This is a genomic window from Rhizobacter sp. P5_A1 (assembly GCF_056400745.1).
In genome coordinates, this window is record NZ_JBFUKR010000004.1 from 111,647 (window position 1) to 226,989 (window position 115,343).

Genomic DNA, 115,343 nt, shown 5'->3' on the forward strand with positions numbered 1-115,343 from the left:
TGCCGCGCTCGACATCCTGTTCTTCGACGCCGCGCCCGCGCGGCCGATCGACCTGCTCGGCCACAGCATGGGCGGCAACGCCGTGATGCTGTACGGCGGGCTGCGCCCGCAGCGCATCCGCCGCCTCGTCAACCTCGAGGGCTTCGGCATGCCGGTGACGAAGCCCGCGCAATCGCCAAAGCGCATCGTGCAATGGCTGGACGAGCTGAAGACGCCGGCCGAGCTGCGCGACTACGCCAGCCTGGGCGAGGTCGCCGCGCGGCTGCGCAAGACGAATCCGCTGCTGGCGCCGCAGCGCGCCGCGTGGCTCGCGCAGCACTGGTCGCGGCAACGGCCCGATGGACGCTACGAGATCCTCGGCGACCCGGTGCACAAGCGCAGCAGCCCGACGCTGTACCAGCGCGACGAAGTCCTCGAGACCTGGAAGCTGATCACGGCCCCGGTGCTGTGGATCGAAGGCGACCAGACCGACATCGCGCGCTGGTGGGGCACACGCTACACGAAGGCCGAGTTCCATCAGCGGCTCGACGTCGTGGCGCAGGTCGAACGCCAGGTGCTGGCGCCGGCCGGGCACATGCTGCACCACGACCAGCCCGAGGCGCTGGCGCAGCGGCTCGAAGCCTTCCTGGGGTCGTAGAGCCTGTCAACGCGCCGAGCGCCGGGGTGCGTCGTAAAATCGCGCCCTTCGGGCCAGCAGGCCCGGCCCAACGAAAGCAATTCATGGACGTCGAACACATCAATGCCATCGGCAACTCCCTGGCCGACCTGACGAAGCGCACGGTCGATCTCCGGGGGTATCTTTGACTACGATCGCAAAGCGCTGAGACTGAACGAGGTCAACGCCGCGCTCGAGAACCCGAAGGTCTGGGACGAACCCAAGCGCGCCCAGGAGCTGGGGCGCGAGAAGCGCACGCTCGAGACCGTCGTCGAGACGATCGATCACCTGACCAGCAACCTCGCCGACAACACCGAGCTGTACGACATGTCGAAGGCCGACGGCGACACCGCCGGCCTGATCGCGATCGAGGCCGATGCGAACAAGCTCGAAGCGACGGTCGCGCAGCTCGAGTTCCGCCGCATGTTCAACAACCCGGCGGATCCGCTGAACTGCTTCGTCGACATCCAGGCCGGCGCCGGCGGCACCGAGGCCTGCGACTGGGCCAGCATGCTGCTGCGCCAGTACCTGAAATACGCCGAGCGCAAGGGCTTCAAGACGACGATGGAGGACGAGTCGGCCGGCGACATCGCCGGCATCAAGAGCGCGACGATCAAGGTCGAGGGCGACTACGCATTCGGCCTGCTGCGCACCGAGACCGGCGTGCACCGCCTCGTGCGCAAGAGCCCGTTCGACTCGGCCGGCGGGCGCCACACCAGCTTCGCGAGCATCTTCGTCTATCCCGAGGTCGACGACTCGATCGAGATCGACATCAATCCGTCGGACGTGCGCACCGACACCTTCCGCGCCAGCGGCGCCGGCGGCCAGCACATCAACAAGACCGACTCGGCGGTGCGCCTGACGCACATCCCGACCGGCATCGTCGTGCAATGCCAGGACGGCCGCAGCCAGCACAGCAACCGCGACGTCGCGTGGAAGCGACTGCGTTCGCGCCTGTACGACCACGAAATGCGCAAGCGCATGGAAGAGCAGCAGAAGCTCGAGGACACCAAGACCGATGTCGGCTGGGGCCACCAGATCCGCTCGTACGTGCTCGACCAGAGCCGCATCAAGGACCTGCGCACCAACCTCGAGATCAGCAACACCCAGAAGGTGCTCGACGGCGATCTCGATCCGTTCATCGAAGCCAGCCTGAAACAGGGAGTCTGAGCTTGAGGGCCTTCCTGTTCGACCTCGACGGCACCTTGATCGACAGCATGCCGCACCACCAGAACGCGTGGACCGCGTGGTATGCGCGGCGCGGTCTGGCGCTGAACGCGGGCGAGTTCTTCGCGTCGACCGCCGGACGCTCGAACGCCGAGATCCTGCTCGACCTGTTCCCCTCGCACTCGGCCGACGAGCATGTCGCGATGGCCGACGAGAAGGACGCGATCTACCGCGAGTTCGCGGCGCGTTCGCTGGTGTTGATCGACGGCGCGCAGGCCTTCGTCGAACAGGCGCGCGCCGGCGGACTGCGGCTCGCGGTGTGCACCGCGTCGACCTTGCCGAACATGGCGCTCGCGTTCGATCGCCACGGCATCGACGGCTGGGTCGAGACCGTCGTCAGCCCCGCCGACAGGGACTCGGGGCCGGGCCCCGGGGCCCGCCTGCGCGGCAAGCCGCATCCGGACATCTTTCTCGAAGCCGCGCGACGTCTCGGCATCGCCCCGGAAGACTGCGTCGTGTTCGAGGACGCGCCGCTCGGCGTCGAAGGCGCGCGGCGCGCCGGCATGAAGGCGGTGGCGCTGACGACCACGCTGCCCGCCGAGGCCTTTGCCGAGTTCGACAACATCATCGCGATCGCCCCCGATTTCACGACACTTGCTCTGGCTGAATTGACAACGGCCTACAAGAGCGCTCACAAGAAGGCACCCCATGACGCGTGAAGGCACCGCCACCGTGATCCGCCGCAGCGACTACACCGCGCCGGCCTACTGGATCCGCAGCGTCGATCTGAGCTTCGACCTCGACCCAGCCAAGACGATGGTCGTCAACCGGATGCAGGTCGAGCGCAACACCGAGGTGGCGGCGCAGCCGCTGCGCCTGCACGGCGAAGACATCGTGCTGACCCGGGTCTCGGTGAATGGCGCGTCGGTGTCGTTCCGCCACGAAGACGGCATGCTGGTGATCGACTCGCTGCAGGAGATGCCGGCCGGCCCGTTCACGCTCGAGGTCCGCAACACCTGCGCACCCGAGAAGAACACCCAGCTGTCGGGGCTGTACACCTCGGGCGGCGGCTTCTTCACGCAGTGCGAAGCCGAGGGCTTCCGGCGCATCACCTACTTTCTCGACCGCCCCGACGTGATGGCGGTCTACAGCGTCACGCTGCGCGCGAACAAGGCCTTGTTCCCGGTGCTGCTGAGCAACGGCAACCTCGTCGAGCAAGGCGAGCTCGAAGGCGGTCGCCATTTCGCGAAATGGCACGACCCGTTCCCGAAGCCGAGCTACCTGTTCGCGCTCGTCGCGGCCGACCTGGTCGCGCGCCAGCAGCAGATCCGCACGCGCTCGGGCAAGGATCACCTGCTGCAGGTCTATGTGCGCCGCGGCGACCTCGACAAGACCGAGCACGCGATGAACTCGCTGATCGCCGCGATCGTGTGGGACGAGGCGCGCTTCAAGCTGCCGCTCGACCTCGAGCGCTTCATGATCGTCGCGGTCGCGGACTACAACAGCGGCGCGATGGAGAACAAGGGCCTGAACCTGTTCAACACCAAGTACGTGCTGGCCTCGCCCGCGACCGCGACCGACGACAACTACGCCGACATCGAATCGGTCGTCGGCCACGAGTACTTCCACAACTGGACCGGCAACCGCGTCACCTGCCGCGACTGGTTCCAGCTCAGCCTGAAGGAAGGCCTGACGGTCTTCCGCGATCAGGAATTCAGCATGGACATGGCCGGGCCGCCAAGCGCGCGCGCGGTCAAGCGCATCCAGGACGTGCGCGCGCTGCGCGAGGTCCAGTTCCCCGAAGACGCCGGCCCGATGGCGCACCCGGTGCGGCCCGACAGCTACATCCAGATCAACAACTTCTACACGCCGACGGTCTACGAGAAGGGTGCCGAGGTCGTGCGCATGATGCACACGCTGGTCGGGCGCGAGGGCTTCGCGAACGGCATCGCGCTGTACTTCGAGCGCTTCGACGGCCAGGCCGTGACCTGCGACGATTTCGTGCAGGCGATCGCCGACGCGAACCCGGCGAGCGAGCTTGCGCGCAAGCTGCCGCAGTTCAAGCGCTGGTACGAGCAGGCCGGCACACCGCGCCTCACCGCGCGCGGGCGCTATGACGCGCCGTCGCGCACCTACACGCTCGGCATCGAGCAGACCGGCGCCGAAACGGGCAGCACCACGAGAGAGCCGTTCGTGATCCCGCTGACGATCGGCCTGGTCGGGCGCGACGGCACGCCGCTGCCGGTGCAGCTCGAAGACGAGGCGACCGGCGGCGCGACCGAGCGCGTGCTGGTGCTCGACGACGCGCGCCACTTCTTCACTTTCGTCAACGTCGACGCCGAGCCGGTGCCTTCGCTGCTGCGCGGATTCTCGGCGCCGGTCGTGCTGGTCGACGGCCTGCCGGACGCCGATCTGCTCGTGCTGCTGCAGCACGACACCGACCCGTTCAACCGCTGGGAGGCCGGCCAGCGCCTCGCGCTGAGCCGGCTGCTCGCGGCGGCCCGCAGCGAGACGCCTTTCGAGCTCGACACCCCGTTCATCGAAGCGATGCGCGCGGTGCTGCGCCACCCCACCCTCGATGCCGCGTTCAAGGATCTGGTGCTGACGCTGCCGTCCGAGAGCTACATGGCCGAGCAGCTTTCGCCGGTCGATCCGCCGCGCATTCACGCCGCGCGGATGGGGCTGATGAAGCAGCTCGCGCGCGCGCTGCGCGCCGACTGGGAGTGGGCCTTCGAGGCACACCATGTCGGCGGCAGCTACTCGCCCGATTCGCTCTCGGCCGGCAGGCGCGCGCTCGCGAACCGGGCCCTGGCGATGCTGTGCCTCGATGCGGTCGCGCAAGGCGAATCCGTCTGGCCGGGCCGCGCCTATCAGCGCTTCAAGGACGCGACGAACATGACCGATCGCCTCGGCGCGCTGAGCGCGCTGGTGCGCTCGCACGCGCAGCACGCCGAGCCGGCCCTGTACCGCTTCCACGAGATGTTCCGGCACGAACCGCTCGTGATCGACACCTGGTTTGCGCTGCAGGCCGGCGCCCCGGAGCTCGATGGCCGCGTCTTCACGCGCTTCAAGCAGCTGCTGAAGCACCCGGATTTCTCGATCCGCAACCCGAACCGCGCGCGCAGCCTGATCGCGACCTTCTGCGCCGGCAACCCGGCCGCGTTCCACCGCGGCGACGCCGCCGGCTACGTGTTCTGGGCCGACCACGTGATCGAGCTCGACGCGATCAATCCGCAGCTCGCGGCGCGCTTCGCGCGTGTGCTCGATCGATGGAGCCAGCTCGCCGAGCCCTACCGGAGCGCGGCGCGCGTGGCGATCCAGCGCGTCGCGTCGAAGCCCGAGCTGTCGGGCAACGTGCGCGAGATTGTCACGAACGCGCTGGCAAACTGAACCCTGGAGGATCGACCCTGATGGCCAAGACGAAGACGAACGCGTTCTACGCACAGTCGGGCGGCGTGACCGCGGTGATCAACGCGTCCGCCTGCGGCGTGATCGAGACGGCGCGGGCGCACAAAGACCGCATCGGCAAGGTCTACGCCGGCCGCAACGGCATCATCGGCGCGCTGACCGAGGACCTGATCGACACGACCAAGGAATCGGCCGCCGCGATCGCCGCGCTGCGCTCGACGCCGTCGGGCGCGTTCGGCTCGTGCCGCTACAAGCTCAAGTCGCTCGAGACGCACCGGCGCGAGTACGAGCGCCTGATCGAGGTCTTCCGGGCGCACGACATCGGCTACTTCTTCTACAACGGCGGCGGCGATTCGGCCGACACCTGCTTCAAGGTCAGCCAGCTCAGCGAGGCGCTGGGCTACCCGCTGCAGGCGATCCATGTGCCGAAGACGATCGACAACGACCTTCCGATCACCGATTGCTGCCCGGGTTTCGGCTCGGTCGCGAAGTACGTCGCGGTCTCGACGCTCGAAGCCTCGTTCGACGTGCGCTCGATGGCGAAGACCTCGACCAAGGTCTTCGTCGTCGAGGTGATGGGCCGGCACGCCGGCTGGATCGCCGCGGCCGGCGGGCTGATCGAGGCGCAAGGCATCCCGGTCGTGATCCTGTTCCCCGAGATCGTGTTCGACGAGAAGGCGTTCCTCGCGCGCGTCGACAAGCTCGTGAAGGCACATGGCTTCTGCACCGTCGTCGTCTCCGAGGGCTGCCACCATGCGGACGGCACGTTCCTCGCCGAACAGGGCGCGCGCGACGCGTTCGGCCATGCGCAGCTCGGCGGCGCAGCGCCGGTCGTCGCGAACCTGATCAAGAACGCGCTCGGCCACAAGTTCCATTGGGCCGTCGCCGATTACCTGCAGCGCGCGGCCCGGCACATCGCATCGGCGACCGACGTCAAGCAGGCCTACGACCTCGGCAAGCGCGCGGTCGAGCTCGCGCTGAAGGGCCACAACGCGGTGATGCCGACGATCGAGCGCGTCTCCGACACGCCCTACAAGTACCGGATCGGCGTCGCACCGCTGGCGAAGGTCGCGAACGTCGAGAAGTTCATGCCGCGCGACTTCATCACGAAGGACGGCTACGGCATCACCGACAAGTGCCGGCGCTACCTGACGCCGCTGATCCAGGGCGAGGACTACCCGAAGTACAAGGCCGGACTGCCGGTGTACGTGACGCTGAAGAACACGCCGGTTGCGAAGAAGCTGGCCGCATTCGAGCTGAGGTAGGCGCCGTCACGGCTGTGGATCCTCCTGGACGCCGTGCTCGACGTCGAGCTTGTTCATGCGGCGCGCGTAGAACCAGACGATCACGCAATACACGATGAGCGCGCCCTGCGCGGCGACCCAGAAGCTGAACGGCCAGCCGAACAGCGAGAAGTTCAGATCGCGGGCGAAGAAGCTCAGCACGAAGGTCACGAAGAACCAGATCGCCAGAAGCACCCCGGTCATCCCGAGGTTCTTTCTCCAGTGAGAGCGCTGCTGTTCCGTCCGTCGCATCGAACTGTCCTCATGTGAATCGGCCGGCGCCGAGTCTGCATCCAAACCGCCCGCGAGGAACTTGCCGGAGCGTGCGTCGCAGATCGCTATAATCCCTGGTTTCGCCGGTGTAGCTCAGTTGGTAGAGCAGCGCATTCGTAATGCGAAGGTCGGGAGTTCGACTCTTCTCACCGGCACCAGTACCGTAGAGGGCCCGCCAGTGAGCGGGCCCTCTCTTTTTGGGCCGCGTGCCGGCCGAGCGGCTCGCAAATCTGCCATTTGGCGGAGCGGCTCAAGCCAGCTACTGGCAGCGCGCGCCGAGGCAGGCTGGGGCCGCGAACTTCCGCTCGGCCTTGACTCGCTGTGCGGCAGTTGCGCAGCAGCGCTTGCTGTCGATGGCCGCCGAGGCCGCTACTCACGGTCTCGGTCACCTTGCGGTCATTCGTCGAGGCGGCACAGCGTCTACCTGAACCGTTCTTCAGGCTTTCTTCATCTTCGAGCCGGAGATTGGCGGTTCAATCGCTACTCATGAAGCCCTACATGCGCACCCCGGTTGACCTCAGATGATGACTCGAACCCCGTCGTGGTGGCGGCACCTCGCCCGGCCTTCAGTCATGCGCCGCCTGATCGTGGCGCAAATGGTGCTGTTGCTGCAGCTATGGGGCGCGATGCTGCTGTGGATGCAGCCGGTCGCCAGCGAGCCAGGGCATTCGCGCCACATGCTCGATGGTGGCCTGGTCATCGTGCCGATCGTCATCAGCGCGATGCTGCTTTTGATACCGGCATGGCTGGCGGCGCGGGTCGTGCTGCAGCCGTGGCGCAAGCTCAGCGAAGAGATCGCCGCGCGCGGTCCGAGCGACCTGGCGCCGCTCTCGTTCGGACCCAGGCAGCAGGAGCTGCGTCCGCTGGTGCATTCGGTCAACGCGCTGCTGGAGCGAGTGCGCGAAGGCGCGCAGCGCGAGAGACGATTCATTGCCGACGCAGCTCACGAACTGCGTACGCCGCTGTCAGCCATGCGGGTCAACGTCGAAGCGCTGCAGCGCCGCGTGATGGATCCGGGCGCCAGCGAGTTGCTCGACGGCATGGTGCAAAGCGGCGACCGCGCGGCACGGCTTGTGGGCCAGCTGCTGCAGCTCATGCGCACTGATGCGGTCGAAGACACCCGCGCATGGCGGCCTGTGCGTCTGGACAATCTGGTCGCCGAGTGCCTGGCAACACTATCGTCCCTGCCCCGGCCACGCAATATCGAGTTGCGGCTCGACGCGACGCATCCAGTGATGGTGACCGGCGATATGGAGAGCCTGGCGTCGATGATCGACAACGTGGTCGAGAACGCGATCAAGTACTCGCCATCGAACGGCACGGTGTTGGTCTGCGTCAAGTCCAAGGAAGAGCAAGCCGTCCTCACCGTGATTGATGAGGGGCCGGGAATTGCGCCTGCCTTGCACTCGCGTGTCTTCGACCGCTTCTACCGTAGCCCGGGGCAGACGCAAAGCGGCAGCGGCCTGGGTCTGGCGATCGTGAAGGCGGCCGCCGAGCAGCACCGGGGGACGGTGTCTCTCGCAACGGGGGCGTCCGGTCGGGGGCTGCGCGTGACAGTCGCATTGCCGCTGATGTTCGACGACACGCTCGCCGGCCCTGCGTCGCATTCCACTTCGCCGTCGTCGACATGACGCAACAAGAGACCACCAGCCACGCCGACAGGAAAGGCAAGTTGCGCCAGGCCGCTCGACGCCAAGCCATGGCGGCGATCTTCCTGACCGCGTTTTCCATGTTTTCGCCGGCTCCCGATCTGCGCCCCAGACCGCAGCTGCCGGTCAAGTATCAGATGGTCAAGCCGACCGACCCGCCGCGGCGCGGCTTCGGCGGCTTGGCGTGGGGCGGCGAACCGCCGACTCAAGACACACCCATGCCGGCAGCCGGCAACCCGGACGCGCCGGTGCGGGCCGGCCTGCCGCCGTATCACCCGTTTCGTTCCGAGGAAGCCAAGGCGCGCTACCTGTCGCTCTACGACACGAGAGCACGCGATTGGCCGGTGCCTTGCGAGACGATCCGCGTGCCCGGCGTGTTCGGCGAGACGTTCGTGCGTGTGAGTGGCTCCGCCGGCGCGCCGCCCATGGTGCTGCTGCACGGCATCAGCAGCAACTCGCTGGCGTGGATACCCAACGTCGCGGCACTCGCGCGCGGCCACCGTGTGTATGCGGTGGACCATGTTCAGGATGGCGGCCGCAGCGTCGGCACTCGCCCGATCGCGGGCCTGAGCGACCACCTGGCGTGGCTCGACGGCTTGTTCGACCGGCTTGGGCTCACCACGAACGTGAATCTGGTCGGCCTGTCGTATGGCGGCTGGCTGGCAGCGCAATACGCGCTGGCGCGCCCACAACGGCTGCACAGGCTCGTCATGATCGCGCCCGCCGGTGTCGTGCTCCCGTTGTCATCCGAGTGGGTCGCGCGGGCGGTGGCATGTGCGATTCCGCTGCGCTATTTCACGCGCAGCTTTTTGCATTGGTTGCTGCATGACCTTGCGCAACGCCCGGCCTCGGAGCGGCCCAACTTCGACGAAATCGTCAGCGAGGCCTGGACCACGTTGCGTTGCCTCGCGCCGCGCACGATGGTGCCACCGACGGTCATGACGGATGAACAGCTGCAAGAGTTGGCAGTGCCTGTGCTCTATCTGGTCGGCGAGAACGAAAAAATCTGTGCGCCCTTGCGGGCACTGGAACGGCTCAAGACCGTTGCCCCGCGCATCACGCACGAACTGATCGCCGGCGCGGGCCATGATCTGACGCTGGTCAAGGCCGCAGAGGTCAACCGCGCGGTTCTCGACTTCCTGGCGGGCGCATCGCCCAGCCCATCCGACCCACATCGAACCGCGTCATGAACGTGCTGCTTGTCGAAGACGACATGACCCTGGGCAACGGCGTGCGCATTGCGCTCGGCGACCAGGGCATGAGCGTGGTATGGGTGCGGCGCATGGAAGACGCGGCACGTGCCGTCGCAGCCGGTGACTGTGACCTCATGGTGCTCGACCTCGGTTTGCCCGATGGCGACGGTTTGTCGCTGCTGAGTTCGTTGCGACACGATGGGCACAGCCTGCCAGTGCTCATCCTGACCGCTCGCGACAGCCTGGATGACCGGCTGCGTGGCCTGGACGGCGGCGCCGACGACTACCTTGTCAAGCCTTTCGCGCTGGCCGAGCTGGTGTCGCGACTGCGTGCCCTGGCCCGGCGCAGCGCCAATTCCGACAGCGCGACCACCGAGCTTCGCGGGCTGCGCGTTCACGAATCGCCGCAATGCGTCATCGTCGAAGGCCACACGGTGGGCCTGTCGCGCAGCGAGTACCGGCTGCTGACGGCCATGCTGAAACGTCCCGACCGCGTGCTCACGCGCCGCGCGCTGGAAGAGCAGGTTCTGCCCAGTGGGATCGCCAACGAGAGCAACGTGCTGGACGTCCACATCTCCAACCTGCGCCGCAAGATCGGACAGGGCTACATCCGCACCGTGCGCGGCGTCGGCTATGTGATCGACTCGCTCCCGAGTCGCGAGGCTGGCCGCAAGTGAAAGGTCTCCTGCGCGTTCAGGATGACGTCATGCCGACCGATTGAGTCCACGCGTTGCTTGCGTCGAGACTGTGATGCTTAGATGCTTCAAAGCTCAGTTCCCCAGCAAGGCGTCCTTGAAGCCCTTCAGTGCCGGTCACAACGACGCGACGTTCATGGCCAGCTACTGGGCACAAGTCAAGTCGATGTACCAGAAGATCGGCGCGACGGGCCAACCCACGCTGGTCAACCTCGAACCGGACTTCTGGGGTTACGTCCTGGCAACAGCACCCGGCGGCGACCCTGCGAAGTTGCCGGCACGCGCGAGCACGACGGCGGAATGCGCGAGCCAACCGGATAGCGCCGCCGGCGTTGCGGGATGCCTGCTGACGCTCGGGCGCACCTACGCGCCCAAGGCGAAGATCGGGTTTCCGCCGTCCTTCTTTGGAAGAGATGCGACCACTGTCGGCAACTTCATGGCGAAACTCGGTGCAGACAAGGCCGACTTCATCGTGGCGCAGACGAGCGATCGTGATGCCGGTTGCTTTGAAGTCGCATCGCCAGTGCCTGAGTGTGCGGGGCGCGGCAATGGACCGTTCTACTGGGACGAGAGCAACGTCGCGACACCCAACTTCAGTCAGAGCCTTGCCCAGTGGAGCACCGTGCGAAGCCTTGTCGGCAATCTGCCGATGTTGTTCTGGCAAACGCCGATGGGAGTGCCCTCGGCAACTCCCGGTGGCAGTCCAGGCCACTACCGGGACAACCGTGTCCACTACATGCTCACAAACCCGACGCGGTACACCGACATCGGTGTGTTTGCGATCGTGTTCAGTGGCGGCGGGAGCACGTCGGCGAACATCACGACAGATGGCGGACAGTTCGCGCGCCTGTTCCAGGCCTACTTGGCAAACCCTGCGCCATTTCCCCAGTGAGGCCTCAGGCCGCGTTGCCGGCCGGCGTGCCCGGGGTGGCAGCCAGCTCGCCCGACTTGCGCGCCTTGCGGCCGTAGAAGAGTTCGAACAGCGGAGTCGCCATCATGGTCGTCACCACCGCCATAAGCACCAGCATCGAGAACAAGGCCGGGCCGATGATGCCCTTCTGCAGGCCGATGTTGATGATGATGAGCTCCATCAGGCCGCGAGAGTTCATCAGCGCGCCGATGCCCAAGGCGGTGCGGTTGTCTTCGCCTGCCATGCGCGCAGCCAGGTAGCAGGCGCCGAACTTGGCCAGTACCGAGGCCACCAGCACGCCGGCCGCGATCAGCAGCAACTGGCCCGAATTGATCATGTCCAGGCGCGTGTTCAGGCCAGAGTAGGTGAAGAACATCGGCAGCAGCAGGATCACCGTGATCGGCTCGACCTTCTTCTTCAGCTCGGCGGCGAACAGCCCGCGCGGCATGACGGCGCCGAGGATGAAGCCGCCGAAGATGGCGTGGATGCCGACGGCCTCCATGATGAAGGCCGACGCGCAGAAGCAGATCAGCGTGATGCCAAGCACGGTGTTGCTCATGTGGCCGTCACGTTCGACCATGCGGCCCAGCGGCGCCAGCAGCTTGCGGCCGAACAGCATGACGAAGGCAGCCCAGAGGACGCCGCCGCCGATGGCCAGCACCGCCACGCCAGGGCCAGCGCCGAAAGCAGCGAGCACAAGGGCCAGCACGCACCAGGAAGCCGCATCGTCGAAGGCGCCAGCCGTCAGCGTCAGGGTGCCGAGCGGCGTATTGGCCAGGCCTTGCTCGTTGATGATCCGGGCCAGCATCGGGAAAGCCGTCAGCGCGATGCAAGCGCCCATGAAGAGCGTTGCGTTGGCCGTCGAGATGCCTTCGGCGAACAGCCCGGGGATGGTCAGCAGGATGGGCGTGATCAGGAAGGCGATGAAGAACGGAGCCGCGATGCCGGACACCGACACGCTGATGGCGCTCTTTGCCTTGGTGGCGAAGTGGTCCAGCCGCAGCGTGGTGCCGACGAGAAACATGTACAGACCTACGCCGAGCTGCGCGCCGGAGTAGAGGACGCTGCGCATCTCCTTCGGGAAGATAGTGGCCTGCAGCTGCGGGTAGAACAGCCCGAGCAGCGAAGGGCCGAGGATAACGCCGGCGATCATTTCGCCGACGACCTGCGGCTGACCGAGGAACTTGCGGCCGGCCCAGCCGACGACGCGGCAGGCCAGCATGATGATGCCCAGTTGCAGAAAGAAGTGAACGCTGAAGTCGCCCGGCGCGTAGGTTCGGGCGACCGCGGGGGCCGCCGCCCCATGCTTGGCGAACACGTCACCCAAGATGGCAAGAAGATCGAATTCCACTTGGGCTGCCCAGTGTTCGCGAAGTTACGGACGGGTCAGGCGATAGCGGGCCAGCGCGGCCGCACCGACGGCGACCGCATCGACACCGAAGCGCGATGTCTGCACCGTGGGCGGGGCGAGGTTGGCCGCGATGGCGTAGTCGTTGAGCGTCTTCAGCGCGGGGTCGAGGAATGTCTCGCCCAGGTCGACGACCGCCCCGCCGAGCACGATGCAGCCTGGGTCGTAGGCGGCCGCCAGATTCTGAAGCAAGACGCCGAGGTAGCTGCCGGCCTTCTTGACCGCGCGGATCGTGTCGGCGTCGCCCTCGGCCAGGCGGCGCTGGATATCGACCAGTGTCTGCTCGTGCTGCTCGGGACGCAGCATGGCGCGTGGGCCGATCAGCGCCTCGGCGCAGCCGCGCCGGCCGCACGAGCATTGCGGCCCGTTGAGCTGCAGCACCATGTGGCCCACTTCACCGGCAAAGCCGCGGTTGCCCGTGAGAAGCCGCTCGCCGACGATCACCCCGGCGCCCACGCCCTGGTTGATGCTGACGTAGAGCAGCGGGTCCCCGGCCTGCGAAGAGTTGAATTCCATCTCGCCCAGCGCGGCGACGTCGGCCTCGTTCTGCAGGAACAGCGGCACACCGGCCAGCGCCGTGCCGTTGAGCTTCTCGCCGAGCGCGGCGCCGAGCGAAACGTTCCGCCAGCCCAGGTTCGGCGCGAAGTGCAGGAAGCCGCTCACCTCGTCGACACCGCCGGGCACGCCGACCCCGATGCCGATGATCTGGTGCTGGGACTTGTCCAGCTGCTTGAGCAGTTTCAACAGCCCCGCGGCCAGGTTGGAGACGCAGGCCTTGGCAGTCTTGGTCGATCCGTGGTTCGCCACGCCCGTCGTCAGCACCTCTCCGGTGAGCGACGTGGCCACGACGCGGATCGAGTCGATGCCGACCTCGGCGCCCAACAACAGCAGGCGCGTGGGATCGATGAACAAGGGGGTCGGCCGTCGGCCGAGGTCGCCCGTGGCAACGACGTCGCGCTCGACCAGCCACCCTTCCTCCAGCAGCTCACGCACGAGCATGCTCACCGTGGACTTCTGCAATCCGACGGCCAAGGCGAGGTCCACGCGCGACAGGCCGGGGTTGGCGCACAGGTGGCGCACCAAGGCCATGCGGTTGATGTTTTTGAGCTGCTGTTGATTCCCTGCGGCCTGGATAGGCAAGACGTTTCTCCTTGTTCTTTGTCCTGGACTTTTATTCTATCGATGAACTAAATAAAGCCGTATAAACACCTACCTGCGCCGGCTCGGCGCAAGTCTCACGCGAGCATCGCCTTCAGGTAGTCGTGATGCGTGGGCAGCCGGCCCACCGTGGCGGCGATTGCCTCGCGACGCCGTTGCAGCGCCTGCAGCGCTTCATCGCGCGGCAGCTCCTTCAGCACCGGGTCGGCGCGTTCCGGCCAGTGGCCCATGCCGGCGTGAATGGCGAGCCAGCTGGTGGCGTCGAAGCCTTCTTCGTCGTACTGGTGCAGCACACCCAGCCGGCGCCACGCTTCGATCTTGAACGCCAGCGTCTCGGGCAGCTCCATCGTCGCCATGTCGCGCCACAGTGCGCTGTCGCGCCGTGCGGTGAGGCAGTAGTGCAGCACGATGAAGTCGCGGATGCGCGCGAACTGGCGCACCGCGCCGGTGTTGTACTGGGCGACGCTGTCGTCGACTATCGGCCGCCCCGAAGTGAGCATCGTCATCAGCCGGCTCAGCCCGCTCTGGATCAGGAAGATGCTCGTCGACTCCAGCGGCTCCAGGAAGCCCGACGCCAGGCCAAGCGCCACCACGTTGTGCACCCAGAAGCGCGCCCGGTGGCCGGTGGTGAAGCGCAGCAGCCTCGGCTCGGCCAACGGCGCGCCGTCCAGCTGCTGCATCAGCTGCTCGCGGGCGCGTTCCTCGTCGATGTAGCGCGTGCTGAATACGTGACCGTGGCCGGTGCGGCTGCGCAATGGGATGCGCCAGGCCCAGCCGCCTTCGAGTGCAGTGGCGCGCGTGTAAGGGGTGAGCTCGCTGCCGGTGCGCTCACAGGGGCAGGCCCAGGCGCGGTCCACCGGCAGCCAGCGGCTGAAGTCGATGAAGGGCTCGTCCAGAGTCTTGCCCAGCAGCAGCGAGGCGAAGCCGGAGCAGTCGACGAAGAGGTCGGCGGCCAGCTCGCGGCCGTCGGCCAGCTTGACGCTGGCCACGCCGCCGTCGGACCGCCGGTGTACCTCGACGATGCGCCCTTCGGTGCGCCGTGCGCCGCGCTTCAACGCGAGATCGCGCAGGAAGCCGGCATAGAGCGCGGCATCGAAGTGGTAGGCGTAGTCGAAAGGCGCCTCCTTGCTGGCGGCGACGAAGCGGCCCTGCATCGCCATCACCGTGGGGAGGCACTGCTCGCCGAAGCCGCCCGGCGCCGCATCGACGAGCCGGCGGTACTGGCCCCAAAGCGCGTGCGGGCCGCCGAGCTGACCGAAATCACCGAAGGTGTGGAAGTAATGCTCGCCCTTGACGCGCCAGTCGCAGAACTGGATGCCGAGCTTGTAGGTGCCGTTGGTCGCGCGCACGAACTCGGCTTCGTCGATGCCGACGATCTTGTTGTAGGCGCGAATCGACGGGAAGGTGGCCTCGCCGACGCCAACGATGCCGATCTCCACCGACTCGACGACCTCCACCGTGCTGCGGCCACGCAGCGCGGTCGCGATGGCGGCCGCGGCCATCCAGCCGGCGGTGCCGCCGCCGACGATGACGATGCGATTGAACGGGACGGCCATGCGCTGCTCCTCGCGGTCAACTGGTTGCCGCCGATGTCGATCGGGCGACGACGGCAGCAGTCATGCGCCGGCGCCGAACTCGACGATGCTTGCACGGCCTGCAGCGTCGAGCTTCAGGGGGATCAGCCGGTCGCGGTGGCGCAGCTTCACGTCTTGCTTCGGCCGGCCGCGCAGGCGCAGCCGCGTCGGGCGCCCGTGGGCCCAGGCGAGATCGAGCTCGATGCCATCGCGCACGCGCACGCCGCGCACTTCGCCGCGCGGCCAGGCCGCTGGCAGCGCCGGCAGCAGGTGGACCTCCCCACCCCACGACTGCACGATCATCTCCAGGATGCCGGCCGCGCCGCCGAAGTTGCCGTCGATCTGGAACGGCGGGTGCGCGTCGAACATGTTCGGGTAGGTACGCCGTGGCCCCAGCAGCCCCTGCAGGATGCGGTAGGCCCGCTCGCCGTCACCCAGCCGGGCCCACAGCGCCAGGCGCCAGGCGGTGGCCCAGCCGGTGCTCTCGTCGCCGCGCACATTGAGCGTGACGCGCGCGGCCTGCGCCAGCTTGGGGGTGTCGCGCACGTTGATCTGGCCGCTGGGGTAGACGGCGTACAAGTGCGAGACGTGGCGGTGCTGCTGCTCGGATGCGCCGGCGTCCCAGTCTTCCAGCCACTCCTGCAGCTGGCCTTGTGCGCCGATGCGGTCGGCCGGCAGGCGCGCACGCACCTTGCGCAGCGCCTCGGTGAACGCGGGGTCGCGCTCACCCAGTAGCGCCTGCGCTTCGAGCGTGGCGTCGAACAGGTCGCGCAGGATCTGGCTGTCCATCGCCGGCCCGGCGCACAGCGCGACCTTCGGGTGGTGCTCGTTCTCGGGCGAGAGCGAAGGCGAGGTGACCCGGCCCCGGCCCTTCGAGTCTTCGACCAGCGTGTCGAGGAAGAACAGCGACGCGCCGCTGAACAGCGGCGCCAGGCGGCGCAGCAGCGCGGGGCTGGGGTGGTACTGGTAGTGGTCCCAGAGCGTGGTGCACAGCCAGGCGCCACCGGTTGGCCACATGCCCCACAGCGCCCCGTCGATCGGTGCCGCGGCGCGCCACAGGTCGGTGTTGTGGTGCGCCACCCAGCCCCGCGCGCCATAGCTGTTGCGCGCGGTGCGCGCGCCGTTGACGGCCAGCTCCTCCACCATCTTCAGCAGCGGCTCGACGCACTCGCCCAGGTTGGCCGGCCCGGCGGGCCAGTAGTTCATCTGGGTGTTGATGTTGATCGTGTACTTGCCCTCCCAGGGCGGGTGCACGCCTTCGTTCCACAGGCCCTGCAGGTTCGCCGGTTGGCTGCCCGGCCGCGACGACGACAGCAGCAGGTAGCGTGCGTACTGCACGTACAGCGCGGCGAGCGCCGCATCGGGCTGCCGGGGCACGGCGGCGATGCGCTGGTGGGTCGGCCGGTCGTCGGCCTCGTGGCCGCCCAGGTCGATGTGCAGGCGGCGGAACAGCGCGCGGTGCGCCTGCAGGTGATCGGCGCGCAGCTTCGGCCAGGGTTTGCGCGCGGCGGCGTCGGTGCGCGCGCGTACCGCGGCCACCGGATCGCCGCTGGTGTCCTGGAAGTTCACGTAGCTGGTCTCGCCGGCGACGACCAGCATCAGCCGGCGGGCCCCGCGCACGCGCAGGTGCTCGCCTTCGGCCTCGATGCGGCCGTCGCCCACCGCGCGCACGCGCAGCGCATAGCGCAGCACGCCGGCGATGCCGAAGGCGTCGATGTTGCGCCCTTCGACCAGCAGCGCGTCGCGGCCGTCGGCGCGGATGGCGAGCGACGGCGGGCGCTTGTCGGCCCGCAGCGGCTCGCGGTGGTCCCACGCGGCGCCGATGAACACCGCGCCGTTGGCGTCGTAGCTCGGCGCGCCGTACTCGGGGCGGTCGGGGTGGCGGTACGACAGGTCGAGGTCGATCGTGCCGTGCCGGGCCTCCAGGCGGATCACCACGACCTGGTCGGGCACGCTGCTGAACACCTCGCGCCGGTGGCGCGCTTTGCCATCGCCGAAGGTGGTGGCGGCGACCGCGCTGTCGAGGTAGAGGCTGCGGCGGTAGTCCGCGGCGCCCGCGAGGCCGGGAAAGTCCAGCAGCAGGTCACCGGCGGCGCCGAAAGGCATCTGCTTGATCGGCTGGCCCATCAGGGCCTCGGAGACGAGATCGTTCGCTTCCTTCCAGCGTTCCTGGTCGATCAGCTCGCGCACCCTGGGCAACGCCTCCCGGAACCCGGGGTTGTCCGGCACGTAGGGGCCGCCGCCGTACAGCGTGTCGATGTTGAACTGCAGGCGCTCCTGCGCGGGGCGGCCGAACACCATGGCCCCCAGGCGGCCGTTGCCGACCGGCAGCGCCTCGATCCAGGGCCCGGCGGGCTGGTCGTACCACAGCGACAGGTCCTTGCGGCCTTCGCGCTCGGTGGCCAGCACCTTGGCGTGTGCCAGACCGGGGAAGGCGAAGGCCAGTCCTGCCGATGCGATGAAGCGACGCCTACCGTGCATGCGCGTTCTCCTTGGGAATCGCCATCACCCGCAACATGCCGCGATAGGGTTGCGCGGCTCTGGCATCAAGCGGCGCAAGCCCATTTGCCAAGGTGCAGGCCACGAGGCTGAAGAAGTCACGGCGTTTCATATCAACGGCCTTCCAGGCTCATCAGGCCTTGCCCTTCTCGCCGAGGGGCGCCGCGCCGCAGCGCACCAGCCGAGCACCGTGCGGCGCGACGGTGAGGTTGCGGGTGCCGGCGGGCAGGTCGGCGCGCGCCGAGCAGTCGCGGCGCGCGTCGGGCAGCCAGGCGGGCAGAGGCGCGTTCCACGGCGCTTCGCCGGTGTTCAACCACGCCGCCCAGGTGCCTTGCGGGCCGTTGCAGACGAAGCGGTGGCCCTGCGCCGTGCTATGCCATTCACGCGTGCCGGGCACGCGCAGTAGCGCGAGCACCTCGGGGTTGGTGACCAGGCGCAGCGTCCAGTCGTCGAGCCGGCGCAGGTCGTTGCCCAGGATCAGCGGGCTGCGCGCGCAGGTCCAGGCCGTGAGCATCAGCACCTGTTCGTCGCGCGTGAATCGGGTGTCGCGCTCGCCGGATCCGCCGCCGTCGAAGTTGCGCAGTCCGATCTTGCCCACCGGCAGCATGTCGGCATCGGGCCAGGCGCCGGGACGCGCATGAGGTGCCCACTTCACCAGGTTCACGAGGTTGTCGCGCAGCTGTGGCCAGGTGTCCCAGAAGTCATTGCACACGCGCCATTGGTTGGCGTGCGCCTGCAGGTGCGCGGCATGCTCCGGTTGCGACGGGCCGGGCGACAGGCTCAGCACCATGGGCCGACCGGTGGCATCGATCGCGCGCCGGATCAGCTCGACCTCACGCGCGTGGTAGGCGGGCGCAGCGATGTCGTCGACCTTGACGAAGTCCACGCCCCATTGCGCAAGCTGCGCGAACCAGGCGCGGTACCAGTCGAAGGCGCCAGCGTGGTCCGGGTTGACGCCGCACATGTCGGTGTTCCAGGCGCAGGTCGAGCCCGGGTTGGCCACTTCATGGCAGCGCCATTGGCTGTCGGCGATGGGCAGCTCCAGCCCCACCGCCTGGCGCGGGATGCCGCGCATCAGGTGCACACCGAAGCGCAAGCCCAGGCGGTGCACCTGCGCGGCCAGCGGCGCGAAGCCGCGGCCGCCGGCGGCGCTGGGGAAGCGGTTGGGCGCGGGCTGCGGGCGGCCATGGGCGTCGAGCACCAGCGGCGCGAAGGGCCGATACCACGACGACTTGGCACCTGCCTCGTACCACTGGATGTCGACGGTGGCGATGTCGTACCCGAAGGGCAGGAACTGCTCGGCGAGGATGCGCGCGTTGTCCAGGTACTCGGCCTCGGTGACGCTGGCGCCGAAGGCGTCCCAGCTGTTCCAGCCCATCGGCGGGGCGGGTGCCCAGACGTGGAAGGGCAGCCCCGGCTCGGCCGTGCCGGGGGCCGTGGCGGATACGCCGGCGGCGCCGGCCGCGGGCATGCCGGCCACGGCGGCCAGGCCGCCGCCCACCATGGCGCGCACGAAGCCGCGGCGGCCGGGTTCTTCAGGCGAGTTGCCAGTGGAGGGCGCAGAGCTCATGGGCCAATGCGGTGGAAGGGAATGAGTTGTTCACCGTTCGAGAAGCTCGACACCCCGCGGCTCCAGCCGCAGCGTGCCGCTCCAGCGCTTGCCGCTCAGCACGCCGGACATCGTGCCGTCGATGGCCACGTCCTTGACGTCGCCGGTGGTGTTGACATACAGCGTGCGCCCGTTCACGACACGCGCTGCCACGCCTTCGGGCGTCTTCGGGCCGGGCTCCAGCCCCAGGCTCGCATAGAGCTGCCGGTACAGCGGCCCCATCAGCTGCGGGTGTGCCGCCGCGGCGACGTAGATCGCCCTGCCCTTGCCGAACTTGTTGACGGTGATCGCAGGCGTCTGCCCGTCGACGTTGCTGAAGCGCGCCAGCACCTCGGCGGTGGAGGGCTCCAGCACCTCGAAGCGGCCGAGGTCGGCCCTGACCTCTTCGTCCGCGATGGTGGTCTGCAGCGTGCCCGCGTCGTAGAAAGCGTTGGTGCGCAAGCCGAACACATCGGTCAGGCCACCGGGCAGCGGCGTGTCGTGCCACTGGTTGTGGTCGTTCACCTTGGCCGACTGCGCGGTCATGATGACCGTGCCGCCTTCGGCAACGAACTTGCGCAGATTGGCAGTGGAGGCAGCGTCCAGCAGGTACATGCCAGGCACGACGACCAGCCAGTAGCGGCCCAGGTCCTCGTGGCCGATATGGATGACCGAGACGTCGATGTTGTCCTTGAACAGCGGCTCGTAGGCGTTGTGCGCCTGCTTCATGGTGCCGGGCTTCACGTAGGGCCGCACCGTGTTGGAGATGCCTTCCTTCGGCAGGTTGGTCGCGATGATGTTGTCGAACGCATAAGCGATCGCGACCTTGGGCTGCTGCAGGCGCGGGAAGCCCAGCTTCTCGAGCGTGGCGAACTCGGTCGCGATGGTGGCGAACTCGTCGAGCTTCCACGAGGCGCGGTCGTCATGGTCGATCAGCCCGAACAGCGCCTGCTCCTCGCCGCCGTGGTGGCTATGCCAGGTCCAGGGCATCACCGCCTGGGCGCCCATCAGCAGCCCGAAGTGGGCCCACATGCGCGACCATCCCTTGCTGCCGTAGCTGCCCGGGCCGCCAGCCGTGAACTCGTTGAACCAGATCGGCGAGTTCATGCCGGCGCGCATCATCGTCGACTCGAAGCCGGCGCTGACCGGGTCGCCCGGGTAGAAGCCCATCGCGCCGTAGCTCACGTAGCGGCGGTAGCTGGCCAGGTAGTCGAAGCCCTTGCGCCCGGCGCTGTCCCAGAGGTTGGAGATGGCGGGCTTGTCGGGCACGTTCTTCCTGCGCACGGCCTCCAGCGAGTCGAGCACTTCGATGGTCTGCTCCGACCAGAAGCGTCGCATGTCGAGATATCGCTCATAGGGCCCCGGGCCGTCGATGTAGGGCAGGCGCACCTCGTCCCAGGTGTTCATGTGACGCGACCAGCGCTGCGAGGCCCAGGCCTTGTTGAGCGCGTCCACGCTGCCGTACTTCTTCTTCAGCCAGCCGATGAAGCGCAGCCGGTCGGCTTCCGAGTACGACACCATGCCGTTGCCGCTCTCGTTGTTGTAGCCGATGGCGAACAGCGCCGGATGCCTGGCGTAGCGCCTGGTCATCGTGTCGGCCAGGCGCACCAGCAGACGCCGGTAGTTCGGGTCGCTGGTGTTGTCCATGTAGCGCTCGACCGGGTCGAGCCGGATGCCGTGCTCGTTGACGATGTCGACGCCCGGGTACTTCTTGTGCAGCCAGATCGGGGCCGGCTGGCCCGGGATGTCCATGAGGACCTTCAGGCCCGCGGCGTGCATCTGGTCCATGATCCAGTCGAAGGTCTTGAAGTCGAATTTGCCTTCGGCCGGCTCGAACGCGTCCCAGGCCAGGTCGCCCATGCGCACGACCTTCATGCCGGCCTGCTTCATGCGTTCGATGTCGCGCGGGATCTGCTCGCGCGTGCGGTCGAACGGCTGGTAGTTCGTGCCGACAAAGAGTTGGCCTGCGCCCGGCCAGTCGGTGCGGCCATCGGCGCTTTGCGCGTGGGCGGCCACAGGACTCAACGCGGCGAACGCCAATGTCGCGAGGCCGAGAAACCTGGTCGTTCCGTTCAAGGCGCAGGCTCCAGAATCACGGCAGCGCCGCCAGCGGCCGCCAGGCGCAGCGTCAGCACGTCGGCACGGGTCACGATGCGCACGCTGCGCCGCAGCTCGCGCGGCGTGTCGCCGTCCTGCCAGACCGTGGCACGCCAGCGCCCCGGCGGCAGGAAGCCGAGCGGCACGCGCTCGGAGCGCGCCTCGTCGGCGGTCATCGCCCCCAGGTACCAGCTGCGACCGTGGCGCCTCGCGAGCACGATGTCGCGCCCCGGCTCGCCGGCAAGAAAGCGCGTCTCGTCCCACGCCGTCGGCACGCGGCGGATGAAGTCGAAGCCGGGCTCGCCATGGTAGGCGTCGGGGTCGTCGGACACCATCTGCAGCGGGCTGTCGTAGACCACGTACATCGCCAGCGCCTGGCCGCGCGTGGTCTGCGTCTGCGGCAGCACGGCGCGCACCTCGAAGGTGTAAGGCGTGCCGTTGTGAAAACCGCCCGGCGTGTAGTCCATCGGCCCGGCCAGCATGCGCGTGTACGGCAGCATCAGGTTGTGCTGCGGCGTGACGCGCTTGTCCATCTTGTTCCACTCGGCGCCCAGCACGCCTTCCTGGGTGATGAAGTTGGGATAGCTGCGCTGCAGCCCGGCCGGCACGTAGGCGCCGTGCAGATCCAGCAGCAGGTGGCGTTTCGCGGTGGCCTCGGCAACGCGCTGGTAGAACGCCACCATCTCCTGGTCGTCGCGGTTCATGAAGTCGACCTTGATGCCCTTGATGCCCCAGCGCGCGTAGGTGTCGAGCACCTCGTCCATGCGCGGAGCGAGATGCTCCCAGTGCACCCACAGCAGCAGGCCCACGCCCTTGTCGGCGGCGTAGCGAACCAGCGCCGGCATGGCTATGCCTTCGGCGGCGCGCGTGATGTCGGTGTCGGGCCGTGCCTCGCAGCAGGGGCCGGCGCCCAGGGACCAGCCGGCGTCGATCAGCGAGTAGCGAAAACCGGAGGCCGCGGCGAAGTCGATGAATCGACGGTAGGTCGCGATGTCCGGCTTCACGCCTTCGAGCGGGCCCGACCACCAGTCCCAAGCGGCCTTGCCCGGCTCGACCCAGCGGAAGTCGCCGTACTCCCCCACATTCGGCGCCGGGTTGAGGTTGCCGACCAGATGCGACTCGATCAGGTCGCCGGCGCGATCGGCCAGCATCACGACGCGCCATGCGGTGCGCAGTCCGCTCGACGATACATAGGCCGGCCCCGGCTGGTTCGGCACGGACGACAGGCCCACGCGCAGCGCATCGCCGTCGCGGCGCAGCGAGACACCGGTGTAGCCCTCGAGGTGCGCCTGCGTGATCGCGAACGTCGCGCTCCCTGTCGGCGCGGTGCATACCAGCGGTACGTCGTAGAGCAGCTCGGTGGACAGCTGCGAGACATGCAGCCGCTCGAAGTTCGCCTCGTGCGCCCCGTCGCGCTTGCTCGCAAGACAGATCGGGTCGCCGGGCAGCACGAAGGCCGTGCGCTCGCCGTTCAGGTGCACCGGCGCCGCATCGTCGATGCGGTAGCGAAACGCGACGCCGTCGTCGTAGGCGCGCACCTCGATGACGAGATGGCGCGAGGGCGCGTCTTTCTCGCGGAACCTCAGCGTCGCGCCCTGGTAGTGGTCGCGCGCGCTCGAGGCCTTGGTGGCAACCAGCGGGATCCTGCGGTCGACGGTCACGTCCTCGCGGCGCTCGAGCGCCAGGGCACCGAACGCGGGCGCCCCGTCGAGCTCGAGCCCGAGCGGCGAAGGGGCGACGACGGTCTTGCCGCGCCACTCGACCGAGAAGCGGCTGGCGTCGTCATCGATGCGGATGACGGCGCGGCCCTGCGGCGATGCGATCGCGTGCTGCCCCGCGAAGCTCGGTGCGCCGCACAGCGCGGCGAGCGCCAGCAGCGCCGTCGTTCGAAGCTTCATCGTTCAGGCCAACCCGTTGCCGCGGATCTTCAGGGCGACGGCAGGCGCGCCCGCGAGGCCCTCGGGCAGTCGCACCTCCAGGCCCTTTCGGCTGCGCGTGAACGGCAGGCTGTCGCTAGCTCCCAGCACCTCGACGCGCTCGATCCCACCCGGGGCCAACGCCGAGTCCTGCGCCAGCGCGCCGATGTGCAGCACGCCGCTCTTCGGCCAGCCGAGCGCGATCGCATACAGCGCGCCGGCCTTGGCGGTGAAGCGGATGTCCTCGGCGGTGAACGATTGCGCCTTGTCCTCGCTGAAGCCACCGTTGCCTACGCGCGTGGGCCCTTCGCCGAAGCTGCGCCACGGCCGCGTGCCGTGGATCGCCTCGCCGTTGCGGCCCATCCAGTCGGCCATCGTGTCGAGGAACTTGCGCTCGTCGGCATCGATGGCACCGTTGCCGCGCACCGGAATCGACAGCAGCAGGTTGCCGTTCTTCGAGACGATGTCGGCCAGGCGGTGGATCACGCTCGCGGCCGACTTGTACGCGTGGTTGTCGAAGACGCCGCGGTTGTAGTGCCAGTCGCCGATGCAGGTGCAGGTCTGCCACGGCAGCGGCTCGATGCTGTCGCGCTGCCCGCGTTCGACGTCCTCTACCAGGCCCGCGCGGTGCTCGGGCGGAATGATCTTGCCGTTGACCACTGCCTCCAGCTCGCCGCCGTGCCACGCCATGCTGGCGTTGTAGTAGTGGGCCGTGATGTCCAGACCGGCCTGGCCAAGCGGCAGCCCGGTGTCGTCGAAGTACACGAGGTCGGGCTTGTAGCTGTCGATCAGGTCACGCGCTCGCAGGAACCACTGGCGCACGAACGCCGGGTTGCCCGCCGGCGGCTTCTCGTCCCAGGCGCCGGTGTTCGCGTCGTGCCACTCGTTGGCAGTGCGGATGGTGGTGATGCCGTCGGGCATCACCATGTTGCGGCCGGTGTAAAGGTCCTGCGGATCCAAGCCCTCCCACCAGGTTCCCTTGCCGTCGGCCTTGGTGAGCCGGTACGCGTCGTAGCGCTGGGCGGCCAGCGGGCCTTCGGGGTCGTAGCCGTAGGCGGTCTGGAACCAGTGCCAGGCGTGCGCCGAATGGTTGCTGACGCCAAAGCGCAGGCCCTTGGCGCGCGCCACCTTGGCCCAGGTGCCGACGAGGTCGCGCTTGGGGCCCACCCGCACCGAGTTCCACGCGTGGTACTTCGAGTCGTAGGCGTCGAAGTTGTCGTGATGGTTCGCAAGCGCGACGAAGTATTTGGCGCCGGCCTTCTCGTAGAGGTCCATCAGCGCCTCGGGCTCCCAGGCGTCGACCTTCCAGCGGTTCTGCATCTCCATGAAGCCGACCTTCGTCGGGTGACCGTAGGTCTTCAGGTGGTGCTCGTACTGCCAGTTGCCCTGGCGGTACATGTTGCGCGCGTACCAGTCGCCCATTTCGGGCACGCATTGCGCGCTCCAGTGGGCCCAGATGCCGAACTTGGCGTCGCGGAACCAGTCTGGCGCGCGGTAGCCGTCGGTCAGCGAGGCCCAGGTTGGGGTGAAGGGCGCGGGCGCTGCATGGGCGCGCGGCAGCGCCGCGGCCGCGGCGGCAGCGCTCAGGAAGGTTCGTCGGGACAGAGTGCTCATCGTGCGTTGACGATCGTGCTGATCAGGTTGGGCCAGCCCTGCTGTCCGGTCGAGCGGTTGAACAGCCCCATCGCGTGGTCGCTGAGGTAGCCGTTGTCCCAGTACACCGGTACCATCCCGCGCTGGCGGGCGGCACTGGTGACGTACTGGTCCCAATAGGTGCGATAGCGCTGGCTGCTGTCGACGTTCAACCGTGCCACCGCGCCGTATTCACCCACGTACACCGGCATGCCGAGGCCGTCGGTGAAGCGCTGCTTCATCTTGCCGAGCTGCGCGTCGACGTAGGCTTCGTTGGCCCAGGTCTGGGTGGCCGCCGGATCGGTGGCGATGTTGCCCCACTGCCAGATGTTGTCGTTGGCCGTGTTGATCGTGAAGTCGAACGGACCGTAGTAATGCACCTCCACCATCTGGCGGTTGGCGACGCTGTCGTTCGGCACCGCGAAGTAGTCGTAGGTGTAGTCGATGTTGGTGTTGTAGCCCTGCACGACCAGGTGGCGCACCGCGTTGTTGCCGCCGGTGGCGCGCACGGCGCTCACGAAGGTCTGGTTGAAGCCGTTGTGCACCGTGTAGTACTCGAAGGGCGGCCTGTTGTAGTCGCCGTCGACCATCACTTCGTTGAGCGCCGCGAAGAGCAGCGTGTCGTCGTAGTTCTTGAAGTTGTTGGCGATCTGCGTCCAGAACTTCGTGATGCGGGCATTCGCGACCGCCTGGGTTGCATAGTTCGGCTGCATCCAGCCGCCGTCCCAGTGGATGTTGATGATGGCGACCAGGCCGGCGGTGCGGCAGTAGTTCACCACCTCGGTCACGCGGGCCATCCAGTCGGCGCGGATGTTGTCGTTGGAGTCGGCGTACTGCTTCCACGACAGCGGGATGCGCACCGAGTTGAAGCCGGTGGCCTTGACCGCGTAGAGCAGCGCCTGCGTCACCGGCGGATTGCCCCAGTTGGTCTCGCCGCCGATCGCCTCCAGCGAGTTGCCCAGGTTCCAGCCCGGGGCCAGCGACGGCGCGAGCTGCAGGCTCGTCATGCTGCGCATCGTGCCCGGCGTGCCGGGCGTGCCGCCGCCGCCCTGCAGCGCAACAACGACGCGGGTCGCGTCGGCGGCATTCGAGTTGTACGAGGTATTGCCGACGTTGAACTTGACCCAGTACCAGTAGTGGGTGCCGGTCGCCGCGCTGCTGTCGACGTAGCTGGTGACGCCGCTGCTGATCTGCGCGATGCGGCCGCGGCCCGTCGGGCTGCTGTCGGTGTCGCGGTACACCTGCACCTTGCTGATCGATCCGGTGACCGTCCAGCTCAGCGTGGTGTTGTTGTTGCTGCCCGTCGCGGTGAGGCAGACGGTCGCGCCGCCGCCGCTGCCGCAACTCTGCGCATGTGCGGCCTGCCCCCCGCACAGCGCGAGCAGGCTGAGAGCCAACGATATCAAGGGCTTCATGAACGGACCTTTCGTTGTGGGTTCGCTCGGCCGGTTGTCTCCGTCGGGTCCGAGCGTCGTGGGAGATCGATGGCCGTCACCGGTGCATCCAGCGCGACGGTGGCGCAGCTTAGTTCGACCATCGAACTAAATAATACGGTGAAAACACTTAGCCCCGGCGGCCTCAACGGGCAGACAGCACGTGCCGTGCGCGAGCGACGTCAGTCCTTGTCGTTTCGAGCGACAAGGCCGACCAGGAGCAGGCTGATGATCACGCTGGAGGACAGGCATTCAACGCCTGGACCGAACAACGAGTGCTCGGTCATCAAAGCCATGTCGCCCGCCTTCAGTGCATGACCAAAGGCAAGGCCGATGAACGCGATGCCGATGAGCCCTGCTGCCAGAAGCAAGGAAGCAAGAGCGTCTCTGGTCCAGATGGTTCTCATGGATGCCTTCCGGTGTGTCGGTGCTCAACGGTAGATGCGCTGCGCAAAGTGATAGAGGTAGCCGCCCCAGGCCTCCGCGTCATGACCGTGGTCGTCGACGTGCCACAGGTGCGGCACGCCGTGCCCCTTCAGGTAGCGGTGCACCCCTTGCGAGACGCTGATCAATCGGTCCTGGTTGCCGCAGGCAATGAACAACAGCTTGAGCTGCGCCGTCGCAGCGGCCGCATCAGGCACGAGCCGCTCGGGCGGCCGCGTGTTGGGCGCTGCGGAAAAGGCGCCTATCCACGCGAAGGTCTCGAGGCGGCCGAGGCCAAAGTTCAAAGCCTGCCCAGCGCCCATCGACAGGCCGGCGAGACCGCGGTGCTCCCGGTCGGTGAAAGCGGCGTACTTCGCCTCCACGGCCGGGATGAGGTGCTCGAGCAGATCGCGCTCGAACGCCGCGAAGCCGGCCACCTTCTCCGCCGCGAAAGGGTTGTCGCCGGAACGGTCGTCGGCCAGCGCGCGACCGTTGGGCATGACCACGATCATCGGCACGGCCTGGCCACCGGCGATGAGCTTGTCGACGATGGCATGGGCCTTCACGTAGCCGGACCACTCGTGCTCGTTGCCGGCGATGCCGTGCAGCAGGTAGAGGACGGGGTATTTGCGCTGCGGCGAGTAGCCGGGCGGCAGGTACACCTGTGCCTTGCGGCGCGTGCCGGTGACGGCCGAGTCGTACTCGAAGGGCTCGAGCCGGCCGCGCAAGCCGTCGGCGGCCAGGACGCGGTAATCCACTGGCGGCTCGGGGAACAGGCGCACGTCGTCCTGCCCCAGGACGGTCGATGGGGCGAGAAGCTGCTGCAGTAGCGGCGCCATCTCGCGCTGCCAGATCGCGTAGCCCTTTTCGTTCGGATGCAGCAGGTCCGGCATCACGTCCTTCGACAAGCTGCCGTCGGGGCTGATCAGCGCGGCGTTGATGTCCAGGAAGAATACGCTGCGCCCGTCGGCCGCATTGGCGATGATCCGGTTCGCGCGCTCGTTGATGCCGCGCAGAAAGTCGTCGGGCTTCTCGCCGCGCGGAAAGATCGCGAGCAGCAGCACCTTCGTGGCCGGCAGGCGCTGGCGGATCTCGTCGATCACACGCCTGATGCCGGCGGCCGTGGTCTCTGGGTTCTCGGCGCGATGGCCGGTGTTGTTGGTGCCGATCATCAGCACCGCCACCTTCGGCGCGAGGCCGTCGAGCTCACCATGCTGCAAGCGCCACAGCAGATTCTCTGTGCGGTCGCCGCCGAAGCCGAGGTCCAGCGCGTGGTACGGCGCGTAGTGGCGTTGCCAGACCTCGCGTCCTTCCTTCTCCCAGCCCTCGGTGATGGAGTCACCGATGAAGACGAGCTCGGGACTCTGGCCGGCGGCAACGAGCTTGCGCGCCTCTCGCAGTTTTTCCTCGTGGCGCGGCAGCCACCAGTCGATGGCCCACGACTCGTTCAGCATTGCCGGCGTGACCGACTCGGTGCGGTAGTCGGTACAGCTCGCGTTGGGCTTGCCGTCACGCACGAAGCGCACGTTGGCCACGCTGGCGCGGCCGCTGCCCGTTCCTTCGAGCTGGAACGGCAGCGTCACCTTCGAGAAGTCGGCGCCCTCGCGCACGAAGCACGACATCGCCACCGAAATGTGCCGCCAGCCCTTGCCGACGGACGTGCGGGCCTGCTCGATCAGGTTCACGCTGCGCTCGCAGCCGTCACCACAGGCGAGCTTGACCTTGACGGCGCCCTGGGCCATGTCGGCGACGTCCAGGTCGAGCTCGAGCGTGCCGCCGAGGTACGGGCGCAGATCGAGCGGCTGCGGACTTTCGATGCGCAGCGTCGCAGCCCAAAGATCCTTCCAGTCGAAGCGCAATGCTTCGCGGCGGCCGCCGCTGCCAACGGCGCTGGCACCCACATGGCTGTTGCGCGCGTACTCCGCCGTCGGCCGCGGTGCGACCACGCTGTCGCCGGTCAGCTCGGTCTGGCCCTCCCAGTGGCCCACGGTGACGCGCCAGGCCGAGGCCGGCGCAGGAAGGATGACGAGATCGGCGCCGCCCTGCGCCACTGGCGCGCCGGCGCAGGCCGCGAGCGGCACGGCGAGCAGCAGTTGCGTGATGCGGCTCATGCGTGGGAAGAAGCGGTCATCTCACCGCGACGACGACGATCGATTTCGGCGGCACATCCAGCGTCAGGCCCGACGTCCCCGGCTTGGCCACGTAACGTGCAGGCGCGAGCGCCTCGGGCCGCGCGAAGCTGTTGTGCGCGTCCATTGCTGCCGCGGTGAGCACGCGGCCCTGCGCGTTGCCCGACAGGTTGGTGACGACGCGCGCCGGCCGCTCCGGGTCGAGGTTGACCAGCGCGATCTGGATCGTGCCGTCAGGAGCACGCGCCACGGTCGCGTCGACGGCCGGCAGCTCCGTGTCGCCTTGCCGCCAGCGCGGTGTCTGCAGCGTCGCCTTCAACGGCGTCGCGCCCTTGAACGGCTGGTACAGGTCGAACGCGTGGTAGGTCGGCGTGAGCAGCATGCGCGGGCCGTCGGTCAGCACCATCGCCTGCAGCACGTTGACCATCTGCGCGATGTTGGCCATCTTCACGCGCTCGGTGTGGCGGTGGAAGGTGTTGAACGAGAGCGCCGCCACCAGGGCATCGCGCAAGGTGTTCTGCTGCTGCAGGAAGCCGGGGTTGGTGCCAGGCTCGGGGTCGTACCAGGTGCCCCACTCGTCGACATACAGAGCGACACGCTTCGCGGGGTCGTGCTTGTCCATGATGCGGCTCGTCGCCGCGATGCTGCGCTCGATGCCCATCGCGCTGTGCAGGGTCTTCGCCCACGCGTCGGCATCGAAGCCTGTGGCCGCGCCGTGACGCTTCCAATCGCCGGGCATCGTGTAGTAGTGCAGCGTGAACGCGTCCATGTGCTTGCCGGAGCGTTCCATCAGCACGTCGACGAGGTGCTCGTTGCCCTCGCCGTCGCCCGAGGCCACGCGCACCACCGGCGCGTGCAGGAAGGTGGCGTACTGGTTGTGCAGGTCGGACTGGTACTCGGGCCGCATGCTGCCGCCGCAGCCCCAGCTCTCGTTGCCGACGCCGAAGTACTTCAGCTTCCACGGCTTGTCGCGGCCGTTGCGGCGGCGCTCCTCGGCGAGGCTCGACTTTCTGTCCGAGGTCATGTATTCCAGCCACTGCCCCATCGCGCGCGGCGGCATCGAGCCCATGTTGCCGGCGACGTAGGCATCGGCGCCGAGCTGCTCGACGAGGTCCATGTACTCGTGGGTGCCGACGCGATTGGCCTCGGGCACCATGCCCCAGATCTTGTTCAGCCGCACCGGGCGCTTGGCCGGGTCGCCGATGCCGTCGCGCCAGTCGTAATCGTCGGCGAAGCAGCCGCCCGGCCAGCGCACCACCGGCACCTGGACGCGGCGCAGCGCGCCGACCACGTCGTTGCGCCAGCCGCGCGTGTTGGGGATCTTCGATTGCGGCCCGACCCACAGGCCGCCGTAGATGCCGGTGCCCAGGTGCTCGGCGAACTGGCCGTAGACAGCAGGCTCAATGCGCGCACCGGCCGCCTCCTGCGTCACGGTGAGTTGCACCTCGACGGGTTCGGCGGCGACGGCGGCGGCTGCCAGCGTCGCTGCGCATATGGCGAGGCTCAGCGCGCGAAGGCCGCGCCATCGAGCCGCCATCGGTGGGATGATCTTCTTCATTCGGGTTGGCGGTCAGCGCGCCGCATCGGCGAGGCCGCGATAGACGAAGTTGCGCAGGCGGACCTCGCCGCGCCCGGCGGCGAAGAGGCCGAGCTTCAGGCTCAGAAAGCCGCCGAACACGTTGTGGTGCAGGCCCGAGACCTCCATCTGCCACGGGTGCTGTGTCCACTGCTTGCCGTCCGTCGAGTAGTGGAAGGTCAGCACGTTCTCGCGGTTCGTGAGCTTCAGATGCACGCGCTCGGCGCGCAACGGCTCGCGCATCCAGCCGTGCTCCTGGCCGTACGCGTAGGTGAGCATCTGGCTCGTGCTGAAGCCCACGCCGGCAAAGCCGTGCTCGTTGTAGAAAAGTGCGAGGCCGCCGTGCGCATCGCCGCTGACCTCGAGCGTCACCGAGGCTTCGTAGCTGCGGTCGCCGACGATGCAGGTGAGCGGCGAGCAATCGGCCAGCGAACTGCCCTTGCCCTGCAGCACCAGGCTCGCGTTGTCCAGGCGCGCGCGTTGCATCTCGTTCGCGCCTGGCGCGAAGAAGGTCCACTGCCGGCCGAATCGATTCGTCGTGAAGTCGTCGGACAGTGCGAAGCCGGCCGGGCCCGCCACGCCGCCCTTCGGCTTGCGCAGCGGCGCCGAGAGCAGGCCGCCCTTGGCGCGGAACCAGCCGTCGCTCGTCCATTCGATCGGCTCGAGCAGGGCCTGGCGGCCGAGCGTGCGAAAGCCGTTCTCGTAGCCGTGGTAGACCATCCACCAGTCGCCCGCCGGGCCTTCGACCGGCGTCGCATGGCCGCGCGACCACCACGGCTCGTCGGCGCTATGCGTGTGCACGATCGGGTTGTGCGGGCAGTGCTCCCACGGCCCGTGGATCGATCTCGAGCGCGCGACCGTCACCATGTGGCTGGTCGGCGGACCGGCGGTGCCGCCCACCGCCGTGACGAGGTAGAACCAGGCGCCGCGGCGAAACAGCTTCGGCCCTTCGGGCGCGAACATCTCGACGACCCAGTCGTCGGGGTAGCGCCACGGCGTGTAGGCATGTTCTAGCGCGCCCAGCGTCGACAAGCCGTCGTCGGCGAGCCGGATGCGGCGCACGCCGTTGACGAACAGGTAGCGCTTGCCGTCCTCGCCGACCACGTGGCCGGGGTCGATGCAGCCCGGCAATTTCAGGTCGACCGGATCGCTCCACGGACCGCGGATGTCATCCGCGTGGATCACGTAGATCGCCGTGCCTGCATCCTGCAGCGCCGGGATGTAGAGGTAGTAGCGCCCCGCGTGCTTCACCAGGTCCATCGCCCACACGGTGCCGATCGGGTTTTGCAGTGCCGCGGCGATCGGCGCCCAGTTCACCAGGTCCGTCGAGTGCCAGATCACCGCGCCCGGGTAGGACTGGAACGACGAGAAGGTCATGTAGTAGTCGGCGCCGTCCTTCAGGATCGTCGGGTCGGGGTGGTCGCCCGGCACGATCGGATTGCGGTAGGTGCCGTCGCCGAGATCGGCCTTGCGCTGGCCTTCGATGGCGGCGCCCCAGCGCGGGTTCGGCGGGCAGGCCGCCCGGGCCGCCAGTGGGGCCGCGGCGCCAGCGGCGGCCGTTGCCGCGGCGAAGAAGCGGCGGCGGGTGAAGGGGTTCTGCGTCATCCGGGTCAGCCTTGGAGGTTCGGGCCTGAGCACATCACACCGTGCCGCGGCGGCCTTCGAGCTGGGTGCGGATCTCGCCCATCGTCGCCTGGTCCAGCTTCAGGCGGACGATGAAATACAGCGCGATCGCCAGCCCGACAACCGGCACGCCCGACATCAGCACGCGCATCACCAGGATGACGCCCTCCCCCTGCACCTGGATCTGGGAGTCGAAGCCGGTGAACTGCAGGATCCAGCCCGAGGCCCCGTTGCCGACGGCGATGCCGGCGCGTGTGATCCACGACTGGCAGGCGGAGAACGAGCCTTCCCGGCGCTGACCGGTCTCGAGTTCGTCGTGGTCGACGACGTCGGCGAGCATCGAGCCGTAGATCGTCCAGAAGCCGGCGCCGGTGAAGGCCACGCAGCCCGATGCGAAGAGCTGCAGGAAGGGCATCTCGGGGTTGTAGAACCACCAGTCGCCGATGAAGGCGGCGATGGCGCCGGTCAGCACCGCCATCATCCCGGCGCGCTTGCCGAAGCGCTTGGCGATGTCGCCGAAGAAGACGATGCCGGCGAACCCGAACGCCATCCCCGACAGGCCCATCGCCGAGTTCCAGCTCGCGCCCATCGCCACGTCGCCCTTGCAGACGTAGTAGATGGTCAGGTAGAAGCCGAGCGCGCCGACCATCGCCGTGGCCAAGCTGTAGGCCATGACCGAACTCAGCAGGATGCGGAACGGCTTGTTCTTCAGCGTGCGGTACAGCGTGTCGCGGAGTGGCACTTTGGTCTGAGCCACCACCACCTTGGCGTAGTAGCGCTCGCGCACCAGCAGGAACATCGCCAGCGACACCGCCACCAAGATCGCGCCGAGGATCGACGTGTAGATCTGGGCGCCCTGCAGGATGTCGGGCTTGCCCTTGGCGTCGTTGAAGATCGACAGCGTCGCGAACTGGGCGGCGACGAACATCGCCAGCTCGGGGAGCTTCTGGACTGCGTTCTTGATCTGGAAGACCGAGGTGCGCTCATGGTAGTCGGGCGTCATCTCCGAGCCCAGGCTGACCCAGGGCATGTTGAAGCAGCTCATCACCGGCGCGTAGATCAGCAGCGACACCAGCATGAAGACGAAATACTGCGTCTGCGTCCAGTCGCGGCCGACGGCGAACAGCAGCGGCAGCCCCACCCCGGCCAGAACGCCGCCGACCAGCATGAACGGCCGCCGCCGGCCCCAGCGCGAGCGGGTGTTGTCGGACAGCCAGCCGAAGGCGACGTCGGAAGCGGCGTCCATCAGCATCTTGAGCATCAGCGCCGTCGAGATGAGCCCGGGCGCGACGCCGAGGAAGATGTTGAAGACCAGGTTCCCGTACGACGAATAGAGCCAGTGACCCCACATGTCGAGGAAGGAGCCCAGGCCGTAACCCACCTTCTGCCGCATCGGCAATCGATCGGTCGTGGCGGGTGCGAAGTTCATCGGAATGGCAGACACGGCAGGCCTTGGCGGTTGGGTTGCTAGACGATGCGGCGCGTGCGCATGACTTCAGCGTAATAACGCGCCGACAGCTTGGGCGTGCGGCGCTGCGTCGCGAAGTCGCAGTGCACGATGCCGAAGCGGCGCTGGTAGCCGTCTTCCCATTCGTAGTTGTCGATGAAGGACCACAGGAAGTAGCCGTCGATCGGCACGCCGTCGGCGATCGCGCGGTGCACCTCGCGCAGGTGGTTGCGCACGTAGTCGCGGCGGTGCAGGTCGATCACCTCGCCGTTGACGACCGGCTCGTCGTTGTAGCCGCAGCCGTTCTCGGTGATGTAGATCGACGCGTGGCCGTAGAGCTCGTGGCACATGCGCGGCGCCCAGTAGATCGCCTGCGGCACGAGGTTGAGCCAGGGGCTGTCGGCGCGCGGATAGTTGGCCGGCAGCGCGAGTTGCTCATACGGCTCACCGTTGCGGCCCGCGCGCACGTAGGTGGCGGTGTAGATGTTCAGGCCGAGGAAGTCGGTCGGCAGGCTGATCAGGTCGAAGTCGCCAGTCTGCACCTGCGGCGCATCGGCGCCGACGCGGTCGAGGTGGACCTGCGAGTAGCCCTTGTTGTGGATCGCGCCGAGGATGTGCGCGTTCTTCTCGACGAACCAGGCGGTGGCCGCGGCGACGTCGGCCGGCGTCTCGGTGACCGGCACGCTGACGTCGCAGTTGTCGGTGAGACCGACCCGCGCACCCAGCCCGCCGAATTCGCGCACCGCACGCACCGCATGGCCGTGGCACAGCAGCGCGTGGTGGTAGGTCTGGTTCACCACCTGCGCGCTCTCCTTGCGGCCCGGGGCCTTGCCGCCGATGCCGTAGGCCAGCAAGGTGAAGCAGCGGATCTCGTTGAGCGTGATCCAGTTCTTGACGATGCCGCCGAACTCGCGCACGACCGTGTCGGCGTAGCGCGCGAAGGCATCCACCGTGACGCGCGAGGTCCAGCCGCCGCGGTCCTCGAGCGCCTGCGGCAGGTCCCAGTGGAACAGCGTGGCCCACGGCGTGATGCCGTGCCTGGCCATGCTCGCGAACAGGCGGTGATAGAAGTCGAGGCCGGCGGGGTTCAGCGCGCCGTCGCCCTGCGGATAGATGCGCGGCCAGGCGATCGACAGGCGGTAGTGCTTGACGCCGAGCGAGGCCATCAGCGCGAAGTCTTCATCGAAGCGGTGGTAGTGGTCGCAGGCCACGTCGAGCGTGTCGCCGCCGGCGACCTTGCCCGGCACGCGGGCGAACCGGTCCCAGATCGATTCGCCCTTGCCGTCGACGAAGGCGGCGCCCTCGATCTGGGCCGACGCGGCGGCCACGCCGAAGACGAAGGACGACGGAAAGGGGCTTGAATAGGTGAACGTGTTCATTCGGACAACAGCTTCTGCAAAGTGGGCTCCATGCTCCGCGCCCACAGGCCGTAGCCTTTCTCGTTCGGGTGCAGCAGGTCGGGCATGATGTCCTTGGACAGTGTGCCGTCCGCGTTCATCAGGGCCGCGTTGATGTTCAGGAAGAAGACGCTTCGGCCGTCGGCGAAGCCCGAGATGATGCCGTTCACGCGCTCGTTGATTCCGCGCAGCCGGCTCGTCGGCTGCTCGTCGCGCGGAAAGATCGCCAGCAACAGGATCTTCGTCTGCGGCAGGCGCCGCTGCAGTTCGTCGATGATGCGCTTGATGCCTGCGGCAATGGTCGCCGGGTCTTCCTGCCGGTGGCCGGTATTGTTGGTGCCGATCATCAGCACCGCCACCTTCGGCCGGATGGCGTCGACCTCGCCGTGCTGCAGGCGCCACAGCACGTGTTCGGTCCGGTCGCCGGAGAAGCCCAGGTCCAGCGCGTGATACTTCGCGTAGTGCTGCTTCCACAGCGCCGCCGCACCCCCTTCTTCCCAGCCATGGGTGATCGAGTCGCCGATGAAGACGAGGTCCGGGTTCAGGCCCGCGGCCTTCAGCTTGCGCAGTTCTTCGAGCTTCTTTTCATGGCGCGGCATCCACCAGTCGACTGCCCACGTTGCGCTCTGCGGCGCGGGCGTGACCGATTCGGTGCGGTAGTCGGGGCAGCTTGCGTTGGGCTTGCCGTGGCGGACGAGCTTCACGTTGGCCACCGCGAATTCGCCGGTGCCGCTGCCGTCCACCACGAAGGGCTGCGTGATGCGGCTGAAGTCGTTGCCTTCGCGCGCGAAGCACTGCAGCGAGAACGACAGGTGCTGCCAGCCCTTGCCCTGCATCGCGCGCGACGGCAGCTCGTAGCCCACGCTTCGACCGCAGTCGGGGTCGCAGCCGATCGCGAAGGACAGGCCCGACCTGGCCATGTCGACCGCCTCGATATCGAACTCCAGCGTGCCGTCGCCCAGGTAGGGTCGCAGGTCCAGCGGCTTGTCGGCGACCAGGCGCAGCCCGGCCGACCATGCGTTGTTCCAGGTCATGGTCAGGGCGTCGTCGCTGGCGTCCTTGGCGGAGCGGCGTGCACTGACCTTGCTGCCGGCATCGGTGGGATTGGCCGGCTTGGTCAGCGTGACCGAAGCGCCGTTCATGTCCTGCGCGTCCTGCCAGCCGGCCACCTGCACGTGCAGCGCGGCGAGGGGCCGGCCGCCGTACAGCATCAGCGGCGCGGGGTCGGAAGCGCTCATCGAGCCGCAGCCGGCGAGCGCGGAACTCAGGCACAACGCGAGCACGCCGCGCGAGAGGCTCGTCCATTCCTTCATTTCGTCGGCAGTCCTGGTTTCTGGGGTCGCCCGACCATCACGCCGCGGCCGTGCGGCGCGAGGTACAGCGTGCCGTGCTCGAGGGGGTCGGCCGTCATCGACAGCAGGCGGCCGTAGCGATGACGGTCGTCGTTGATGCGCACGAAGCTCGCACCGCCATCGTCGGATCGGAAAAGTCCTTCTTGCGGCTCGCCGCCGCCGACGCGCACACGGCCCCACACATACAGCGCGTGCTCGCGCTCACCGGGCGCGGCCTTGCCGAGGGCGAACATCCATGGCTCGGCCACCGCCGCGATCGTACGTGCCGGTTGGTCGGCGTCAGGCAGGTGCAACAGCGCCGTGGGCAGCGCGAGCCACAGGTCGCGTGGCTTGCCCGGCGCGCACAGCAGTTGCGCCGACTGTCGGCGCGTCAACTTGGGCAGGTCGATGATGCTCGGCTTGAAGCTCGCGCCGCCGTCCGTGCTGAGGAGGATCTGGCCGTTCGGCTCGTCGTGCACGTAGAACACGCCTTCGACCGCGCGATCGGCGACCGGCTTCGGCGTGGCCTCGCCGCGATCGGGCGCCGCAGGCCAGCCGCCGCAAGGCTGCCACGTGCGGCCGTGGTCGCGCGACCAGACTGCGTTCCGCTTCTCCGGCACCACGACGAGGAAGCCACCCTGCGCCGACACCGCGACGTGCCCCGAGCGGGTGCGCGGCGGCGCCGGTGGGCTGGTCTCGAACGGGCGCCAGCTCGCGCCGCCGTCGCGCGACAGATAGCCGCCGGTGCGCGCCTGGTCGGCCACGCGCGCGAGGATCGCGGGCTTGAGCTGCGCGAAGTCCACCGAGCGGTTGGTCTCGTAGGTCGGCACGAACAGGCCGTTGCGCGGCGTGCGCGCCGCGTCGTCCCAGGCGCCGCCGCTCACGTCGCCCATCGCGCCGAGCAGCGCTGCGCCGCCGGACGGGCTTCGGATCTCGAGCGTGGCGGTCTCCTCGAAATTGGCGACGCTGAAGTCCCAGTTCACCGTGCCGCCCTGCTGTGCGGCGGCGCGAAGGTTGCGCGTGATCCACGGGCCGTAGCCGGTGCCGTAGATCGCGCGCTCGCCATCGAACGGGTCGATCTTCACGTCGCACATCCAGTGGCCCATGTCGTCGTGGCCCTGCATGTAGTTGACGAGCCATGGGTAGGCGGTCGCGTCGTGCCTGGAGCGCTCGCCGAGCGGCGTCCAGGTGGCGCCGTCGTCGCTCGAGACGAAGAGGTCGTCGCCTGGCTTGCGGCGCTGGATCGTCGAGACGACGATGCGCCCCGGCACCTGCCGGTCGACGTCGAGGCCCGAGTAGCCGAAGGCGCCGCGCGTGGGCGTGATGTCGCTCCAGCGGCCGCTGCGGTCGCGCTTCCACACGCCGCCGGCTTGGGCGTTGCCGGGATTGACGGCGAGTTCGCCGGCCCCGAGCGCGAAGCTGACATACAGCGTCCCGTCCGGTCCGAAGACCGCGCGCTGCGGTACCTGCGGGGGCGCGCCAGGCTCTCTTGCAAAGCTCGCTCCGCCATCGTGCGACACGTAGAGCCCGGGGTTGTCGTGGCCGCCGACATAGATCGACTTCGACGCGCTGCCGCGCGCGCCGCTGTTCGGATCAAAGACCACCAGCGACACGTGCCTGGACGGGAGTCCGAGCCGCGTGAAGCTCTGTCCGCGGTTCGTGCTGTGCATCAGGCCGTCCTGCGAGGTGCCGAGCAGCAGCACCGCGCCATCGTTCGGATCGACCTGCAGGCGCTCGCCGGTGCCGCGGCCCCACCAGTTTCCGCCGAGCTTGATGCCGAGCTCGGTCACCTGCCATGTCGCCCCGCGGTCGGCGGAGGCCAGCAGCGCGCCGCTGCGCGAGAACTCGTCGAGGTACAGACCGCAGGCCGCATACAGGCGGCTGGCGTCGTGCGGATCGACGGCCAGGCTCAGCACGCCCATCAGGTCGGCGTCGGCCTTCGACAGATGATCGAGCAGCGGCGTCCACGCGTTCGTCGCCGGCTCGAAGCGATACGCGCCGCCGATGTCGGTGCGTGCATAAAGCAGCCCGCGCTCGCGCGGGTGGAACACGAAGCCGTCGACGAAGCCGCCGGCGCCGAAAGGCACGCTGCGCCATTCGTAGGGGGCCGCCGCCACAGTGTCAGCACCGCCATCGGCGGCGAAGGCGCGGGGGCCGGCCAGCGCGACGATTCCGGCGGCCTTCATCAGTTCACGCCGCTGCATCAGTAGCGCCCCATGCGAACCTTGAGGATCGTCGGGCGCCCCGGCAGGTTCAGGCCCGAGTCGACCTGGTCGCCGTTCCAGCGGCGCTCCATCACCCAGCGCCCCGACGCATCGAAGCGGCCCTCTTCGGCGGAGGCGATCATCGCGCCCTGGTGGCCCTCGGCCGCGGCGGGCTCGATGCGCAGACGCGCGTACTGGCCGACGATCACGAACTCGTCGTCGCCGATCTGCGCGATCGCGACGCCGCCCTGCGCCTTGTCGGCGTGCGGCGGCTTCTCCTTGGCGTTGGCGCGCTCGCCGAACTGCCACTGGCCGAAGCTCACATCGGCGCGCCAGCGCTTCATCGCGATCGTCTGGTCGGCATGGTCGTCGCCTTCGGCCACGCCGTGGGTGCGGCCCTCGAAGGCCCAGCGTGCCCATTGCCGCGGCATCGAGCCGAAGGCCGCATAGATGCCGGCGAAGGGCTCGACCATGCGCCGGTCGGTGAGCTTCGCGCCGAGCGGGAAGTTGCTGTAGTCGAAGTAGTCGATGCCGAACGGCGCCACGCCGAGCGAGCCACGGCCGAGGATCGAATACAGGTAGCGCGCGTACTCGGCCGCGTTGCTCATCTCGGGCACCCACAGCGCGTTGTCCGCGCGCTGGAACAGGCGCAAGGTTTCGGCCACCTGTTTCGGATCGGGGTTGTAGAGGTCGGGCGCGGCGATGTCGATGTGCGGCGCCGCGGCCTTGTAGATGTCGATCACGTCATGCGTCGGGCCGCCGCTGGCGAAGTTGTTCTTCCAGGGCTGCGGCGGCTGCTCCAGTGCGTCGCGCAGCGCGTTGTTCACGTACATCGGCAAATCGTGCACGGCACGGCCGGCCTTGGCGACTTCTTCGATGTAGCGCGCGATCGCCCAGGCGTGGAAGTACTCGTCGGCGTAGTCGCCGTACACCTCGCGCCAGTTGCCGCTGCCCGCGCCCTGCACCGGCGATTTCTTGCGTGCCAGCACCGCGGGCGGCACCGGCTGCCCGAAGGCGGCCTGCGCCTGCGGTCCGAAGTCGCGCACCAGGCCGTAGGTGCCGACCTCGTTCTCCACCTGCACCATGATCACGGTGTGCTGCTGCGCGTCGACCTTCTTCAGGTGAGCCATCAGCGCCACGAAGGCCTTCTTGTCCGCCTTCAGCGTTTCCTCGCCGAAGGGCGACAGGCAATAGCTGAGCTTGCCGTCCTTGTCGACCATGCGCGGGAAGCGCTTGTTGTCGAACTTCACCCACTCGGGCGTGTACTGCGGGCTGGTGTTCTTCCAGGTGCCGAACCACAACAGCACCAGGCGCACCTTGTGCTCGCGCGCCTGCTTGACGAGCGCGTCGACGAAGCTGAAGTCGAACTTGCCTTCGACCGGTTCGATCTGCTCCCAGGCCACCGGCACCTCGACCGTGTTGGCGTACATGTCGGCGACCGCGGGCCAGACCTTCTTCAGCGCCTCGGGGTAGTTGCTGGAGTTGTGGACTTGCGCGCCGAGGATCATGAAGGGCGCGCCGTCGACCATCAGCGCATGGCGCCCGTCGCGTTGCTCGAGATGGGGACCTTCGGCCGCCGGCGCTCCGAATGTCGCGGCGAGGCCGAGGATCAGGGCCGGCAGTGTGCGGCGGCGAAAGACGCAGTGGTGCATGGTCGTAGGGGCCGGGCACCCGAGAGCGCCGGCCCTGAAATCGGAGGGCGCGGCGGCGAGCTGCCGCCGCGCCCGGTTCGTCAGAACGTGTAGCGTGCCGTGAACGTGTAGCGCGGCCCGGTGTAGAACAGGGCGCGGGTCTTCTCCCCGATGTGCTGCTCCATCAACTGGGTCTGCTTCGCATCGTTGAGGTTCTGCGCCTCCAGGCCCAGCGTCAGCTTGTCCCCCAGCAGCTTATAGAAGATGCCGGCGTCGAGCTGGCCGTAGGCATCGGCCCAAACCGGCAGGCCCCAGGCGACGTTGTGCTGCCCGAAGGTGGGGCTGGTCGGGTTGGTGTCCGTGCCGTCGGTGCCCTGCGTACCGTTGACGTTGACGGCCTGCAGGTACTTCGAGCGCCACGTGTACGCCATGCGCGCCGAGAGCGGGCCGTGGTCGTACATCAAGGCCAGCGTGAACGCATTGCGCGACAGACCCTGAAGCGGGAGGTCGCCGAAGGTGCGGCCGTCGGTGTCGCAACCGTTCAAGTTCAGGTTGAGGTTGTCGGCGCCGCCGCTGGAGCCCGAGCAGTACGCCTGGTTCACCTGGTTGTACAGCTTGGTCTTGCTGTTGACGAAGGTGTAGTTCCCTTGCACGCCAAAGCCCGAGAGCCAGCCCGGCAGCATGTCGAAGTAGGTCTGGAACGCCAATTCAAAACCGCGCGCATGGCCCTTCGCGCCGTTCACCGGGCTGGTCACCGAGAAGGCCTGCGGGTTGCCGTCGACGTCGGGCACCACGAAGCTCGACGTCTGGTTGATGATGACGTCCTTCAGGTCCTTGTTGAATACGGCGAGCGTCAGCGAGCCGGTGCGGCTGAAGTACCACTCGGCGGTCGCGTCGACCTGGGTCGACTTGACCGGCTTGAGCATCGGGTTGCCGAGGGCCGTGCCGGTCTGCGAGACGCTGGTGACGACTCCGTTGTTGTCCTTGTTCGCCGTCTGGGACAAGGTGGTGAAGGACTGCAACTGCGTGAAGTCAGGCCGCGCGATCGCCTTGGCCGCCGCGAAGCGGAACTGCACGTCGTTGCCGGTCTTGAGCCTCAGGTTGAGGCTGGGCAGCACGTCGGTGTAGCTGTTGTCGACGTCCTGTGCCTGAGCGTATTTCGGGATGACCGGCACCGGCACGCCGGTGAGGTTGGGCGCGACGCTGGTGCCGGGGAAGGTGAAGTATCCGTGCGCCTTCGCCTGGGTGTGCACAACGCGCATGCCGACGTTGCCGTCCAGAGGGTATTTCCAGTCCTCGAAGCCGAAACGCAGTTGCGTGTAGGCGGCCTGCGTGCGCTCCGACTGCTTGTTGGTGCCACTGCTGTTGGGGTCGTCGCTGATGGTCTCCGGCGTGAAGGCGAAAGGCCAGCTGTTGCACGTGGACGCGCTCTGCCCTTGAGCCAGGCAGTTGTCCCGGCCGTAGTTGTGCAAGGTGGTGTAGCTGTCGGGGAAGCCGCTGGCCACCGACACATCGGGGAAGACGACTGACGGCGGCGTGGTCACCTTGCCGTTGAAGAAGTTGGGGAAGGTGTTGAGGTGCGTGCCGCCCGGGAACTTGCTCAGGTACGCCGGGCCGCCGGCGGTCCATGGCTGGCTGACGGCCTGCCAGTGGTATCCGCTGGGATTCTGCTGGGAGATCGCGTCACGGTCGGTCAGGCGCACGCCGAAACGCAAGTCCTGCAGCACCGGATCGTCGAACCTGAACTTGGCATCGCCCTTCCAGGCCTTCTCGGTCGCCTTGCTGCGATCCATGTGCTCCATCGTGAACGCCCAGTAGTAGTTCGCCGGATTGGCGAGGTAGGCGCGATCGGAGTCGTCGAAGACCAGCGTCGGGTCGGAGCCCCGGAGGTCCAGCGTTTCCTTCGGCATGCCGACGCCGGTGGCCACGGTGGAGTCCAGCGAGGAGGTCTTGGCGCGGATGTACTGAAAGTCGGAGCCGAAGCTCCAGCGCTCATTCGCCTTCCAGCCCACGTGCCACGACAGGTCCTCCGTCTTGGATTTGCGCCAGGAGGTGCGCGTGTCGTCGTTGAAGTTGAGGAGCGAGCCGTCGTTGTTCGTCAGCGTGCCGTACTGCAGGCCGCCCTGCGCGTCGAACTGGCCGTTGTTCACGCGGATCTTGTAGGGGTCGGCCTGCGCGAAGATCGCCTGCTCGTCCCACTGCATGCGGTACTTCGACTGGAAGTAGGTGAGCGACGATTCCAGGTCGTTCTTCTTCCACTGCAGTGCGCCGTACACGCCGTCGCGCTTGCGCTCGAACTCCAGCGTTCGCCATTGCGCGCCCTTGGGCACCCACAGCGTGGTGGCCGGGTCCTGGCCCGCCACCGCGTCGTTGCGCGGATAGTAGGGCTCGACCTGGAAGAAGTCGGAGCGGGTCTTGCTCTTCGAGCTGGCGAGGTCGAGCAGCACGCCGAAGCGTCCGATGTCGGTGTCCCAGCGGTTGCTGAACAGCGCCGAATACGACGGCGAGCTCTTCTTGTTCAGCGTGTCATAGGTGGTCGACGCCGACACCGAGGCCTTCATGCCCGGGAAGTCGAACGGCATCGCCGTGCGCAGGTTCACCAGGCCGCCGATGCCGCCTTCGATCTGCTCGGCAGACGGGTTCTTGTAGACGTCGACGCCGGACATCAGCTCGGGCGGCACGTCCTCGAAGTTGAGCGCGCGGCCACCGTTGGCCGAGAAGGAGTCGCGCCCGTTCAGTTCCGAGCGCACCCACGAGAGGCCGCGGATCGCCACGCCCGAGCCTTCCACCGAGAAGTGCTCGGGATCGTTCTTGGCCATCGTGCGATCGATCGTCACGCCTACCACGCGCTGCAGCACCTCGGTGATCGAGCGATCCGGCAGCTTGCCGATGTCGTCGGCGACGATCGAGTCGACGATCTCGTCGGAGTCCTGCTTGATCTTCTGCGCCGATTGCAGCGCCGCGCGCTGGCCGGTGATCACGACCGGCGCGAGGCTCTGAACGCCCGCAGCCGACGCTGCCGCAGAAGCGGCCGCCGACGCGGGAGCCGCCGCCGAAGCGGCCTTGGCGGGCGCCGGAGCCGACGCGGCCTGCGCGGGGGCCGGCGTGGTCTGTGCCATCGTGACACCGCCGCACAGCAGCGCCGCCTGGGCAGCCGCCACCGACAACGCTGTCTTTTTGAAATGTCTCCTCATCCTCATTGCGTGCACCTTTTGTAATGGTTTCGAGGCCCTCCCTCTGCGGGGATGGGTGTGTGAGCGCGGTCGCTGCCGCTAGAACCGTGGAATCCGAATCTCTCCTTGGACGCGAGCAAGATGTTGCGGAACCCAAGCCATGGCTTCAGGCGCCGCAGAACCGGTTGACGAGGTTCTCGAGGTATTCCTGGCGACCCGACACCGGCTCGGTATCGGCGTTCTTCGCCAGAACCTGATCGGCCAGTGCGCCGAGCGAAACGCGACCGGCCAGGATGTCCTGTCCGACCGCGGCTTCCCAGCCGGCGTAGCGGGCCTTCAGCGCTTGTTCCAGCCGGCCGTCCAGGATCATCTGTTCGGCCAGCACAAGCGCACGTGCGCACACATCCATGGCACCGATGTGACCATGGAACAAATCCATCGGGTCGATGGACTGGCGGCGCACCTTCGCGTCGAAATTCAATCCACCGGTGCCGAGACCCCCGGCTCGCAGCACGTGGTACAGCGCGAGCGCGGTCTCGGGCACGCTGTTCGGGAACTGGTCGGTGTCCCAGCCGAGCTGCGGGTCGCCCCGGTTCATGTCGATGCTGCCGAGGATGCCGAGCGCCGAGGCCGTTGCGATCTCGTGCTCGAAGCTGTGGCCGGCGAGCGTCGCGTGGTTGGCTTCGATGTTGACCTTGACTTCCTTCTCGAGCCCGTAGCGCACGAGGAAACCGTAGACGCTGGCGACATCGAAGTCGTACTGGTGCTTGACCGGCTCGCGCGGCTTCGGCTCGATCAGGATCGCGCCCTTGAAGCCGATCTTGTGCTTGTGCTCGACGACCATCGTGAGGAAGCGCCCGAGCTGGTCGAGCTCGCGGTCGACGCGTGTGTTCAGCAGCGTCTCGTAGCCTTCGCGGCCACCCCACAGCACGTAGTTCTCGCCGCCGAGCTTCAGCGTCGCATCCATCGCGTCGCGCACCTGCAGCGTTGCCAGTCCGAATATCGCCGGGTCCGGGTTGCTGGCCGCGCCGGCCATGAAGCGCGGGTGGCTGAAGAGGTTGGCCGTGCCCCACAGCGGCTTGATGCCGGTGCGCTGCTGGTGCTCGCCGAGCACGTCGACGATGCGCAGGAAGTTCTCGTGGCTCTCGCGTGGCGTCGCGCCCTCGGGCGCCACGTCGCGGTCGTGGAAGGTGTAGTACGGCACGCCGAGCTTCGCGAAGAGCTCGAAGGCGGCGGCGGCCTTCAGCTTCGCCAGTTCCATCGGCGAGCCGCCGTCGAACCAGGGACGCTGGAAGGTGCCGAGGCCGAACGGGTCGGTGCCGGTCCAGCAGAAGGTGTGCCAGTAGCACACCGCAAAGCGCAGGTGTTCCTCCATGCGCTTGCCCAGCACGATGCGGTTCTTGTCGTAGTGGCGGAACGCCAGCGGGTCGTCGCTCTGCGGGCCCTTGTACTGGATCGCCGGAATGTCTTGAAATGTGCTCGTCATGACGGATGAAGTTGGGTGGGACATGGCTCAGGTGCTGGCGCCGGCGAACGACACAGGCTTGAGCCGCTGGTAGATCTCGCGAAAACGTCGCAGCCGTGGCTGCAATTGCAGATGACGCTCGGGGTCGGGCAGATGACTTGCAGCGACGTCTGGCCTGGTGCACACCTGCGCCTCGGAGCCGCCGACGGCCATCCAACCCAGGCGTGCGGCGCCGAGCGCACCGCCGGCCTCTGCGCCGGCGTGAACAACGATCTCGACGCCGAGCGCATCGGCTATGAGCTGCGCCCACAGGCCGCTGCGGGCGCCGCCGCCCACCAGCGACAGGCGGGTCACCTCCGCGCCTCCGGCCCGCAGCGCCGCGAGGCCGTCGGCCAGGCCGAAAGCCACGCCCTCGAGGACGGCGTACGCGCCGAGCGCACGTGTGCATTCGTGGGTCAGGCCGAAGAACGCGCCTTGCGCGAACGGGTCGTTGTGCGGCGTGCGCTCACCCGCGAGGTAGGGCAGGAAGATCGGTGCGTGGGCCATCGACGCGCCGGGCAGCACGCCGACCTCGCCCAGCAACGAGGCCTCGTCGCGTGCGCCGCTGAAGTTGACGAACCACTTGAGGCAGCTCGCCGCCGACAGCATCACGCTCATCTGGTGCCAGCGCTGCGGCAGCGCATGGCAGAACGCATGGACCGCAGACGCGGGATTCGGGCTGAAGCGGTCGTTGACGACGAAGAGCACCCCCGAGGTGCCCAGCGAGATGAAACCGTCGCCCGGGCGCACCGCTCCGATGCCGATGGCGCTCGCGGCGTTGTCGCCCGCGCCTGCGGCAACAACGACTTCCGGCCCGAGCCCCCAGGCCTTGGCGATCTCGGGCCGCAGGCACGCGCTCGGTCGGTTGCTCTCCACCAACCGCGGCATCTGCGAGCGGTTCAGGTCGCAGGCCGCGAGCAGATCGTCGGACCAGTCGCGCGCCGCAACGTCGAGCCACAGGGTGCCGGCCGCGTCGGAGGGGTCGGACACCTTCTCGCCAGTCAACCGCAGGCGCAGGTAGTCCTTCGGCAGCAGCACGCTGCGCACCTGGGCAAACAGCTCGGGCTCGTGCGCCCTCACCCACAGCAGCTTCGGGGCCGTGAAACCGGGCATCGCGAGGTTGCCGGCCACTGCGTGCAGCATCGGCGCCCGCCGCGTGAGCTCGTCGCACTCGGCATGGCTGCGCCCGTCGTTCCACAGGATGGCAGGCCGCAGTACATCGTCGTGCGCACCGAGCAGGACCGCACCATGCATCTGACCCGACAGACCGATCGCACGCACCTCGGCAAAGGCCTGCACATGCGTACGACGCAACTCGGCAATCGCCGTCTCGAGAGCGCTCCACCAGTCTTGCGGCGCCTGCTCGGACCACAGCGGGTGCGGTCGCGACACCTGCAGCGGCGCACCGGCCGTACCCAGCACCGAGCCGACTGCATCGATGAGCAGAAGCTTGACTTCGGAAGTGCCGAGATCGACGCCGAGGAAATTCATGTCGCCGCTATGGGAAGGGGAAGGTTTCAACTGGGCCGGATATTAATTCGGGCGTCGAACTAATCAAATCGGCGTAAACACCTAACCTCTTCCGAACAGCTCGGGGCCAGACTTCCCTCGGTTGCGGCGGCTGCATGTCGCGACGCGTTGGGGGTCCGGCAGGCATCCCCTGCGCGTACGACATCGGCGGGCTCGCATGCGACCGCCCGAGATGGCATCGCCCACGCGCGCTCGCCGCGCCCGATCTGGAAATCCACAAATGAATGACAAGGCCATCCGAAAGATCGTCATCGTCGGCGGCGGCACCGCCGGCTGGATGGCGGCCGCGCCACTGGCGCAGATGCTCAAGGGTCACGACCACCGGCGCTGCGAGATCGTGGTGGTGGAGTCCCCGGAGATCGGCACCGTGGGCGTGGGCGAGGCCACGCTGCCGCCGATCCGCTTCTACAACCAGACCCTCGGCCTCGACGGCGTGGACTTCGTCAAGAAGACGCAGGCGACCTTCAAGCTCGGGATCGAGTTCAAGGACTGGGGGCGCGCGGGCCACCGCTTCTTCCACGGCTTCGGCGGCTTCGGTCCGCCGATCCACAACCGCTCGTCGTTCATGTACTGGCTGCGCCTGGCGCAGGCGGGCGACATGCGCTCGTACGAGGAGTGGTCCACCGCCACGGTGATGGCGCGCCAGGACCGCTTCATCCCGCCCACCGGCGACCAGCCTTCGGCGCACAACGCCTACTCGTACGCCTTTCATTTCGACGCCGGCCTGTACGCCGCCTACCTGCGCGAGTACGCGATGCAGCGCGGCGTGCAGCGCATCGAAGGAATGATCGTCGACGTCGAGCTGCGCCCCGAGGACGGATTCGTCGCCGCGGTGAAGCTGCGCGATGGCCGCCGCATCGACGGCGACCTGTTCGTCGACTGCTCGGGCTTTCGCGCGTTGCTGATCGGCGGCGCGATGAAGTCGGACTACGAGGACTGGAGCGCCTGGCTGCCCTGCAACAGCGCGCTGGCGGTGCCCTGCGCGAAGGCCGCCAAGCTCACGCCCTACACCACGTCGACCGCGCGTTCGTCCGGATGGCAGTGGCGCATCCCGCTGCAGCACCGCACTGGCAACGGCCACGTGTATTGCAATCACTTCACGACCGACGCCGAGGCGGCCCGGGTGCTGCTCGACAACCTGGACGGCGAGGCACTCGACACGCCGAGGCAGCTTCGCTTCACGACCGGGCGGCGGCGCGAATGCTGGGTGAAGAACGTGGTCGCGGTGGGCCTGTCGTCCGGCTTCCTGGAGCCGCTCGAATCCACCAGCATCCAGCTCATCATGGACGGTGTCGGCCGGCTGGTCGAACTGTTCCCCGACCGCGACTTCGAGCCCGGCCTGGCGGCGGAATTCAACCGCAAGATGGCGAAGCAATACGAGTCGATCCGCGACTTCATCATCCTGCACTACAAGCTCACCGAGCGCAGCGATTCCGAATTCTGGCGCCACTGCGCGGCGATGCCGATCCCGGACACGCTGCGGCACCAGATCGAGCTGTTCCGCGCCAGCGGCCGAGTCGCCATCCTCGACTCGGACAGCTTCGCCGAATCGTCGTGGATCTCGATGATGATCGGTCTCGGGCTCGCGCCGCGGACGCACGACCCCTTCGTCGACCTCGTGGACGAGCAGACGCTGCGCACGCACTTCACTCGCCTGCACAAGGCGATCGCCGGCACCGTGGCCGGCATGCCGGCCCACACCGAGTACATCGACCGCCACTGCAAGGCCGAACCGCTCGCGAGCCCCGAGCGCGCGGCCTCGGCAGCAGGGGTCGCCGCTTGAGAAAGGAACAAGGCGTGCGGAATGTTCGTTGGGCAACACTCGCGCTGGGCCTGTGCTGCGCATCCGCGGCCACGGCAGGCGGCCCGCCGCACCGGCAGGTCGAATTGGACCTCGCGCGCGCGGCGCAGCCGGTGGACCGGTTCTTCGACCTTTCGGTCGGCGCCGACTACCCCGGTACCACGGGCCGTGCCGAGAACCTGGCCCAACTGAAGATTGCGGTCGATGAACTCGGGTTCCGCTACGTGCGCTTGCACGACATCTTCCACGACGTGCTCGGCACGGTGCGCAAGGTGGAGGGCCGCATCACTTATGACTTCGGCGGTGTCGACAAGCTCTACGACGCGCTGCTCGCGCGCGGCATCAAGCCGTTCATCGAGCTGGGCTTCACGCCGACAGTGATGACGACTTCGAAGCAGACGATCTTCTACTGGAAGGGCAACACGTCGCACCCCCAGCCGGGGCCGTGGGCCGAGCTGATCGATGCCTTCGTGCGCCACCTGATCGAGCGCTACGGCGCCGAAGAGGTGCGCAAGTGGCCCTTCGAGGTGTGGAACGAGCCCAACCTCGACGGCTTCTGGGAGCGCGCCGACCAGAAGGCGTACTTCGAGCTGTATGCGGCCAGCGCGCGCGTGATCAAGGGCATCGACCCTTTGATCCGTGTCGGCGGGCCGTCCACCGCCGGCGCCGCCTGGGTGCCCGAGTTCCTCGCCCATGCCAAAGCCAACGGCGTACCGGTGGACTTCATCACCACGCACACCTACGGCGTCGAGGAAGGCTTTCTCGACGAGTTCGGCCAGTCCGACCGCAAGCTCTCGCCGAACCCGGATTCGATCATCGGCGACGTGAAGCGCGTGCGCCAGCAGATCGAGGCCTCGGCCTTCCCCGGGCTGCCGCTGTACATCACCGAGTGGAGCACCAGCTACAACCCGCGCGACCGCGTGCACGACAGCTACATCAGCGCCTCGTGGATCCTGACCAAGCTGCGCGGCACGCGCGGCCTCGCGCAGGCGATGAGCTACTGGACCTACAGCGACCTGTTCGAGGAACCCGGCCCGCCCGATCGGCCCTTCCACGGCGGCTTCGGCCTGATGACGCGCGAGGGCGTGCGCAAGCCGGCGTGGTTCGCCTACAAGTACCTGCATGCGCTGCGCGGCAAGGAGATTCCCAGCGCCGAGGAGACCGTGCTCGCGGCGGCCGACGGCACCAGGACCGCCGTGCTCGTGTGGGACTGGCAGCACCGGGAACAACCCACGAGCAACGGTGTCTTCTTCGGCAAGCCGGTGCCGCCGACCGAAGCGCGCACTGTGCAACTGGAGTTGCGCCACCTCGCCCCGGGCCGCTACCGCGTGCAGGTCAGCCGTACCGGCTACAAGGCCAACGACGCGCACACCGCCTACCTCGAGATGGGGTCGCCAAAGGAGCTCAACGCGGAGCAACTGCGCAAGCTGCAGCAGATCACGGCAGACAGGCCCGAGGTGGACCGCGCGGTGCGCGTCGGCGCCGATGGCCGGCTGCAGTGGAAACTGCCGATGCGCAGCAACGATGTCGTGCTGGTCACGCTGGCACCGGCCGCGAAGTAGGTTTTCGTTTCCAACAACCATTCCCCGAGATTGCGATGAAGTTCACCGATGGACAGTGGCTACTGCAACCCGGCGCCGCGGCGCACTATGCGAGCGAGGCCTATGCCGTGGAGGCCCACGACGACAAGCTCGTGGTGCTCGCCGCCACACGCCCGATCAAGCACCGCGGCGACACGCTGCAAGGCCCCACGCTCAGCGTCACGCTGAGTTCGCCGATGGAAGGCGTGATCCGCGTCAGCGTGGAGCACTTCTCCGCGTCGCAGCCGGCCAGGCTGCACGTGCCGATGCCGGGTGCCGGCAAGCCCGCCGTGCGCATCGAGGAGACCGAGACCCACGCCACCCTCAGCTCCGGTGCGCTCTCGGTGCAGCTGCGCAAGGGCGAGGGCTGGAGCCTCACCTTCCGTGAAGGCGACAAGTTGCTCACGCGCAGCGACTGGCGCAGCCTCGGCTACATCCAGTGGGCCGACAAAGGCAACTTCGTGCACGAGCAGCTCACGCTCGCGGTCGGCGAAAGCGTCTACGGCCTCGGCGAGCGCTTCACGCCGTTCGTGAAGAACGGCCAGGTGGTGGAGAACACCAACAAGGATGGCGGCACCGCCTGTGAGCAGGCCTACAAGGCGGTGCCGTTCTATCTCACCAGCCGCGGCTACGGCGTGCTGGTGAACGAGGCGGGGCCGGTGTCGTTCGAGGTCGCCTCGGAGAAGACCGCGCGCGTGCAGTTCAGTCGCGAAGGCGAGAGCCTCGACTACTGCGTGATCGCGGGCCCGACGCCCAAGCAAGTGCTGCAGCGCCTGACCGCCCTCACCGGCCGTGCCCCGCTGCCACCCGCGTGGAGCTTCGGCCTGTGGATGACGACCTCGTTCACGACACAGTACGACGAGGCCACCGCCACCCACTTCATCGACGAGATGAAGCGGCGCGAGTTGCCGCTCGCGGTGTTCCACTTCGACTGCTTCTGGATGCGCGAATTCCAGTGGTGCGACTTCGAGTGGGATCGGCGCGGCTTCCCCGACCCGGAGGGCATGCTCGCGCGCCTGCATGCCAAGGGGCTGAAGATCAGCCTCTGGATCAACCCCTACGTCGCGCAGAAGTCGCCGCTGTTCAAGGAGGGCGTGGAGAAGGGCTACTTCATCAAGCGGAAGGACCCGACACATCACGGACTGACCTGGCAGACCGACCTGTGGCAGCCCGGCATGGCGATCGTGGACTTCACGAATCCGGAGGCCACCGTCTGGTATCAGGGGCACCTGCGCCGGCTCGTCGCGATGGGCGTCGACTGCTTCAAGACCGACTTCGGCGAGCGCATCCCCGACCAGGGCGTCGTCTACCACGACGGCTCCGATCCGGTCGAGATGCACAACCTCTACCCGCTGCTCTACAACGAGGCGGTGTTCGAGGTGCTGCGCGACACGAAGGGCGAAGACGCCGTGGTGTTCGCGCGCTCCAGCTATGCCTCGGGCCAGCGCTTCCCGGTGCATTGGGGCGGTGACTGCTGGTCCAACTTCGAGTCGATGGCCGAGAGCCTGCGCGGAGGCCTGTCGCTGACGAGCTGCGGCTTCGCGTTCTGGAGCCACGACATCGGCGGCTTCGAGGGCAACCCGCCGCCGGCCGTCTACAAACGCTGGATCCAGTTCGGCCTGCTGTCGTCGCACAGCCGCCTGCATGGCAGCAGCTTCTATCGGGTGCCCTGGCTGGTGGACGAGGAGAGCTGCGTCGTGCTGCAGGCCTTCACGCGCCTGAAGCACCGCCTGATGCCTTACCTGTACGCGAAGGCCATCGAGGCGACCGAGACCGGCGTGCCGATGATGCGTTCGATGCTCGTCGAGCATCCGCACGACCCGGCCTGCACGACGCTCGACCGCCAGTACCAGCTGGGCGAATCGCTGCTCGTGGCGCCGGTGTTCACCGACAGCGGCGAGGTCGACGTCTACCTGCCCGCGGGTCGCTGGACGCATCTGCTCTCGGGCGAGGTGAAGGACGGCGGACGCTGGCATCGCGAGACGCATGACTTCTTCAGCCTGCCGCTGTACGTGGCGCCGAACACGGTCCTGCCGTGGGGCAGCGAGGCCGAGCGGCCCGACTACGACTACGCGCAGGGCGTGACCTTGCGCGTCTTCGCGCTGGCCGATGGCACGAGCGCGACCTTCACCGTGGCCTCGCCGCAAGGCCGCGTTGCGGCGCGCGGCACGGTGCGTCGCGAGGGCAGCACGTACACCGCGACGGTGACCGAAGGCGCACTGCGCCAGTGGCGACTCGAGGTCGACGGCAAGCCGGGTCCGCTGCAGGAGACGACCGGCGCATGCAGCTGGACGGTCTGACGCGCGTTCGCCCCTGCCTGCGCAAGTGGGCGGCCATCGCGCTGCTCGCGCTGTGCGGGCTTGCGCAAGCCGCCCCGCGCAGCGCGACCGCGCTCGACGGGCCTTGGCGCTTTATGCGCAACGACGCGGCCGGCGCGCAGGCGTCGGACTTCGACGATGCGTCTTGGGCGCCGGTGACGCTGCCGCACACGTTCAATGCCGTGGATGGCGAAGCCGGCGGCGCGTACTACCGCGGCCCGGCGTGGTACCGGCTCGCGCTCGACATCGCGCCCGCGCAGCCCGGCCGACGCCGCTTCCTCGAATTCGATGGCGCAGCGCTGGTGGCCGACGTGTGGGTCAACGGTCAGCGCGCCGGCCGACACGAGGGCGGCTACGCGCGCTTTCGCTTCGACGTGACCGAGCTGCTGCGCCCCGGCCGCAACACGCTGGCGGTCCGTGTGGACAACGCCGCCCAGCCGACGGTCGCGCCGCTCGGTGGCGACTTCACGGTCTTCGGCGGCCTGTACCGCCGCGTGCGGCTGATCGAGACAGCGCCGCTGCACATCGACCTGCTGGACCATGGCGGGCCGGGCATCGAGGCGGTGGCCGACGACGTGTCGGCGGCCGCGGCGCGGATGCGGATCACGGTTCGTGTGCGCAACGCGCTGACGCACGCGCGGCGCGTGAGCGTGCGCCTGACCTTGCGCGACGCGCAAGGCCGGCAAGTGCTGCGACGCGAACATGGCCTGCGGGTGCAGGCCGACGCGACCGAGACCGAGCGCACGAGCCTCACGCTCGCGCATCCGCACTTGTGGCGAGGCGTGCGCGACCCCTTCCTCTACCGCCTCAGCGTCGAACTGCTGCAACGCGGCACCGTGGTCGACGAGCTCAGCGTGCCCGTGGGCATCCTCCATGTGGCCGTCGATTCGCAACGCGGGTTCCTGCTCAACGGCGAGCCGTACCCGCTGCACGGGGTGAACTACTTCCATCCCGGCCGGCCCGGCAAGGGGCTGGCGGTGGACGATGCCGAGATCGACGAGGACCTGCGCATCCTGCAGGAGCTCGGCGTCACGGGTTTGAGGCTGGTGCACTTTCAGCATCCATCGCGCGTCTACGAACGCGCCGACGAGCTCGGCTTCGTGCTGTGGACCGAGGTCCCGCTCAACGCTGCGATGGACGAGAGCGAAGGCTTCCGAGCCAACCTCGCGCAACAGTTGAGCGAGCTGATCCGGCAGAACCGTCACCATCCATCGGTCGCGATCTGGGGCCTGGGCAACGAGGTCTACCGCAGCGACGAAGCGATCCGCACGCAGCTCGCCGAACTGCATGCGCAGGCCAAGCGCGAGGATCCGACGCGCCTGACCGCCTACGCGCACTGCTGCGCCGCCGACGACCACCCGATGGCGATGCAGGCCGACCTCACGGGATACAACCGCTACTGGGGCTGGTACGACGGCGAACTCACCGACCTCGGCCCCTGGGCCGATGCCCTGCGCGCGCGGCTGCCGCAGCGCGCTTTCGCGATCAGCGAATACGGCGCCGGCGCGAGCGTGCTGCAGCAGGAGGACCCGCCACGGCGCCCGCAGCCCGCGAGCCGCTGGCATCCCGAGCAATACCAGGCGCTGTTCCACGAAGCCTACTGGGCGCAGATCGAAGCGCGACCCTGGCTCGCGGGCAGCTTCGTGTGGCTCGCCTTCGACCACGCATCGGCCGGACGCAACGAGGGCGACCGGCCGGGCTTCAACGACAAGGGCCTCGTCACCTACGACCGCAAGATGCACAAGGACGCTTACCACTTCTATCGCGCGCATTGGAGCCGCACACCGATGGTCCACATCGGGAGCGCGCCCCTGACGCCGCGCCCCGCCGCGAAGACGGCGATCAAGGCCTACACCAACGCGCACCGCGCGACGCTGGAAGTCAACGGCGTCGTGTTCGGCAGCGTCAGACCGGTGGACCGCATCGCCGTCTGGCGCGACGTGCCGCTCGTGCCCGGGCGCAACGAGATCGGCGTGCGCACCGACACCGGTGCCAGCGACAAGGTGATGTGGGAGGGCACGCCGTGAAGCGCCTTGCATGCGTCGCGCTGGCCTGCGCGCTGCAGGCCTGCGACAGGCCACCGCCCGCCGCCGGCATCCAGGTCAACCAGCTGGGCTTCCTGCCGGGCTCGGCCAAGTGGGCGGCCGTGCCCGAGACCGCGTCGGGCGCGTTCAGCATCGTCGATGCGAACAATGGCCGCGTCGCCTTTCGCGGCACGCTTGCGCCGCCGCGGCGCTGGGAACCGGCTCAGGAAGTGCTGCGGCTGGCCGAGTTCTCGTCCTTCATGGGCCCGGGCGAGTACCGCGTGCATGTCGACGGCTTGCCGGACTCGCCGCGCTTTGCGATCGCGCCTCACGCCTACGCTGCCCTGAATGCCGCGGCGATCCGCGCCTACACCTACAACCGCGCGAGCATCGAGCTCAAGCCGCAGCAGGCCGGCGCGTGGGCGCGCCCTCCGGGTCACGCGGACACGCAGGTGCTCGTGCATGCCTCGGCCGCCGGCCCCGGCCGCCCCGAAGGCACGGTGATCTCGGCGCCCAAGGGCTGGTACGACGCCGGCGACTACAACAAGTACGTCGTCAACTCCGGCATCACGCTGTACACGCTGCTCGCTGCGTACGAGCACTTCCCCGCCTTCTTCCAGGATCAGTCGCTGAACATTCCGGAAAGCGGCAACGGCATCCCGGACGTGCTGAACGAGGCGCTGTGGAACCTCGACTGGATGCTCGCGATGCAGGATCCGGCCGACGGTGGCGTCTACCACAAGCTCACCGGCGCCGGCTTTGACGGCGCCGTGATGCCGCATCAGTCGACAGGCCCGCGCTACGTGGTGATGAAAACCGCGGCGGCGACCCTCGACTTCGCGGCGGTGATGGCACAGGCGAGCCGCGTGCTCGCGCCATTCGAGGCGCAGCGTCCCGGCCTGGCCGCGCGCATGCTCGCGGCGTCGAAGGCCGCCTGGGCGTGGGCGAAGGCGCATCCGGCGGTGGTCTATCGCCAGCCGGGCGACATCCATACCGGCGGCTACGACGATCACGAACTCGGCGACGAATTCGCCTGGGCCGCGGCCGAGCTGTATGTGACGACGCGCGACGATGCCTACCTCTCGGCGCTGAAGTTGTCCGCGCTGACTATCGATGTGCCCGGTTGGCCGAACGTCGGCTCGCTCGCGTGGATCACGCTCGCGCAGCACCGCGCGCAGCTCACGCCGGCGGCCGACCGCGCGCTGATCGAGCGCCGCATCGTGGAGATGGCCGCGAAGCTCGCCGACGCCTGGAGCGCCTCACCGTACCGCGTCGCGCTGCAGGACAACGACTTCATCTGGGGCAGCAACGCGGTCGCGCTGAACCAGGCGCTGATGCTGATCCAGGGCTATCGCCTCACCGGCGAGCGCCGCCAGCTCGACGCGGCGCAGGCGGCGCTGGACTACGTGCTGGGCCGCAACGCCACCGGCTCCTCCATGGTCACCGGCTTCGGCGAACGCTCACCGCGCCATCCGCATCACCGCCCGTCGCAGGCCGATGGCGTCGAAGCGCCGGTGCCCGGCTTCCTGGTCGGCGGGCCCCATGCCGACCAGGGCGATGCGAAGGGCTGCCCCGTGCCGTATGCGTCGAAGGCACCGGCGAAGTCCTGGCTCGATCATTTCTGCAGCTACACGACCAACGAGGTCGCGATCAACTGGAACGCGCCATTGGTCTACGTCAGCGCGGCGCTGCAGGAACTGACGCCAGGAGCGCGATCGGCGCCGGTCGATCTCTTGCAATAGCGCCCATGCCCGTTGTCGACCGCCCCCAATGATGAACGCGAAAGCCCAACGAATGACCACCAACGCCCCCGCGCTGACCGGCGCGGTGATCGATGCGCACCCGCCCGCGCGACACCCGCTCGCCTGGGTGCCAACCCTCTACCTCGCGATGGGCCTGCCCAACGTGATGGTCGGCGTGGTCGCGGCCATCATCTACAAGAACCTCGGCGTCTCCAACGAGGACATCGCGCTCTACACCTCGCAGATGTACCTGCCGTGGGTGCTCAAGCCGCTGTGGGCGCCGCTGCTGGAGCCCTTGCGCACCAAGCGCTGGTGGGTGATCAGCATGCAGTTCACGATGATGGCCTCGCTCGGCCTGGTGGCGTTCTGCCTGCCGCTGGAAGGGTTCTTCCGCGCCTCGCTCGCGTTCTTCTGGATCACCGGTTTCGCCTCGGCCACGCAGGACACCGTGGCCGACGGCGTGTTCATGACGACGATGCCGTTGCGCGACCAGGCGCGCTATGCCGGCCTGCAGGGCATGTGCTGGAACCTGGGTGCCGTGATCGCCTCGGGCCTGCTGGTCTCGCTGACCGGATGGCTGCACAAGCACATGGGCCTGCCGTGGGTGCAGTGCTGGATGATCGTGGTGACCGCCGCGGCCCTGACCATGGGCGCCTTCGGCCTGTGGCATTTGCGCGTGCTGCCGCCCGGCGCCCCCTCGGCCGTGCAAGGCGAGAGCCTCGCCGTGGCCTTGATCGCGCTGCGCGAATCGTGGGCCTCGTTCTTCCGCAAGCCGCAGATCTGGATGATGCTGGCGGTCATTTTCTTCTACCGCTTCGGCGAGGGCTTCATCGAGAAGTTCGGCCCGCTGTTCCTGCTCGACCCGCGCAGCGCCGGCGGGCTCGGCCTGGACAACGAGGCGCTCGGCTTCATCAACGGCACGGCCGGCACCATCGCATTCATCGCCGGCGCGTTTCTCGGCGGCTTCCTCGTCGCGCGGCGCACGCTGCCGCGCTCGTTCTTCGTGCTCGCGCTGGTGCTGAACCTGCCGCACCTCACCTACTTCTTCCTGAGCCAGGCGCTGCCCGAGAGCACGCTGTGGATCGGCGCCATCGTCGCGCTCGAGAAGTTCGGCTTCGGCATGGGCTCGGTGGGCCACATGCTCTACATGATGCAGCAGGTGGCGCCGGGCCCCTTCAGGATGACGCACTACGCGATGGCCACCGGCGTGATGGCGCTGACGAAGTGGTCCACCGGCACCGTCAGCGGCTGGGTCTGGTCCGCGGTGGGCCACAGCTACGGCAGCTTCTTCGCCCTGGTGCTACTGTTCTCGCTGCCGCCGATCGTGCTGGCATGGCTGGCACCGTTTCCGCACCGGGAGGACCGGGTTCCATGAACCGCCGGGAACTGCTGGCCGCCACCAGCGCGATCGCGCTGTTGCCGCGTGCCGCGTCAGCCTTGGACGTGAAGCCACTGTCCGGGCAGCGAGCGGCAACGCGAATCGTGTCCAGCCTGAACAAGGGCTGGCGATTTTTCGAAGGCGACATCGCGCCGCCGGAGGTCCGTGGCCACGGCATGAGCTACGGGAACGCGAAGGCCGGCGTGGCCTTCGGCGGCGCCGCCGCCGACTTCGACGATTCCGAGTGGACCACCGTCACGCTGCCGCACGACTTCGCCAGCCATCAGTTGCCGCAGCCGGAGGCCAACGCGTCGCAGGGCTACCGGCGCCGCGGGATCGCCTGGTACCGGCGCCTCGTGCGCCTGGATGAAGCGGACCGCGGCAAGCACCTGGAGATCCACCTCGACGGCATCTCGACCTTGGCGACGATCTGGTTCAACGGCACGCTGGTGGCCCACAACTGGAGCGGCTACAACGCGATCCTTCTCGACGTCACGCCGTTCGCCACCTACGGCGAGGCGCTGAACAGCCTGGTCGTGCGGGTGGACGCGCAGGCGCAGCAGGGCTGGTGGTACGAAGGCGCGGGCATCTACCGCAACACCTGGCTGGTGAAGCGCCACCCGGTGCACATCGTCACCGACGGCGTGTTCGCCCATCCGGTGAAGCGCGGGCCGCGCTGGGTCGTTCCGATCGAGGTAACCGTCGGCAGCACGCTGGCGACGTCGCGCGAAGTGGAGCTGCGTTGCACGCTGTTCGACGAGCACGGCCGGCGCATCGCGCGCATCGAGAAGCGGCTCACCGCGGTGCCGTTGGAGAAGTCGGTGGCGACCCTGCAGATGGCCGTCGACGATCCGCGCCTGTGGTCGGTGGAATCGCCCACGCTCTATCGCATGCACACCGAGCTGTTCGATGAGGGCACGGTGCGCGATGAAGTCGAGACGCCCTGCGGCTTTCGCACGCAGCACTTCGATCCGCAGAGGGGCTTCTTCCTCAACGGCCGGCATGTCAAGCTCAAGGGCGTGTGCATCCACCAGGACCACGCCGGCGTGGGCGTCGCGGTGCCGCGCGGCATCCTCGAATACCGGCTGCAACGCCTGAAGGCGCTGGGCTGCAATGCGATCCGTTGCGCGCACAACGCGCAGGACGGCGCCTTCTACGAGCTGTGCGACCGCATGGGCTTTCTCGTGATGGACGAGAACCGGGTCTTCAACCCGTCGAGCGAGCACATGGCGGAGCTGGAGTGGCTGGTGCGGCGCGACCGCAACCATCCGTCGGTGATCCTCTGGTCGGTGTTCAACGAGGAGCCGATGCAGGGCAGCGCGCAGGGGCGCGAGATGGTGCGGCGCATGGTGCATGTGGTCAAGCGGCTCGATCGCACGCGCCCGGTGACCGCGGCGATGAACGACGGCGTGCTGGCGCTCGACAACGCGGCACAGGCGGTCGACGTGGTGGGCTTCAACTACCAGACCGGCGCCTACGACGCGTTCCACAAGGCCTTTCCGAACGTGCCCATCACCTCGTCGGAAGACACCTGCGGCTACATGACACGCGGCGAATACAGCACGGATGCGAAGCGGCATGTCTTCGCCTCCTACGACGACGACCGTGCCAGCTGGGGCCTCACGCATCGCGCCGCATGGAAGGCCATCGCCGAGCGCGATTTCGTGGCCGGCGGCTTCGTCTGGTCGGGGTTCGACTACCACGGCGAGCCCACGCCGCACGAATGGCCGTCGAACGCCACGTTCTTCGGGATCATGGATCTGTGCGGTTTCGAGAAGACAGCGTTCTGGATCCACAGGGCGCAATGGGTCGACGAGCCGGTGCTGCGCATCGTGCCGCACTGGAACTGGCCCGGTCGTGAGGGCGAGCAGATCACCGTCATGGCCTGCGGCAACGTCGACGAGGTGGAGCTGCGGTTGAACGGCGCACTCATCGGGCGACAACATGGCGACCGCTACGAGATGAGCCGCTGGCAGGTGCCGTACGCGCCGGGCCGGCTGGAGGCGATCGGCTATCGCAGCGGCCAGGTGGTGGTTCGCGACGCGGTGGAAACCACGGGCCCGGCCGTGCGCCTGCGCCTCACGCCGGAGCGCCTGACCCTGACCGGCGACGGGCTCGACGCGCAGCCGTTCAAGGTCGAGGCCCTGGACACGCAAGGCCGGCCGGTGCCAACGGCCCAGCACGTCGTGAGTTTCCGCGTCGAAGGCGCCCAGCTGGTCGGCCTGGGCAACGGCGACCCGAACGACACCGATGGCGAGAAAGGGCCCACGCGCCGCCTGTTCAACGGCCTCGCGCAGGCGATCGTCCAGACGCGCGAAGGTTCGTCGGGCAGCTTGCAACTCACCGCCGACGCGCCCGGGCTCGAGGCGGCTGTCTGCAGCGTGCGTATCGCGCCGGGAGCGCCGGGCGCCGTCCACGAAGCCTCCCCGGCCCCGGTTCAGGCGATCGCGGGCTGGCGCAATTCGCCGCTCGTACCGGATCTGCCGCCGGCTGACTGGCGTCCCGCGCCCCGGGACATGAACAGCTGGGGCTGGGTCGGCGCCAGGGCCGTGCAACGGCCGGACCAGAGCGGCCATGTCGTGTTCGGCGCGGAGCTGAGGCCCTTCGCCACCATCAGGAACCTCGGCGGCCAAGTGCAGTTCTTCAAGTTGGCCGGCCGCTGCGAGGTGTTTTGCAACGGCACCTCCCTGGGCCGAAAGGAGCGGCCCGAAGCGCAGGACCTGCAATTCGCACTGCCGCCGGGACTGGACCTGGCCTGGTTCACCGTGCGCTTCGAAGTCGTTCGCGGCGAGCCGATCGGGTTCGGCGGGGCGCGGCTCACGGCACGAGAATGAGCATGAGCATGAGCAGCATGACCGCCCGCATCGATGCCCATCAGCACTTCTGGCGCCTCGCCCGTGGCGACTACGCCTGGCTGCGACCGGACGTGCCGGCGCTGCAGCCGCTCTACCGCGATTTCATGCCCGATGCTCTGCACCCTTTGATGCGCCGGCACCGTGTCGTCCGGACCGTGCTCGTGCAGGCCGCGGCGAGCGAGGCGGAGACGGCATTCCTGCTCGAACTCGCCGGCGCGCACGACTGGATCGGCGGCGTCGTCGGCTGGGTCGACCTGAGCCGGCGCGACGCGGTCGACGCGTTGCAGCGCTGGTCCCGCGATCCCAAGTTCAAGGGCGTGCGGCCGATGCTGCAGGATCTGCCGGAAGCCGACTGGATCGCGCGCATGCCGCACCCGGACACGGCGCAGGCGCTGATGGATCTCGGGCTGCGCTTCGACGCATTGGTCAAGCCGGCGCAGCTCGCGCCGCTGCTCGAGTTCGTGCGCCGCCATCCGGGACTGCCCGTGGTCGTCGACCATGCCGCCAAACCGCCACTGAGCGCGCCACTGAGCACCGGCTGGGATGCCGACTGGGTTGCGCGCTGGGAGCACGACATGGCCGCGCTCGCCGCGCACCCGCAGGTGATGTGCAAGCTGTCGGGGCTGTTGACCGAAGTCCCCGCGTCGCAGACCCGGACGCTGCCCGCCGCGATCGACGCCGTGCGCCCGGTGTGGGATCGCCTGCTCGAATGGTTCGGCCCGGATCGGCTGATGTGGGGCAGCGATTGGCCGGTGCTGAACCTTGCGGCAGACTTCGACCGCTGGGTCGAGGTGTGCGACGCGCTCATCGGCGCGCTGCCGTCGGCCGAGCAGGCGCGCATCTGGCACGACAACGCGAGCCGCTTCTATGCCCTCGCGCACTGACTCCATCTCGCCGACGCGATGAACACCGACCCAGCGAACCCGCTGATCTCGATCCGGCACCTCTCGAAGTCGTTTGCCGGCGTTCGCGCGCTCGAGAACTGCCAGCTCGAGTTGCTGCCCGGCGAGGTGCACGCCCTGATGGGCGAGAACGGCGCGGGCAAGTCGACGCTGATGAAGGTGCTGGCCGGTGTGTACCAGCGCGACGCCGGCGAGATCCTGCTCGACGGCCGCGCCATCGAGATCGACAGCCCGCGCGCGGCGCAGGCGCACGGCATCGGCATCGTCCATCAGGAGCTGTACCTGATGAGCCACCTGAGCGCCGCGCAGAACATCTTCATCGGGCGTGAACCGCGTCGAGGCTTCGGCCTGTTCCTCGACGACGACGCACTCGATGCGCAGGCGCGCCGCATCTTCGAGCGCATGAACCTGGCGCTCGACCCGCGCACGCCGGTCGGCACGCTGACGGTCGCGCGCCAGCAGATGGTCGAGATCGCGAAGGCGCTGTCGTTCGACTCGCGCGTGCTGATCATGGACGAGCCGACCGCGGCGCTGAACAACGAGGAGGTCGCCGACCTGTTCCGCATCATCCGGCAGCTGAAGGCGCAAGGTGTGGGCATCGTCTACATCTCGCACAAGATGGACGAGCTGCAGCAGATCGCCGACCGCGTCACCGTGATGCGCGACGGACGGACCATCGCGACGCTGCCGATGGCCGGCACCAGCGTCGATCGCATCATCGGCATGATGGTCGGGCGCGAGCTCGCCGCAATGACCAACGAGGCGTCCGACACCTCCCGCAACGAGGTCGTCCTCGAGGTGCGCGGGCTGAACCGCGGCAAGGCCATCCGCGACGTGAACTTCACGCTGCGCCAAGGCGAGATCCTCGGCTTCGCCGGCTTGATGGGCGCCGGCCGCACCGAAGTGGCCCGCGCGGTCTTCGGTGCCGACCGGGTCGATTCGGGCGAAATTCGCGTGCGCGGGGCGAACGCGGTCATCGGATCTCCGGCCGACGCGGTGGCGCACGGCATCGGCTACCTCTCCGAGGACCGCAAGCACTTCGGCTTGGCCACCGGGCTGGACGTCGAGACCAACATCGCGCTGGCGAGCATGTGGCGCTTCCTGAGGTTCGGCGGTCTCGTCGATGCGAATGCGACGCGCGCCGCGGCCGAACGCTACGTGCGGCAGCTGCAGATCAAGACGCCGTCGGTCGAGCAGCAGGTGGCGCGGCTGTCGGGCGGCAACCAGCAGAAGATCGTGATCTCGAAATGGCTGCTGCGCGACTGCGACATCCTGTTCTTCGACGAGCCCACGCGCGGCATCGACGTCGGCGCGAAGGCCGAGATCTACAAGCTGCTGAACGCGCTGGCCGCGCAGGGCAAGGCCATCGTGATGATCTCGTCCGAGCTGCCCGAGGTGCTGGCGCTGAGCCACCGCATCGTCGTGATGTGCGAAGGCCGGATCACCGGCGAGCTGCGCGGCGCCGACGCCACGCAGGAGAACATCATGCAGCTCGCCACCCAGCGTGAATCCATGAGCCCGGCCTGACGAGCGCCCCTACCACCGCGAACTGCACCATGACCGAACAAGTCTCCGTGGTCCCCCAGCGCCCGCTCGCGGCGCTGAAGCACACCCTCCTGAAACCGGCGACGCGCCAGAAGGCCATGGCCTTCGCGAGCCTGCTGGTGCTGATGATCTTCTTCAGCCTCGCCTCACCCAACTTCCTGCAGACCGGCAACCTGGTCAGCATCCTGCAGTCCACCGCCGTCAACGGCGTGCTCGCGATCGCCTGCACCTTCGTGATCATCTCCGCCGGCATCGACCTGTCGGTCGGCACGATGATGACGTTCTGCTCGGTGATGGCCGGCGTCGTGCTGACGTACTGGGGCATGCCGCTGTCGCTCGGCATCGTCGCGGCGATCTTCTTCGGCGCGCTCTGCGGCTTCACGAACGGCGTGCTGATCGCGAAGCTGAAGATCCCGCCGTTCATCGCCACGCTCGGCATGATGATGCTGCTCAAGGGCTTGTCGCTGGTGATCTCGGGCACCAAGCCGATCTACTTCAACGGCACGCCGGACTTCCCGGTGATCTCGCAGGACTCGCTGATCGGCTACCTCATTCCAGCGCTGCCGATCCCGAACGCGGTGCTGATCATGTTCGTGGTCGCCCTGCTCGCCAGCATCGTGCTGAACAAGACCCTGGTGGGGCGCTACACCTTCGCGCTCGGCAGCAACGAGGAGGCGGTGCGCCTGTCGGGGGTCAACGTGGTGTTCTGGAAGATCGTCGTGTACTCGATCAGCGGCGCGATCTGCGGCATCGCGGGCCTGCTGATCGCATCGAGGCTGAACTCGGCGCAGCCGGCGCTCGGCCAGGGTTACGAGCTCGACGCGATCGCCGCGGTCGTGATCGGCGGCACCTCGCTGTCGGGCGGCACCGGCACCATCATCGGCACCATCATCGGCGCGTTCATCATGAGCGTGCTGACCAACGGGCTGCGCATCATGTCGGTCGCGCAGGAGTGGCAGACGGTGCTCACTGGTCTGATCATCATCCTCGCCGTCTACACCGACATCCTGCGCCGCGGCAAGGCCTGAGCCCTTCAACAGAACCGCAGCCGGACGGATTCCGGAACCACCGAAACAGGAGACATTCCATGATCCAACGACGACTGCTGACCATCGCGCTGGCGGCGAGCGCCCTGTATGCCTTCGTGCCCTGCGCGTCGGCCCAGCAGATCTACATTCCGCTGATCTCCAAGGGCTTCCAGCACCAGTTCTGGCAGGCCGTGAAATCCGGCGCCGATCAGGCCGCCAAGGACTACAAGGTCACGGTCACCTTCGAGGGCCCCGAGACCGAGGCGATGGTCGACAAGCAGATCGACATGCTCGCCGCGGCGCTGGCCAAGAACCCGAAAGCCATCGGCTTCGCGGCGCTCGACAGCCAGGCCGCGACGCCGCTGCTGAAGAAGGCGGCGGCGGCGAAGATCCCGGTGATCGCGTTCGACTCGGGCGTCGACAGCGACATCCCGTTGACCACCACCACCACCGACAACAAGGCGGCCGCCGCGCTCGCGGCCGACAAGCTCGCCGCGCTGATCGGCGACGCGGGCGAAGTGGCCGTCGTGGCCCACGACCAGACCAGCCGCACCGGCATGGACCGGCGCGATGGCTTCGTCGACCGGATGAAGGCCGCGCACCCGAAGGTCAAGGTGGTCAGCGTGCAGTACGGCGGCGGCGACCAGCTGAAGTCGACCGAGGTGACCAAGTCGATCCTGCAGGCCTACCCGAACCTCAAGGGCATGTTCGGCGCCAACGAGGGCTCGGTGCTCGGCGTGGCCAACGGCGTGCGCGAGACGAAGCGCAAGATCGTGATCATCGGCTACGACTCGGGCAAGCAGCAGAAGGACGCGATCCGCGACGGCACCATCGCCGGCTCGATCACGCAGAACCCGGTCGGCATCGGCTACAAGACCGTCGAAGCCGCGGTGAAGGCGCTGAAGGGCGAGAAGCTGCCGAAGGTGATCGACACCGGCTTCTTCTACTACGACAAGAGCAACATGACCGATCCGAAGATCGCCGCGGTGCTCTACGACTGATCGCGCGAGGAGTCACCGCATGGACCTGCACCTTCAAGACAAGATCGTCATCGTCACCGGCGGCGGTGCCGGCATCGGCGGCGCGATCAGCCTGCAGCTGGCGCGCGAAGGCGCGGTGCCGGTCATCATGGGGCGCAGCCCGCTGAAGCCGGCATTCGTCGAGACCTTGACGGGGCTGTGCCCGCGCTTCGGCTTCTTCCAGCTCGAGCTCGAGGACGAACCGGCGTGCACCGATGCGGTAGGCCGCACGATCGCGAAGTTCGGCGGCATCGATCGGCTGGTCAACAACGCCGGCGTCAACGACAGCGTCGGCCTCGAAGCCGGCCGCGCCGCGTTCGTGCGGTCTCTCGAGGCCAACCTCGTCCACTGCTACGTCATGGCGCACCTCTGCGTCGAGCAGCTCAAGGCGCGGCGCGGCGCGATCGTGAACATTTCGTCGAAGACCGCACTCACCGGCCAGGGCGGCACCAGCGGCTATGTCGCCGCAAAGGCCGGGCAGCTCGGGTTGACGCGCGAATGGGCGGCCGCGCTCGCGCCGCACGGCGTGCGCGTCAATGCGGTGCTGCCCGCCGAGGTCATGACGCCGCTCTACGAATCGTGGCTGAAGACCCGCCCCGACCCGGCCAGTGCATTGGCCGACATCACCGCACGCATCCCGCTCGGGCAGCGCATGACGACCGACCAGGAGATCGCCGACATGGTCGTCTTCCTGCTGTCCGACCGATCGTCGCACACCACCGGGCAGTGGCTGCACCCCGACGGCGGCTACGTGCACCTGGACCGCGCGCTGCCCTCAAGCCACTGACCTGAGCCGCGGAAAGCACGCCATGCGCCGATGCCTGATGCTCGACCTTCGCGACGACCCGGTGCTCATCAAGGAGTACGAAGCGCGGCACCGCGCGATCTGGCCCGAAGTCGCGGCGCACATGCGCGCGCACGGTGTGATCGGCATGCAGATCTATCGCCTCGGCACGCGCCTGTGCATGGTCATGGACACCGACGACGCGGTCTTCGACGCTGACCGCATGGCCCATGCCGCGGCCACCGATGCGCGGTTGATCGAGTGGGAGAGACAGATGTGGCGCTACCAGGTCCCCACACCCTGGACGCCTGCGGGCGCCAAGTGGGTCGTCGCCGAACCGATCTTCGATCTGGCACTGCAGCCTTGAATCGCCGCTGGGCCCCGTCCGCGGAGATGCGGCACTTGTACAGAGCGAGCGATTTCTTCCGATAGTGCCGCGCGCCGCTCGCCGCGGCGCTATATTGGCCGCTGGTCAGGGATCTTCGTAGAAGAGGGGTCCCGAGGTGCATTCCGTCGATCTCGTCTGGATCGTGCTCGGCTGCATTGCGATCGGCGCGGTCGCGGGCGCACTGGCGACGTGGCTCCTCGTTCGGCAGCGCGTGCGCGCACGCGATAGCCCCATCGGCGACGAGCGCGCGCTGATGCGCACTCTCATCGATCTGATGCCCGACTACATCTACGCCAAGGATCGTGCGGGCCGGTTTGTGCTTGCCAACAACGCCGTCGCGCGCGTGATGGGCGCGGACTCGCCGCGTCAGCTCATCGGCCGGACCGACGCCGACTTCTACTCCCCCGAGATGGCGGCCAAATTTCGCGCCGACGAAGAGTCGGTGCAGCGCGGCGAAGCGCTGAGCGAGCGCGAGGAGCTCGGGACCGACTCGGGGGCCGGCGAGGCACGCTGGCACCTGACCACGAAGCTGCCGGTGCGCGACGCGCGCGGCGAGGTCGTCGGGCTCGTCGGCGTCAGCCGCGACATCCATAGCCGCAAGCTCGCCGAAGAAGAGATCCTCCACCTGAACGCCGAGCTCGACCAGCGCGTCCGGGACCGCACCGCCGAACTGGCGGCCGAGCGCCACCTGCTGCGCACCTTGATCGACAACGTGCCCGACGCCATCTACGCGAAGGACACCGAGTCTCGCTACGTTCTGGTCAACCAGGCGATGGCGGCGGGCGTGGACACGACGCCTGCCGAATTGCTGGGCCGCACCGTCTTCGACTGCTACCCGCCCGAGCAAGCGCAGCGCTTTTTCGACGACGACCGCGAAGTGATGCGCTCGGGCCAGGCGCTCATCGGCCGCGAAGAAGTGGCGCTCGACCGCAGCACCGGCGGCCAGCGCTGGATGCTGACGACCAAGGTGCCGCTGCGCGACGACGGCGGGCGCATCGTGGGTATCGTGGGGATCAGCCGCGACATCGGCGAGCTGCGGCGCGTGCAGGAACTGCGCATCGCCAAAGAGCGCGCGGAGGCGGCCAACGAAGGCAAGAGCCGCTTCCTGGCCAACATGAGCCACGAGATCCGCACGCCAATGAACGCCATCCTCGGCATGTCGCAGCTGGCGATGCAGAGCGGCTTGAACGACACGCAGGCTCGCTACGTGAGCCACGTGCAACGCGCTGCGGAGTCATTGATGGCCATCCTGAACGACATCCTGGATCTGTCCAAGATCGAGGCCGGCCATCTCGAGATGGAATGCGTCGAGTTCGACCTCGACGAAGTGCTGGACCGGCTGGCCGCAGTGATCGGACTGAAGGCCGAGGAAAAGGGTGTCGAGCTGATCTACGCGCTGCCGCCGCGGCTGCCGCGCCGCCTGCTGGGCGACCCGACACGGCTCGGACAGGTACTCCTCAATCTGGCCAGCAATGCGGTCAAGTTCACCGAACGCGGCGAGGTGGTCGTATCGGCCGCGCAGTCCGAGCGCGAGGACAACGCCGTTCGACTCGTCTTCGAGGTGAGAGACACCGGCATGGGGCTGCGGGCAGAGGAGATCGCTCGCCTCTTCCAGCCCTTCACGCAGGCGGACAGCTCCACCACCCGGCGCTTCGGGGGCACTGGCCTGGGCTTGGCCATCAGCCGCCACCTGGTGCAGATGATGGGCGGCGAGATCACCGTGGACAGTGAGCCCGGGCGCGGCAGCCGCTTCCGCTTCAGTGCCCGGTTCGGACTGCCCGAGGTCACCGCGGGCACACAACGCGGATTCGAGCAGCTCCACGGGCTGCGGATTCTCGTCGTCGATGACAACGAATGCGCGCGCGAGCACATGGCGGACATGACGCGCGCGTTGTCGCTCGAGGCACAGACTGCAGCCGACGGCGGCACCGCGTTGACGGCGATCAGCGCCGCCGATGCCGCCGATCGGTCCTTCGACCTCGTGTTGCTGGACTGGAAGATGCCCGGCATGGACGGTGTGGAGGTCGCGCGCCAGCTGACCGGGATGACGCTGCGCCACAGGCCGCCGGCGGTGCTCATGGTCACCGCGTTCAGCCGCGACGAAGCACGGCGACGCGCGACCGCGGCAGCGGCGCCGGTGGCGGCGATGCTGGCCAAGCCCGTCACGCCTTCCACCTTGCTCGACGCGTGCCTGGATGTGCTGCTGCCCAGTCGACCCGGCTCGGCGACGCTCCAAAGCGAGGATGCGACCCTGGCGCGCCAGCGGCTGTCGCTGGCGGGGGCACGTCTGCTACTCGTCGAGGACAACCCGGTCAATCAGGAACTGGCGTGCGAACTGCTACGCGGGGCCGGTATCGAGGTCGTGGTGGCCGACAACGGCGTGCGGGCACTGCACATGTTGGAGCAGCAGACTTTCGACGGCGTTCTGATGGATTGCCAGATGCCCGAACTTGATGGCTACGAGACCACCCGGCGACTGCGCCAGGACGCGCGTTGGCGGGAGCTTCCGGTGATCGCGATGACAGCCAACGCGATGGTTGGCGATCGCGACAAGGCCCTGGCGGCGGGAATGAACGACCATGTGGCCAAGCCGATCAAGCTCGCTCAGCTCTTCGGCACATTGGCCCGCTGGATCGCCTCCGCCAGCGCCGCATGTGCGGCCAGTGGACCGTTCGACGAAGCCGTCTTGCGCGAAAGCGGTGTGGAACCTGGCAGTGCGCTCCACGGTCGGCTGCTGGCGATGTTTGCCGAGCGCAGCAGCCACTTCTGCGCTCGGTTTGAAGCTGCGGCAGGCGACCAGGTCACTGCGAGGCGCCTGGCCCACGACCTGAAGTCCGAGGCCGCCACGCTGGGCGCATGCGCGCTGAGCGCGGCAGCGGCCGACCTCGAGGCCGCCTGCGTCCAGAACGCGGCGGATCGGGAGATCGAAACGCAGCTGGATCGCGTCCAGGCTGCGCTGGCCCCGGTGCTGCACGCGCTTCACGATTCGCGGGCCAGGGCTTTGAAACCGTCTGCCTCGGGCAGCAATGCCGGCGTTGACGCTGCTTGACGGCGTGGACTGAGTTCGCGCGGTCGCGACTCAGGACACCACAATATCCGAGCCGCGCGTTCGTCTATCCGCACGAGGTCGAAGACATCCTGCAGGATGCGTTCTACGAGTTCGTCGTGGCTTCTTCTCCCCCACGACCATCACGCGGTTTGCGCAGTCCCATTTCGGGCCTGCCAGAAGAAGGCCGCGAGCTGCCACACCACGAAGATGCCGATCAACCCCAGCAGGGTGCCACTGATGGGGCGGGCAAAGAACGCCCCGAATTGCCCACGACTCAAGAGCAGCGCGCGGCGGAAGTTCTCTTCCAGCATGGGGCCGAGGATGAAGCCGAGCATGAGCGGAGCGGGATCCAGATCCAGGCGCATGAACATGTAGCCGATGAACCCAAAGACGGAAGTGATGAAGATGTCGTCCAGGTTGTTGTTGACGCTGTAGGTGCCGATGCAGCAGAAGAACAGGATCGACGGGAACAAGACGCTGTAGGGAATCTTGAACACCGACAGCCAGTAGCGCACCAGCGGCACGTTCAGCGTGATCAGGAAGCAGTTGCCCACCCACATGCTGGCCACCAGACCCCAGAACAGATCGGGGTGGCCGGCGATCATGTTCGGCCCGGGCTGGATGCCCTTGATGATGAACGCCGCCATCATCAGCGCCATCACCGCGTTCTCGGGAATGCCGATGCTCATCAGCGGGATGAAGCTGGTGCGCGCAGCCGCCTCGTCGGCGGCGGCTTGGCCGGCCACGCCTTCGATCGCGCCGCTGCCGATCTCGTGCTTGTACTTGCTGACCTTCTTGTCGACCGCATAAGCGGCGAACTGCGCGATCACCGGGCCGCCGCCAGGCAAGATGCCCAGGAAGGAACCGATCACGCTGCCTCGCAAGGCGCTGGGGATGATGCGCTTGAACTCGGGCCAGGTCGGCATGAGGTTGATCTTGCCGTTGAAGGGCGTGCGCTCGTCCTTGTTGTCGAGGTTCTTGGTGATCTCGGCAATGCCGAAGCAGCCCAGCGCGATGCTCACCAGACCGACGCCTTCGGCCAGGAACGGCAGGTCCATCGTGAAGCGCGGCAGGCCGCTGTTCACGTCGGTGCCGATCTGCCCCAGCAGCACGCCGATCAGGCACATGGCCATGCCGTTGAGCAGGCTGCCGGTGGTGACGAAGCTCACGCAGACGAAGCCCACCAGCATGAGGGCGCAGTAGTCGGCCGGCCCGAACAGGAAGGCCACCTCGCCGAGCATCGGAGCGAAGAACGAAAGCACGACGATGGCCACCGTGCCGCCGATGAAACTCGAGACGCCGGCGGTGAACAGGGCCAGCCCGGTCTTGCCCTTGAGCGTCATCTGGTAGCCGTCGATGCAGGCCACGATGCTGCTGGCGTGCGGGATCTTCATCGTGATGGCGCTCACGCTGTCGCCGTACTGGGCGCCGTAGTAGATGCCGGCGAGCATGATCAGCGCGCCGCCCGTGGGGATCGAATAGGTCAGCGGCAGCAAGATGCTGATCGTGGCCAGGGGGCCCAGTCCGGGCAGCAGGCCCACGAGCGTGCCCACCGTGCAGCCGATCGCGCAGTACATGAGGTTCTGCCAGGTCAGCGCGACGCCGAAACCGAGCGCGAGGTTGTGCAGGACGTCCATCAGTAGAGGGGCAAGTTGAAGCCGAGGAGTTTTTGGAATGCCAGGGCCACGGCGATCAGGCCGGCCGCGATCTTGAGGTTGCGCGCCACCGAATACGAGGAACTGCCGGCAAACGAGGCGCAGAACACCATGAACGCGATACCCGCGATCATGTTGAGATGCTCGGAGATCAACGCAAACCCGCACAGGCTCGCCAGGATGATGGCGATGTTCTTCCAGTTGAAGGCCAGGGGGACATGTTCGACCAAGCGCGAACGCAGCACGGTGATCAGGCCGATCAGGAGCAGAAGAGAGCTCACCAGCAGCGGGAACAGGCCCGGCCCGGCGTGGCTGAACTGGCCTATCGGATAGCGCAGCGACTGCAGGCCGAAGGCCAGCGAGATCGCGATGAGGAACAGGCCCCGGACGAGATTTCGATCATTCATGAAGTTCAGCTGCGATTGGCCACGAGGTCTGCCGAAACGAGTCCTCGATGGATGACGGGCGGCCAGCGTCCGCTCCTGCCCGTGCAGCCTAGCTCCCGATCGACTTTGGTTCGTACGTACATCTACGTAAAGCCGCTCGTGCCAAATCGCCAGCACTTGCAGGGCCGATTGCCGTCAGCGCACCGGGTGGCCCAGGAGAGAACGGTCCGAGTGGCTCTGGAGCAAGCTTGCCCGCACGTCGAAGATGCGCGGCACCCCAACATCATGCGTGATCACATGAACTTCAAGACATCGATCCGGGCACTGATCGCCGCTTGCGCGGCGCTCGGCCTCGTCGCCCTTTGCCACGCAGACGATGTGCCGGCGGCCCCTGCCGATGCAGCCCGCGACGGACAGCACGACTTCGACTTCAACCTCGGGGTATGGAAGACCCACATCAAGCGCAACATGACGCCGCTCACGGGCCGCACGGAACTCGTCGAGATGCACGGGACGGTCCGCGTGCGACCCGTGTGGAACGGCAAGGCCTTGCTCGAAGAGATCGAGGCGGACGGGCCCCGCGGTCACTGGCAGGCCATGACATTGTTCCTGTACAACCCGCAAACCCGGCAGTGGAGCATGTCGTTCGCCAACAGCGCGAACGGGAAGCTGGACATCCCGATGATCGGGTCCTATGCAGGCGGCCGGATCGAGTTGTACCAGCAGGACAATGTCGGCGGCCGCTCGATCTTCGTGCGCGGCACCTGGTCGAACATCACGCCGATGTCCCACAGCTACCAGGAAGACTATTCCGACGACGGCGGCAAGACATGGGAGCCGTCGTTCACGGCGCGCCTCACGAAGCAGGCCTCGTGATCGCAGGTCGTGCCCCTCGTTGCCGGCGGCGGCCCGCTGGGCGAACGGGCAGCGCGCCGTTGGAGCGTGGAGCCCTATGATGGCGCCCGTCCTGAGCGCAGCACCGTGACCGTCGTCTTCGAACTCCAGATCGAGCGTCCCGCGCCCGGTGCACGCGACGCCGCGAAGAACCTGCATCAGCAGCTCAGGCAGGCCATCATCGACGGCCGCCTGGCCGCAGGCACCCGCTTGCCCCCGACGCGCCTGTCGCCGCAGTGCTTCGGCGTCTCGCGCAATACCCTGAGCGAAGTCTACGAACGCCTCCTCGACGAGGAGATGGTCACGACCCGCCGCGGGGCGGGAACATACGTCGCCGGGCGCCGGAGACGATCGCCCACACGACCAGATGCACGCGAGATGCCGCCGCCGCCAGGCCGGCAGCTGAATCCCTTCTGGCTGAGCGAGGATGTTCGTTCCGCCATGGGCTTCTGGGACGATTCGACGGACGTCGCGGCCCGGCCTATCGCCGATTTCCGGCCGGCGCAGGTCGACTCGCGCGAATTTCCCCACGCCACGTTTCGCCGCCTCATGGCACAGCAGCTACGGGCGTTGGACCGGCGGCCGCCGAGTGCCCGCGGCCCCCGCGGCAACCAGGGCAATCGCGGCTTGCGCGCGGCGATCGCCCATCACATCGCGTTGACGAGGGCCGTGGCGTGCGCTCCCGACGAGATCGTGGTCACCGCCGGCGCGCAGCAAGCGTTCGACCTGCTCGCGCGCGTGCTGGTGATCCCCGGAAGCACTGTGGTTGCGGTCGAAGATCCCGGCTATCCGCCGATGCGCGTGGCATTTGCCGCGGCGGGCGCGCGGGTCGCGCCGGTCCCGATCGACGAAGAGGGCCTTCGGGTCGACGCGATCCCCCGCGACGCGCGCGTCGTGTGCCTCTGCCCGTCGCACCAATTCCCGATCGGCGTGACGATGTCCGCGCGGCGGCGTGCAGAGTTGCTCGCCTTCGCTCGCGGCACCGGCGCCGTCGTCGTCGAAGACGACTACGACGGTGAATTTCGCCTCGAAGGCAGCCCGTTGCCGGCCCTGCGCACACTGGATGCCTCCGACGTGGTCTGCTATGTCGGAACGTTCTCGAAATGCATGCTGCCTTCGTTGCGGCTGGGGTTCGTCATCGCGCCGGCATGGATGCGTGACGCCGTCACGGCGGCAAAGAACTGCGTGGATTGGCATTGCCCGACGGCGACGCAGCTCGGCGTGGCGGCCTTCATGCAGGAAGGCCACCTGGCGCGGCACATCCGACGCATGCGCGGGATCTATGCGGCGCGAAAGCAGCACCTGTGGCGCAGCCTCGAGGCCGATTTCGCGGGTCTGCTGACTCCGGTCCCATCGAGTTACGGGATGCACGTTTGCGCGTTGGCGACGAACGGATTCGAGGTCGAGCAACTGTGCGCCCGAGTGCGCGCGGACGGCGTGGAGCTGCACAGCCTCAATCGCTACTACGCTGGCACGGCCACCAGCGCCGGGCTGGTCTTCGGGTTGGGCACGTCGGACGAAGCTGCGATCAATCGTGGCCTGCGGTCGTTGCGCAAGGCCGCCAAAGGGTCGTTCATGCCCTGATCGCCAGCGGCTCAGACCCGTCTGCGCCGCGCTATGGAGCGCCGATGCCGGCGCCGCAGATCGCGCGTGCGTCCGTCGCGATGTCCGGCGTCCCCGTGCGAGCGTGGAAGTCCTGGTGCGCCATGCCCCAGCGACGGATTGCTTCGGCCACCGGCAGCAGCGACTGGCCGTGCGGCGCGAGCGCGTAGATCACCGGCGCGGGCACCGGACCGCGCTGTTTGCGGTCGATCAGTCCGTCGGCTTGCATTTCGCGCAGTTGCTGCGCCAGCACCTTGGCGCTCATTTGCGGGAGGCTGCGCCGCAGCGCGGCGAAATGCATCGGACCATCGGAGAGCCGGTACACGATGAACAACTTCCAACGCCCGCCCATCGCGGCGAGCGCGGCCGTGAGAGCGCAACCGGACACCGCGTTGGCGCGAGCGACGCCCGGACGGTTACCTGCAGGTGCCTTCTTTGTGGTTGGGATCGTGTTGGCTACAGTGGTTTCCATGTCCTCGATCTCCCCTCTTCGGGCCGTGCGCATCGCCGTCGTTGTCATGGCCGTCGCGGGTGCCGCAGCTTGCGCAGATACCTCGCTGCAACCGAGCCCCGGCCATGATATGGCGCCCGCGATTCCTCAGACGCCGGCCGGCACGCCGCACGATTTCGATTTCGAGCATGGCCGCTGGCGCACGATGCTGCGACGGCTCCTGCAACCGTTGAGCGGCTCGCAAGCGTGGGCCGACTACACCGGCACCAGCAACGTCCATCCGTTGCTTGGCGGGCGCGCGAATCTCGTCGAGCTCGAGGTCGCCGGCCCGCCTGGCCGCATCGAAGGGGTTTCGTTGCGCCTGTTCGACACGCAGCGCCAGCGCTGGACCCTGAACTTCTCCAACGTGACAGGTGGAACGCTGGGGCTGCCCATGAGCGGCGGCTTCAACGGCGGCCGGCACGGCATCTTCTACAGCGCCGAGACGTTCAAGGGCAAGCCGATCCTCGTCCGATTCGTCATCGACGTACTGGATGCGGACCATTGCCGCTTCGAGCAGGCGTTCTCCGCCGATGGAGGCGCCACTTGGGAGGTCAACTGGATCGCCCTCGATACGCGGCTGCCTTGATCGCTTGAAGTCACTCAGGGCACGGGCAGGTCGAAGTGCAGCACCTCTTCGCGCAGACCCAGCTTCTCGTAGAGCGCAATGGCCGGCTCGTCGCCGTGATCCGCCTGCACGAAGACGACCCACGCGTCGCGCTCGTGCGCGATGGTGCGCAGTCGCTCGAGCAGCCGCGTCGCAATCCCTTGCCGTCGATGCGATTCAGCCACGGCAAGGTCGTAGATGTAGACCTCGCTGCGAGCGCGCTCCAACTTGCACAGCTCGTAGGCCACCAACCCACCGACGACATTCGCATCTTCGAGGGCCACGAGCACGATCACGTGGTCCCTGCCCAGCGCCTGCCGGCAGTAGGCGTCATCCGGCGGCGCCCCCGCATAGCTGCGCTCGTCATCGAAGGCCGCGGCGAACACGGCATTCAACTGGCGCAGCAGGCCGACATCGGCCGCAGTTAGGTGTCGGATCTTCGAGGCGGCGTGCATGCATTGCCGGCTGGGCCGTTCAGCCGAGCCGCTTGTTGCCCCAGTCGCGCATCGCCTTCACGATGGGGCCGAGGCTCTTTCCCTTGTCGGTCAGCACATATTCCAGCCGCGGTGGTCGCTCGCTGTAGAGCGAGCGCCGCACCAGGCAGTTGTCTTCCATCGTCTTCAGACGAGCCGACAGGATGTTTGGTGCCACGCCGGGCAGCGCGGCCTGGAAGTCCTGAAATCGCCGCGGGCCATGCAGCAGCAGGTCGCGCAGCAGCAGGATGGTCCATCGTTCGCCGATCAGGTCCAGCGTCCTGGCGACCGGGCAATCGTCGATCTGATAACTCTTCGCCATGTCGGCAGCTTATCAAGTTGACTTCTCTTTCGCAAGTAACTAGTCTTTCGATAGTCCATTGCACATCGCAAGCCAGTCGTACGACCCTTCACTGTGGGAGCAGCGCATGAACGTCCTCCGTCGATGGCTCTTCATCCTGGGCTGCGGCGCCGGTGTGCTGCTGATGGCCGACCTGAGCACTGGCGCCGCCGACGCCCGCGCCGGCAACGCCGCGCCCGTCGCCGGCGACCGCCCGGAGTTGGCTTACCTCGAGCAGGTCAACCGCTGGCGCCCGCCGTCGGACCCGCAGCTCATCTTTCTGCTGATGGGCCAGTTCGCCAACGCGGGCCGGCATGCCGAGGGCGCCGCCTTCTTCGAAGACCTGCGCCGCCGTTTCGGCCCTCAGCTGACCGACGGGCAGCGCGCGATCTACCTGACGGCGATCGCCGTACTGCGCGCCGGGCACGCCAACGACGTCAGCTTGCTCAAGCGCTACGGCTGGGTTCGCGACACCGTGCGCATGCTCGACGATGCCAAGCAACTGACCCATGGCGAGGCCTTCGTGATGCGCTGGATGTCGGGCGTCGTGCGCGCCCAGCTGCCCGGCTTCTTCGGCGAGCGCGACGCGGCGCTGGCCGACCTCACCTGGTGCCTGTCGCACGCCGACAAGGCGCCGCATGCGAACTGGCTGCGCGAAGTGCACTTTCACCTGGCATCGGTGCAGCGCCAGCGCGGCAACCTCGCCGAGGCTCAGCGCGAGCAGGCGCTCAGCGGCTACGCGGTGACCTCCAAGCCGGTGCTTTTCACCACCGCGTTTTCCGGCGACGCCGTCTCGGGCCACAAGTTCTCACCACGCGCGATCCGGGAGGTGGTGTCGGGCACGGTATACGCGCTGTCGGGCTTCGAGTTCACCGAGTACTACTTCATCGTGTCGGCGAACCGGCGCGAGCTGATCGCCATCGACGCCGGCTCGCGGCCCGACGCCGCACGCGAGGCGCACGAGGCGCTGCGCGCGCTCGTGCCTGCGCTGCCGCCGCTGACCACGGTGTTCGTCACCCACTCGCATTGGGACCACGTGGGCGGGCAGCGCTATTTCCGCAGCCTGAACCCGGCGCCGCGCTTCGTCGCCCGCGCAAACTACGCCGATGAGCTTGCGCTCGATGCAGGTGCCGACCCGGCCACGCTGAAGCGATTCTTCGGCCGCGGCTTCCGCTTCGACGACGTGCTCGCCTTCAAGCCCGACGTGACGATCGCCCAGCCGACCGAGATGACGGTCGGCGGCACCCGCTTCTCTCTGCAGCCGGTGCGCGGCGGCGAGACTGACGACGCGCTGCTGATCCACATGCCGGACCACGGCGTGCTGTTCACTGGCGACATCCTGATGCCGTATCTGGGTGCGCCCTTTGCCAACGAAGGCAGCCTCGACGGCATGCTGGCCGGCATCGACCAGGTCAACGCGTTGAAGCCGCGCATGCTGCTACACGGCCACGAGCCCTTGACCCGCCTGTTCGATTCGACCGCGATGCTGTCCGACCTGCGTGTGCAGCTCGTGTGGCTGCGCGACCAGGTGGCCGCCGAAATGACCAAGGGCACGACCCGCGCAGCGATCCAGCAGGCCAACCTGATCCCGCCGACGCTGGAGCAGAGCCCGGCGTCGGTGCACCTGGCGTATCTGGTGCTGCGCGAGAACACGATCAATCGCCTGTTCCAGCAGCACAGCGGCTACTGGCAGAACGGCCTGCAGGGCCTCGATACGTTGAGCGACGCTGACCACGGCGCAGCGCTGATCGACTATCTGGGCCTGAGTGAATCACAGGTCTTGGCGGCTGTTGACCGGATGGTGGCCGACGGCCGACACGAACTCGCTGCGTCGACGCTGCGCGCGGTTCAAGCGCGGTTGCCGGCAAGCGAGCGATTGAGCGCGTCGCGTCGCGTCGTGTACCTCAAGCTGATGGAAAAGGTCCAGGAATTCGACCCGTTCAAGTTCATCCTCTATGCCGACCAGATCGATCAGGCAACGGCGCAGATGAGTGCTCCCGCCGGGTCCGCACCGGACGGGCGCTGAGCGGCGACATCATCGACAGATCGCGCGCGCGGCGTGATGCGGTTGCCAGTGCACTAAGCTTGCCGTCCCTGCTGCTCGAGTACACGATCCAGTGCTTCCACGAATCGCTGCAGCTCGGACTTGCGGGTGTAGACATGCGGAGAAACTCGTAAGCCCTCGATCGGCCCGACGCAACGGTACTTCACGTGCACCTGGTGCCTTTCCCGCAATTCCCGCTCGACATGCTTCATGTCTGCGCCGTCGATCGAGAACAGGCTGACTGCAGCGAGCCGCTCGTCATCGATCGGTGTATGCAGCCTGAACCCTCGAACGCTGCGAGCCAGCGCCACCCAATAGCGCGTCAATTCCCGCAAGCGAGCGTGCATGGCCTGGACACCGACTTCGCGGTATGCCTCGATCGCGGGGCCGATCCCTGCTTGCAGGGCGGAGTTGTACGTCCCCAGATTCCAGTGGTCGAACTTGTCGATGCGTTCGGGCACGTCTTCGAACGGTGCCATCAATGGCCAGGTGGACGCGATGCGGTCGCGGCGCACGATCAGCATGCCGTTCCCCACCGGTGCACCCAGCCATTTGTGGAGGCTGGTGACGAAGAAGTCGCAGCCCAGCGATCGGAAGCTGACGGGCATTTGCGCGAAGGTCTGCGCACCGTCCACCAAAGACAGCACGCCATGTTCGCGCGCCATCTCGCACAGACGCTGCGCAGGGAGCACCCGCCCGGTCCAATGCAGCATGTGCGTCAGTTGCATCACGCGCGTGCGAGGCGTCAGCGCAGCCGCGTACGCGCGCACGATGGCGTCGTCATCGTCGAGCGGGTCGAAGGGCACTTTCACGGCCCGGATGCCTTCGCGTGAGGCGCGCTGCTGCCAGCCGCCAAGGGAACTCGGATAGTCCCACTCCGATACCACCACCTCGTCCCCAGGCTGCATCTGAACGCCGAAGATGACCGTGCTCAGCCCCTCGGTCGAGTTTCGGTTGAGCGCGATCTCGGAAGGATCGCAATCGACGAATGCCGCGAGCGCCTCCTTGGTCGAAGGCAGACTCGCGTCGAGGCCGGACCACATGTTGACGTCCGGATTGCGGCTGATCAGGCGGAAGGCGTCGATCACCGCCTGCTCGACGACCCGCGGTGGCGGGCTGACGGCCGCGTTGTTCAGATTGAGCAGCGGCTCCTGCGCCGGATAGCGCGCACGCACCTGCTCCCAGCGCTCGTCGTCTTGTAGAGGGTCTTGCATCGTCGGTTCGCTCCTGCAGTGGGCAGGCAATGGTGCCGCGCGTAGCGCGAAAGATGATGCGCAACTTCCGGTTGCGGTCAGCACGACCTGCTGAAGCGACGTACGCGAAGCGCGCCGCCTACGACGCGGCAACGGCCCCCTTGACGAAGTCGGTGTACTTGCGCAGTGGGCGGCCGAGGATGGCCTGCAGGCGATCCGCGGCGCCGTCCGCACCGTGCATGCCGAACTTCTGAATCCCGGCCATCATCAGGCGCATGTCGTAGGCAAGCCAGGATGGCCCGAACGCGGCCATCTGCACTTCGAAGGCCGCCACGTCGTCCCCGCCGTAAGTCACTTCGCGACCGAGCGCGGCACTCCAGATCTTGGCCACCGACGCTCCAGTCAACAGCTCGGGCCCGACCAGTTCCAGCGTCACGCGTGACGAGGGCGCGAGCGCGCGGTCGCGGCGCAGCAGTTCGGCGACGGCGACGTCCGCGATGTCTCGCGCATCGATCATCGCGACGCCCGCCGAGCCGATCGGCATCGGGTAGATGCCGTAGCCCTGGATCACCTGCTGGACCATGCGCTCGTTCTGCATGAAGTAGGCGGGCCGAAGAATGGTCGCCGCAATCTCGAGGCTCTCGATCATTCGCTCGACCGTGTACTTGCCGGTGAAGTGCGGCACGTTGGTGAACTTGTCCGCGTGGATGACCGACAGGTAGACGACGCGCTCGATGCCAGCCTCGCGAGCCAGATTCAGCGCGACGAGGGCTTGCGTCACTTCGTCGGGCGTGACCGCGTTCAGCAGGAACAACGTGCGCGCCGACGACAGTGCCGCGCGCAGCGAGGGCACGTCGGTCAGGTCGCCGACGACCTCCTTGACGCCCGCCGGGAAGCGTTGCTTGCCGGGGGTGCGAACGAACGCGCTGACTTCAGCGCCGGCGGCGGCCAAGCCTTGGACGACGAGGGAACCGATGGTGCCGGTGGCACCGGTGACGAGAATGCTCATGGAAGTCTCCGGGGGTAGCGAGGGGTGGTGGGGGAAATTGATCAGCGCGAGAAGTCAGCGACGACCTTGCCGATCCGAGGGTCGGTGCGATTGCGTTCGATGGCTGCGGGGATGTCGTTGAAGCCCACGACCTCGCTGAGCTTCGAGATCAGCGTGCCTTGGGCGATCTCCGCTGCCAGCTGTTCCAGAAGGGGAGCGTCCGGCTTGTTCACGAACCACAGTCCGCGGCGGCCAGTCGGCGTGCGTGCAAGGATGTCGGCAGAAGTCGTGCCGACGATCGCGCCGTCCTTCGTCAACACCTGCCACGAGCGATCAAGCACTTCGCCGCCGACATAGTCGAGCACCAGATCGATGTCCCGCGCGACCGACTCGAAGCGTTGGGTTTGGTAGTCGATGACGTGGTCCGCGCCCAGGCTGCGCACGTACTCGACGTGCGCGGTCGACGCGGTTGCGAAGACTTCGGCGCCGGCCCGCTTGGCGTACTGCACGGCATAACCGCCCAGCCCACCCGCTGCGCCGTGGATCAAGATTCGCTGACCTGCGGCGATCGGACCTGCGTGGTGCAAGCTGTGCCAGGCTGCCACCGCCGCCACCGGGACGCCGGCCGCATGGACGTCGTCCAGGCCTTGCGGCGTGCGCACCAGGTTCGCCTCGTCGACCGTCACGAAATCGGCATAGGCACCCAGTTGGCCAAGCGGCCCCATGACGCGATCGCCCACGCGAAAGCGCGATGCGCCGGGCCCGACCGCCTCGACGGTACCCGCGAGCTCGATACCCAGCACAGCGGGCAGTTGAAGCGGGAAGGCCTTCTGGACGAGACCTTCACGAACTTTCCAATCGATGCCGTTCACGCCGGCGGCGCGAACGCGCACCAGCACCTGGCCCTGTCTGGCTGCGGGCCTTGCGATCTCGGCGACCTCGGCCGCGGTAGCACCGCCATAGGCGCGGATCAGGACAGCGCGTTGAGTGGTGGTCATTGCAGTTTTCTCGTATCGAAGTTGCGATGACGAGAAGATAGGCTGTTGCACTGACAAAACGAAGGCGCCAAAATCAAGACGCTTCGTTTCAATTTCGGAACACATGGACCTGAACGCATTGACTGACTTCGCGCTCGTCGCGACGAATGGAGGACTGGGGAAGGCAAGCCGTGCGAGCGGGAGATCGAAGGCGACCCTGTCCCGGCGCATCGCGGACCTGGAAGAGCAACTCGGCGTGCGACTCATCGAGCGCAGCGCCCGCGGGCTCAAGCTCACGGAAGCCGGCCAGATGCTGATGGATCGCACCGAAGGGCCGATGCACGAGGTGGCTGAAGCCATGACTTCCGCTCGCGAGGGCTTGTCGGCACCGCGCGGACGGCTGCGTGTCGCTTCGCCGGTGCTGTTCTCCCAGCTCGCGATGGGCCGCATCTCTGCCGAATTCTGCGCGGCCTACCCCGAGGTCACCTGCGAGGTGGTGGCGGAGGATCGCCTGGTCGACCTCGTCGAGGAGCAGTTCGACGCGGCGATTCGAATCAATCCGAGCCCGGACAGCAGCCTCGTGGGCCGATGCTTCGCCAAGGACCGGCTGGTGGTCGTGGCCGCGCCCTCTGTGCCTGTGCCAACCCCCGGCAAGGTCAGGCCCGTCTCAAGCATCGTGTCCTCAAGCTTCCAACCTACGAATTGGAAGCTCGACGACGGACGGCTGATCCTGGCGCCGATCCCAAGGCTGAGACTTTCCTCGTTCCTGATGATTCGCGACGCTGCGGTCGCGGGCGCCGGCGCTGCCCTGATACCGCAGTCCATCGCGTGGAACCAACTGAGTCGCGGAGAGCTGGTTCAGTGGGGCACGGTTTCGGGCGTGGAGGTCGCGCTCTGGGTCCTGCATACATCGCGACGACTTCCTGCGCCGAAGGTTCGGGCGTTTGTCGAGTTCATGTGCGCGCAATATCCGAAGGAGTCTCTCGTACTGAACGGCTAGAAGACTGGCGACACGACAAACTGACCCCCTGACGACAGGAGGAATTGACCTCCTTCGTGGAAGGAGGTCGAGCAAGCTCCCCGGTCCGAGTGGATCGAAGGGAGGCAGGCGATGCAAACGCCTGAGGACGTACAAGCGATGCTCAAGCTGGCGTCGCTGGGCTGGGGAGCCAAGCGCATCAGCCGAGATCTGGGCTGCAGAGAACTGCGGTCTGGAACCTGGGCACTGCCGCGCTCATCGTCGCGGTCGGCCGTTGGCCCGGCCATCGACGATGGCTACTGCGCGACTACGACTTGTTGTCGGAAGGTGGCGGGGTCGCCACCACCTGCCCGTCCTTCACCGGCAGCTTCGGGCCCGGCTTGAAGGACGTCCGCACCACGCCATCCTTGCCATCGAGGCGATAGCTGACGTTGTACCCGACCACCTTCTGCGATTTTTCGTTCACGGTCTTGCAGCGGTGCTCGGTCGTCGTGGCGACATCCTTCTCTTGCAGGTTCTTCTGGACCCGGTTGCCGGCATAGCCCCCGGCGGCGGCGCCGGCGACGGTGGCGATCGTCTTGCCCTTGCCGCCACCGACGGCACTGCCCAACAGGCCGCCCGCCAGCCCGCCAACCACGGTGCCGGCAATGCGATGCTCGTCCTTCACAGGCGCCTGATGCTGCACCTTGACGTCTTCGCATCTCTCCTGCGGAGTCACCACCGTCTCGGTGACCTCCTTCACCGCGACGACGTCGGCAAACGTCGGCTTCGTCATCGCCTGGTAGCCCGTGACGGCGCCGGAGCCGAGCACCACCATGGCGATGCCGCCGACTGCCATTCCCTTGATCATTGATTTGTCCATGCGAATCTTCCTCGGCCTTTGCGCGTGATGTGTCTGGGCACTTCAACGCTGGCGCTGCCGGTCTGGTTCACAAGAGCTTGTGATCAATCGTAAGAGGCGGCCGCGCGCGTTGGCCTGTCGATCGCTTGGAAACCACGACCTGATGCCGTTTGACTGCCCTCACAGCCCCATGCAGTTCGCGTAGTACGTCACCGTGCCCGGCCAGTCCGAGAAGAGTCCAATCACTTTCACCTGCTTGGCCAGCGCGTCCAGCGCCTTGTACATGTCACTGTCGCGGCGGATGGCGGCCCCGGTGGGATCGAACCCGTAGTAGCTGCCCTTGCCGGCGGCCCCCTTGGTCAGGTCCACGCGTTCGAACGACCAGCTGATGATCTTCAGACCCGCGGCATTGATGTCCAACGCGTACTGCGAGGGCACCACCTGCCCGGCCGCGTCCACGGCCAGCAGCGCCTGAATCGGCGGCGCGATGATCTGCACGCCGGCGGCCTTCAACGCGGCCAGCTGCGCATTCGTCTGGCGCGGGATCGGCGGGTTCGTCGTGGGATCGACCGAATCCAGATACACCGCCTGGCGGCCGAACGACGGCTCGTTGTGGATCCAGTACAGGATGTCGTTCAGATCGAACGATTGCGCCCACACCTTCTTCGGGTCGACGCCGGCCGCCTTGTAGGTGTCGATCATCTTCTGCGCGTACTGCGCCTGGCCGCCGAAGATGGCCTGGATGCGCGCCGGGTCGCCGCTCTTCAGCTCGGGGGTCTGGCCGACGCCCCATTGCCTGATCAGCTCGATGTGCTCCTTCAGCGTCACCACGTTGCCGGCGGGTCGGCCCGTGTACAGGTCGGTGCGCCACGCCGGCGTGCCGCTCAGGTAGCCCGTCGGCGTGGTCGCCGCCGGATTGCTGGCGTCCATCTTCGCCTTCAGGCTCTTGAACTCGGACAGCGTGATGTCGCTGGTGCAGCACTTCGGCGCCGGGCCGCCCTTCGTCCACGGCACCGAACAGGCGTTGTTCAGCGGCGTCGCGACGATGTTGGTCGTCGTGTGCAGGTCGCATTCGGAGTGGCGGCACACGAGCTCGCCATCGCGCGTGAACGTGACGTCGCATTCGATGATGCCGGCGCCCATGCGGTGCGCGGCCTCATAGCTCTCGTGCGAATGCTCGGGGAATTCGAGCGGCGCGCCGCGGTGGCTGATCGAGAAGCGCGACGTGTAGAACGGGCCCGCCTCGCATTGCTTCAGACGGTCCTTCAGCGCACTGTCGTCCATGCCCTCGACGAGGTAGAACGGGCGCACCCCGACCTGCACGTCGAGGCGTTCGGCGCGGCCGCGGCGGTCGCCGTCGCGGTCATCATCGCGGCCACCGGCGCTGGCCAGCGTGGCCGCGGTCGACAAGGCCAGCATCGCGGTGAGTAGCCTCAGGAAAGTTCTCATGCCGATCTCCTTCTCATGTTGTGGGCTTGGGGTGGTCTCATTCTTCGCCGCCAGCATGGCAGGCGCGTGACACGAACCGGCTTCTCCTTTAGCGCCCGGTCTTCGCAAACGCCTGAGCGGCGCGCTCGCGTCCGAGTGCGATCAGCTCCTCCGCGCGCCAGAACTCGTAGAAGCCGCATGCGTTGCGCGGAATCTCCACCGTGACGCCCGGAGAGTACGTGGCGAGCTTGAGGCGCGCGATCGTGTCCTGCATCGTTTGCATGGAGACGAATGCGACATCGAAAAGGCCGCGCGCCGGCGCACCGGACGAGCGCGCGAGGTGCAGGCTCTCGATGAAGGCGCGGATGCGTCGCCGGTACATGTTGCTGTTCGCGATCGGAGCGGTCTCGGCAGGCACAGGCAACGACTCGGCGGCGCCACTGAGGTTGACAGCGATCGTGAGATCGGTGTCGTCATTGAGCGTGGGCGCGATCGGCAGCGGATTCACCAACGCACCGTCGAGCAGCGTCCGGGCGCCGTGCTTGAAGGGCGTGAAAACCAGCGGTGTGGCGATCGAGGCGCGGATCGCGTCGAACAACCTTCCTTCGCGCAGCCAGACTTCTTCACCGGACTCGAGATCGGTTGCCACGGCAGTGAAGGAAATCGGCAGCTCCTCGATCGCGCAATCCCCGATCAGTTCGCGCAGCACGCCCATGATGCGCTCGCCCTTGAAGAGCCCGTCGCGGCCGAAGGTCGGATCGAGCAGCCGCAGCACCTGAATGCGCTCGAGCGCCAACACCCACTCGGCATAGATCTCGAGCTTGCTGGTGGCGTAGATCCCGCCGACGAGCGCCCCCATCGACGAGCCGGCAATCGAGCGAATGTCGTAGCCGTTTTCGGTCAGCCACTGGATCACGCCAATGTGCGCCAGGCCGCGAGCACCGCCGCTGCCGAGAACGAGCGAAACGGTCGTTGAGTGTGCCAATGCCAGGAAGCCAGGAAGCCAAGCGCTGTAGCCGCGCACTTTAACTCGATCGAACCGATCGAACCGCTCTCGAACCCAGCCCCCGCATCTGGGTGGAGCCTGTCAAGGCTTACAGGTTCGCGTTCGCACCGAATCTCGTACAGTGCGTCGCGGTGGGACGTTCGCGATCAGGCGTTCCAACGCGAGAGCTCTGATTGGAGGGTCGATGGGTTCGGCATACCGAGGGCGATTCTCCAGTGCAGCCGCAACCCTCGCGTTGCTGACGACGGCGGCCGCCGCGGCCGAGTCATCCGCCAACAGGCTGACCGACCTGAGTCTCGAAGAACTCAGCAACATCCTGATCACCTCGGCGTCGAAACGCGCCGAGCGCTTGTCTGACGCACCTGCGTCGGTCTTCGTGATCACCGGCGACGAGATCCGCCGTTCGGGTGCGACCAGCCTGCCGGAGGCGCTGCGCCTCGCGCCCAATCTGCAGGTGGCCCGCGCCAGTGCCAATGGTTGGGCGATCAGCGCGCGCGGCTTCAACGGCGCCTCGGCCACCAAGCTGCTCGTACTGGTCGACGGCCGCTCGGTCTACAGCCCGCTGTACTCCGGCGTGTTCTGGGATGTGCAGGACCTGATGCTCGAAGACGTCGAACGCATCGAGGTCATCAGCGGACCGGGCGGCACGCTGTGGGGCGTGAATGCCGTCAACGGCGTCGTCAACGTGATCACGCGATCTTCAAATCAGACGCAAGGCAGCGTGCTGTCGGCCGGCGCCGGCACCCAGGAAGCACAGTTGGCCGCGCGTCATGGTGGCTCCCTGGGAGCCGACGGCTCGTACCGTGTCTACGCCAAGCAGACTCATCGCTCGCGTACCGAAACCGCCGACGGCGTCGCGGTGGACGATGCGTCCCGCACGACGCAGCTGGGGTTTCGCGCCGACTGGGGCCAGGCGGCCGACAGGATCACCGTTCAAGGCGACGCCTACACCGGCAAGCGCGAGCAGCCTTTGCCGGGCGTGATCACCATCAACCGGATCGACCTCACGCCCGGAACGATCTCGGTGTCGGGCGCCAATCTGGTCGCGCGCTGGGAGCGTCGCCTCGCCGACAACGCGAGCCTCAGCGGGCAGGTCAGCTACGACCGGGTCGAACGCACCGTTCCGCCGACCTTCGCCGACAAGGTCGACATCGTCGACGTGCAGCTGCAGCATGCCTGGCGACCGAGACCCGCCCACGCGCTGGTCTGGGGCGCGCAGTACCGCTACGCGCTCGACCACGCGGTGAGCACGAGCCCGTACCTCGCGCTCCTGCCGGCCCGGGTCAACCAGGCCTGGGCGAGCCTGTTCGCGCAGGACGAGATCACGCTGGCTCCCGACTGGTGGCTGACCCTCGGGGCACGCGCCGAGCGCAACGGCTATACGGGCACCGAATTCCTGCCCAGCGCGCGCCTGGCCTGGAAGCCGGCGACGAATCATCTGCTGTGGGCTGCCGCGTCGCGCACGGTGCGTGCACCGGCGCGCTACGACCGCGACGTCTTTGTTCCCGCACGAGCGCCGTTCCTGCTGGTGGGCGGCCCGGACTTCCAATCCGAAGTCGCGAAGGTCTACGAGCTGGGCTATCGCGGACAGCCGACGCCTGACGCGTCGATCTCGGTCACCGCGTTCCATGCCGACTATGACCGCCTGCACACACAGGAGATCTCGGCGAGCCGCACATTCGTGTTCTTCGGCAACGGCATGCAAGGCAGGATGCGGGGCCTCGAGATGTGGGGCAGCTACCAGGCCCTGCCGAGCTGGCGCCTGCGCGCCGGGTTCACGCGCCTGTTGCAGAAGCTGGAGCTCAAGCCCGGCAGCAACGACGCGGTCGCCGTCGCGGGCGTCGAGGGCGCCAATCCGTCGCGCCAGTGGATGCTGCGCTCGTCGTTCGATCTGCCACTGCAGATGGAATTCGACGTCACCGCACGCTACGTTTCCGAGTTGCCGCTGCCGAACGTGCCCAGCTACCTGGCGATGGACATGCGCTGGGGCTGGCGGGCACGGCCCGATGTCGAGCTCTCCATCACCGGGCAGAACCTGCTCGGCCCGCCGCACGGCGAGTTCACCGCCGCGGCGACCCGCACGGCCTTCTCGCGTGGCGTCTTCGCCGAGTTGCTGGTTCGCTTTTGAGCGGAAGTCGGCGAGGCGCCTTCGCATCGGGCAAAGCACCAACGGCGCGACCCGTACAACGGGTCAGAATGAACCGCGCAACCTGGTGGTTCGACATGGCATGTGTTACCGACCCGCAGCCCGGCGAGGACGGACCCGCATTGGATGGGCAACTGTCCGTGCTCGAGGCAGGCGTCTACCGATCGTTGATCGGTATCGCGGAGGCGTGCCGTGGCATCGCGGCGCGTGCCGATGAACTGGGGCTGACGCCGCAGCGCATCCGGGCCCACCTGCTGGCCAGCGATGTGCGCAGCCGCCTCGGGGAACCCGCAGACGCCAAGGCAGAGCAGTTGGCTCTGCAGGCCGCCGCAGCGCCATGGCCGATGCTTGCCCGCCGCGCCGCGATGTACCTGGCGTCCTCCTGCGATCGCCTGGGGCATCGGGTGGAGGCCATCCGGTGGGCGCAGGCGTCGATCTCTCCCGACGAGCTGACCCAGTCGCCGGCGTGGCATGCCGAAGCGTTGATGGTCGCGGCCCTGTTTTCGGTGAGTCGCGACCGCGCCGAGTACGCACTCGTGGACCATGCGATGGCCGCGGTGCGTGCCGCTTGCGGCCCGATCCTCGAGGCCACGACCGCCGCGAATTTTGCGGAAGTGGCGGCCGAATGCGGCGAACTCGTCTACGCCACCCACTACGCCGACGCCGCCGAGGCCGTCATGCGCCGGCATCCTGAAGCGGCGTCGGCGCTGAGCTGGGAATCGGTTGGCCGCGCCCACCTGGCCGCCTCCGAATTGGCCGCCGCCGAGCACGCCATGAAGGAGTCGCTGCGGCTGGAAGAACAACTGGGCTGCTGCGACGTCAACGGCGATCCATGGCTCAGCTTTGCCGAGGTGTTGCTGGCGCGGGGCGATCCGTCGGGCGCGATGGCGATGCTCGAACATCCCCGGCGCACGGCGCGCGGCGCGACCTCGTCATGGACCAGCACCCGCGAGCTGCACGCGCGAGCACGCGTGCTCGCGGCACTGCAACGCTGGGAAGAAGCGTATGGCCACATGGTTCGATACGCCGCGGCCTACGAGCGCTCCCGCTCGATCGAAGGCGATCGCGCCGTGGCCGAGTCCAGTGCCGCCATGGCGTTCGGGGAGGAGCGCAGGCGGGCGCGGCATTTCGAGCGGCTGGCGCTGACCGACCCGCTGACGGGCTTGCCGAACCGTCGGCACGCAGAGCGCTGGTTGGCCGAACATGCCGAAGATCAGGGCTCCGACGCCGCGGCACTGCGCAGCCGCGAGCTGTGCGTGGCCATTGCCGACCTCGACCACTTCAAGCGCGTCAACGACACCCACTCGCACGACGCCGGTGATCTCGTGCTGCAGCGTTTCGGCACGTTCCTGCAAGACTTCTTCGATGCGTCGGCACGCGGGGCCGCCTCGACGTTCGTGGCCCGGTTGGGCGGAGAGGAGTTCCTTCTCGCCTGGACCGGGCTCTCGATCGAGGATGGACTCGAGCGCAGCAACCAGCTGCGCGAGCGTCTTCGCGAAACCTCGTTCGCGGACATCGTCGGGAGCATGCCGGTCACCGTGAGCATCGGCGTGGCCTGCGGGCGGCCGCCGGTCGACGCGGGCGCGTTGCTGCGGGCCGCCGACCGCTGCCTCTACGCAGCCAAGCATGCCGGCCGCGATCAGGCGATCGGCGCCACCGCCAGCTGATCGCGGGGTACGGGTCGAGGTTCAAGGTTCGCTCGCGGACGCCGATATGGCAGGGGCCGCCATCCCCCTGTTCGAACCGCGATGTCCCTCCCGCCGAGCACCGAATCCGAGGTCCGTCGCGAACTGTTGCGCCTGTCGATGCGCAACTCCGCGCGCAGCGTGCCGGCGTTGCTGATCGCGGCCGGATTCATCGCCGTGCTGGGCCAGCAGATCGGCCGCCCGTTCGCGGCGCTGGCGGTCGTGGCGCTCGGACTGGGCGTCTCGGGCTTTCGCATCGCGATGACGCGCCGTCTGGCACACGCCGCGCCGATCGACGAAGCCGGGTTCGACCGGCACAAGCGCGCCGTCGAATGTGGCGCCGCGTTCGGCGGTCTGATGTGGTCCGTCGCGTCGCTCGGCATCTACCGACATCTCGACGGCGCGATGGCCACCGCCTACATGGTGATGCTGTGCGGTTCGGTGGCGATGAGCGCACAGTTCCTGTCGCTGGCGGGCCGATCGTTCGAGTGGCTGTCGGTGCCGCAGATCGGATCGCTCGCGCTGGCCACGCTGCTCGTCGCCGCGCCGCACTCGATACCGCTGGCGGCGCTGATGCTGGTGTTCGCGCTGACGATGTCGCGCTATGCGCGCGAGTTCCGCGAGACGACGGCCCAGGCCATTCGCCGCGGCCTCGAGGCGGATGCGGCCAATGCCTTGCTGCACCGGGCCAAGGAGGCGGCCGAGGACGCGAACCGCGCCAAGTCGGCCTTCCTCGCGACGATGAGCCATGAGATCCGCACGCCGATGAACGGCGTGGTCGGCATGATCGAAGTTCTCGCGCACGACGACAGCGCCGAAGGCAAGGCGGATGCGGTGCACACCATGCGCGAATCGGCGGCGGCACTGCTCGGCATCATCGACGACATCCTCGACTTCTCGAAGATCGAGGCCGGCCGCATGGAACTCGAGCGCGTGCCGGTCAACGTCGTCGAGATCGTCGAAGGCGTGTGCGAGGCGCTCGGGCCGATGGCCGCGGGCCATGGCGTCGACATCGGCGTGTTCGTCGCGCCGCAGGCCCCCGAGCGGGTGTGGTCGGACCCGACACGCCTGCGCCAGGTCCTCAACAACCTCGTCGGCAACGCGATCAAGTTCTCCGCCGACGATCCGCAACGGCGCGGTCGCGTCGCGGTGCGCGTCGAGCTCGCACCGGATGCGCCGCTGCGGCTGACGCTGCGCGTGACGGACAACGGGATCGGCATGGCCCCCGAGACGCTGGCCAACCTGTTCGCGCCGTTCACGCAGGCCGAGCAATCGACGCAGCGGCGCTTCGGCGGCACCGGCCTCGGCCTCGCGATCTGCAAGCGCATCGTCGAACTGATGGGCGGCACGATCGAGGCAAGCAGCACGCTCGGGGCCGGTTCGCGGTTCAGCGTCAGCCTGCCGTTCGAAGCCGCCGAGAACACGCCGGGCGGCATGCTCGCCCCGCTGCACGGCGTGGACTGCATCGTCGTCGCCGGCCCGGAGCTCGACGCCGCCGATCTGTGCACCTATCTCGAGCACGCCGGTGCACGCGTGCAGCGTGCGCCCGATGCGCGCAGCGCGATGCGCGTCGCCGAGCGGATGGCGACACCCGTGGTGATCGAAGACGCCGGTTGCGTGGCGTCCGGCGATCCGGCCGCGCCGCAGCCCGCTGCATCCCATGTGCGCCGCTTGCTGCTCACGCGCGGCCGGCGCCGCAGCGCGCGCGTCGACGCCGATGGCACGCTCGCGCTGGACTGCGTGCCGCTTCGACGCGCCGCGCTGCTGCAGGCGGTCGCGCAGGCGGCGGGACGACTGCCGTTCGAGCGCCCGGTCGAACCCGTGTCACGCCGGGCCGACTCGCGCGCGACGGGTGCGGCGCACGGCGGCGACCGCCATCGCAGGATCCTGGTCGCCGAAGACGACCGCATCAGCCAGAAGGTGATCCTGCGCCAGCTCCAGCTGCTCGGCCACGACGCCGAAGTCGCCGGCGACGGCGAACAGGCCCTGCGCCTGTGGCGCGACGGACGCTTTGCCCTGGTGCTCACCGACCTGCACATGCCCAAGATGGACGGCTACGCGCTGAGCGCGGCGATCCGACGCGCCGAGCAAGACGCCGGCCAGCGCCGCACGCCCATCGTCGCGCTGACCGCCAACGCGCTGGCCGGCGAAGCGGCCAACGTGCTCGCGGCGGGGATGGATGCCTACCTGACCAAGCCGGCGGCCTTGGCCGAGCTCAGGGACACACTCGATCGCTGCCTTCCCGCCGCCGCGCCGGGACCGTGCGCACTGGACCTCGGCGTGCTGCAGGCCCTGGTCGGCGACGACCCCGGCCTGACGCGCGACTTCCTGACCGACTATCGAGCTTGCGCGCGCGAGGAGGCCGCCGCGTTGCGGGCGGCTGCCGCGGACGGCGATCGGAAGGGCTTGATGGCGATCGCGCATCGGCTCAAGTCGTCGTCGCGCTCGGTCGGGGCGCTCGCGCTGGGCGATGTGTGCGCGAGCCTGGAAGCGCTCGACGATGCGCACGCCGTCGCCGCGTCCGCGCCGGGCCTGATCCGATTCGACGAAGCACTCGCGGCGGTCGAGGCCGATATCGAGGCCCGATTGAAAAAACCCTGATCACGACTCTGCGCGTCGGCGTCGGGAGAATGACCCGCACGATGCATGACCGAGCCAGCCTACCGAATCCACGCAAGGCGCTCGAGACGTGACCGACGACAACCCGCCGATCCTGATCGCCACGGACCGCGCTGTTGACGCGGAAAGGATTTCGCGCGCATTGAGCGACGAGTTCGCCAGGGTGCATGTGTCCGCCGACCCGAAGCGTTGCGTGCAGGATCTGACGCTGGTGAAGCCGGCGGTCCTCGTGCTCGCGTTCAACACGCTCGAGAAGGCCCAGCGCTGGTTCCAGACCCTGCGCCAGCCGGGTCCGATGGTCCAGGCCCTGCCCCACCGCGTGCTGCTGCTGTGCAGCCAGGACGACCTGCGCGAAGCCTACGAGCTGTGCAAGAAGGGCCACTTCGACGACTTCGTGCTGTTCTGGCCGCGCAGCGACGAAATGCGGCCGTTGCGCATGGCGGTTCGGCGCGCGCTGCGCCAGGCGATGGATGAGCGCGACGGCGCCCCCGGCGCCGGCGAATTCGCGGCCCAGGCGCGACGCCTCGCCGCGCTCGAGCCGTTGCTGGAGGAGCACGTCGCCAAGCCGAACGGCAACGGGGCGGTGGAAGGCGAGCTCGCACCGTTGCTCGATGCGATGCGGGCGCTGCGTGTGCTCGCGAATCGGTGGCGACCGCTGGTGCTGGTGGTCGACGATGACCGCTTCCAGCACAAGGTGCTGGGCCAGCTTCTCGCCCCGGCCGAGGCCGAGCTGGCCTTCGTCACCTCGGCGACCGAGGCCATCGCCGGACTGCACAAGCGCCGGCCCGATCTGATCCTGATGGACGTGAGCTTGCCCGATGTCGACGGCGTCGAGGCGACGCGCCTGCTCAAGTCAGCGGCTCAATTCGCCGCGATCCCGGTGATCATGATCACCGGCGTCGGCGGCAAGGCCATCGTGGTCGACAGCCTGAAAGCGGGCGCGACCGACTTCGTCGTCAAGCCATTCGACAAGCACATCCTGCTCGGCAAGGTGCGCAAGGTGCTCTACGGGCGCGCGATGCCCTGAGGCGCCCGGCGGCGGCGCCGCGCGAGCGCCATCGCCAGCAGCCCGCCCGCCATCAGCGCCCAGGTCTGCGGCTCGGGCACCGCAGCCAGCACCGGCGGGGCTGGCGTCGAGCCGAGGTCCGGCGGCCGCAGCGAACCGGGCTCGTCCGGCGGCGCCTGTCCGTGCAGCCCGGCGAGGCCGTTGCCGGGCTCGCCGATCGGCGCAGGCGGCGCAGGCGGCGCACCACCGAAGCCCTGCGGCTGCACGAAGCTGGGCGCGGCGTCGAACGTCAACGGCCCGGGCGCCGCATCGGCCAGCGGACCCGCCGGCACCGCGCCGGGCGGCACGGTCGGATCGTCGATTTCTTCGGCCGCCTCGGCGTGCGCCGGGCTGGCCGCGGCGCGCGAGATGCGGCTGACATTGCGGCAGACGGTCGGCACCAGGATGCAGTGCCGGCCTTCGCAATAGACCAGCCCGCGCTCCTGCATGCGTGGGCTCCATCCGGTGCGGGTCACGCTGCGACACACGCTGTTCGTGCCGAAATGCATGTCCCTGATCGTGCTGCCGTATTCGGCGCGACCGGCGATGCTGTCGCGTCCGATGCTGACGATGTCGTCGTACTCGCGCTTCGCCATGCGCGCCTGAAGGCGCGCGCGCACGTCATCCGGGATGTCGCGGTAGCGATCGACCGCGGCCACGACGTCGCCCATGAACGGGTTGTGCCCAGGGCGATCCCAGCTGCATGCCTCGACCAGCACGGTCGGCTCCACCGCTCGCTGCGCTGGCTTCGCGACGACCGGGCCGGTCAGCACACATGCCATGCAGACCGACAGACTCAGGCGAACGACTTGCACGAGTGTGAAACGGGCGTGATTCATATGTGTCCAACTGTTAACTGTACGGCCTCGCGCCGCCATCCCGCCGGTGCGGGGAGGTCTGTTGCGCAAATCACGCATCCGTGAATTTGTACGCACTCGACGCGGCGGTCGCATTTCAGAAGCCGCCGCTCCGGCCGATGGGAGGATGTGGACACCCTTCTCCCGACCATCACGATCCGCGCGCGCGCGCGCCGCGGCGCTCGGATGGCTTGCCTGTTCGGTGCCCTGCAGCTCGCGGCGTTGGCGGCTGCTGCGGACACGCAGTCCGCGGACGCGGCACGCTGCGGCGCGGCGCCGACCGCCGAGGAGGTTCTGCACCGGCTCAACGAGGCCAGGCTGCGGGGCGTGGCATGCCAGCGCGCGGGTGCGCCAACGCGCGCCGAACCGCTGCAATGGAACGAGCGTCTGGCCGCCGCGGCCGCGGCGCAGTCACACGACATGGCGCAGCTCGATCACATGAGCCACCGCGACAGCCATGACCGCGCGCTGCCCGAGCGGCTGGCGCAGACGGGCTATCGCTTCAGCGCCGCGGCGGAGAACGTCGCGGTTGGCTACCCGTCGCTCGACGCGGTCATCGACGCCTGGCTGCACAGCGAGTCGCACTGCGACAACCTGATGAACGCCAAGGTCCGCGAGCTCGGGCTGGCCTGCGTCGACGCCGCAGGTGCGCGCGGCGCCGACAGCGTCGCCGAGGGCCGCTACTGGACGCTCATCCTCGGCTCGCAGCGACGGCGCTAGCCGGGCGCACCGGTCTCGGCAGCGCTGCTTCCATCGCCGACCTCAGCATGCCGGTGGTCGGTGAGTCTTGCCTCACCGTACCCCACCGAAGCGATGGTGAGCCTGCCGCCGGAACTCGCTCGGCGTCACGCCCTTGACCTCCAGAAAGCGCCGGTTGAAGTTGGCCACGTTGTTGAATCCGACGTCGTAGCAGATGTGGGAGACCAGGCGATCGGACTCCATCAGCAGCTGGCCGGCACGGTTGACGCGGATGCGGTTGACGAAGTCGGGGAAGGTATTGCCGGTGGCGCGCCGGAAGAAGCGTGAGAAGCGGCTCTCGGTCATGCCCAGCTCGGCGCCGAGTTCCGCGGCGGACAGCGGCTGCGCGTAGTCGCGCATGATGCGGTTGACCAGCATGTCGAGCTGGTCACTGTCGGTGTCGTCGGTCTCGCCGCGCATCTGGACGCTGGACAGCAACCGGTAGTCGGTGCAACGCGCCAGCTCGCCGAGAAAGGCGCAGAACGCCGCGAAGCGCTCGACGCCCCTGCCGCGCTTGATCGCAAGCCAGTGGGCCAGCGCACGCTCGGAGAATTCGAAGAACTCGATCCCATGACGCGCGCGATCGAGCAGCGGCAGCAGCTCGGCCAGCTCGGGCAGATGCTGCGCCGCTTGCACGAGAGGCTCGTGCCGGAAATGGATCACGAGGTCGCGTTCGGCGACACCTCCGTCCGGCACATCGAACGACACCCAGTTGTGCGGAAGTCGCGGGCCGACCAACACCAGGTGACCCGGCTGAAACGGCCCGATCCAGTCGCCGACGAAGGTCTTGCCGGAAGTCGCGGTGATCAGGTGCAGCTCGTAGTCGTCGTGCACATGCCAGCGCGCCAGAGGCGTCGGGAAGCCGTGCGCAAGACAGCGCACGGTGCCGGTTTCCGGCGGCTCGAAACCCAACGCCGGCGAGCGGGTGAAGTCGCGCTCCAGATCGGGCAGACGCTGGCGCGGCAGCTTGACTTCGCGGGCTGACATGGCGCGCTCGCCTCCTTCGGGACCTCGTGCTGCAGCAGTCTACGTCCGGGGCTAAAGGTCGAAATTCGTGGGCATCATGACCACGTCGCGAATCGTCATGCCGCGTTGCCGTGTCAGCATGAACATGACCACGTCGGCGACCTCGCTGGCCTCGAGCAGACTGCCCGATTCCCTGGCCTCTTTCAGCTTCTGCTCAGGCCAGTCCGCGAGCAGCGCGCTGATGACCGGGCCGGGCGAGATCGAGCCGACGCGGATTCCGTGTTTGAAGACCTGACGCCGCACCGTCTGGACAAAACAGTTGATCGCCCATTTGGACGACGCGTAGACCGGCTCCCAGGGTGTCGGGAAGTGGGCGGCCAGCGAACTGGTCACGATGATGTCGCCCGAGCGCCTGCCAATCATGTGGGGCAGCACGTCGTGGACGTTCTTCATCACGACGTTGACGTTGAGATTCAGCATCCGGTCGATCGCCGCGGTGTCGGCGTCGACCAGGTCGCCGCCGACGTAGCTGCCTGCATTGGCATGCAGGATGTCGATCTGCCCGGCCGTCTCGAGCACGCGCGGCGCCAGCGTCGCGCAGGCCTTCGGGTCGAGCAGGTCGATGACCAGCGGGATGGCTGCGTCGCCGAGCTTGCTGCAGAGTGCGGTCAGCGCGGCCTCGTCGCGGTCGACCAGCACGACCCGCGCGCCGGCCGTCAGCATCGCCTCGGTGCTGGCCAGCCCGATGCCCGAGGCCGCCCCGGTCACGACGGCGACCTTGCCTTTCAGTTCCGTTGCCATGCTCTGTGTCCTGTTCGCTGGGCGGCAGCTTACTTGTAGTAGCCGCCCTTGCGCATCTCGCGGTCGGCCGCGACCTGCGACGCCTTCAGTGCCGCGTCCACCGTCGCTTTCCCCGACAGCGCCGCGCTCATCTGCTGGCCCACCGCGATGCCGATCGCCTGGAACTCCGGGATGGCGGCGAACTGCACGCCGACATAGGGACTCTTCGGCAATGTGCTGTCGTTCGGATTCGCGCTGTCGATCGCCTTCTTCTCGGCGTCCGCGAATTTCGCCGCCTTCAGGAATTCCGGGTTCGCGTAGGTCGACTTGCGCGTGCCGGTGGGCACCGCGGCCCAGCCCTTCTCCTTGGCAACGAGGTTGATGTATTCCTTCGACGTGGCCCAGGCGATGAACTTCTGCGCCGCATCGGCGTTCCTGGTGCCGGCGGGGATCGCCAGCGCCCAGGCCCACAGCCAGTTCGCGCCCTTGGTCGTGACGCTGTACGGCCCCTGCGCAAACGCGACCTTGTCGGCCACCTTGCTCTGCTTGGGATCGGTGATGAACGAGGCGGCGATCGTCGCGTCGATCCACATGCCGCACTTGCCTTCGTTGTAGAGCGCCAGGATCTCGTTGAAGCTGTTCGACGCCGAGCCCGGCGGGCCGTACTTCTTCAGCAGGTCGACGTAGAACGTGACGGCGTCCTTCCAGGGCTTGCTCTCGAGTTGCGGCTTCCAGTTCATGTCGAACCACTGCGCGCCGAAGCTGTTGGCCATCGTCGACAGGAAGGCCATGTTGTCGCCCCAGCCCGGCTTGCCACGCAGGCAGATGCCGTACACGCCGTTCTTCGGGTCGTGGATCTTGCCGGCGGCATCGCGCACCTGATCCCAGGTCGGGCGCTCGGCGAACGTGACGCCGGCCTTGTCGGTCAGGTCCTTGCGGTACATCAGCATCGAGCTTTCGCCATAGAACGGCGCGGCATAGAGCTTGCCGTCGACCGACAGGCCGTTGCGCATCGCGGGCAGCAGGTCGTCGACGTCATAGGCCGCGTCGGGCTTGATCTCGTTGAGCCAGCCCTTCTTGCCCCAGATCGGGGTTTCGTACATGCCGATGGTCATCACGTCGAACTGCCCGCCTTTGGTGGCGATGTCGGTCGTGACGCGCTGGCGCAGCACGGCTTCTTCGAGCGTGACCCACTTCAGCCGGATGTCGGGATAGGCCTTCTCGAAGTGCGGCGTGAGCTTCTGCATCTCGATCATGTGCCCGTTGTTCACGGTTGCAATGACCAGGTCGGTCGCGGCGCAGGCACCCGCGGCCACGGCCAGTGACAGGCTCACGGCCAGCTTGAACTTCAGGTTCATTCGATGTCTCCTCGGGAGTGTTTTTGACTCGGCGTCAGCGTCATCGCGACGACAACGCAACGATAGGTCTCAGGCCCGGTGGGACACGTACGCGATCGGCAGCTGCCGATACGAAATTGCAATGGGAGATCCGCGGTTTCCCTTCGTGGCGATGCAATCGGTGAATTGCGCGCCGGTCCAGGCCGCGCGGTCGTGCGGCGCTCGCGGTCAGTACAACTCCGGCACGACGATGTCCTGCGGGACGGGATGCCGGATGTAGTCTTCGTGGCGGACACGCTCCGGCAGCACGATCGGCTCATGCTCGGTGGCCTCGTAAGGCATCTGGCCCAGCAGGTGGGCGATGCAGTTGAGTCGCGCCCTCTTCTTGTCGTCGGCCTGCACCACCCACCACGGCGCCTCGGCGATGTGCGTGCGTTCCAGCATGACTTCCTTGGCCTTGGTGTAGTCCTCCCAGCGCCGCCGCGATTCGAGGTCCATCGGGCTGAGCTTCCACTGCTTCAGCGGGTCGTGGATGCGGCCCAGGAACCGCAGGTGCTGCTCTTCGTCGCTGATCGAGAACCAGTACTTGATGACCTGGATGCCCGAGCGTGCGAGCATCTTCTCGAACTCGGGCACGGTTCGAAAGAACTCCTCATACTGGTCGTCGTCGCAGAAACCCATCACGCGCTCGACGCCTGCGCGGTTGTACCAGCTGCGGTCGAACAGGACCATCTCGCCGGCCGCGGGCAAATGCGCGACATAGCGCTGGAAGTACCACTGCGTGCGCTCCCGGTCGTTGGGTGCGGGCAGCGCCGCCACGCGGCACACGCGGGGATTGAGCCGCTGCGTGATGCGCTTGATCACGCCGCCCTTGCCGGCGGCGTCACGCCCTTCGAACAGGATCACGACCTTGTGGCGCGATGCGACGACCCAGTCCTGCAACTTGACCAGTTCCCCCTGCAGACGGAACAGTTCCCGAAAGTAGCGCCGGCGTGCGTCCTTGTCCTCCTGGTCTCGATCCTGGGGCAGGCCGCCGGCGTCGAGATCCGCATGGCGATCGTCGAGCTCGAGTTCGAGTTCCTCGTCGAAGCTGTCGGCAATGTCGGCGTGGATTCTGCGGATCATCTGCTGATCGGTCTGCGTCACGTGGTGCTCCTGCCGGCAAATGTGCGAGCGAGCGAGCCTAGCCACGCCCTGTGGCACCTTCGTGACATCGCGCCATCGAGGCCGACGCAGGCGACGCGCGGCTAGTGTGCTGTCCCGCAGATATCTGACATATGGATTCGATCAGATGGTGATGATCGCGCGGCCGCCAGCGCGGGCCCATACCGAGTGGTATGAGCCCGCGCTGGCGGGCGTGCGAGGGCGCCATCTGATCGAACCCCTGCGGGGCGGGCCGAAACGGGGCGATCCGGGCGTTGCCCGGCCAGGATACCGACCGGTATCTCCCTGGCCGTGCGCCTACGGCTCATCCCCGTTGCGGCCCGTCCATATGTCAGATATCTGCGGGACAGCACACTAGATCCGGCGCGGGTCACAACGCTGTCACGCCGCGCCGCCATCGTTCGCGCATCTTGTGACGAAAGGATCTTCGATGAACCTCAGAAGGCACGCACTGCGATCTCTGGCCCTGTTCGCCGTCGCGGCGCTCGCATCGTTCGGCGCGATCGCCGACGACGACGCCGACGAACGCGGCGGCAGGCACGACGTGTACGAGATCGGGCTGTGGGGCGACCTGCCCTACTCCGACATCCAGGCGCTGGTCGGCGTTCCGAACCTGATCGCGGACATGAACCGCCAGACTCTCGCCTTCACGATCCACGATGGCGACCTGAAGGCCGGGTCGGGTACGCCGGGATCGGTCACGCCCACCACCTGCAGCGATGCGATGTATGTGCAGGCGCTCGGCTTCTTCAACGCCTTGAAAGCGCCGGCGATGCTGACCCCCGGCGACAACGACTGGACCGACTGCGACCGCCCGTCGAACGGTGGCTATTCGTCGCGCGAACGCCTCGACCATGAGCGCAAGGTGTTCTTCGGTACGCCGTTCTCGCTCGGACAACGGCAGCTGCGCCAGGAGGTCCAGTCGGCCGCACTGTGCGTCGGCGTCAACGGCGCCACGCCGTGCGTCGAGAATCGCCGCTGGACCTATGGCGGCGTGACCTACGTGACGCTGAATGTCCAGGGGTCGTGCAACAACCTCTGCGACACGGCACCCGATCCGACCGAATGGGCGGCGCGCAACCAGGCCAACATCGCGTGGCTGCGCGAGTCGTTCAGGTTCGCGGCGGCGCGGCGCTCGGCCGCGGTGATGATCGTGTCTCAAGCCAACCCCGGATGGGATGCAACCGACGCGACGCGCGCACCGCTGCGCGACGCCAGGACGCTGGCACAGACCGATGGCCAGCCCGACGGGTTCCAGGACTACCTCGTCGCACTGCGCGACGAGGTCATCGCGTTCCGCAGGCCGGTCGCGTACGTGCATGGCGACTCGCACTATCACCGCCTGGACAAGCCGCTGCTCGATGCGCAGGGTCGCCGGCTGGAGAACTTCACGCGCGTCGAGACCTTCGGCGACAACCAGGCCAATGGCACCAACGACGTGAACTGGCTGAAGGTCAGCGTCGACTCCCGCAGCCGCGAGGTCTTCTCGTTCCAGGCGCAGATCGTGCCGGCGAATCGCATCGCGGTGCCGGCCCCGCAGTGATCGGGTGAGACCCGTGACATCGTCGATGCCGCTTGCGGGCGGCGTGCGCTGCGCCATCGCGCGCGGGCCGTCTATGATCGAGCGCACCCGGTTGCGTGATCGGGTGCCAATCCACCAACGAGCGTCCCGAGCCGCGGACGATCTGCCCGCCTCATGCCTGTCAGTCGCTGGCGATACCGTTTTTCGACCGCTGTGGCCTCGATGTCGACGGCCCTGGCGCACGCCCCCGAGAACGCGGCCCATGGGTTGATCGCACTGGCGCCGCTGGGCCTGGCCTTCGGCCCCACCGGCATGGCCTTGGCATTGCTCGGCACCGTGGTCGCCAACATCGTCGCGTCGGTCGGCGGCGCGGGGCGTCTGGTGTCCGGGCAGCGGGCCTCACTCTCGCTGCTCACCGCCGCGTTCGTGGCGGCACTCTCCGCCAGGCTCGCCTCGCATGGTGCGCCGGCGATCGGGCCCATCCTCTTCCTGCTTGCCATCGGTGTCGCCTGCGCCGGCGCGCTTCAGGTCGCATTCGGCCTGTTGAAGCTCGGCACGCTGGTCAAGTTCACGCCGCACCCGGTGCGGGTCGGGGTGACGAGCGGCGTCGGGCTGCTGCTGATCATCAATGCCGTGCCGTTGATCGCGGGTCACAACTTCGGCAGCGGCTGGGGCCCGGAGGCCGAATTGCCGAAGTTCGGCGCGGCGCTGGTCGGGGTGTTCGCACTGTCGGTCACCTGGGCGACGACGCGTTGGCGCGGCGGCCCTCCACCGGTTCTGGTCGGCCTTGCCGCCGCCGCCCTGCTGCACGCGCTGCTCTCCCGCGTGCTGCCCAGCGGCAGTCTCGGCACATTGATCGGCGTGCCGATGCTCCCCGAGAACTGGCTGCCGCCGTTCGTCTCGGCGCTGCCGGACAGGGCCGACTTCCTGAACCGCTCGGTGCTGGCATTGGTTGGAACCTACGCGTTGACTGTCGCGGTGCTGTGCAGCCTGGATACGCTGCTCGCGGCGTCGATCGTCGACGGCCGGCTGCGACAAGGCCGCGACGCGAATCGCGAGCTTGTCGCGCAGGGCATCGCGACGATCGCTTCAGGGCTCGTTGGCGGGCAGGCGGCGTCGCCGTCGATTCCGCGCTCGCTGGCGCTGCTGACCCCGAAGAGTGGGTCGCGCCATGCCGTGCTCGTCTACGGACTCGAGCTGCTGCTCCTGCTGCTGTTCGCGCCACAGCTGCTCGGGCTGTTGCCGAGCAGCGCATTGGGTGGCGTGCTGCTGCTGCAAGGCGTCCAGATGGTCGCCCCCGCGTTCTGGCGCGCCCCGCTCGAGCTGTGGCGGCTTGGCAGGCGACGGGTGTCGCGCAGCAGCGCTGACGACGCCGGGCGACGGCGTGTGCTCGGCGCCAACTGGGCGGTGGAACTCGTCGTCTCGCTCAGTGCCGTCGCGTTCGGGCTCGGGCCCGCCGTGCTGATCGGGGCCACCTTCGCGATCCTGCTCTTCGTGCGCGCGAACATGCGCGATGTCGTGCGGCGCGAATGGTCCGGCGAAACGCGCCGCTCGCTGAAGACACGCCCTTCGAACGTGGCCGAGGCACTCAAACGCGAGGGGCGCCGCATTGCGGTGCTCGAACTCGAGGGTTCGCTGTTCTTCGGCACCGCCGACGGTTTGCGCGCACGGCTGGAAGCGCTCGAAGCGTCGGTCGACACAGCGATCCTCGACTTGCATCAGGTCATGGAAATCGACGTGACGGCCGCGCGCATCCTGTTCGAGACCGCGCAGTACTGGGCGCGCGCGGGCAGGCAGTTGGTCTTTGCCGAGTGGGGCGCGGACGATGCGCGTCGGCGCGTCATCGAAGCCATGGGCACGCCCTCCGAGCGCTCGGCGCTGCGCTTCGTCGACAACACCGATCTGGCCCTCGAACACGCCGAGGACCGCCTGCTCGATCGACTGGCGCGGCAAGGCCATTCGACTCGGACGCTGACCCTGGCAGAGACGATGATCGGCCGCGGCCTGGACAGCGATGAACTCGCGCTGCTGTCGGCCCAGTTGCGCACACTGCACTTCGGCCGCGGGGCGATCCTGTTCACGATCGGCGACCCGGGCAACGGGCTGTACATCAGCCTCGAAGGCGACATCGGTCTTCGAATTCCGGGCGGCACGCGCCGACTGGCGTCCTTCGCACCCGGGGTGATCATCGGCGAGATGGCGATGCTCGCTCACGGCACGCGCTCTGCCGAGGCGGTGGCCGAGTCGGACGTCACCGCGTTGCAGCTTCCGGTCGAAGCGTTCGACCGCCTGATGAGCGAGCACCCGGCGCTTGCCGCCAAGCTCCTGAAGAACATGTCGCTGCATCTGGCCGATCGCGTGCGCGTCCTGACGAGCGACCTCGCAGCCTGGGTATCGCGCGCAGCCGCCGGAGGCGCCGCCGCAACGCTGAGCTCGGCGCAGTCGCTGCGCGTGGAGTCCGAATCGACCGATTAGGGCCGCTGGCCGCTATTCCTTCTCCGGCATGGCAGAGGAGTGATGGCTCGTGATCAGCCACTGCTTCCCGTCCCACTTGTAGGTGTACGTATAACGAGCCTTCACCTTGGCACCGGTCTTCGCGAAGGTGAACGTGTACAGGCCCGCGTCCACCGCTGTCGTGCAACCGATCTCGATACTTCGGGAATCGACCCGGCCATACGGCTTGTTCTCGAGAAAGTGATGGAAGTAATCCTCTTTTTCTTCGGGGGTCAGCCTGGGCTTGTTCGACACCGTTGCAAGCAGTACCGACCGCACAGCGTAGTTGGCAACGACCTTGTGCGGGTCGCCCGACTGAAGTGAATCGTTCCAGCGATCGAACAGCGCTGCGACTTCCTGCTCGTTGGTGGCCTGACAGACTTCCGTGCGTTGCATGGCTTGACCGGACCCTTGGGGCGTCGATGCGCAGCCAGACAACCCGAGCATGGCGACCGTGGTCGCGAAAGCCAGACGATTGAGCATGATGAAGTCCCCTCTGGTGGTTGAAGAACCGCGCAGGAGCTGACGGAGTCGACCCCGCCGCGCGGTTCCGGTCGCATGATAGGACGATGCCGAACGGGTGCAGGCCTAACGAATGACATGAGCGGCCCCGCGGCGGCACGCCGCGCGCCGACCGACTGGCGCGTCATCGCAGCGTCACGCTGTCCTCATGTGCCTGTCACGGCGAGGCACGAACATCGCGCGGGCCAAGCTGCGAAGAGAACCGATGTGTGACCTGTCCCTGCCGACCTTGCCGATCGCCGAGCGCCTGAATTCAGCCGCGATGGGCACCCGATGGCAGGCCGCGTTGATCACGCACGCGCGCCGACCAGCGCGAGCGCGCCAGCGCGACAAGCTCGACCACACCCCACAGCAGCGCGCCCGCCAGGGCGGCCAGGCTGGGCACGGTTCTGCGTCGGCGGGGCTGATTCATGGCGGGATCCCTCGGTGTGGCGCAACGCGTCCGGACAACGGTAGCGCGGCACCGTGACACTTTCGTGTCGGGCTTCGACCCTGCCCGCTTCCGACCTCTCGCACCGCTGCGTGTGACCACCATCGACCCGCCCGAACTTCTCGAGCTGGACGCACTGGCCCGACTCGCCGGCCCGCGACTGGAACGGCGCTTGCTGTGCGAGGTGGCGCTGGGCGAGCGACGCCTTCCGGTGGAAGCGTTCGCGTTGGGGAGCGAACGCGCAGATGCGCCCGTCGTCGGCATCTTCGGTGGCGTTCACGGGCTCGAGCGCATCGGCGCCGAGGTGGCCATCGCGTACCTGCGCAGCCTCGTGATGCGCCTGAGATGGGACGAAACGCTGCACCGTCAACTCGAGACGATGCGCCTGATCTTCGTGCCGCTGGTCAACCCCGGTGGGCTCGTCCGCGGGACGCGCGCCAATCCGAACGGCGTCGACCTGATGCGCAACGCGCCGATCGATGCCGGCGATCGCGTGCCGTACCTGATCGGCGGCCAGCGCATCAGCGCGTCGCTGCCCTGGTACCGAGGCGCGCTGGGCGCGGCGATGGAGATCGAGAGCGACGCCGTGTGCCGTGTGGTTCGGGATGAACTGCTGCGCCGGCCGTTCAGCGTCGCGGTCGACTGCCACTCGGGCTTCGGTCTGCACGATCGCGTCTGGTTTCCGTTCGCGCACACCGCCCGCCCGATCGAGCACCTGCCGGAAATTCATGCCCTGTGCGAGACGATGGACGAGACGCTGCTGCATCACCGCTACGTGGTCGAACCGCAAAGTCGCCAGTACCTTGCCCATGGCGACCTGTGGGATCACCTCTATCTTGGCGCGCCGCCGGGTCATGTCTTCCTGCCATTGACGCTGGAGATGGGCTCGTGGCTATGGGTCAGGAAGAATCCGCGCCAGCTGTTCTCGCGGCACGGGCTCTTCAACCCGATGATCGAACACCGTCAGCAACGCGTCCTGCGCCGGCACATCGGCTGGCTCGATTTCATCGCGCGCGCGGCCTGCAGCCACGCGCGCTGGCTTCCCGGCGGCGCAGGACGCGAACAGCATCGCGCGCTCGCGCTGGCCCGTTGGTACGGCGCGCGCGGGCCATGACGACCTGGGTCCTGATGCGCGGCCTGACGCGCGAGGGCGGCCATTGGGGCGCGTTTGCGAGCCGGCTGCAACACCGGCACCCCGAGGCGCGCATCGTGGCACTCGATCTGCCCGGAAACGGCTCGTTCAACGACCTGCCCAGCCCGACCCGCATCGAGGCCATCACGCCATGGTGTCGCGCTCAACTGCGCTCGCAAGGGCTCGAGCCGCCGTACCGACTGCTGGCGATGTCGATGGGCGCGATGGTCGCGGTCGACTGGGCCGCACGCGCGCCCCGGGAGATCGACGGGTGCGTGCTCATCAACACCAGCCTGCGCCCCTTCAGCCCGTGGTATCGGCGCCTGCGGCCCGCCAACTACGCCGCACTGCTCGCGCTCGCGCTGCTGCCCCGGTTCGCGAGGAGTCGTGAACGGACGATCGCGCGGCTGACCAGCCGCAACCCGGCCGCCGCCGCCAGCGTGCTCGACCACTGGGTTCGTCTGCGCCAGGCGCGACCGGTCTCGGCGGCGAATGCGCTGCGCCAGCTGGTGGCCGCGGCGCGCTACCGCGCAGACCTTGCGCCGCCCTCGGTCCCGCTTCTGGTGTTGACCAGCCGCCATGACCGGTTGGTGGACTCGCGCTGCTCGCAGGAACTGGCGCGACGCTGGCGCGCCGACATCGCGATTCACCCGAGCGCGGGACACGACCTGACGCTGGACGACGCGGCGTGGGCCGCCGAGCAGATCGACCGGTGGTTGCTCACACGCCTTCGGTGGCCCTGAAGAACGCGAGCGTGCAGACGTCGTGTCGTCGCATGCCGTCGGGCAGTGCGCGTGGGTCAATGCGACAGGTCGATCAGCCCTTCGCCGCGAAGCCGCTCCAGCGCATCCGCTTCGAGGCCCATCGCACGCGCGAAGCTCTCCAGCTCGATCACGTTCCGGTGCCCATCGATGCTCGAAAGGAGCGCGCGCTTGATGCGATCGTCGTTGCCGTCACGCGCTTCCAGCCATTGAAGCCCCATCGGCGTCTTCGTCGGGGTGGGCAGTGCATCCATCGGGAACTCCTCGCTCGGAGTCAGCAGACTGCGAGCCCTGTGTGACAGGATCATGAAAGCGCCCAATGCCTCGCCGGCTCGCGTGGACGGACGCATGCCTCATGCGACGCGAAGGTCGACCGATCGTTGGCGTGGCGCTCACCATTGAGTCACCACGAAGTTGTCGCGACCCACTCGCTTGGCTTGGTACAGCGCCTTGTCTGCCCTTGCGACCACCTCGGCCGGAGATGCACTGTCGCCGACGAAGACCACCACGCCGATGCTCGCCGTGATCGGCGGCAGCGCCAGATCCTCGAACACGAATGGCGGCTTCAGCTCGAGCCCGATCTTGCGCGCCACGATCTCCGCGTCCTTCGCGGATTTCAGGCCTTCCAGGATGATGACGAATTCATCTCCGGCCAGCCGTGCCACGGTGTCGGTGATCCGCACGCAACGCTGCAGACGGTGGGCGAATTCCTTGAGTACGGCATCTCCAGTTGCGTGGCCGTGTTGGTCGTTGATGTGCTTGAAGTGGTCGACATCCAGCATCATCAAGGCAACGAACTGATCCTGTCGTTGGCTGCGCGCAAGCGCTTGCAAGAACTTTTCCTCGAAGCGGCGGCGGTTTGGCAAGCCGGTCAGCGAATCGACGTGGGCCAATTGATCGAGTTGCAGCTCCACCCGTTTCGACTCGGTCACGTCGGTGCTCAAGGCGTAGATGCCGGCGACGACGCCATCGGCCTGCACGTCCGGGATGTACACGGTACGGAGGAATCGATCCACGCCCAGTGCAAGAGATTCCGCTTCAAAGCTGACACGTTCCCCCGCCAGGGCACGCTGCAGTTGTTCGCGACGCTGCTCGTACTGAGCGGGCCCGATGACCTCGGCGAGTGGTCGGCCGACCACTGCCGAAGGGTCGATGCCCAGCCACTCCCTCCAGATTCCGTTGCAGAACCGCAGCAGCAGATCCTTGTCGAGGTATGAGATCAGCAGCGGCAGGTTGTCGGTGATGTCACGCAGGCGCCTGCTGCTGGCAGCCTGTTTGGCCGCGGCCTCTTTTCGCGCCGAGATGTCATGCAGAAAGGCGTGGGCTGTGAACCCCTCGGGCGTTCGGAGCGCGCCGATCGACAGCTCGATCGGGATCTCGTACCCATCTCGATGCAGCGCCATCACTTCGGCTCGGTCGTTGACGCCTGGGCCGGTGCCGTTGCGGACGAACTCCCGGAGCGCCTCGCCGAATCGGTCGCGCATGCCCGGCGGAACGATGAAGTCGGCCAGGGAGCGGCCGAGAACATGCTCGCGCTTCCATCCGAACGTGGCCTCCGCCTGGCGATTCCACTCGGTAATGACGCCCCGATGTTCGATGCCGATGAAGGCGTCGGATGCGTGGGCCAGGATGCTGCGAGTCCGCTCCTCGCTGCGCTCCAGGCGGGCGGAACTGGCTTGCATGCGCGCGTGGACGATAGAGGTGAACAAGGTCAGTGACAGCATGGTCACCGTGGCCAGCACGACCAACGTGCCCAGCGTCGAGCCGGACAGCGCGTCGGCGCTCAGGCACACGGAACCCTCGGGAAAGTTCGCGGCGGCCATGCCGGTGTAGTGCATGCCGCTGATGGCCAACCCCATCACCGACGCGGCCACGGCCTGGTAGACGAGGCCGCGCCATTTGCCGACTTCTCGCAGCCAGTAAAAGATCAGCAATGCCGCCGCCGATGCACCCACGGCGATACCGGCCGAGGCAGCGACCAGCCCCGCGTCCCACACGATGCCTGGCTCCATGTCCATCGCCGCCATGCCGGTGTAGTGCATGCTGCAGATGCCGACGCCCATCGCGAGCGATCCGCCGGCGAGGCGCGGCACGGTGAGCGAGCCGCGGCTCGCCACCCACAACGCGACCATCGACACGGCCACGGCCGCCACCCAGGACGCGAAGGTGAGCAGCCTCGTGTATCCCAGCGCGATCGGGAGCGAGAACGAGAGCATGCCGACGAAGTGCATGGCCCAGATGCCGGTGCCCATCGCGATCGAGCCTGCGACCCACCAGCTCAGCGCCACGCTTCGGTCTGCCGTGCGCACTCGCTTGGCAAGATCGAGCGCGACGTAGGAGGCCAAGCTTGCGACCAGAACGGACGCCGCCACCACCCATGGGTCATAGCGAGGGGCGAGGTAGGACATGGGCGGCGGCAGTCCCCTGAGACACCGGTCGTGCGACTCGGCTGAATCGTATCGACCCCGATCGAGCCGAATCATCTGGAAAACCCGGGCTCGACACGCATCCGCTCGCCGACGGGAGGCGCTCGTGCACGCTCGGGGGACTAGAGTGCTGTCCATGATCGCTGCCAAATCCCCCGCGAACTGGTCGAGCCCTTCGGGACTGCGCGTCGAGTGCCATGAAAACGGCACCCTGGGCTGTGTGGCGTTCGGCGACATCGTCGTGAATCTGTTCGCCGGCAGCGCGCTCGAAGCGGGGCCGGCCAACCTGGTGCTGCGTCGCCATCACGCGGCGAACGCGGCCGTCGCGAGCACGCCGCTGCTCGGGCCGCGCAGCCCGACGTGCTGGCGCATCGATCCCGGCGCGGGCCGGCTCGAAGGTGCCGGCGAGTGGCAAGGGCTGCGCTATCGCGTCGCGCTGCGGCTCGCGGCGGCCGCGCCGGCGTGGTTCTGGCATCTGCGCGTCGAGAACGCCGGGGCCGAGGCGGTCCGCTTCGACGTGCTGATGCTGCAGGATCTCGCGCTTGCGCCCTATGCGGCCGTGCGGTTGAACGAGTACTACGTCAGCCAGTACGTCGACCACACGCCGCTCGCGCATCCCGAACGCGGCACCGTGCTCGCAGCGCGGCAGAACCAGGCGGTGGGCACGCGCCATCCGTGGTGCGTCATCGGATCGCTGAACCGTTGCGTGGCCTATGCGACCGACGCGCTGCAAGTGCATGGGCTGGCAGGCCGCGCGGGCCTGCCCGCACCCGGGCTGGTGCATGGCCTGCCTGCGGCACGGCTCCAGCACGAGCACGCAATGGCGGCGCTGCAGGATGCGATCTGCGGGCTGGCGCCGGGCGAGTCGATTGATCTGGGCTGGTTCGGCCGCCTGCAGGCCGATCATCCGGAGGCGACGTCGACCCGGGATCTGTCCTTCGTCGACCAGACGCTCGCCTTGCCCGAGGCCCAGCCGCCGGCGTGGCCGGCCGATCGGCCCACGGTGGCGCCTGCATCGAACCTCTTTGCGACGGCCCCATCGCTGCCCGCGCTCGACCTCGACCCGGGTCGGGACGAGTGCGCGCTCGATGCGCTGTTCGCCACCGAGCGGCGCCATGTCGAGCGCGCCGCGGACGGGCGCGTGCTCAGCTTCTTCCACGGCGAGAACCGCCACGTCGCATTGCGCGCCAAGGAGCTGGCGGTGTTGCGCCCGCACGGCCAGGTGCTGCGCACCGGCACGCTGCCCGTGCCCGACGAGAGCGCGCTCACGTCGACCGCGTGGATGGGCGGCGTGTTCCATTCGATGCTGACGCAGGGCCACGTCAGCATCAACCGCTGCCTGTCGACCCTGCGCAGCTACCTCGGGCTGTTCCGTGCCCAGGGCCTGCGCGTCTTCGTCGAGCTGAACGGCCGCTGGCATCTGCTCGACCAGCCCTCGGCCTTCGAGATGGCTCCCGACGCGTGCCGGTGGATCTATCGCCATGCGGGCGGCTGCATCGAAGTGCGCAGCACGGCGCGCAGCGCGCCGCATGCGTTCGGCCTGGATGTCGAGGTCATCGAAGGGCCTGCGATGCGCTGTCTCGTCTGCCTGCATGTTGCACTGAACGGCGACGACGGCCGCACGCCCGGACGGGTGCACAGCCGGCGCGACGGCGCGGCGGTGCTGCTGGCCCCCGCGCCGCAAAGCGAACTGGGGCGGCGCTTTCCGCAGGGCCACTGGCGCATCGAGCCGTCGGGGGCGACAGCCATCGAGCAGGTCGGTGGCGACGAAACCCTGTTCAGCGACGGCGTGACGCGCGAACTTCCGTATCTGACGCTGACCACCGCGCCGGCACGGTCTGCGCGCTTCGCGCTGCTCGGCCGATTCGTCATCGACGGGCCCGACGTGCCCGCGGCCGACGCGATCGCAGCCGCCCCGGAACGTCTGGCCGCCGCACTGCACGTCAGTGCGCCCGCCGGCAGCCCGCTCGCAGCCCGCATCGCCGCCCTGGCGGAGCTGCTGCCATGGCTGCGTCAGAACGCACTCGTGCACTACCTCGCGCCGCGTGGCCTGGAGCAGTTCTCCGGCGGCGGCTGGGGCACGCGCGACGTCTGCCAGGGCCCGGTCGAGCTGCTGCTGGCGCATGGCCAGACCGCGCCGATGCGCGAGCTGCTGCTGCGCGTGATGAAAGCACAGGCGACCGACGGCGACTGGCCGCAGTGGTTCATGTTCTTCGCGCGCGACGCCGCCATCCGCGCCGGCGATTCGCACGGCGACATCGTCTTCTGGCCGCTGCTCGCGCTGGCGCAGTACCTGATCGCGAGCGGCGATGCCTCGATCCTCGACGAGCGCGTGCCGTTCTTTTCGCGACGCAGGTCGCACGCAGCATCGGGCCCGAGCGTCTGGCAGCACGTCTTGCGTGCCCTCGCGGTGATTCGCAAGCGCACGATCGCCGGCACGGCGCTGGTCGCCTACGGCCACGGCGACTGGAACGACGCGCTGCAGCCGGCCGACCCGTCGATGCGCGACAACATGTGCAGCGCCTGGACCGTGACGCTGCACCACCAGACCCTGACGACGCTGGCCCGCGCGCTGCGGCAAATCGGCCGCAAGCCGGCGGCGGCGCGGCTCGAACGCCAGGCGACCGCGGTCCGCCGCGACTTCGTGCGCCTGTTGCTGGTCGACGATGTGCTCGCCGGCTACGCGCTGTTCGGCGCGAACCGTGAGACCCGCGCAGCGGACGCCGATGCGCCGCTGCGCTATCTGCTGCACCCGCGCGACGAGACGACCGGCGTGCGCTACAGCCTGCTGGCGATGATCCACGCGATCCTCGAAGGCCTGTTCGACGCGCAGCAGATGCGGCATCACCTGCACCTCATCGACGCGCACCTGACCGGCCCCGATGGTGCGCGCCTGTTCGACCGGCCACTGCCGTACCACGGCGGGCCGCAAAGGTACTTTCAGCGGGCCGAGAGCGCCAGCTTCTTCGGCCGCGAGATCGGGCTCATGTACACGCACGCCCACCTGCGCTACGCGCAGGCGCTGGCGCACGTCGGCGAAGCCGAGCGCTTCTTCCACGCACTGTGCCAGGCCAATCCGATCGGCTTGCGGGAGATCGTGCCGATGGCGACCCTGCGGCCATCGAACTGCTACTACTCGAGCTCGGATGCCGCGTTTGCCGATCGCTACCAGGCCAGTGCCGAGTACGAGCGCGTGCGGCAGGGCACGATCAACCTCGATGGTGGCTGGCGTGTGTATTCGAGCGGTGCCGGCATCCTCTCGGGCCTCGTCGTGCGCCACCTGCTCGGCCTGCGCCTCGAGGCCGAGGCCTTGCTGATCGATCCGGTGCTGCCGGCCGCGCTCGACGGCATGCGCGTGAAGATCGTATTGCAGCCGCATGCGATCGAGATCGTCTATCGCGTGCGGGGTGCGGGTTGCGGCGTCACGGCGCTGCATTGCGGCGGCCAGCCGCTCGCCTTCACCGAGGAGCCGAACCCCTACCGTCGCGGCGCGGCGCGCGTGCCGCTGCGCGCCATCGACGCCGCGCTCGCCAATGCGCGCCCGCGCGAGCTCGTGGTGGACGTCGGAGAGACAGCGGCGTGACGGGATCGAATGCGCGGGGATCGACGTCGCGCAAGCGCGCCGGCCGTTGCCGTCTCAGCTGCCCCGATAGGTCGCATACGCCCACGGCGTCACGGTGATCGGGATGTGATAGTCGCCCTCCGGCTCGGCGATGCCGAACGCGATCGGGACCACGTCGAGAAACGGCTCGTCCGCCGCCTCGACACCGCGGCCACGGAAATAGTCGCCGACATGGAAGCACAGCTCGTAGCGGCCGATCCGCAGCGGCTCGCCGTCGAGCAGCGCCGCGCCGGTCGAGCCGTCGCTGCCGGTCAGTGCGTCGAGAAGGCGCCGCCGACCGGCCGTTCCGGTTTCGTGCAACTCGACGCGCATGCCACGCGCCGGCCGGCCGCAACTCAGGTCGAGCACGTGGGTGCTGAGCCGCCCTGCGATGCCCGGCAGGCCGTGGTCGTCGATGCGCGCGGCGAGCCGCAAGCGCGAGATGCGTGCGATCTCGGCCAGCGCGTTGCGCAGCTCCACGCTGCGCTCGTTCGCAAGACGCCTTTCGAACTCGCGCAGCGCCGAGGCGCGCGAGTGCCGGCGGATGCACAGCATGAACGGAAAGCCGAAGCGCGCCCGGTAGTCCGCGTTCAACCGGTCCCACACGGCTGCGCTCTCGTCGGCGATCTCGGCGAGCGCGAGCGAAGCTTGCTCGGCCTGCGAGTCGCGCGTCATCGCGCCGGTGCGCGCCAGCGCGCCGGCCAGTTCGGGATGCCGGTTCAACAGCGCGAGCAGCGCCGGTTCGGGCAGCGCATCGAGCTCGGCCAGCATCGCTGCATGCATCGCGGCGACGCTCGCATGCGGCCGCTCGCGCGCCACCGCCGCCGCCACCCACGGCGCGTGCTCGAACACCCCGCCGAGCCGCTCGACGAACTCGGCCTCGCTGCAGCCGTTCAGGAACTCGAGCGTGCGCGTCGCGGCCGATGCGATGCGACCCATCAGGGCTTCGCGAGATCCGCAGCCTTGATCGCCGGCGCCCAGTCCTTGACCTGCCGGGCGACGAAGCCGCCGAAGTCCGCCGAGCTCATCTTCATCGGCGTGATGCCGAGCTCCTCGAAGCGCTTGACGATTGCCGGCGTCGCGACGATCTCGGCGAGCACCGCGGCCAGCTTGTCACTCACGTCCTTCGGCAATCCGGCCGGGCCGGACACGCCGAAGTAGTTGTCGGCCACGAGATCCGGATAACCGAGCTCGACGACGGTCGGCACATCGGGCGCCAGCGGCGAACGCGTGCGCGACGTGATCGCGATGCCCTTGATCTGGCCGCTCTTCATCATCGGAACGTAGGCGGTGATCACGTCGATGCCGAGCGGGATCATTCCGCCGATCAGGTCGGTCGTCATCGGCGCGCCGCCGCGGTACGGCACGTGCGTCATGTTGAGCTTCATGTCGAGCTTGATCATCTCGCCGACGATCTGCCCGATCGACCCGGGGCCGCCGCTGCCGAAGCTGAGATTGCCGTTCGCGGCGGCGACCGCCTTCGGCAGATCCTTCAGCGTCGCGATGCCGGCCTTCGGATTCGCCATGACCGCCACCGGCGCAACGCCCAGCATCGAGATGTGGGTGAACTGCCTGATCGGGTCGTAGGGCGGCTTCGCGAGCATGTACGGCCCGATCGAGAGCGGCGTCGAGTTCGACAGCATCAGGGTGTAGCCGTCCGGCGCGGAACGCACCACCTCGGCGCCGCCGATGGTGCCGCCGGCACCGGGCTTGTTGTCGACGATCACCGGCTGGCCGAGCGCCTTCGACAGCGGGCCGGAGATCTCGCGCGCGACGATGTCGCTCGCGCCGCCCGGCGCGAAGGTCACGACGATGCGGATCGGCTTGTCGGGCCAGGCGGCGTGTGCCGCGGCGGCGCTCAGCGTGAACAGCGCCGCCACGCAGATGCGCAACGGGCCCGGAAGGTTCGTCAGTGACATTCGGTGCTCCTCGAAGCGGCTGGGTCGGGACCGATCCTAGAGGCGGTCAACATTGCCGTCCATCATCGATTGCGCAATACTGCATGCGCAAAATGAGTACGCAACATGCCTCCGACCCAGCCGCCGCGCGACGCGTTTCGCTGCTGCCGATCGTGCTGCGCTATGTCGATCAGGTGGCCCGCTCCGGGTCGATCCAGGGCGCCGCGAAAGAACTCCATGTCGCTGCATCGGCGGTCAATCGACAGGTGCTCGCACTCGAACGCGAGCTCGGCGTGGCCTTGTTCGAGCGGCTGCCGCGCGGCATGCGGCTCACGCCGCCGGGCGACCTGATCGTCACGCTGGCCCGGCGCTGGCGCAACGACGAGCGCCGCGTCGCATCCGACATCCGCCAGATGCAAGGCATCCACCAGGGTCACGTGCGTGTGTTCGCGATGGACAGCCACAGCACCAGCGTGCTGCCGCGCCTGGTCGAACGGCTGATGAGCGAGCATCCGCGGATCTCGCTGTCGATCGAACTCGGCAGCAGCGACGATGCGGTCGCCGCGCTGCTCGCGGGCAAGGCCGATGTCGCCGCCGTCTTCAACCTGTCGCCACGGCGCGAACTGCACACCTTGTGGAGCGGCGAGCTGCCGCTGGGCTGTGTCGTCGCGCCCGAGCATCCGCTCGCCGGCGCACGCAGCGTGAGCCTGCAGGAGATCAGCGCCTACCCGATCGCGCTGCAAAGCAAGGCGCTGCTGATCCGGCGCTACCTCGAAGCGCATTACACGTGGCTGTTCAACGAAAGCCGCACGCGGGTCGAGACCAACTCGCTGCAGCTCGTGAAGATGCTCGCGCGCAGCGGGCACCATGTCGCCGTGACGTCCGAACTCGATGCCGCCCCGGAGCTGATCGCCGGGACGCTGCGCTTTGTTCCGGTGCGCGACAAGGGTGCCGAGCCGCAGACGGTCGGCATTGCGATCGACGCCAGCAAGCCGCTCGGGCCGATCGCCAAGCTCGTGGGCGACCTTCTGGCCGAGGGAATTCGAGCCTGCCTGGACCAGGTTCGCGAGGCTCGCAGCGCGACTTCCGGGTGACGGCCTCGGCTATCGGTCCGTCATCACCACCACCACGTGCGCGTCCGCCTTGCTGGTGGACAGGTACACATGGCCGACACCGCTGTCGAAATAGGCCGACTCCTGGCGCGCGAGATCGATCGCCGCGCCGGTCTCGAAGTGGATGCGCACGCGGCCCGACAGCACCATCACGAACTCCTGCCCCGGGTGGCGGATGTAGTCGGGGAACTGCGCCAGCTGGCGCGCGACGATGATGCCGTGCAGCGGCGTCATGCGCTTGGCCGGGAACCCGGTGGCGAGCATGCGGTAGTCGTAGTTCTCGGCGTCGTAGCGGGGTGCATCCGCCAGCGTCGAGCGCACCACCACGACCGTCGGGTGACCGTTCACGGGCGCCGCGCCGGCGCGCGGATCGAACAGCGCGCCGATGTCGACGTCGAGCGCGCGCGCCACCGCGGCGAACTTCTCGTAGCTCACCGAGATCTGCCCGAGCTCGATCTTCGACAAGGTCGACAGCGCCACGCCGGAGCGCGTGGACAGCGCTCGCAGCGTCAACCCGTGCCCCTTGCGGATCGCGCGCAGGCGCTCGCCGACGCGCTCGCGGTCGGGCAAGGCCGCCGCCGTCGTGCGCGCGCGTGCGGGGCTTCTCGAGGGACGGACCGGCATGGCTTCTCTTCAGGGGGTTGTCGGCACGATTCTCGCATGTGAGAATTCTCGTATGAGAGAATTCGAGGTCGCCATCGTCGGCGCCGGCATCGCCGGCGCGTCGCTCGCCTACCGGCTCGCCGGCGAGCGCAGCGTGCTGCTGCTGGAGCGCGAAAGCCAGCCCGGCTACCACGCGACCGGCCGCTCGGCGGCGATGTTCATGGAAAGCTACGGGCCACCCGCCGTTCGGGCGCTCACCCGGGCCAGTCGAGCGTTCTATGAGCAGGCACCGGACGGCTTCGGCGACCGGCCGCTGCTCACGCCGCGCGGCGTTCTCTACCTCGCCACGCACGGCCAGCAGGCGCTGCTGCAGGAGACCCGGCGCGCGCTGGCGGCGAGCGGCTGCGAGCTCGAGCGGCTCGACGCTGCGGCAGCGCTGGCCCGCGTCGGCTGCCTGCGGCCCGACGTGGTGCACGGCGCCCTGTTCGAGCACGGTGCGCAGGACATCGACGTGCATGCGCTGCATCAGGGCTTCCTGCGCGGCATGCGCGCCTGCGGCGCCGAGTTGCGCACGAATGCTCGGGTCGCCGCCGCACAGCGCAGCGGCGCACTGTGGACCCTGCGCCTGGCCGATGGCGAGGCCGTGCACGCGCACACGGTCGTCGATGCCGCCGGGGCCTGGGC

General features: G+C 67.9%; 86 protein-coding genes and 1 tRNA gene (2 of these 87 running past the window's edge). 41 read left to right on the plus strand and 46 right to left on the minus strand.

Features of this window, described 5'->3' with window-relative positions:
* From AC1DTW_RS05750 to AC1DTW_RS05770, 5 genes are all read left to right on the plus strand, one after another.
* Positions 1 to 637, plus strand: partial view of an alpha/beta fold hydrolase gene (locus AC1DTW_RS05750; RefSeq protein ID WP_477980068.1) — the 3' portion only. 305 nt of this gene lie to the left of the window's left edge; the window shows 637 of its 942 coding nt (coding positions 306–942); the start codon falls outside the window, past its left edge; it ends in the stop codon at positions 635 to 637.
* Positions 638 to 720: 83 nt separating this feature from the next.
* Positions 721 to 1,825, plus strand: a protein-coding gene (prfB, locus tag AC1DTW_RS05755; protein ID WP_477980069.1) for a peptide chain release factor 2 whose coding sequence is annotated in 2 segments (ribosomal slippage) — positions 721 to 801 and positions 803 to 1,825 — 1,104 coding nt in all. Because the reading frame shifts where the segments join, the coding sequence is not laid out codon by codon here.
* Positions 1,826 to 1,827: 2 nt separating this feature from the next.
* Positions 1,828 to 2,541: an HAD family hydrolase gene (locus AC1DTW_RS05760; protein WP_477980070.1), complete on the plus strand. Its 714-nt coding sequence runs from the start codon at positions 1,828 to 1,830 to the stop codon at positions 2,539 to 2,541.
* Entirely contained in the window at positions 2,531 to 5,212 is a 2,682-nt protein-coding gene (gene pepN, locus AC1DTW_RS05765; RefSeq protein WP_477980071.1) for an aminopeptidase N, read from the plus strand. The genes AC1DTW_RS05760 and pepN overlap by 11 nt, the downstream gene beginning before the upstream one ends.
* A gap of 20 nt (positions 5,213 to 5,232) precedes the next feature.
* Positions 5,233 to 6,495, plus strand: coding sequence for a 6-phosphofructokinase (locus AC1DTW_RS05770; protein ID WP_477980072.1), 1,263 nt, complete (start codon positions 5,233 to 5,235; stop codon positions 6,493 to 6,495).
* A 6-nt stretch (positions 6,496 to 6,501) separates the two neighbouring features.
* Here the strand turns inward: AC1DTW_RS05770 and AC1DTW_RS05775 are convergent, their stop codons facing one another.
* Positions 6,502 to 6,765: a DUF4212 domain-containing protein gene (locus AC1DTW_RS05775; RefSeq protein ID WP_477980073.1), complete on the minus strand. Its 264-nt coding sequence runs from the start codon at positions 6,763 to 6,765 to the stop codon at positions 6,502 to 6,504.
* Between the two features lie 103 nt (positions 6,766 to 6,868).
* Between AC1DTW_RS05775 and AC1DTW_RS05780 the strand changes: the two genes are divergently transcribed.
* The 5 genes from AC1DTW_RS05780 to AC1DTW_RS05800 all read left to right on the plus strand — a co-directional run bounded on the left by AC1DTW_RS05780 (position 6,869) and on the right by AC1DTW_RS05800 (position 11,215).
* Positions 6,869 to 6,944 (plus strand) — tRNA-Thr (locus AC1DTW_RS05780).
* A 414-nt stretch (positions 6,945 to 7,358) separates the two neighbouring features.
* Positions 7,359 to 8,417 (plus strand): sensor histidine kinase, encoded by a 1,059-nt coding sequence (locus tag AC1DTW_RS05785; RefSeq protein WP_477980074.1) that lies wholly within the window; start codon positions 7,359 to 7,361, stop codon positions 8,415 to 8,417.
* On the plus strand, positions 8,414 to 9,625 hold the full coding sequence (locus tag AC1DTW_RS05790) for an alpha/beta fold hydrolase (protein WP_477980075.1): 1,212 nt from the start codon (positions 8,414 to 8,416) through the stop codon (positions 9,623 to 9,625). The genes AC1DTW_RS05785 and AC1DTW_RS05790 overlap by 4 nt, the downstream gene beginning before the upstream one ends.
* Positions 9,622 to 10,305 carry a response regulator gene (locus tag AC1DTW_RS05795; protein ID WP_477980076.1) on the plus strand — a complete coding sequence of 228 codons (684 nt, stop codon included), beginning with the start codon at positions 9,622 to 9,624 and terminating at the stop codon, positions 10,303 to 10,305. Before AC1DTW_RS05790 ends, AC1DTW_RS05795 begins: the two co-directional genes overlap by 4 nt.
* Positions 10,306 to 10,420: 115 nt before the next feature.
* Positions 10,421 to 11,215 carry a hypothetical protein gene (locus AC1DTW_RS05800; RefSeq protein WP_477980077.1) on the plus strand — a complete coding sequence of 265 codons (795 nt, stop codon included), beginning with the start codon at positions 10,421 to 10,423 and terminating at the stop codon, positions 11,213 to 11,215.
* Between the two features lie 4 nt (positions 11,216 to 11,219).
* Here AC1DTW_RS05800 and AC1DTW_RS05805 read toward each other — a convergent pair whose 3' ends face one another.
* The 22 genes from AC1DTW_RS05805 to xylB form a co-directional block, all read right to left on the minus strand.
* Positions 11,220 to 12,584, minus strand: coding sequence for a cation:proton antiporter (locus AC1DTW_RS05805; RefSeq protein WP_477980078.1), 1,365 nt, complete (start codon positions 12,582 to 12,584; stop codon positions 11,220 to 11,222).
* Between the two features lie 24 nt (positions 12,585 to 12,608).
* Positions 12,609 to 13,781, minus strand: coding sequence for an ROK family transcriptional regulator (locus AC1DTW_RS05810; RefSeq protein ID WP_477980079.1), 1,173 nt, complete (start codon positions 13,779 to 13,781; stop codon positions 12,609 to 12,611).
* A gap of 95 nt (positions 13,782 to 13,876) precedes the next feature.
* Complete coding sequence (locus tag AC1DTW_RS05815; protein ID WP_477980080.1) at positions 13,877 to 15,355, minus strand: tryptophan halogenase family protein; 1,479 nt, start codon at positions 15,353 to 15,355, stop codon at positions 13,877 to 13,879.
* 60 nt (positions 15,356 to 15,415) lie between these two features.
* Complete coding sequence (locus tag AC1DTW_RS05820) at positions 15,416 to 17,854, minus strand: glycoside hydrolase family 95 protein (RefSeq protein WP_477980081.1); 2,439 nt, start codon at positions 17,852 to 17,854, stop codon at positions 15,416 to 15,418.
* A complete protein-coding gene (locus AC1DTW_RS05825) occupies positions 17,844 to 17,984 on the minus strand; it encodes a hypothetical protein (protein WP_477980082.1) in 141 nt (46 codons plus the stop codon). The genes AC1DTW_RS05820 and AC1DTW_RS05825 overlap by 11 nt, the downstream gene beginning before the upstream one ends.
* Positions 17,985 to 18,005: 21 nt before the next feature.
* On the minus strand, positions 18,006 to 19,442 hold the full coding sequence (locus AC1DTW_RS05830) for a glycoside hydrolase family 27 protein (protein ID WP_477980083.1): 1,437 nt from the start codon (positions 19,440 to 19,442) through the stop codon (positions 18,006 to 18,008).
* A 30-nt stretch (positions 19,443 to 19,472) separates the two neighbouring features.
* Positions 19,473 to 21,536, minus strand: coding sequence for a beta-galactosidase (locus AC1DTW_RS05835; RefSeq protein WP_477980084.1), 2,064 nt, complete (start codon positions 21,534 to 21,536; stop codon positions 19,473 to 19,475).
* Positions 21,533 to 23,455 (minus strand): glycoside hydrolase family 97 protein, encoded by a 1,923-nt coding sequence (locus tag AC1DTW_RS05840; protein WP_477980085.1) that lies wholly within the window; start codon positions 23,453 to 23,455, stop codon positions 21,533 to 21,535. Before AC1DTW_RS05840 ends, AC1DTW_RS05835 begins: the two co-directional genes overlap by 4 nt.
* Positions 23,456 to 23,458: 3 nt before the next feature.
* Positions 23,459 to 25,087, minus strand: coding sequence for an alpha-L-fucosidase (locus tag AC1DTW_RS05845; protein WP_477980086.1), 1,629 nt, complete (start codon positions 25,085 to 25,087; stop codon positions 23,459 to 23,461).
* Positions 25,084 to 26,520 carry a glycoside hydrolase family 5 protein gene (locus AC1DTW_RS05850; protein WP_477980087.1) on the minus strand — a complete coding sequence of 479 codons (1,437 nt, stop codon included), beginning with the start codon at positions 26,518 to 26,520 and terminating at the stop codon, positions 25,084 to 25,086. Before AC1DTW_RS05850 ends, AC1DTW_RS05845 begins: the two co-directional genes overlap by 4 nt.
* A gap of 200 nt (positions 26,521 to 26,720) precedes the next feature.
* Positions 26,721 to 26,945, minus strand: a complete 225-nt coding sequence (locus AC1DTW_RS05855; RefSeq protein WP_477980088.1) for a hypothetical protein — start codon at positions 26,943 to 26,945, stop codon at positions 26,721 to 26,723.
* Positions 26,946 to 26,969: 24 nt separating this feature from the next.
* The gene (locus tag AC1DTW_RS05860; RefSeq protein ID WP_477980089.1) at positions 26,970 to 29,072 is read right to left on the minus strand and encodes a GDSL-type esterase/lipase family protein; all 2,103 of its coding nucleotides are present in this window, start codon (positions 29,070 to 29,072) and stop codon (positions 26,970 to 26,972) included.
* Positions 29,073 to 29,088: 16 nt separating this feature from the next.
* Positions 29,089 to 30,648 carry an alpha-N-arabinofuranosidase gene (locus AC1DTW_RS05865; protein ID WP_477980090.1) on the minus strand — a complete coding sequence of 520 codons (1,560 nt, stop codon included), beginning with the start codon at positions 30,646 to 30,648 and terminating at the stop codon, positions 29,089 to 29,091.
* A 12-nt stretch (positions 30,649 to 30,660) separates the two neighbouring features.
* Positions 30,661 to 32,271 (minus strand): family 43 glycosylhydrolase, encoded by a 1,611-nt coding sequence (locus AC1DTW_RS05870; RefSeq protein WP_477980091.1) that lies wholly within the window; start codon positions 32,269 to 32,271, stop codon positions 30,661 to 30,663.
* Between the two features lie 34 nt (positions 32,272 to 32,305).
* Positions 32,306 to 33,718 (minus strand): MFS transporter, encoded by a 1,413-nt coding sequence (locus AC1DTW_RS05875; protein ID WP_477980092.1) that lies wholly within the window; start codon positions 33,716 to 33,718, stop codon positions 32,306 to 32,308.
* Positions 33,719 to 33,756: 38 nt separating this feature from the next.
* Positions 33,757 to 35,115, minus strand: a complete 1,359-nt coding sequence (locus tag AC1DTW_RS05880; protein ID WP_477980093.1) for a GH1 family beta-glucosidase — start codon at positions 35,113 to 35,115, stop codon at positions 33,757 to 33,759.
* Positions 35,112 to 36,446, minus strand: coding sequence for a GDSL-type esterase/lipase family protein (locus tag AC1DTW_RS05885; protein ID WP_477980094.1), 1,335 nt, complete (start codon positions 36,444 to 36,446; stop codon positions 35,112 to 35,114). The genes AC1DTW_RS05880 and AC1DTW_RS05885 overlap by 4 nt, the downstream gene beginning before the upstream one ends.
* Positions 36,443 to 38,650, minus strand: coding sequence for a WD40/YVTN/BNR-like repeat-containing protein (locus tag AC1DTW_RS05890; RefSeq protein ID WP_477980095.1), 2,208 nt, complete (start codon positions 38,648 to 38,650; stop codon positions 36,443 to 36,445). The genes AC1DTW_RS05885 and AC1DTW_RS05890 overlap by 4 nt, the downstream gene beginning before the upstream one ends.
* Positions 38,651 to 38,667: 17 nt before the next feature.
* Positions 38,668 to 40,320, minus strand: coding sequence for a GH35 family beta-galactosidase (locus AC1DTW_RS05895; protein ID WP_477980096.1), 1,653 nt, complete (start codon positions 40,318 to 40,320; stop codon positions 38,668 to 38,670).
* Positions 40,321 to 40,400: 80 nt separating this feature from the next.
* Positions 40,401 to 43,460 (minus strand): TonB-dependent receptor, encoded by a 3,060-nt coding sequence (locus AC1DTW_RS05900; protein WP_477980097.1) that lies wholly within the window; start codon positions 43,458 to 43,460, stop codon positions 40,401 to 40,403.
* Between the two features lie 178 nt (positions 43,461 to 43,638).
* A complete protein-coding gene (gene xylA / locus AC1DTW_RS05905; protein ID WP_477980098.1) occupies positions 43,639 to 44,958 on the minus strand; it encodes a xylose isomerase in 1,320 nt (439 codons plus the stop codon).
* A gap of 27 nt (positions 44,959 to 44,985) precedes the next feature.
* Positions 44,986 to 46,467 carry a xylulokinase gene (gene xylB, locus AC1DTW_RS05910; protein WP_477980099.1) on the minus strand — a complete coding sequence of 494 codons (1,482 nt, stop codon included), beginning with the start codon at positions 46,465 to 46,467 and terminating at the stop codon, positions 44,986 to 44,988.
* Between the two features lie 259 nt (positions 46,468 to 46,726).
* Between xylB and AC1DTW_RS05915 the strand changes: the two genes are divergently transcribed.
* The 14 genes from AC1DTW_RS05915 to AC1DTW_RS05980 all read left to right on the plus strand — a co-directional run bounded on the left by AC1DTW_RS05915 (position 46,727) and on the right by AC1DTW_RS05980 (position 68,919).
* Positions 46,727 to 48,289 (plus strand): tryptophan halogenase family protein, encoded by a 1,563-nt coding sequence (locus AC1DTW_RS05915; protein WP_477980100.1) that lies wholly within the window; start codon positions 46,727 to 46,729, stop codon positions 48,287 to 48,289.
* Positions 48,290 to 48,303: 14 nt separating this feature from the next.
* Complete coding sequence (locus tag AC1DTW_RS05920; protein WP_477980101.1) at positions 48,304 to 49,869, plus strand: GH39 family glycosyl hydrolase; 1,566 nt, start codon at positions 48,304 to 48,306, stop codon at positions 49,867 to 49,869.
* A gap of 35 nt (positions 49,870 to 49,904) precedes the next feature.
* Positions 49,905 to 52,187: an alpha-xylosidase gene (gene yicI / locus AC1DTW_RS05925; protein ID WP_477980102.1), complete on the plus strand. Its 2,283-nt coding sequence runs from the start codon at positions 49,905 to 49,907 to the stop codon at positions 52,185 to 52,187.
* Positions 52,169 to 54,232, plus strand: coding sequence for a glycoside hydrolase family 2 protein (locus AC1DTW_RS05930; RefSeq protein WP_477980103.1), 2,064 nt, complete (start codon positions 52,169 to 52,171; stop codon positions 54,230 to 54,232). The genes yicI and AC1DTW_RS05930 overlap by 19 nt, the downstream gene beginning before the upstream one ends.
* Complete coding sequence (locus AC1DTW_RS05935; RefSeq protein WP_477980104.1) at positions 54,229 to 55,971, plus strand: glycoside hydrolase family 9 protein; 1,743 nt, start codon at positions 54,229 to 54,231, stop codon at positions 55,969 to 55,971. The genes AC1DTW_RS05930 and AC1DTW_RS05935 overlap by 4 nt, the downstream gene beginning before the upstream one ends.
* Positions 55,972 to 56,023: 52 nt before the next feature.
* Positions 56,024 to 57,346: an MFS transporter gene (locus tag AC1DTW_RS05940; protein WP_477980105.1), complete on the plus strand. Its 1,323-nt coding sequence runs from the start codon at positions 56,024 to 56,026 to the stop codon at positions 57,344 to 57,346.
* On the plus strand, positions 57,343 to 60,183 hold the full coding sequence (gene galA / locus AC1DTW_RS05945; protein WP_477980245.1) for a beta-galactosidase GalA: 2,841 nt from the start codon (positions 57,343 to 57,345) through the stop codon (positions 60,181 to 60,183). The genes AC1DTW_RS05940 and galA overlap by 4 nt, the downstream gene beginning before the upstream one ends.
* A gap of 8 nt (positions 60,184 to 60,191) precedes the next feature.
* Positions 60,192 to 61,088, plus strand: a complete 897-nt coding sequence (locus AC1DTW_RS05950; protein WP_477980106.1) for an amidohydrolase family protein — start codon at positions 60,192 to 60,194, stop codon at positions 61,086 to 61,088.
* A gap of 18 nt (positions 61,089 to 61,106) precedes the next feature.
* On the plus strand, positions 61,107 to 62,633 hold the full coding sequence (locus AC1DTW_RS05955) for a sugar ABC transporter ATP-binding protein (RefSeq protein WP_477980107.1): 1,527 nt from the start codon (positions 61,107 to 61,109) through the stop codon (positions 62,631 to 62,633).
* Between the two features lie 29 nt (positions 62,634 to 62,662).
* The gene (locus tag AC1DTW_RS05960) at positions 62,663 to 63,679 is read left to right on the plus strand and encodes an ABC transporter permease (RefSeq protein ID WP_477980108.1); all 1,017 of its coding nucleotides are present in this window, start codon (positions 62,663 to 62,665) and stop codon (positions 63,677 to 63,679) included.
* A gap of 59 nt (positions 63,680 to 63,738) precedes the next feature.
* The gene (locus tag AC1DTW_RS05965) at positions 63,739 to 64,680 is read left to right on the plus strand and encodes an ABC transporter substrate-binding protein (protein ID WP_477980109.1); all 942 of its coding nucleotides are present in this window, start codon (positions 63,739 to 63,741) and stop codon (positions 64,678 to 64,680) included.
* A gap of 19 nt (positions 64,681 to 64,699) precedes the next feature.
* A complete protein-coding gene (locus AC1DTW_RS05970; RefSeq protein ID WP_477980110.1) occupies positions 64,700 to 65,485 on the plus strand; it encodes an L-fucose dehydrogenase in 786 nt (261 codons plus the stop codon).
* Between the two features lie 22 nt (positions 65,486 to 65,507).
* A complete protein-coding gene (locus AC1DTW_RS05975; RefSeq protein ID WP_477980111.1) occupies positions 65,508 to 65,849 on the plus strand; it encodes an L-rhamnose mutarotase in 342 nt (113 codons plus the stop codon).
* 136 nt (positions 65,850 to 65,985) lie between these two features.
* Positions 65,986 to 68,919, plus strand: coding sequence for a PAS domain-containing protein (locus AC1DTW_RS05980; protein WP_477980112.1), 2,934 nt, complete (start codon positions 65,986 to 65,988; stop codon positions 68,917 to 68,919).
* A gap of 140 nt (positions 68,920 to 69,059) precedes the next feature.
* Here the strand turns inward: AC1DTW_RS05980 and AC1DTW_RS05985 are convergent, their stop codons facing one another.
* Both AC1DTW_RS05985 and AC1DTW_RS05990 read right to left on the minus strand, forming a co-directional pair.
* Complete coding sequence (locus AC1DTW_RS05985; protein WP_477980246.1) at positions 69,060 to 70,556, minus strand: tripartite tricarboxylate transporter permease; 1,497 nt, start codon at positions 70,554 to 70,556, stop codon at positions 69,060 to 69,062.
* Positions 70,556 to 70,981, minus strand: a complete 426-nt coding sequence (locus AC1DTW_RS05990) for a tripartite tricarboxylate transporter TctB family protein (RefSeq protein ID WP_477980113.1) — start codon at positions 70,979 to 70,981, stop codon at positions 70,556 to 70,558. The genes AC1DTW_RS05985 and AC1DTW_RS05990 overlap by 1 nt, the downstream gene beginning before the upstream one ends.
* 276 nt (positions 70,982 to 71,257) lie before the next feature.
* Between AC1DTW_RS05990 and AC1DTW_RS05995 the strand changes: the two genes are divergently transcribed.
* Positions 71,258 to 71,836: a hypothetical protein gene (locus AC1DTW_RS05995; RefSeq protein WP_477980114.1), complete on the plus strand. Its 579-nt coding sequence runs from the start codon at positions 71,258 to 71,260 to the stop codon at positions 71,834 to 71,836.
* Between the two features lie 105 nt (positions 71,837 to 71,941).
* A complete protein-coding gene (pdxR, locus tag AC1DTW_RS06000) occupies positions 71,942 to 73,438 on the plus strand; it encodes a MocR-like pyridoxine biosynthesis transcription factor PdxR (protein WP_477980115.1) in 1,497 nt (498 codons plus the stop codon).
* 31 nt (positions 73,439 to 73,469) lie between these two features.
* Here pdxR and AC1DTW_RS06005 read toward each other — a convergent pair whose 3' ends face one another.
* Positions 73,470 to 73,928: a winged helix-turn-helix transcriptional regulator gene (locus AC1DTW_RS06005; RefSeq protein ID WP_477980116.1), complete on the minus strand. Its 459-nt coding sequence runs from the start codon at positions 73,926 to 73,928 to the stop codon at positions 73,470 to 73,472.
* Between AC1DTW_RS06005 and AC1DTW_RS06010 the strand changes: the two genes are divergently transcribed.
* Positions 73,927 to 74,535 (plus strand): hypothetical protein, encoded by a 609-nt coding sequence (locus tag AC1DTW_RS06010; RefSeq protein ID WP_477980117.1) that lies wholly within the window; start codon positions 73,927 to 73,929, stop codon positions 74,533 to 74,535. The two genes, AC1DTW_RS06005 and AC1DTW_RS06010, sit on opposite strands and share 2 nt — an antisense overlap.
* A 14-nt stretch (positions 74,536 to 74,549) precedes the next feature.
* Here AC1DTW_RS06010 and AC1DTW_RS06015 read toward each other — a convergent pair whose 3' ends face one another.
* Together AC1DTW_RS06015 and AC1DTW_RS06020 are read right to left on the minus strand one after the other, a co-directional pair.
* Positions 74,550 to 75,008: an AAC(3)-I family aminoglycoside N-acetyltransferase gene (locus AC1DTW_RS06015; protein WP_477980118.1), complete on the minus strand. Its 459-nt coding sequence runs from the start codon at positions 75,006 to 75,008 to the stop codon at positions 74,550 to 74,552.
* 19 nt (positions 75,009 to 75,027) lie between these two features.
* A complete protein-coding gene (locus AC1DTW_RS06020) occupies positions 75,028 to 75,348 on the minus strand; it encodes a winged helix-turn-helix transcriptional regulator (RefSeq protein WP_477980119.1) in 321 nt (106 codons plus the stop codon).
* A gap of 106 nt (positions 75,349 to 75,454) precedes the next feature.
* Between AC1DTW_RS06020 and AC1DTW_RS06025 the strand changes: the two genes are divergently transcribed.
* A complete protein-coding gene (locus tag AC1DTW_RS06025; RefSeq protein ID WP_477980120.1) occupies positions 75,455 to 77,392 on the plus strand; it encodes an MBL fold metallo-hydrolase in 1,938 nt (645 codons plus the stop codon).
* Between the two features lie 53 nt (positions 77,393 to 77,445).
* Here AC1DTW_RS06025 and AC1DTW_RS06030 read toward each other — a convergent pair whose 3' ends face one another.
* The 3 genes from AC1DTW_RS06030 to AC1DTW_RS06040 all read right to left on the minus strand — a co-directional run bounded on the left by AC1DTW_RS06030 (position 77,446) and on the right by AC1DTW_RS06040 (position 80,589).
* The gene (locus tag AC1DTW_RS06030; RefSeq protein ID WP_477980121.1) at positions 77,446 to 78,624 is read right to left on the minus strand and encodes an aminotransferase class V-fold PLP-dependent enzyme; all 1,179 of its coding nucleotides are present in this window, start codon (positions 78,622 to 78,624) and stop codon (positions 77,446 to 77,448) included.
* 118 nt (positions 78,625 to 78,742) lie between these two features.
* The gene (locus tag AC1DTW_RS06035; RefSeq protein ID WP_477980122.1) at positions 78,743 to 79,612 is read right to left on the minus strand and encodes an NmrA/HSCARG family protein; all 870 of its coding nucleotides are present in this window, start codon (positions 79,610 to 79,612) and stop codon (positions 78,743 to 78,745) included.
* 41 nt (positions 79,613 to 79,653) lie between these two features.
* Positions 79,654 to 80,589 carry an NADP-dependent oxidoreductase gene (locus AC1DTW_RS06040; RefSeq protein ID WP_477980123.1) on the minus strand — a complete coding sequence of 312 codons (936 nt, stop codon included), beginning with the start codon at positions 80,587 to 80,589 and terminating at the stop codon, positions 79,654 to 79,656.
* A 103-nt stretch (positions 80,590 to 80,692) separates the two neighbouring features.
* Between AC1DTW_RS06040 and AC1DTW_RS06045 the strand changes: the two genes are divergently transcribed.
* Positions 80,693 to 81,568: a LysR family transcriptional regulator gene (locus tag AC1DTW_RS06045; protein ID WP_477980124.1), complete on the plus strand. Its 876-nt coding sequence runs from the start codon at positions 80,693 to 80,695 to the stop codon at positions 81,566 to 81,568.
* Between the two features lie 286 nt (positions 81,569 to 81,854).
* Here AC1DTW_RS06045 and AC1DTW_RS06050 read toward each other — a convergent pair whose 3' ends face one another.
* From AC1DTW_RS06050 to AC1DTW_RS06060, 3 genes are all read right to left on the minus strand, one after another.
* Complete coding sequence (locus tag AC1DTW_RS06050) at positions 81,855 to 82,409, minus strand: glycine zipper 2TM domain-containing protein (protein ID WP_477980125.1); 555 nt, start codon at positions 82,407 to 82,409, stop codon at positions 81,855 to 81,857.
* 159 nt (positions 82,410 to 82,568) lie between these two features.
* Positions 82,569 to 83,837, minus strand: coding sequence for a glycerophosphodiester phosphodiesterase family protein (locus tag AC1DTW_RS06055; RefSeq protein ID WP_477980126.1), 1,269 nt, complete (start codon positions 83,835 to 83,837; stop codon positions 82,569 to 82,571).
* Positions 83,838 to 83,925: 88 nt separating this feature from the next.
* Complete coding sequence (locus AC1DTW_RS06060) at positions 83,926 to 84,840, minus strand: patatin-like phospholipase family protein (protein WP_477980127.1); 915 nt, start codon at positions 84,838 to 84,840, stop codon at positions 83,926 to 83,928.
* A 217-nt stretch (positions 84,841 to 85,057) separates the two neighbouring features.
* Between AC1DTW_RS06060 and AC1DTW_RS06065 the strand changes: the two genes are divergently transcribed.
* The 4 genes from AC1DTW_RS06065 (at position 85,058) to AC1DTW_RS06080 (ending at position 92,299) form a co-directional block, all read left to right on the plus strand.
* Positions 85,058 to 86,950, plus strand: a complete 1,893-nt coding sequence (locus AC1DTW_RS06065; protein WP_477980128.1) for a TOL_0244 family TonB-dependent receptor — start codon at positions 85,058 to 85,060, stop codon at positions 86,948 to 86,950.
* A 68-nt stretch (positions 86,951 to 87,018) separates the two neighbouring features.
* Positions 87,019 to 88,635, plus strand: coding sequence for a GGDEF domain-containing protein (locus tag AC1DTW_RS06070; RefSeq protein WP_477980129.1), 1,617 nt, complete (start codon positions 87,019 to 87,021; stop codon positions 88,633 to 88,635).
* Between the two features lie 81 nt (positions 88,636 to 88,716).
* Positions 88,717 to 91,254: a hybrid sensor histidine kinase/response regulator gene (locus tag AC1DTW_RS06075; RefSeq protein ID WP_477980130.1), complete on the plus strand. Its 2,538-nt coding sequence runs from the start codon at positions 88,717 to 88,719 to the stop codon at positions 91,252 to 91,254.
* Between the two features lie 88 nt (positions 91,255 to 91,342).
* On the plus strand, positions 91,343 to 92,299 hold the full coding sequence (locus AC1DTW_RS06080; RefSeq protein WP_477980131.1) for a response regulator: 957 nt from the start codon (positions 91,343 to 91,345) through the stop codon (positions 92,297 to 92,299).
* On the opposite strand, the gene AC1DTW_RS06085 is transcribed toward AC1DTW_RS06080, so the two are convergent.
* Positions 92,278 to 93,132, minus strand: coding sequence for an MHFG family PEP-CTERM protein (locus AC1DTW_RS06085; RefSeq protein WP_477980132.1), 855 nt, complete (start codon positions 93,130 to 93,132; stop codon positions 92,278 to 92,280). The genes AC1DTW_RS06080 and AC1DTW_RS06085 overlap by 22 nt on opposite strands.
* A gap of 171 nt (positions 93,133 to 93,303) precedes the next feature.
* Between AC1DTW_RS06085 and AC1DTW_RS06090 the strand changes: the two genes are divergently transcribed.
* Complete coding sequence (locus AC1DTW_RS06090) at positions 93,304 to 93,894, plus strand: CAP domain-containing protein (RefSeq protein WP_477980133.1); 591 nt, start codon at positions 93,304 to 93,306, stop codon at positions 93,892 to 93,894.
* A 72-nt stretch (positions 93,895 to 93,966) separates the two neighbouring features.
* Here AC1DTW_RS06090 and AC1DTW_RS06095 read toward each other — a convergent pair whose 3' ends face one another.
* From AC1DTW_RS06095 to ppk2, 4 genes are all read right to left on the minus strand, one after another.
* The gene (locus tag AC1DTW_RS06095) at positions 93,967 to 94,899 is read right to left on the minus strand and encodes an AraC family transcriptional regulator (RefSeq protein ID WP_477980134.1); all 933 of its coding nucleotides are present in this window, start codon (positions 94,897 to 94,899) and stop codon (positions 93,967 to 93,969) included.
* 51 nt (positions 94,900 to 94,950) lie between these two features.
* On the minus strand, positions 94,951 to 95,679 hold the full coding sequence (locus tag AC1DTW_RS06100) for an SDR family oxidoreductase (protein WP_477980135.1): 729 nt from the start codon (positions 95,677 to 95,679) through the stop codon (positions 94,951 to 94,953).
* A 29-nt stretch (positions 95,680 to 95,708) separates the two neighbouring features.
* Entirely contained in the window at positions 95,709 to 97,016 is a 1,308-nt protein-coding gene (locus tag AC1DTW_RS06105) for an ABC transporter substrate-binding protein (protein ID WP_477980136.1), read from the minus strand.
* 207 nt (positions 97,017 to 97,223) lie between these two features.
* Complete coding sequence (gene ppk2 / locus AC1DTW_RS06110) at positions 97,224 to 98,120, minus strand: polyphosphate kinase 2 (RefSeq protein WP_477980247.1); 897 nt, start codon at positions 98,118 to 98,120, stop codon at positions 97,224 to 97,226.
* A 469-nt stretch (positions 98,121 to 98,589) separates the two neighbouring features.
* On the opposite strand from ppk2, the gene AC1DTW_RS06115 reads away from it, so the two are divergent.
* Both AC1DTW_RS06115 and AC1DTW_RS06120 read left to right on the plus strand, forming a co-directional pair.
* A complete protein-coding gene (locus AC1DTW_RS06115; protein ID WP_477980137.1) occupies positions 98,590 to 99,702 on the plus strand; it encodes a hypothetical protein in 1,113 nt (370 codons plus the stop codon).
* Positions 99,703 to 99,903: 201 nt separating this feature from the next.
* Positions 99,904 to 102,156, plus strand: a complete 2,253-nt coding sequence (locus AC1DTW_RS06120) for an SLC26A/SulP transporter family protein (RefSeq protein ID WP_477980138.1) — start codon at positions 99,904 to 99,906, stop codon at positions 102,154 to 102,156.
* A gap of 12 nt (positions 102,157 to 102,168) precedes the next feature.
* Here the strand turns inward: AC1DTW_RS06120 and AC1DTW_RS06125 are convergent, their stop codons facing one another.
* Together AC1DTW_RS06125 and AC1DTW_RS06130 are read right to left on the minus strand one after the other, a co-directional pair.
* Positions 102,169 to 102,621 carry an SgcJ/EcaC family oxidoreductase gene (locus tag AC1DTW_RS06125; protein ID WP_477980248.1) on the minus strand — a complete coding sequence of 151 codons (453 nt, stop codon included), beginning with the start codon at positions 102,619 to 102,621 and terminating at the stop codon, positions 102,169 to 102,171.
* A 328-nt stretch (positions 102,622 to 102,949) separates the two neighbouring features.
* Positions 102,950 to 103,108, minus strand: a complete 159-nt coding sequence (locus AC1DTW_RS06130; RefSeq protein WP_477980139.1) for a hypothetical protein — start codon at positions 103,106 to 103,108, stop codon at positions 102,950 to 102,952.
* Here AC1DTW_RS06130 and AC1DTW_RS06135 point away from each other — a divergent pair.
* A complete protein-coding gene (locus AC1DTW_RS06135; RefSeq protein WP_477980140.1) occupies positions 103,107 to 104,240 on the plus strand; it encodes a M14 family zinc carboxypeptidase in 1,134 nt (377 codons plus the stop codon). The genes AC1DTW_RS06130 and AC1DTW_RS06135 overlap by 2 nt on opposite strands.
* Positions 104,241 to 104,254: 14 nt before the next feature.
* A complete protein-coding gene (locus AC1DTW_RS06140) occupies positions 104,255 to 105,001 on the plus strand; it encodes an alpha/beta fold hydrolase (protein ID WP_477980141.1) in 747 nt (248 codons plus the stop codon).
* A gap of 56 nt (positions 105,002 to 105,057) precedes the next feature.
* Here AC1DTW_RS06140 and AC1DTW_RS06145 read toward each other — a convergent pair whose 3' ends face one another.
* Both AC1DTW_RS06145 and AC1DTW_RS06150 read right to left on the minus strand, forming a co-directional pair.
* On the minus strand, positions 105,058 to 105,273 hold the full coding sequence (locus tag AC1DTW_RS06145) for a hypothetical protein (protein ID WP_477980142.1): 216 nt from the start codon (positions 105,271 to 105,273) through the stop codon (positions 105,058 to 105,060).
* A gap of 138 nt (positions 105,274 to 105,411) precedes the next feature.
* Positions 105,412 to 107,427: a sensor domain-containing diguanylate cyclase gene (locus tag AC1DTW_RS06150; protein ID WP_477980143.1), complete on the minus strand. Its 2,016-nt coding sequence runs from the start codon at positions 107,425 to 107,427 to the stop codon at positions 105,412 to 105,414.
* Positions 107,428 to 107,581: 154 nt separating this feature from the next.
* Between AC1DTW_RS06150 and AC1DTW_RS06155 the strand changes: the two genes are divergently transcribed.
* Positions 107,582 to 111,028, plus strand: coding sequence for a GH36-type glycosyl hydrolase domain-containing protein (locus AC1DTW_RS06155; RefSeq protein ID WP_477980144.1), 3,447 nt, complete (start codon positions 107,582 to 107,584; stop codon positions 111,026 to 111,028).
* Positions 111,029 to 111,082: 54 nt separating this feature from the next.
* On the opposite strand, the gene uraD is transcribed toward AC1DTW_RS06155, so the two are convergent.
* Positions 111,083 to 111,985, minus strand: coding sequence for a 2-oxo-4-hydroxy-4-carboxy-5-ureidoimidazoline decarboxylase (uraD, locus tag AC1DTW_RS06160; RefSeq protein ID WP_477980145.1), 903 nt, complete (start codon positions 111,983 to 111,985; stop codon positions 111,083 to 111,085).
* On the minus strand, positions 111,985 to 112,965 hold the full coding sequence (locus AC1DTW_RS06165; protein ID WP_477980146.1) for a Bug family tripartite tricarboxylate transporter substrate binding protein: 981 nt from the start codon (positions 112,963 to 112,965) through the stop codon (positions 111,985 to 111,987). The genes uraD and AC1DTW_RS06165 overlap by 1 nt, the downstream gene beginning before the upstream one ends.
* 92 nt (positions 112,966 to 113,057) lie before the next feature.
* Between AC1DTW_RS06165 and AC1DTW_RS06170 the strand changes: the two genes are divergently transcribed.
* Positions 113,058 to 114,038, plus strand: a complete 981-nt coding sequence (locus AC1DTW_RS06170; RefSeq protein ID WP_477980147.1) for a LysR family transcriptional regulator — start codon at positions 113,058 to 113,060, stop codon at positions 114,036 to 114,038.
* Positions 114,039 to 114,047: 9 nt separating this feature from the next.
* On the opposite strand, the gene AC1DTW_RS06175 is transcribed toward AC1DTW_RS06170, so the two are convergent.
* Positions 114,048 to 114,680 (minus strand): helix-turn-helix domain-containing protein, encoded by a 633-nt coding sequence (locus AC1DTW_RS06175; RefSeq protein WP_477980148.1) that lies wholly within the window; start codon positions 114,678 to 114,680, stop codon positions 114,048 to 114,050.
* 52 nt (positions 114,681 to 114,732) lie between these two features.
* Between AC1DTW_RS06175 and AC1DTW_RS06180 the strand changes: the two genes are divergently transcribed.
* Positions 114,733 to 115,343, plus strand: the 5' portion of a protein-coding gene (locus AC1DTW_RS06180; protein ID WP_477980149.1) for an NAD(P)/FAD-dependent oxidoreductase. The gene runs 517 nt beyond the window's last position; the window shows 611 of its 1,128 coding nt (coding positions 1–611); its start codon is at positions 114,733 to 114,735; its stop codon lies off the right edge, out of view.

Coding starts and splice junctions, on each gene's coding strand:
- pepN (WP_477980071.1), top strand. CDS start 2,531: ATGACGCGTGAAGGCACCGCCACCGTGATCCGCCGCAGCGACTACACC.
- AC1DTW_RS05770 (WP_477980072.1), top strand. CDS start 5,233: ATGGCCAAGACGAAGACGAACGCGTTCTACGCACAGTCGGGCGGCGTG.
- AC1DTW_RS05775 (WP_477980073.1), bottom strand. CDS start 6,765: ATGCGACGGACGGAACAGCAGCGCTCTCACTGGAGAAAGAACCTCGGG.
- AC1DTW_RS05785 (WP_477980074.1), top strand. CDS start 7,359: ATGCGCCGCCTGATCGTGGCGCAAATGGTGCTGTTGCTGCAGCTATGG.
- AC1DTW_RS05790 (WP_477980075.1), top strand. CDS start 8,414: ATGACGCAACAAGAGACCACCAGCCACGCCGACAGGAAAGGCAAGTTG.
- AC1DTW_RS05795 (WP_477980076.1), top strand. CDS start 9,622: ATGAACGTGCTGCTTGTCGAAGACGACATGACCCTGGGCAACGGCGTG.
- AC1DTW_RS05815 (WP_477980080.1), bottom strand. CDS start 15,355: ATGGCCGTCCCGTTCAATCGCATCGTCATCGTCGGCGGCGGCACCGCC.
- AC1DTW_RS05820 (WP_477980081.1), bottom strand. CDS start 17,854: ATGCACGGTAGGCGTCGCTTCATCGCATCGGCAGGACTGGCCTTCGCC.
- AC1DTW_RS05825 (WP_477980082.1), bottom strand. CDS start 17,984: ATGAAACGCCGTGACTTCTTCAGCCTCGTGGCCTGCACCTTGGCAAAT.
- AC1DTW_RS05830 (WP_477980083.1), bottom strand. CDS start 19,442: ATGAGCTCTGCGCCCTCCACTGGCAACTCGCCTGAAGAACCCGGCCGC.
- AC1DTW_RS05840 (WP_477980085.1), bottom strand. CDS start 23,455: ATGAAGCTTCGAACGACGGCGCTGCTGGCGCTCGCCGCGCTGTGCGGC.
- AC1DTW_RS05845 (WP_477980086.1), bottom strand. CDS start 25,087: ATGAGCACTCTGTCCCGACGAACCTTCCTGAGCGCTGCCGCCGCGGCC.
- AC1DTW_RS05850 (WP_477980087.1), bottom strand. CDS start 26,520: ATGAAGCCCTTGATATCGTTGGCTCTCAGCCTGCTCGCGCTGTGCGGG.
- AC1DTW_RS05855 (WP_477980088.1), bottom strand. CDS start 26,945: ATGAGAACCATCTGGACCAGAGACGCTCTTGCTTCCTTGCTTCTGGCA.
- AC1DTW_RS05860 (WP_477980089.1), bottom strand. CDS start 29,072: ATGAGCCGCATCACGCAACTGCTGCTCGCCGTGCCGCTCGCGGCCTGC.
- AC1DTW_RS05865 (WP_477980090.1), bottom strand. CDS start 30,648: ATGAAGAAGATCATCCCACCGATGGCGGCTCGATGGCGCGGCCTTCGC.
- AC1DTW_RS05870 (WP_477980091.1), bottom strand. CDS start 32,271: ATGACGCAGAACCCCTTCACCCGCCGCCGCTTCTTCGCCGCGGCAACG.
- AC1DTW_RS05875 (WP_477980092.1), bottom strand. CDS start 33,718: ATGAACTTCGCACCCGCCACGACCGATCGATTGCCGATGCGGCAGAAG.
- AC1DTW_RS05880 (WP_477980093.1), bottom strand. CDS start 35,115: ATGAACACGTTCACCTATTCAAGCCCCTTTCCGTCGTCCTTCGTCTTC.
- AC1DTW_RS05885 (WP_477980094.1), bottom strand. CDS start 36,446: ATGAAGGAATGGACGAGCCTCTCGCGCGGCGTGCTCGCGTTGTGCCTG.
- AC1DTW_RS05890 (WP_477980095.1), bottom strand. CDS start 38,650: ATGAAGGCCGCCGGAATCGTCGCGCTGGCCGGCCCCCGCGCCTTCGCC.
- AC1DTW_RS05895 (WP_477980096.1), bottom strand. CDS start 40,320: ATGCACCACTGCGTCTTTCGCCGCCGCACACTGCCGGCCCTGATCCTC.
- xylA (WP_477980098.1), bottom strand. CDS start 44,958: ATGACGAGCACATTTCAAGACATTCCGGCGATCCAGTACAAGGGCCCG.
- xylB (WP_477980099.1), bottom strand. CDS start 46,467: ATGAATTTCCTCGGCGTCGATCTCGGCACTTCCGAAGTCAAGCTTCTG.
- AC1DTW_RS05915 (WP_477980100.1), top strand. CDS start 46,727: ATGAATGACAAGGCCATCCGAAAGATCGTCATCGTCGGCGGCGGCACC.
- yicI (WP_477980102.1), top strand. CDS start 49,905: ATGAAGTTCACCGATGGACAGTGGCTACTGCAACCCGGCGCCGCGGCG.
- AC1DTW_RS05930 (WP_477980103.1), top strand. CDS start 52,169: ATGCAGCTGGACGGTCTGACGCGCGTTCGCCCCTGCCTGCGCAAGTGG.
- AC1DTW_RS05940 (WP_477980105.1), top strand. CDS start 56,024: ATGACCACCAACGCCCCCGCGCTGACCGGCGCGGTGATCGATGCGCAC.
- galA (WP_477980245.1), top strand. CDS start 57,343: ATGAACCGCCGGGAACTGCTGGCCGCCACCAGCGCGATCGCGCTGTTG.
- AC1DTW_RS05950 (WP_477980106.1), top strand. CDS start 60,192: ATGAGCAGCATGACCGCCCGCATCGATGCCCATCAGCACTTCTGGCGC.
- AC1DTW_RS05955 (WP_477980107.1), top strand. CDS start 61,107: ATGAACACCGACCCAGCGAACCCGCTGATCTCGATCCGGCACCTCTCG.
- AC1DTW_RS05960 (WP_477980108.1), top strand. CDS start 62,663: ATGACCGAACAAGTCTCCGTGGTCCCCCAGCGCCCGCTCGCGGCGCTG.
- AC1DTW_RS05965 (WP_477980109.1), top strand. CDS start 63,739: ATGATCCAACGACGACTGCTGACCATCGCGCTGGCGGCGAGCGCCCTG.
- AC1DTW_RS05970 (WP_477980110.1), top strand. CDS start 64,700: ATGGACCTGCACCTTCAAGACAAGATCGTCATCGTCACCGGCGGCGGT.
- AC1DTW_RS05975 (WP_477980111.1), top strand. CDS start 65,508: ATGCGCCGATGCCTGATGCTCGACCTTCGCGACGACCCGGTGCTCATC.
- AC1DTW_RS05985 (WP_477980246.1), bottom strand. CDS start 70,556: ATGGACGTCCTGCACAACCTCGCGCTCGGTTTCGGCGTCGCGCTGACC.
- AC1DTW_RS05990 (WP_477980113.1), bottom strand. CDS start 70,981: ATGAATGATCGAAATCTCGTCCGGGGCCTGTTCCTCATCGCGATCTCG.
- AC1DTW_RS05995 (WP_477980114.1), top strand. CDS start 71,258: ATGAACTTCAAGACATCGATCCGGGCACTGATCGCCGCTTGCGCGGCG.
- AC1DTW_RS06010 (WP_477980117.1), top strand. CDS start 73,927: ATGTCCTCGATCTCCCCTCTTCGGGCCGTGCGCATCGCCGTCGTTGTC.
- AC1DTW_RS06005 (WP_477980116.1), bottom strand. CDS start 73,928: ATGGAAACCACTGTAGCCAACACGATCCCAACCACAAAGAAGGCACCT.
- AC1DTW_RS06015 (WP_477980118.1), bottom strand. CDS start 75,008: ATGCACGCCGCCTCGAAGATCCGACACCTAACTGCGGCCGATGTCGGC.
- AC1DTW_RS06020 (WP_477980119.1), bottom strand. CDS start 75,348: ATGGCGAAGAGTTATCAGATCGACGATTGCCCGGTCGCCAGGACGCTG.
- AC1DTW_RS06025 (WP_477980120.1), top strand. CDS start 75,455: ATGAACGTCCTCCGTCGATGGCTCTTCATCCTGGGCTGCGGCGCCGGT.
- AC1DTW_RS06030 (WP_477980121.1), bottom strand. CDS start 78,624: ATGCAAGACCCTCTACAAGACGACGAGCGCTGGGAGCAGGTGCGTGCG.
- AC1DTW_RS06035 (WP_477980122.1), bottom strand. CDS start 79,612: ATGAGCATTCTCGTCACCGGTGCCACCGGCACCATCGGTTCCCTCGTC.
- AC1DTW_RS06040 (WP_477980123.1), bottom strand. CDS start 80,589: ATGACCACCACTCAACGCGCTGTCCTGATCCGCGCCTATGGCGGTGCT.
- AC1DTW_RS06045 (WP_477980124.1), top strand. CDS start 80,693: ATGGACCTGAACGCATTGACTGACTTCGCGCTCGTCGCGACGAATGGA.
- AC1DTW_RS06050 (WP_477980125.1), bottom strand. CDS start 82,409: ATGGACAAATCAATGATCAAGGGAATGGCAGTCGGCGGCATCGCCATG.
- AC1DTW_RS06055 (WP_477980126.1), bottom strand. CDS start 83,837: ATGAGAACTTTCCTGAGGCTACTCACCGCGATGCTGGCCTTGTCGACC.
- AC1DTW_RS06070 (WP_477980129.1), top strand. CDS start 87,019: ATGAACCGCGCAACCTGGTGGTTCGACATGGCATGTGTTACCGACCCG.
- AC1DTW_RS06075 (WP_477980130.1), top strand. CDS start 88,717: ATGTCCCTCCCGCCGAGCACCGAATCCGAGGTCCGTCGCGAACTGTTG.
- AC1DTW_RS06095 (WP_477980134.1), bottom strand. CDS start 94,899: ATGTCAGCCCGCGAAGTCAAGCTGCCGCGCCAGCGTCTGCCCGATCTG.
- AC1DTW_RS06100 (WP_477980135.1), bottom strand. CDS start 95,679: ATGGCAACGGAACTGAAAGGCAAGGTCGCCGTCGTGACCGGGGCGGCC.
- AC1DTW_RS06105 (WP_477980136.1), bottom strand. CDS start 97,016: ATGAACCTGAAGTTCAAGCTGGCCGTGAGCCTGTCACTGGCCGTGGCC.
- ppk2 (WP_477980247.1), bottom strand. CDS start 98,120: ATGATCCGCAGAATCCACGCCGACATTGCCGACAGCTTCGACGAGGAA.
- AC1DTW_RS06115 (WP_477980137.1), top strand. CDS start 98,590: ATGAACCTCAGAAGGCACGCACTGCGATCTCTGGCCCTGTTCGCCGTC.
- AC1DTW_RS06120 (WP_477980138.1), top strand. CDS start 99,904: ATGTCGACGGCCCTGGCGCACGCCCCCGAGAACGCGGCCCATGGGTTG.
- AC1DTW_RS06125 (WP_477980248.1), bottom strand. CDS start 102,621: ATGCTCGGGTTGTCTGGCTGCGCATCGACGCCCCAAGGGTCCGGTCAA.
- AC1DTW_RS06135 (WP_477980140.1), top strand. CDS start 103,107: ATGGCGGGATCCCTCGGTGTGGCGCAACGCGTCCGGACAACGGTAGCG.
- AC1DTW_RS06130 (WP_477980139.1), bottom strand. CDS start 103,108: ATGAATCAGCCCCGCCGACGCAGAACCGTGCCCAGCCTGGCCGCCCTG.
- AC1DTW_RS06140 (WP_477980141.1), top strand. CDS start 104,255: ATGCGCGGCCTGACGCGCGAGGGCGGCCATTGGGGCGCGTTTGCGAGC.
- AC1DTW_RS06145 (WP_477980142.1), bottom strand. CDS start 105,273: ATGGATGCACTGCCCACCCCGACGAAGACGCCGATGGGGCTTCAATGG.
- AC1DTW_RS06150 (WP_477980143.1), bottom strand. CDS start 107,427: ATGTCCTACCTCGCCCCTCGCTATGACCCATGGGTGGTGGCGGCGTCC.
- AC1DTW_RS06155 (WP_477980144.1), top strand. CDS start 107,582: ATGATCGCTGCCAAATCCCCCGCGAACTGGTCGAGCCCTTCGGGACTG.
- uraD (WP_477980145.1), bottom strand. CDS start 111,985: ATGGGTCGCATCGCATCGGCCGCGACGCGCACGCTCGAGTTCCTGAAC.
- AC1DTW_RS06165 (WP_477980146.1), bottom strand. CDS start 112,965: ATGTCACTGACGAACCTTCCGGGCCCGTTGCGCATCTGCGTGGCGGCG.
- AC1DTW_RS06170 (WP_477980147.1), top strand. CDS start 113,058: ATGAGTACGCAACATGCCTCCGACCCAGCCGCCGCGCGACGCGTTTCG.
- AC1DTW_RS06175 (WP_477980148.1), bottom strand. CDS start 114,680: ATGCCGGTCCGTCCCTCGAGAAGCCCCGCACGCGCGCGCACGACGGCG.